A 113504-nucleotide genomic window follows, 5' to 3' on the forward strand; every position below is an offset into this window, starting at 1 on the left:
GGGCTGATGGCGCTTCTCCGCGCCGGGGAGCTGGCCTTCTTCGGCGGCCTGGAACCGCTGGCGCAGGCCGGTGCCTTCGCAGAGTGGCTGGCTCCTTTGCGCAAGTCCGAATGGGTGGTCTATGCCAAACCGCCCTTTGGAGGCCCGGAAGCCGTGCTCGCCTATCTGAGCCGGTACACCCGCAGGGTGGCCATCTCGAACCGCCGCCTCGTCAGCGCCGGCGCGGGCACCCTGCGTGAGCCATGCCCGTGCTGTGGCGGGACAATGCACATCATCGAGATCTTCCGGCGCGGGCAAAAACCCCGGTCCCGCGCGCCACCGCGGGACCAAGCCGCATGACGAAACACCCGTCCTTCCGGAATTGTGAACACCGGGCATCCCGACAAGCCCGGCGGGAACCCTGTTTGCCGGCTCTCTACCCGGAGCCGGGGACCACGCAGCAACGTCGCTGCCTATGCTCGATTTGGCCCACCGTCCGCAACGCAGGCATCCGCCCCGGCATCATTATTCAACCGGCATATTCGCTGGCACCAGCCGCGCATTGCACCGTCAGCGCTCTTTCCCCATAGACAGCCCCAAGAGCCCCGCGGCTTCCACCTTGGGAGGTTTTCCAACCCGGACCGATGCCGCGCCAAGCCGCACCCTCACACCGCGGCCCGCATCAGAAAACCTTCACCATTCCTACCCATGCTGCGCTCTGTTCGAATGACGGCTTCTGATCGCGGGGCAGCTTATGATTAGGTATTGTCATAAGTAAGGTATGTGCCTAAGTTAGGCTCGTGCCTTACAATGATTCTCTCATCGAAACGACTTTCAGTGCGCTCGCTGATCCAACGCGACGTGCTGTCGTGCAGGCCCTCTGCGGCGGCCCAGCAGCAGTCTCCCAGCTCGCACAACCCTTCGATATGGCCTTGCCATCTTTCACGCAGCACTTGGGTGTTCTGGAAGATGCCGGGCTTATCTCATCCGAACGGCAGGGACGGACGCGTATCTGTTCTCTGAACTTGGATGCACTACGCATGGCTGAGGGTTGGCTTGCTGCGTACCGCCACCAAGCTGAAGAGCGCCTTGACCGTCTTGAGGCACACCTGAAACAGCAACGGAAAGACAAGCCCAATGAATGAACAAATCAAAAGCACCGTCGCTGACTGGTCGGCATCGCCGCTGGACCGGGAAATCGTCGTGTCCCGTGTCGTCAACGCAGATCGCCGAACCGTCTTTCAGGCTTGGACGGATCATGACCAGATCGTGAAGTGGTTTGGGCCTGACGGCTTCGAGTGCAAGACCCACGAAATCGACATTCGGACAGGCGGCGTCTGGCGGTTCGACATGCACGCTCCCGATGGCGCATGCTTCTCGAATAGAATGGATTTTGTGCGGGTTGAAGCCCCCCGGGTGATCGAGGCAATCCACGGAAAGGATGCTGACGACCCAGATCGATTCCGCTTGCTCGTGATCTTCGATGTGCAGGACGATGGCAAAACTGTCGTCACGATCCGACAGATTCATCCGACACCGGAGCGTCGCAAGATCGTTGTCGGTTTTGGTGCAGTGGAGCTTGGCGGGCAGACACTCTCGAAGTTGGCTGCGCTGGTCGAAAGTTCCTGACCCCGACCAAACGCAGGTCCTCGCAAAAGCGGTCGTTGACTCATATGCGTTGCCCGACCCTTGACGTTCATCGTAGATTTCGGCGCTGTCGGTTTGGGAATGCTGGGCAGGATGAACAGGTTTTCCAGATCGCCCCTTAGATCTATTGGGTTGAACGTTAGCTTCAACCTGATTGCCGCATTAACCGAGAGGTGAATGGCCTAGCGTTCTATTGCGCCCTTACCAGCGAAGATCTTGTCCCGGAACTTTTCGATCCGGGCGATGCGGGTTGCAGGTTTCTTGGCCTGGCTGAGGTTGAACATGTAGCTTCTCTGCCGGCCGGGGGTCAGGGCGTAAAATGCCTCGGACAGATCCGGGTCCGCGTCCAATGCATCGCCCAGTTCGTCCGGCATAGGGATCTCGGCGTGGATTTTTGGCGGCTTGGTGCCGGCGTCGGCATGGCCCATCAATTGTTGCAGATAGGCCCGGATCACAGGCTTCATCCCGGCAACCTTTCCGGCGCTTGTGAAACGGATTACTCCCGGTGTCCGGCTGTTCGGCCCTTGCCGCTCAAGAACGCACTCGGTGTCCTCCAGCAGGCCCGTATTCATGAACGTCAGCCGGAAATCGTCCCGGAAGGCGGTGATAAGCGCGATATTGCGGCCTGCGAACATGTAGTTGGGATGGGCCCATTTCACTGTCTCCTGCAGCCCCATGCCGAGGCAGATACGGCGCAGCTGATCAAGGCCTTCGGTCCATTGCCTGGCTGAGCAATCAGGTGTGGCAAACCTGCCGCACCGGCCGCAACCCTTGGTGAAGAAATCATCGGGCTCAGTAATCATTGCCATTGCTTGCAGTCCCTCCTGTTTCTGTTCCTACCATTGCCTGCGTGGACGTATTGACGCCGCGGCATCACCGGGCGCGCAAAGCACTTTTGCGCCAGATAACCGCCAAATGCGTTAGAATACCACTTTTTGCTGCCCCATATCGTTTGCATTGCATTCCGGTCTGCCGGAAAACGCGGGTATGCTCTACCGTAAGGTTCACGTTTGGCGGCTGAGGCTGAATAGGGAGAGAAAATCTTCGGCTGCTTTGATGTCGCCTGTAGTGCGGACTGTACCCACGGACACAAGATCCGCCAAAGGGCTGTTGCTGTAGACCGCGGCTGCCAGCGTATTGCCGGTGCCTGACAGCACGAAGGGCGCCTCCGGGGAGGTGACTGCGGTGGTTTGCAGTTGGCCCCTGGACAGTCTCATCTCAAATGCCTCGGTGCCGAAATCGAACCCAGCCAGTGCCTCGCGGCCCCCGGCACTGTCCTGCATCAAGTTCACTCCCATTGAAATCATCAGCGCTGATGGGCTGATGAAGCGGGAGGGGTCATGGCCCGGCACTGTCAGGGCCCAGCGGCACAGCGCCTCCAGTACCGGCAGCAGGCCGCGGCCGGCATCTGTCAGCGCGTAGATGCCCAGCCGCTCCTCATGGTCCACCACACACGCCGCCGTCAGCTGTTCCAGCCGCCCGGTCAGCACACTGGCAGTGATGCCCGGCAGCCCTTTGCGGATCATCTGGAACCGCTTAGGGGTGAACATCAGCTCGCGCACGACAAGCAGCGCCCAGCGGTCGCCGACCAGGTTCAGTGCATGCGCTGCCAGGCAGCCTTCGTCATAGCGGATACGCGGGGATTTGCCAACTTTAGTCATTTTAAAGTACTAACAGTTGTTTTTTGCTACTTCAATTGGCACGATTGACGCAGGAGCAGGATTCGCTCCGCAGCACAAGGATATTTGAGATGACCTACTATACCGGCTCAGTCGCAGCGGTCCCGGCTGCGAACAAGACGAAATATGCGGAGCATGCGGAGGCTGCCTGGCCCCTGTTTGCATCCTATGGCGCAACCCGCATGGTCGAAACTTGGGGCGTTGATGTTCCAAGAGGAAAGGTCACCGACTTCTACGGCGCCGTGAACGCGCGGGAGGGCGAAGCCATCGTGTTTTCGTGGATCGCTTGGCCCGACAGGGCAACGGCGGATGAGGCGTGGCAAAAGATGGAAGGCGATCCCGCGATGAAGGAGCTGCCGGAAATGCCCTTCGACGGCAGCCGCATGATCTTTGGCGGTTTTTCACCGGTTTTTGAGCGGGGCGACCACACCGGCGCGAGGTACTATCAGGGCTTCCTGCTTGCGGTGCCGGAAAAGAACAAGGCGGCCTATGAGGAGATGGCGGAGGAGGGCTGGCAGATGTTCAGCAAGGGCGGCGCGCTCGGGCTGATCGAGAATTGGGGCGAGGACGTGCTGCACGGTAAAAAGACAGATTTCTACCGCGCCACCAAGGCCAAAGAGGATGAAGTGCCGGTGTTCAGCTGGTCCGCCTGGCCTGACCGCGCCACCTGCGATGCCGCCGCCAAGGCGATGGAGGCGGAAATGGGCAATATGGATATGTCCGCGATGCCCTTTGACGGCATGCGGATGATGTGGGCCGGTTTCGAGCCGCTCTTCGACTCCGGAGCGAAAGCATGACGCTCACGCTCATCACCTATGATTGGCTGCCCGAGTTCCCCCGCAGTTTCGTGCGCGACATGCGCGTGCGGTGGATGCTGGAGGAACTCGGCCGCCCCTATCAGGTTGAGACCGTCCCCGCTCACCCCAAGAGCGCGGCGCACCTGGAAATGCAGCCCTTTGCGCAGGTGCCTGTAATCCGCGACGGGAAGCTGACCCTATTCGAAAGCGGCGCAATCCTGATGTATCTGGGGGAAGGCACCCCGTTGCTGCCCGGTCCGCGGCGTGCGGAAGTGACGCAATGGCTCTTCGCCGCGCTGAACACCATCGAAGTTGCCGTCATCCGCTGGGTGACAATGGTGCTTGCGGAGCGGAGCCCGGAGTTTTTCGGACCGGCGCCGTCTGCGGAGATCACCGCCCATGCCAGGCGGGAGCTGGATACGAAGCTGGCGGCGCTGGAACAGGCGGTTGCAGGACGGGAGTGGCTAGCCGGTGCATTCAGTATTGCCGATATCGCGATGGTCGAAGTGCTGCGCGTGCCGGAGGCCGAAGGCGCCTTGGAAGGTTACCCGGCGCTCACGGCTTATGCGGAGCGGGCCACCGCCCGGCCCGCCTTCAGCAAGGCAATGGCAGACCATATGGCCCATTGGCAGGCGGCGGATGCCGCGCGCGCCGCCGCTGGCCTGGCTTGACGCCCAGCTGGACCGAACCGGGCGTTGCCAAGCTCTGCGGTCCAGCCGGATCCAGGAATTTCACCAATCCGAGCTGCAAAAGCCCGAAGACAGCCTTGAAGGAGAACAAGGAATGGCCATTGCAAAGAACACGGTTTGCCTCTGGTATGACAAAGAAGCGGAGGCTGCAGCCCGCTTCTATGCGGAAACTTTCCCCGACAGTTCAGTAACGGCCGTGCTATCTCGCGCCCAGCGACTATTCTTCCGGCAAGGCAGGCGAAATGCTTATCTACCGATGCCCGGCAGGTGAGACGCTGACATACTGCTGCACGACCGAAGAAGGCGGCCTGGTGGTACGGCGATACTGGACCAACGTCTGTCAGGCCTGCCCTGTCAAGGCGCGCTGCACGACCGGCAGGGAACGTCGTATCACCCGATGGGAACACGAGCATCTGGTCGACGGGATGCGTGGCCGTTTGAGCCGCGACCCGGCCTTGATGGGCCTCCGCCGCTCAACCGTCGAGCACCCGTTCGGCACAATCAAGAGCTGGATGGGAGCGACGCACTTCCAGATGCGAACGCTCAAGAACGTCCGCACCGAGATCGCCTTCCATGTCCTCGCCTACAACATCAAGCGGATGATAGCCCTGATCGGGGTACGTGGGCTTCTGACTGCCATTCCGGCGTGATGGGCGGCGCTCAGCTCAAATTGTACCGCAAAAAACGCCACAAGAGCGCGGATTCAGCCCTCTCCGGCGTATAAGGCGCTAAAGTGACCCAAAATTCGGCTGCCTCCACAAAATCGACTGAAACATCCTCATCGTCGAGAAACCAGGCGAGTTTCCACACACCCTCAGCCCATTGCGGACATTCACGTTCGGGGCTGCAGTTCATCCACTTCTCGCATAGTCTGGCCGAAAGAAGATGGAGAAACGCATGGCGCTGCCCCAGAATAGGGAACTTGATCGGTTGTCAAAGAACACGCCATTAAGTCTGAACCTGCTTGAGTTGACCCACGCAATCACCCAGCGTCAGTGGACCGCTCGCGAGATTGCGGAAGCATCGCTGTCTCGGATCGAGGAGCTTGACCACGGCCTGCATGCCTTTTGCACATTGGACGATACGGCCTTGGAGCAGGCCGATGAAACCGACCGTCGCCTTTCCGCCGGTTTGCCCGTGGGACCACTGGCGGGCGTTCCGGTTGCCGTGAAAGACCTGATTTGCACCCGAGGGATGCGAACAACTTTTGGATCACGCCTCTATGCGGATTTTGTGCCTGGGCAAGATGATATAGTTGTCGAACGCCTGAGAAAAGCTGGTGCGACAATCATCGGTAAGACAAACACGTCTGAATTCGGCTATGGCGGCGTTGGCCACAATCACGTTTTCCCCACAACCCGCAATCCCTGGAATGTGGCTCTGACGCCGGGTGGGTCGAGCGCCGGTTCGGCAGTAGCCGTTTCCACCGGCATGGTTCCATTGGCCCTGGGCAGCGATGGCGGCGGCTCGATACGCATTCCGGCATCACTTTGCGGCGTTTTCGGTATGAAGCCATCATGGGGACGGGTGCCTCTATATCCAAGCTGTCGCGATCCACACTACCCCGGACAGTCCGGTTGGGAGAGCCTTGAACACATCGGCCCCTTGACCCGAAATGCAACCGATGCAGCACTTGCGCTTTCCGTAATATCCGGCCCCTCAGCCTACGACCGTCATTCTGTTCCGTCTGAGAGCGGTGACTGGGTTCTGAGTAGTTTGGACGCAATGGCAAACATCCGCATCGCATTTACGGGCGACCTCGGGTTTGCGATCGTGGATCCGGAAGTTCGCTCTGTTTTTGAACAGGCTGTCGAGCGTCTGAGAACGGCAATCAGCCAGGTCGAGTGTGCTTACCCGGCGGTTGGCAACACCGAAGGATTACTCGACACGCTTGTTGCGCTTGAGACGGACCGAGTCGGCCTGAAAGCCATGACTGCGGAACAGGGTATCGAGTTGGATGGCTGGATCGGAAGCATCCTTGAACGAACCTGGACCGGCGACCAGTTCACAGCTGCCATCATGGAACGCAAGCGCATCGCAAATCTCACTGCGGACTTCATGCGTGATTTCGATTTTCTGCTGACCCCCGCAACCGCAAGCGCCGCCTTTCCGATTGATACCTACGGCCCTGACAAGATTGCAGGGCAGATGCTGCCACCGTCGTCATGGGTTCCGTTCTCCGCGCTCGCCAATTTCACCGGGTTGCCTGCCGCCTCGGTGCCCATTGGTTTTACCCAGGATGGCCGACCGATCGGACTGCAGATCATGGGACGCCACCTGGACGACAAAGGCGTCCTTAGCCTTTGCGCCATTGTGGAGAAGCTCTTTGCGCAAGATCTTAGGTCAACGCCATCTGTCTGACCCGAAATGGCTACCGCGATTGATCAGGGCACAAAACCGATATCTGTCGCGAAGTCTGTTAAATCTGAAAGGCAGCCTTGTTCCGCACTGCGTGAGTTCACCAGTTTTAAAGCTTCGCAGCCGCAGCGAACGGCTGAAACGGTGGGCTGCGCCGCAGCACAAAACTTCGGCTGGTTGCGTCAAACGGCCGAGGTTGCAAAGGGCGCTTCCTGCGCTTCGCTGCACCTGCTGCCGACCGCAGCATTCAAGGTTGTAAGCCAGGGTTGTTGAATGTTCGTTTTCACAGAGATGGGCAGAAGGCTTCGCACTTGCAGCATCCTTGGGGCTGCAACCTTCGGCTAGGGCCGCTTTGGGCTGTGATCGGCATGCTGCTCAGCACCTTGCGCAACACTGGAAAACACAACACGGCGGCCGACAAGCGGCCGCCGTATGTCCCGCTTAGTTCCTCGTCTTCGCCTCAGCCGGTCCAGTTCACTGCTTGCGCGTAAATAAGGAATACAGTTGCGATCCCGATCCAAAGACCGAACAGCGGCAGGAAAAACCGGACCCAGCGGTCCCAGGACACTCCGGCCAGCGCCAGCGTTGCCATGAAGTAGCCTGAAGTCGGGTAGAAGATGTTCGAGAGACCATCGCCGAGCTGATAGGCCAGTACCGCGTTCTGTCGGGTAACGCCGATCAGGTCCGAAACCGGCGCCATGATTGGCATGGTGACGAGTGCCTGGCCGCTGCCCGACGGCACCACGAAGTTGAAGCCGAGCTGCGAGACGAACATGCCGACCGCTGACACCGAGCCGGGCAAGTCGCCGACCAGGCTGCCCAGGCCATGCACCAGCGTGTCCATCACCTGACCCTGCTCCAGCATCACCGCGACCGCACGGGCCAGGCCGACGATGATCGCTCCCATCAGCACGTCGCGGAAGCCTTCGTTGAAGGCCTCGCAGATTTTGTCCGGGGTCAACCCGGCAATCAGCCCGACAGTTGCGCCCATCAGCACGAACAGCCCCGCCATTTCCATCATGAACCAGCCGCGTGTCAGCACGCCCCAGACCATCAGGCCAAAGAACATGAGCGCGGCAACTCCGGCCCAGCCCTGTCGGGTGGTAAAGCGCATTGCCGGCGCCTCCAGGTCATGCACATAGGCTTCGCGCTTGGCCGCTTCCTTGGGGTCGTCGGCCAGCAGGCTTGCCTCCGGGGATTTCTGCACCCGCAGGGCATAGCGCATCAGATAGGCAATCCCGGCCCCCAGAAGGCACATGAACAGCAGCGCCCGCAGGCCGGCGCCGGAGTAGAGCGGCAGCTCGGCGATGGTCTGGCCCAGTCCGGTGTTGATCGGGTTCAGCACCCCAGCGGTAAAGCCCGCGGTGGTCGCCAGCAGCGCGGTGGCAACCGCGGTGATCGAGTCGAACCGCAGCGCGATCATCAGCGGCAGGATCACCGGCACATAGACCAGTGCCAGTTCCTGAGTGCCGATCAGCGTCGCCACCACCGCAAAGATCACCATCAGCGCGGGAATCATCAGCACGCTGCGCGCCGCGAAGCGCCGGGTCAGCTTGTCCACTACCACGTCGATGACGCCGGTGCGGCGGATCACCATGAACATGCCGCCGATGATGAAGGTGAAGAACACCACCGTCGAGGCATTCACTAGGCCGTTCGGCACGGCCAGCATGAATTGTTCCCAGCCGATCGGGCTGGCCTCGACATAGCGGAAAGAGTCGGGATCGACGGCACTGCGTCCGTTGGGCAGTGTCACCCGGTCGTAGAGCCCGGCCGGCACAAAATGAGTCGCCAGCGCGGCCAGCGCCGTGAATACGAATAGGATCACATAGATATGCGGCATTCGGATTCCCTCCTCCTGAAGTTCCGCTTCCATTTCCTGATGCTGTGCTGACATGTATTCCTCCCTTGCCGCCACTCTCAAATGCCTGTTGACATCTTCTGTAAAATGTTAGGTGCTATATTATAGTTGTGACAATCAGGGATTCCGAAAAGCATCTATCCGGATTTCTTGAAGGACTTCCTGATTCATTTAATATTCAAAGGGTTGAGGATGAAAGACGCGACCGGATCAGGACAAGAGCTGCAGGCGGGCCAGGCTTTTGAGGCGCTGCTCGCGGCCTTGCGGCAAGGCACGCTTAGGGCCAATGAGTTCATTTCCATGCCTAAACTTGGCGAATTGATCGGCTTTCCGATTGCCGCCACCCGCGAGGCCGTCAAGCGGGCAGAGACACAATCCCTTGTCAGCATCCTGCCCAAGCGCGGCATCGTGGTGATGGACGCGAGCCCGGAACTGACGCGCGCCTGCCTGGACATGCGGGCCTTGCTGGACAAAGAGGGGGCCTGCCGTCTGATCCGGGCCGGTGTGCCGTTGCCGCTCAACAGTCTTCGGGGAGCGCATGAAGCGATGCTGCAGCTGGCACAATCCGGCAGCGGCGCAGATCTGCCTGCCCAGGCGCTCAAGACCGACCTCAGCTTGCATGACCTGCTGGCGAGCGGGCTGGACAATCCCTTCCTGCGCAGCGTCTATGACGCCAACCGGAACCGTCTTTCTGTAATTCAGACCGCCCGCGCCTTTCTGGTTGACCGCATTGTCAGCGCCATGGAGGAGCACCTCGCCATCATCGCGGCCCTGCGCGCGCACGACGCGGAACAAGTGGGGAAGGCAATTGACCACCATTGCCGTCAGACAATGCGCTGGTGGGGAGTAGATGCGCGTTGAGAGTTTCCTACGCCGCAAAGATGCGGGTTCGCGTGGAAAATGTGGCGTCCTTTCCCGAGAGGTCAGGAAACGAAAAGCCCAGATAAGCAGCCACCGGGTTCCCGGAGGATGCTTCAATAAAAGTAGCTGCTGCTCTGGCCCCTGAAATCTGGATCGTTTGAAGCTGGAGTTTTCGGCTAATCTCTCCTGGCTGGGAAGAGGAGCGAAAACGCATGAAGGCATCGAAGTTCACGGAGGCGCAGAAAGCGTTCATCCTGAAGCAGGGCGGGCAACGCACACCGGTGGCGGAGATCTGCCGGAAGGCCGGGATCATCCAGGCGACTTATTTCAACTGGAAGAAAAAGTATGGCGGTTTGCTACCGGACGAGATGCGCCGGTTGAAGGCACTCGAAGACGAGAACACGCGGCTGAAGAAGATCGTGGCCGACCTGACGCTGGACCGGGAGATGCTTCAGGACGTCATTCGGCGAAAGCTCTGAATCCTGGCCGTTTGCGCGAGATTGTCACCGGGATGTGCGTCGATTGGGGGGTGTCGATCCGGAAGGCTTGTGGGGCCATCTGCTTCGACACATCCACCTACCACTACAAGTCCCGGCGGACGGATCAGGCTGCCGTCGAACGGCGGATCAAGGAAATCGCAGAGACGCGTGTGCGCTATGGCTACAGGCGCGTCAACGTGCTTCTGAGACGGGAGGGCTGGGTGATCAACATGAAGAAGACACGCAGGATTTACAACGAGTTGGGCCTGCAGCTCAGGAACAAGCACCCCAAGCGCCGGGTGAAGGCCAAGCTGCGGGAAGACCGTCAGGAAGCCGCCGGGCCGAACGAAGTCTGGGCGATGCCTTGCCCGAAAGGCGATTGCGCAAGCGCAATCTGCCGGAAGGGACTTCGTCCACGACCAGCTCGCCCTGGGTAGGAGGTTGCATATCCTGACCGTTGTCGACACGCATTCCCGGCTCTGCCCTGCGGCCGATCCGCGCTTCACCTATCAGGGCGAAGATGTTGTGCAGACGCTCGAACGGGTCTGCGGGCAGATCGGCTACCCCAAGACGATCAGAGTCGATAACGGCCTATGTCGGGAAATTCCGGCTGCTTAGGTCAGCAGGTCATGGGGCATCCGGAGTCCCGGACGCCCTGACAGGTTTGCCCAGACGGGCTCTGCCGTCAAGAAATGATCTCTTCCATAGCAAACACAGGGTACGCGCTCTGGCGGCCCTCACCGTCCTTAATACGAGATCCCAAATCCCAAGCAGAAAGCCCGAACATTATCTACGAGGTCAGCGAACTGCCTCCACGGCCGTTACAGAGAGAGGTCCTTCCGCCTGGGCTCACCCCTCGAAGAAGGGGCGATAGGGTTCACCGTGTTTGACCACGGCGTGAACGGTGCGCGCCATCTTGGCAGCAATCGCGGTATAGGCCTTGCGGCGCAGGTGAGCATTGTGCCGCTCCTTTGAGATTTAACGCTCGAACTTGTCGCGGAAGCTGTTGGTCCGCTTCAGCGCGGCCGTCTGACCCGCCATCCAGAGCGTGCGCCGGAGCCGGGCATTGTCATACTTGGAGATCTTGCTTTGTCCGCGGAACATCCCGGATTGCACGGCGGCGAGATCCATGCCGCAGAACTTAAGGAACTGGCGGTGATGCCGGAAGCGGCGCAGATCACCCGCTTCAGCCAGGATGGTCATGGCATTGATCGGGCCGATGCCGGGAATGGTCGTCAGCAGCTGATAGTCAGGCAGACCGGACAGGAGCTCGACGGATCTGACCTCAATCTCATCGCGCTGCCGGATCAGGCTGCGGCCTTCGGCGAGAACGAGGCGGAACATACGCACGGCGTCGGAATCCGGGCCGACAGGAAGCCCGACTGAACCCGCAGCAGTCGTGTAAATGTCGGAAAGCAGGCGTTCTTTGGCTACCTTGCGGCCAACAACTTGCCAAGCATCGGCGATGAAAGCCTGCCGGCTCATGGCCGAGATCATGTGAGGGGACGGGTACTTCTCGAGAAACGCCAGGAACCAATCCGTCCGGGAGCTTCTGTGAAACCTCTCGGCTTCGGGAATGAACACAAGAAGAGTGCAGGGCGGCGCGCGATCCTCAAACCAACGGTGATCCGAGCCGTCGATCTGGATCAGCTCGCCAAAGCATTCCCGGCGCAGGCGCGGCTGGTGGAACTGGCGCCGCTGCTTGCGCGAAAGCCAAAGACCGTCCTCGGCCATCCATTTGCGCAACGTCTCGCGTGAGACTTTGAACCCGTGATGCGCGGCCAGCATCTCAGCGGCCAGTGTCGGCCCAAAATCCGGGTAGTTCTCTTTGATCAGGCTCAGTGCATACTCGCGCCTGGCCCTGTGAATCCGATTGTTCGGAGGCTTGCCGCGCGCCTTGTGCCGGATCGCAACGGCACCGTCCTGACGGTATCGCTTCAGCAGCCTGAATACCTGGCGCCGCGTCAGATCCAACAGGTTCGCCGCGTTGTCTACCGTCAGCCGACCATCATCGATCTGCGCCAAAACCTCCACGCGGTTCAGTTCGCGCTCGCTCATCGTTACCCATCCCATGTCTGCTCCCGCTGCCTGTTCTCATGGCAGGAAAGAGTGACATTCCTGAATTGCTAAAGGGTGACAGTTTAGCTTTGCGGCTACATATCAAGGTCTTATAAACTTGATTATGTAAAATCAGATGATTCTGAATCAATCTGGATCTGCAGAAAACTTCCATTTTTCAATTACTTACCGGGCGCAGCAAACCCTCTTGGGCAACGCTGGCAATCAGGTGACCGTCCTCTGTGTATATTGACCCGCGATTGAAACCACGGCCGTTGCCTGTGAACGGTGCGTCCATTGTGTAATGATGCCAGTTCTCAAAATGGACTGCTGCGTGGAACCACATTGCATGATCCAGGCTGGCGGTCATGGCGGCGGGTTTGTGAAACGTCAGCCCATGCGGCCGCATCGATGATCCGAGCAAGCCAAAGTCCGAGGCATAAGCCATCAGGATATGCTGCAGCTCAGGTCCGGCCCCTTTGGCCGCTTCCATTCTGATCCACATATGATTGATATCGGTGGTTTCTTCCGGCTCCAGCGGGTCGCGCGGCGCAACTTCGCGGATCTCGAAGGGCCGCGGTCTGGTGAATTCTCCGCGCTTGGCCGGGTCGACCCGGAACGCATTGCGCAAGAGAATTTTGTCACGCGGCTCCAGCGCCGCCGGCGCCGGAACATCTCGCAGCTGATTGTCGTGTCCGGCATTCATGAAAATTCGTCGCGCGTCCAGCGCCGATCGACGCCGGGTTGACAGTCGGAGATGCTCTCGCTTCCTGCGATCCAGGTCGGCCAGCTGTGTCAAACTTTAAAAATCGCTTTAAGTGTGATACGTTAAGTCCAGCTCAACTAAAGGATTACTGCTCATGTGGCGCGGATGGCTGTGTGCTTTGGTGGCAACCCTCGCATTTCCAGCGGCGGCTCAGGAGATTGCTGAGTTGCGTATTGCGATGCCTGTGAGCAGCGGGCAATTGCCGCGGGAAATGGCGGAACTGGTTATTGAAGCGGAAGCCTGGCAGCAACTTGACAGCAAGGTAGTATTGCTGCGCACGGACCGTCCCGTGAAAGAGCTGCTGCAGGAGGGAGAGGCCGACTTGGGATTTGTCCCATTGTGGCTGGCCTCGGATCCTGACGAACGCCAGTTGGGGGTGGCGAGTATCCTGCACCAGCCATTTGGCGGACTTGGTTCCGGCGGCACTGCAAGACTTCTGGAAACCGGGTTCAGGGATGCCGCACTCATGGATCTGGGGCAAATGGGCTTCTTTACCCTGTCCTTTGCCAGCCTCGGGGCCAGCAGTCTCATTTCGTCCTTGGATCTCAATACAGCCGCGGAGATTGAGGGCCTAAAGGCGACAGAGTTTGAGCCAGATGGCACCGGGCTCGACGCCCTTGGAGCAAGCCTGCAGCGCGGTCAAATTCAGGACATGGGAAAAGCTTTACAGGACAGAAGCATCGAAATCGCAGAAACTCTTTGGAGTGAAAACGTTACAAGTCTCGCGTCGGAACAGAAGCTGCAAAGTGTTCTCACCGGTTATTCTTCGCTGGTTCTGGCTGCTCAGGTGCGGCCAGAAACCTGGGGCGCATTTTCCGAGCGCCAACGGCGCCACATCCGCGCTGCGCTTTTGCAAATTGAAGAACAGAGTTTCGTGAACGCAGAGAGCGACATCGCGGCATTGCAGGCGCAGCTTTCCGAACTGGGAGTGAAGGCAATTCCTTTCGCCGAAGTAGCGGGCGAGGAGGGGCGGCAGCGGATGGCTTTAGCCTGGGCTGAGCGGGGAGAGAACCGTGTTTTTGCCCTTGAACTGTTTGAAACGGCCCTGGCGGAAGCCGCTGAACCGCAGCCGGCACCAAATCCCGAGGACGAGGGGGGGCTGGTGCCGGAGAGCAAGCCTTTGATTTACTTCGCGACCGACCGGGAACGCGACTACACAGGAGACCTCGCCACTGAATTCGGGGTCGAGCAAATCACGGAGGCGCGCTACCACTGCGGCAGGGTAGAGTGGCAGAAGAATAAGCGCCGCGACAGCGACAATCTTTATGCTGGCAGCATCTCCCTTGCCGGACGCCTCAGTGCAGACAACGGGTGTATCTCCGATCTGGCCGGGCCACTGAAGTCACAGCGGGTCCTGCTCTTCATTCACGGGTACAGCAACTCTTTTGAAACAGCCGTGAAGCGCGTCATTGCAGTGGCTGAAGATGTTGGTTGGCAGGGCCCGGTGCTTTTGTGGAGCTGGCCATCCTGGGGGGAGCGTTCTGCGTATCTGGCAGATGCCCAGCACATCAACGACAGCCGCCGCAGGCTGGAAGGGTTTCTGAGGGATCTGACGCAAGCCACTGACGGTATGACGATGGTTCTGGCGGCCCATAGCATGGGCGGGCGGCTGGGTGTTGAAATCGTGTACCAATTCGCGGGACCAACGGCCGACAGCCTTGAGCGTGCGGTCTTTGTGGCCCCTGACGTGTCCGGAAATGCATTCTCCGACATGATTGCGCATTCGGGACATAATCACCCGGTCACGCTTTACGCACACCGGAAGGATTGCCCGCTGAAAGCGTCAGCGCACAGGTTCAACAACGACCAGCCCCGTGCCGGTCAAGGCGGACCGGATCTGATCGTTCTCGGTGGGCTTGAGACCGTGGATGCATCTTATGTCCGGGACAGAAGAGTGTGCGGGAACCATACTTACACTTTTGACAGGCCCAAAGCGCAGATGGACTTGAAAATGCTGCTCACAGACGGCGCGCCGGCCTGCGTTCGCAAACTTGAAAGGGCCACCCGCAACGGAACCCCCTATTGGCTGATTTCAAGAGGCACGGTTCCGTGCCGCTGACCTGAAGGGATGCTCATCACGTCCGCCAGAGCGCATACCGGAGTCGGGTGAAGGCCTGCGGAAATCAGCGTTCAGGCATCTGCCAATCGAAGCCGGCAGCCGGCTTGACAGGATTCACAATCATTTCAGCGTCTTGTCCGGAAAATCGTGAGGAGGAATGATAGTTTTATGAATTTTATTGACCAGATGAAAGTTTTCTTGCATTCTGGCTCAACGATCCACCATCATCGCAAGGTCCACCAGATTGCCTTCTCCCGTCCGCTCCAAACTAGCCCATGCCCTTGAAACCGGTTCGAAAGCCGAGCGGACTATTGCCAATTACATGCTGAGCGCCTTGGAGCAGGTTCCGTTCGAAACAGCGGCCAGCCTCGCCGCAAAAGTCGGGGTGAGCGAGGCCACCGTCGGGCGCTTCTGCCGCAGCAACGGATACGCGAGTTTCAAGGATCTGAAAGAGCATTTGAAGGGCGACTTGGGCGACCATCCCTGGCTGGTCAGCGACCGGCTGAATGATTTGCGGAAAACCGCCCGCGATGATGAAAGCCACCTTTCCCAGGGCATGGAACTTGAAATCGCAGCAGTCGTGCGGATCTACGAACATGCCCGCACCCCCGAATGGCGGACTTCTGTCGCCAGACTGGCCCGGACGCAACATGTCTATGTGGCCGGTTTCCAGACCGAACGCGGGATCGCTCAGTATTTTGCCAACCAGATGCAATACCTGCGCGACCAGGTGACCCTGCTCGACCTGGCGGGCGGCAATTTCGCCGAAGTGCTGGCCGCAGACGGGGAGGCCTGCCTGGTGATCTTTGAGGCCCGCCGCTATTCCCGGTTGGCCAAGCTTCTGGCACGCGAGGCCAAGAAGGCCGGCATTCCAGTGACCCTGATCACGGACGTTTTCTGCGACTGGGGCCACGAATCCGCCGACGAGGTTTTTGCCGTGCCGACCCAATTCAATCAGTTCTGGGATTCCACGGCACAGATGGCAAGTCTGGCAAATCTCATGATCAATGGCGTGTTTATGGAACTGGGCCCGCAGGTCGAAAAACGCCTGAACCGGATAGCAGAACTTTACGGCCGCTTCACCGGCCACGTCGGCGACCCGGTCGCCGCCATAGAGAAATAACCAAATCTTGGGAACGACAGGAGGAAACCCCATGACATTGAAGACCACACTGGCCCTCGCTTTGGCCACCGGTTCGATTGCCGCCAGCGCAGCCTCGGCAGACGGGCTGCGGCTGGGCACTGAAGGCGCCTACCCTCCGTTCAACTACATCGAATCCGACGGCAAGATTGCAGGCTTCGACGTGGAGATCGGACTGGAATTGTGCAAGCGCATCGGTGAGGACTGCGAAGTGGTGGCGCAGGATTGGGACGGTATCATTCCGGGTCTCCTGGCCAACAAATACGATTTCATCATCGCCTCTATGTTCATCACCGAAGAGCGCAAGAAGCAGGTCGATTTCACCGATCCCTACTATTTGGCCGCCATGACCCATGTTGTTCCTAAAGGTTCGGACATCAGCGATTTCAACCCTGAGGCGCTGGCTGACAAGGTGATCGGGGCGCAGTCCGGCACCACCCAGGCCGATTACATCGAAGCGGCCTATCCGGATGCCGACATCCGCCTTTATCCGACCCAGGACGAAGTCAACCTCGACATGGCGTCGGGCCGGATCGATCTGCAGGTCGGGGACATGCTGCCGATGCTTGATTGGACCACCAAGTCCGATGACGGCAGCTGCTGCGAACTGGCAGGCGAACCGATCACCGATCCGGCCTTCGTCGGCGACGGTGTCGGCATTGCCGTGCGCCAGGAGGATGACGCGTTGCGCGAAAAGCTGAACGCTGCATTGGCGGAGATCCGCGCTGACGGTACTTACAAGGTGATCAACGACAAGTATTTCGACATCGATGTCTACACGATGAAGTGACCGGAATGTCCCTCCAGCCTGAAAAGATAATCCATGTTTGAACTGTTCTCATATGGCGATGCCGGCTGGGGGGACGAAATCTTGCGGGGGCTGGCGATCACAGTGCAACTGGCGATCGCCACTCTCCCTGTCGGGTTGTTCCTCGGCTTCCTGGCCGCCTTCGCTTCAATGTCCAGACTGTTGCCGCTGCGGTTTCTGGGGGTTGGCTACACCACTATCATGCGCGGCCTTCCCGAAATTCTGACCCTGTTTGTGGTCTATAACGGTGCTGGCCTTATGCTGAATGCGGCGGTGCAGTGGTGGGCGCCGGATGCCTCTCCCACTGACTTCAGTCCCTTCGCGGCTGGGGTGGTGGCTCTTGGAATGGTGTTCGGCGCATTTGCCGGCGAAGTGCTGCGCGGCGCGTTCCAGTCGCTCGACATGGGCCAGGCAGAGGCCGGGCGAGCGATCGGCATGACCGGCCGCCAGATCTTCCTGCGCATTCAGCTGCCGCAAGTCTGGCGCTTTGCGCTGCCCGGGCTGGGCAACCTTTGGATCAACATGCTGAAGGATACAGCGCTGGTTTCGGTCATTGCGCTGGATGACCTGATGCGCATGACCAAGGTTGCCGTCGGGGTGACCAAGCAACCCTTCACCTTCTATCTGCTGGCCTGCCTGATCTACTGGGCCATGTGCGTTCTGTCAGAACTGGTACTGGCGCAGATGGAACGCCGCGCCAATCGCGGCATTCGGAGGGCATGAGATGAACCCGCTCGAAGTACTCGCGCAATACTGGCCCCGGCTGCTTGACGGCACCCTGATGACCATCAAGCTGACGCTGCTGGGCGCGCTTATCGCCGCATTGGTGTCACCGGCCTTTGCGCTGATCCGCGTCCATGCGTCACCGAGGGCACAAGCACCGCTCCGCCTTTATGTCTCATTCATGCGCGGCACGCCGATCCTGGCGCAGCTCTTTCTGATCTTCTACGGTTCGGGCCAGTTCCGGCCCTTTCTTCAGGAATGGGGGCTGTGGGCCTTTTTCCGCGACCCGTTTAATTGTGCGCTTTTGGCCTTTGCCCTCAACTCCACCGCCTATCAGACCGAGATCCTGCGGGGCGGCATCCTGGGGGTTCCGCGCGGCGAAATCGAAGCCGCCAAGGCCATCGGAATGAGCCGGATCAGGACCCTGAGCCGGGTCGTGTTTCCGCATGCTTACCGTATCGCCTGGCCTGCACTCGGCAACGAGGTGATCCTGCTGATGAAGGCCAGTGCGCTGGCCAGCGTGGTCACCGTCTTTGATGTGATGGGCCGCACCCGGCAGATCTTCTCCAAGACCTTCGACTTCTCGGTCTATCTCTGGGCAGCATTGATCTATCTCTGCATCACGGCGGTTTTTGTCCTGCTCTGGCGGCAGGCTGAGCGCCGTCTCAGCCGCCATATTGACGCCCGGCACAAGACCCAAAGCACCGGCCAACATTTTAAGGAAACGCGGGCATGACCCAACCGGATATCATTCTGAAAGCCGAAGACATTCACAAATCCTTCGGCAATGTCGAGGTGCTCAAGGGCATCACGCTCGAGGCGCGGAACCATGACGTGATCTCAATCCTGGGCTCATCGGGCTCGGGCAAATCGACTTTCCTGCGCTGCCTCAACTTTCTTGAAACGCCGTCCTCGGGCAAAGTGACCGTGCACGGCGAAGAAATCCTGGTAAAGAACGGCAGGCCGCAGAATGCGCGCCACATCGAGGCCATCCGCGCGCGGCTGGGCATGGTATTCCAGCAGTTCAACCTCTGGACCCACCGCACTGTGTTGGAAAATGTGATGGAAGGCCCGATCCAGGTCAAACGCGAAGCTAGGGCCGAGGCCCGTGAGCGTGCGGAAACCCTTTTGAAGCGGGTCGGGCTGGAAGACCGGATGCAGATGTATCCCGCGCAGCTGTCCGGCGGCCAGCAGCAGCGCGTGGCGATTGCCCGCGCCCTGGCAATGGAGCCGGATGCGATCCTCTTTGACGAGCCCACTTCAGCCCTCGACCCCGAACTGGTCGGCGAGGTGCTGAAGGTGATGCAGGACCTTGCCGCCGAGGGGCGCACGATGATCGTCGTGACCCACGAGATGGGGTTTGCCCGCGAAGTGTCCTCGGAGGTGGTCTTCCTGCACGAAGGCCGCATCGCCGAACAGGGCCCCCCCGAAGAGATGTTCACCAACCCCAAAACAGAAGAATTCCGCCGTTTCATCGCCAAGGCGATGTGACCCCGGCCCCTACGCAGGTTTTAGAAATGTCCAGTAATGTCCCCATGACTCCCGTCCCCCCGCGCTCCGGCATCCGCATCGAAAGCGCCGAGCTGCGTATTGTGAGCCTGCCGCTGCTCACCCCCTTCGTGATTTCCTCCGGCACCATGACTGCCAAGACCTTTCCGCTGCTGGTGCTCAAGGGCGAAGGCATTGAGGGCGTGGCCGAAGCGGTAATGGACCCAGCTCCGGACTACCTGGAGGAAACCATTTCCGGTGCCATGGCCTTCCTGCGCGAAGTGCTGCTGCCGCAAATCGTCGGTAAGCGTTTTGCCTCGCCCTATGAGCTGCAGCCGATCCTGTCACCCTGGCGTGGCAACCGCATGGCCAAGGCGGTGGTGGAGATGGCATTCTGGGATCTGTGGTCCAGGAGTCTCGGCCTGCCGCTGCAAGCGGCCCTGGGCGGCACCGGCGATCATGTCGACGTGGGGGTGAGCCTTGGCATCGCGCCGGCCGACACCACGCTGGAGCGGGTCAGCGCCGCAGTCGAACAGGGCTACAAGCGCACCAAGTTGAAGATTGCGCAGGGCCATGATGTCCGCATCATCGAGGCAGTGCGGGCCGAATTTCCCGATATCAAGCTGACCGTCGACGCCAACACCGACTACGGGCTGGCGGATCTGCCGGTCCTGCAGGCGCTGGATTCCTTTGCGCTGGATTACATCGAGCAGCCGCTCGCCCATGACGACATCCACGATCACGCCAAGGTGCAGCGTGAGCTGAAGACCGCAGTCTGCCTCGACGAAAGCATCCGCAGCGCCAGCGACGCGCGCAAGGCGCTGGAAACCGGCGCCGCGCGGGTCATCAACATCAAGGTCGGCCGGGTCGGCGGCTTTGCCGAAGCGCGCGCCATCCACGACACCTGCGCCGCCTTTGGGGTGCCGGTCTGGTGCGGCGGCATGCTGGAAAGCGGCATCGGCCGGGCGCACAACATCCACCTCGCAACACTTGCCAATTTCACCAAGCCCGGTGACACCTCAAGCGCCAGCCGCTATTTCGCGCGAGACATCACCAACGAACCGCTCGAAGCCTCCAATGGTGAAATGCCGGTTCCCGCAAATGGGCCGGGCATCGGAGTGACCCTCGATCGGGACTACCTCGCTTCTGTTACCGATCACGCCGAGGAAATTTCCGCATGAACACGTTGAACACGGGACTGGTTTTGCGCGAACTGGACGGCGTGGCCGAACTCAAACACTCGGAGTCCTTCCAGAAAGAGGTCTGGGGCGAAAACGACCCGCCGGACAATTCCGATCTGATGCTGGCGATCCAGCATGAAGGCGGTCTTGTGGCGGGTGCCTTCAAGGACGGGCGGATGCTTGGCTTCCTGTTTGGATTTCCAACCAGCCAGCCGCATATCCAGCATTCTCACCGGCTGGCCGTGCACCCCGACAGCCGCGGCTTGGGGTTGGGATTGAAATTGAAATGGTTTCAGCGTGACTGGTGCCTGAAGCGCGGCATCACCCTGGTCCGCTGGACTTACGACCCGCTGCGCCGCATCAACGCAGGGCTGAATATCGCCCGCCTGGGCGGTACGGCCAAGACCTATTACGAAGATTATTACGGCAAAATGGCGGGCATCAATGCTGGTGTTCCCTCAGACCGCCTGCTGGTCGACTGGAACCTCACCTCTCCCCGTGTTGAGGCATTGGCGGAGGGGGGGAGAACCTTTGGTCCCGACGATGCGGAAGGCTCCATGTCTGTCGTTATCCCCGAAGATCTGGACAGGCTTCTGGCGTCGGATCTTGACACGGCAATCTCAGAGCGGATGCGAGTGCGGGAAGAAATGACCTCGGCCTTCGCAGAAGGATACAAGGTTGACGGATTTGACGCCGAGACCTGCCGTTATTATTTGACCAGATCCTGAAGCGCAGCATGGGCTCCATTGCACCAATCCGCTGACCGCCGAGGCCCCTATCCCTGGACCGGCTTACGTCTCCGCTTTTGGGATAGGGCTGCCGCGTGGCATCGAATGATCTGAAGGCCAGCAGCCGCTATGTCAGTCTCATAATAAAGCGGTGATATTACACCGCGGTATTGTTAAGGTATTGGACCTGCAGCATTTCGACCAGCCAGCACCAGTGCTTGAGTATCAGAAGGAAGTTCATCCGCGCCAGGCTGGCCAAGGTCGCGCGGCTCCTGCCGATCACCGCCCTGCCCGGCCAGCCGTTGCTCTGGATTTTGCGGGCAAAGAACGTGGCAGCCGCAGCCGCGTCGCGGTGTCCTGAGAGTTTTAAATCAACGACACCCCATCCTCTCTGACCGCTTGACAGAGGGAGACCCACTAACCTTTCACCTGGGCGCATGTTCATTTAGTGAGCAGCTGACGGTGTGCGGAATCCGGTGTCTACCACCTGCAAGCTTCTGTCTGAAATTACTCTGTTAGCATTTCAACTCATCGCTCACGGTATCATCCAGACCTATTGCCTGTTGTCAGGGCTTATGTTCCCGGGGTGGTCCAGGGCTTCGGCGGCGGAAACCTCGATAGTCCGGCCGCTATTGCAGCGGATGGGCCGTTATCCCTTGCGGAGTTTCCGGGCAATTTCTTCCATTTCGGAGTCAGGAAGTTGCGCTGGCATGGTGAATGCGTCATGGCCTGCCGAGAGGTAGGCCTGTGAGGTCACGTCATGCACATGGTGCATAGGCACCACATGAGCGTGCGCATGAGCCACATGAATGCCAGTATAAAACATCGCTACGCGCTCGACCTCATACAACCGCTTCATTCGCCGCGCCAGGCGTTGTGCGCAACCGGTGATCCGCGTTGCCAAATCCTCAGGCAGATCCTCGAACCAGACATGATGTGCTTTGGGGATGACAAGAACATGGCCCGCCCGGATCGGATGCAGGTCCAGAAAGGCCAGGATGTGATCGTCCTCATACACGCGATGAGCGGGCAAATCTCCGGACGCGATCCGGCAAAACAGGCAACTGTCATTCATCTATTTGTCTTTCATCCACCCCCATCGGGGCCTTGTGCGGCTTATCTAGTTTGCCGACGGGCACAATTGCAATTACTTGAGTGGCGGGCCGGACTGCAGCCCCCCTACCCGCATCATGCCCGGCAGGAAACCGCACGCGGCGGCGCATCCCAGACATGGGTTTTTTCCAGCGTTAAGGCGAGGGTCCGATCTCCCATCTAGCAATAAAACCCGCAAACCGTGAGTTCCGCTTTTGCCTGCCTCAGCGCAATGGCACCCTGGTCTTTGCTGCGTCGGATCCCAAGTATTGGCACACTCTCGTCCGTGCCGGAAATGTGCCAAGGTTCCGCACCTGTTTCTGACCGGCTTCTGGGCGCGAAAGCAAGCTTAGCACGGGGCTCGGTCCCGGAACCGGGTCAGGCAATGGGGGCAACGCCCCGCAGCGGAGCGCGGCACACTTGCGCCGCAGCTCGAACAGTTTTCCGGGAGTCTGACTTGAGACATATCGATACCCTATTTTCGCAAACATCAGAGTTCAGAGGATGGCTTGCCCCAGGGTTCGCACGGAGTGTGCGGCTCCCCGGGGCCGGGGCGGAATCAAAGCGTCTGGGTAGCGCCGTGCTCTGCAGGCTGTTCCCATCACGGCTTAAGGGGCGCTTCCCTGCTAAAGGGCGTTGCCATGCTGTGCTTCCGGCTCGACTTTTAGCACCGTCAAGGATCGCTCTTCGCCATCACGTGCCGTCCAGCGGAAAGACGCGCCTTCGGACAGGCCGATAAGCGCCACGCCGACCGGCGTCATCAGTGAAATCCGGCCTTCGGAAATATCGGCATCCTCGGGGAACGCCGGTGTCACCGTATTGGACTGGCCGGTAGTTTCGTCGCGATAGGTGACTGCGCGCCCTATCGCCACGACATCACCGCGCAGTTTGCTGGTGGACACGATTTTGGCACGTTCGATTTCCTCCAGCAGCCGGTCAGCCAATTCAGGAGTACGGGTCAGGGCACCCTCAGCCAGTGCTTCAAGTCTGTCCAGCGTCTCGCGGGCAAGTACGACTTTGGGTTGGCGCCGCGGTGCGCGGGTGGCGGTGTTCGGCGTGATCATGAGTTTATCCTTCTTTAAGCACCGGATAACCGGTGGTTCGCTTCCTTGGTTTTCACGGTGGCTGACCCGCTGAAACGGGTATCGTTCAGGACGGGCTGAAGACCTTTAGAACAACTAGCGTGGCAGGGTTGCCGTCGTCGCAAGGCAATGGCGCCTTTTGCAGGATCCGCATCCCCAAAAGCGTCGCGCCCAGGACCGAAGCAACCATGATCGGGCGCTGCGCTGGCACCGCGCCGATCGCAAGGGTGCCCCGCTGGGCGCCGCCCCCGCTGATCATGAATTCAATGCGGCGGCCGGACACTACCAAGTCATTGGGGACTGGTCCGGATATGCGTCTTGCGCCGTTGTATTTGGTATGCAGAATTGCTGCTGCCTCCGACGACAAGGCCTCCGAGGCCAATAGCTGCTCAAGCCTGTCTGCATCGCTGTCGGTCAGCGCATAGTCATGAGGTTCAATGTTCGGGAAGAATACCCGCGGTCCGGCCAGGCAGCCGGTTTTTTCACAAGTAAGCACGATCGCTCTCCACAAACGGGCGTTGCCCGTCGCAAGCGGGAAATGCCCGCTATCCAGGTTTTAGGGTGAAGAAACCTCGGGAGGCCGCGAAAACGCGCGTTTCAGGCCGCCCGAGGAAACGGGCGGTTCAGAAGAAGAAACCGTGCATATGACTCGCGGATAATCATGCGGGTAAAATGGTCACCAGTCATATGGAAGTCAAGCCTCCCCCCCAGGTCTACTTGCGAAAGGGCCATGCAGCGGCGCGGCCATGGCCATATGCGCTCGAGTTTCCCTGGGAATCTCGGATGTATCCGCCCGCCTGATTAAAAGGTTCGTTTTTTATTTAGCATCGCGCCGGACCCCACTGCAGGTTTCACATCGAGAAACAACCGCATTTTTTAACGCACTGAGGGGGTCATCCTTTTCTTTCTGATCGTGTCCGGCGGCGCCGCTCCGATTACAGGCTAACAGCAAGCGGTCTTGCCGCATGCAATCTGTGCGTCAAGTGTGGTCGCCGGTCGGGCGCGGGGCTGCCTGCGCTCAGCCCGCCCGGTTGAAGAAGGCCCTGGCAAAACCGGTAAACGCCTGGATGACAGGCCGTTTCAGCGCGGCGCCGCGGTGGGCGAGGGCGATCTGGTGCAGCGGAGGATGGCCGGAGAGCGGCACCCGGACAACCCGATTGCCGTCATAGCACATCCCGTCCGGCAGGTCGGTGGCCAGCAGGCCGGCGCCGAACCCGTTGGCCACCATCGACCGCAGCATCTCGATCGAGCCGGTCTCATGGGCCACCCGCACCGGGGTTCTGGCATTCTGCAGCAGCGACAGGAAATAGCCGCGGCTGTGCGGCAGGTTCATCAGGATGATCGGCTCCTGCGCCAGATCTTCGGCGCTGACGCGGGGCTGCCCTGCCAGCCGGTGCCCCTCAGGCAGCAGCGCATAGGGTTCTGCGGCCATCAGCGGGGTGATCGCAAAATCGGACGGGACCCCGAAAACATAGAGCAGCGCGAGGTCGATCCGGCCTTCGCTAAGCCAGTCGAACAGCGTTTGCAGGTCGCCTTCGAGGATGCGGATCTCGGCGTCGGGACGGGTCTCCATGAAGCGGCGCACCAGCTGCGGCGCATAGCGGGGGCCGAGGGTGGAGAACACCCCGAGGTTCAGGAACTCCGGCGTCCCTTCGCCGCCGCTCAGCACCCAGCGCGCCTGTTTCTCCAGTTCGTGCAGTTGCGCAATCTTGTGCTGCCCGAACGGTGTCAGCTCCATCCCGCGGCCGGGGATGCGGACAAAGAGCTTCTGGCCGAACACCTCCTCGCAGCGGGCGATGGCCAGCGACACCGAGGGCTGCGAGGTGTTCAGCGCGCGGCTTGCCCCCGCGGTGCTGCCGGTGTCGGCCACCGCCAGCAGGATTTCGACCTGGCGGAAGGTCAATGGTATATTCAAATTGGAATACCCTTTATATGAATCATCTATTTCCTGATATAACCTAGCGGACGCTATCCTGCAGCAAGCAATTGATGGGGGATGCATGTCCGACAATGACAAGACCGCAGGCCGCAGACCGCTGGAGGGGATCCGGGTGCTGGATTTTTCCCGCGTTCTGGCCGGTCCCTACTGCACCGCGCTGATGGCCGACCTGGGCGCGGAAGTGATCAAGGTGGAGCCGCCTTCGGGTGATGACTACCGCCACATCGGCCCGTTCAGGGCGGGCGAAAGCCTGCTGTTCCAGTCGGTGAACCGCGGCAAGAAATCCATCGTTCTGGACCTGAAATCGGCACAAGGCGCCGCGGCGGCCCGGGCGCTGGCAGCCGAAAGCGATGTATTGATTGAAAACTTCCGCCCCGGCGTGATGGACCGTTTCGGGCTGGGCGCGGAAGACCTGTGCGCAGCCTGTCCGGAACTGGTTTATGTCTCGGTGTCCGGGTTCGGCCAGACTGGTCCGAACCGCATGCTGCCGGCCTATGACATCATCATCCAGGCGATGAGCGGGCTGATGGATGTGACCGGCGCCGAGGACGGCCCGCCGATGATGGCCGGGGATGCCTTTGCCGATGTGGCGGGCGGCATGTTCGCGGCCTTCGGGGCGATGGTGGCGCTGTTCGACCGCGCCCGCAGCGGCAGGGGGCGGCATGTCGACCTGGCGCTTTACGACTCGCTGGTGTCGATGATGCCGGTACTGGCCTGCCGGGCGCTGATGGCCGGAGAGACACCGAAGCGGACGGGCAGCAAGCACGCGCTGTCGGCACCGTTTGGCACCTATCCCGCCAAGAACGGCAGTTTCACCGTCGCGGTGTTGAACGACCGGCTGTTTGCGAAATTCGCAGCGGCCATCGGGGCGCCGGAACTGGCGGCTGATCCGCGTTTCGCCAGCGACAGCTTGCGGCGGCAGAATGAACCGGCGCTGGCCCAGCCTATCGAAAACTGGGCCGCCGACCGTGAGGTGCAGAGCGTGGTTGCGGTACTGTCGGAAGAGGGCATACCGGCAGCGGCGCTGTGTTCGGTGCCCGAGGCCTGGACATCGCCGCAGGCCCAGGCGCGGGACCTGGCAACGCCGGTCACCCATCCCTCGCTCGGCGCTCTCAGCGTGCCGGAACAGCCAGTGCATTTCAGCGGCGCGCCGCGCGGCGGGCGGCAGGCAGCCCCGGAACTGGGGGCGCATACGGATGAAATTCTGCAACAGCTGCAGGAAGGAGAGACCAAATGAACAGTGATCTGAACAGTGATGAGCAGGCCGTCATCGGCCAGATCGAACGGTTTTCGAACGAGGTTCTGGCACCTGCCGCGGCCGCGATCGACGCAAAGGGGCAGTTTGCCACCCTGCACCGTCCGGCAATGGCGGCGATGGGCATCATGGGCATGAACCTGCCCGAAGCCTATGGCGGCATTGGCCTGTCCGGGCCTGCACTCTATTGCGCGGTGGAGGCCATCGCCGGGGCCTGCGGCTCGACCGCGTCGATGCTGACGGCGCATTTCCTGGCCACGGATTCGCTGCTGCTGGGCGCGGATGAGGCGCTGAAACAGCACCTGCTGCCGGCAGCGGCGGCAGGGGAGGCGCTTGGCGCCTTTGCGCTGACCGAGCCGCAGGCTGGTTCCAATCCGGCTGACATGCGCAGCACCGCCACCCGCGAGGGCGAAGGCTACCGGTTGAAAGGCTCAAAATGCTTCATCTCGAATGCGGGCGCGGCGGATTTCATCGTGGTCTATGCCAAGACCGACAGCGCCGCGGGCGCCCGCGGGGTCAGCGCCTTTGCGGTCGAACCGGGCAAAACGGATGGGGTGGAGATTGGCAGGCATGAGGAAACCATGGGGCTGCGCGGCGGCCATGTGTTCCCGGTCAGCTTTGACTGCCATGTCCCTGCCGAAAACCGGATAGGTGCGAAAGGCACCGGATTCCGCACCGCAATGAAAGTGCTGGACAATGGCCGCATCGAGGTGGCCGCGCAGGCAACCGGTATCGCCCGTGCGGCGCTGGATGCGGCGGTGTCCTATGCCAAGGAACGCGAGGTCGGCGGCCAGCCGATCGGCAACTTCCAGGGGCTGCAATGGATGCTGGCCGACAGCGCCACCGAACTGGCGGCAGCACGGGCACTGGGACTGCAAGCCGCCCGCAAGCGGGGCACCGGCGAGCGGTATTCCTCGGACTCGGCCTTTGCCAAGCTTTATGCAAGTGAAGCCGCCTGGCGTATTGCCGACCGGGCGCTGCAGATCCACGGCGGTTACGGCTACACCCGCGATTTCCCGCTGGAACGCTACCTGCGCGATTTGCGGATCTTCCGGATCTACGAAGGGTCCTCGGAAATCCAGCGCACAATCATTGCCCGCGGCATGCTGAAGTAGCCGTTCAAACTGCACAAACCATGCAGGCTGCGCCGTTGCAAAGCGCAGCTTGCCCTGCCTATTTCATCAGCGGGGCTGAAAGCGGCAAGCGGCCCGTGAACCCGCCTGTGGATGGCAAAGCGCAATAGGCAACCAGCCATGGTGAAGGTAAGCGAGCACAACGCCGGTGACCTTCGGTACTGATACGGCATGAACCTCATCTTCTGTGACCGCGGCCGAAAAGGGACTTCAGGCAATGCCGGTTTCGTCAACGGTCCGTGGCACAAGTCTTCGTCGTGGTGTCATTCTAGGACCGGAACAAAAAACTCACAGCCAGAAAGATTCCGCACGCGGCGATGATCCGCTTCAAAAGCTTTTGAGGCAAGTATGTGATTACTCTACCGCCAATCGCACCGCCAGCAAGGCCGCTGATCAGCACTGTAATCGCTGCATCCCAGGCAACTAGACCAGTCAGGGATAACGGAACGACCGCAGCTGTATTCGCTCCCAGCGATATGAAATTCTTGCGGGCTGTCGCGACGTGAATGGAACCCTCGCCCGTCAGGAACACTGCAGCCACGATCAGGAACCCATATCCCGCGCCGAAGTATCCGGCATAGACGCCTGTGCACAGAAACATCACGCGCGCCACGGTTCTGTTCCTGCCTGCCAAACGCAGCCCCAGCTTTGACAACTGGTCTCCTAAGAGGATCGCGACGGCAGCTAGAAGAAGGAACCCCGGAACAATTGACAGAAAAGCGGCCTCACCCAAGGCATAGAGCAGCACTGCACCGGTAACTGCGCCAGCGGCGGCAATGATGGTGTCCAGAACATGCCCGTTCCGGTCAGCGGCAAGAGATCTGCGGAACACCCAAACACCGGGAAATTGGGCAGGCCACAGCCCTACCGTCGCGGTCGCATTAGCGACAAGAGGCGGCAGACCGGCTGCCAACAGCATCGGGAATACAAACAGCTTGGATCCACCGGCCACGACATTGACAAGCCCGCCAATCAGCCCGGCAAAAACTAGAAATGAAAGGTCGCCGGGGACTGTCATCTCGCGTGGCCTCTGGGTATTGAGCTGCCCCGCATTTTCAATCCTTGTCCAGCATGGCGGCCTCGATGGTCTTCAAATGGTCTGTCATCGCAGTTGCCGCAGCGCTTGGGTCCGCTGCCGCGATTGCGTCGACAACCCGGTCATGCTGATCACTGTGGATCGTCTGAAACTCGTCAGGGGCGATGCTGCGGTAGGTGCGGTCCCATTCCCGTTGCCATGTAACACGGCGGCGCGCGCCTGACACGTAAATCAGAAACCCGGTCAGCACCGGATTGCGCGACGTCTCGGCGACGGCGCAGTGGAACGCATTATCAGCCTGTTCGCACGCTGCGCTGTCCCGCGCGCCGCGGCCATCACCAACCTTTGCACGCAAATGAGCAACATCTGATTCATCCGCGCGCAAAGCCGCCACAGCGGCCACTTGCGGCTCAAGCAACAAGCGCGCCTGCATGAGGTCCGGTGGCGTAGCCCCCTCGACTAGCAGCGTATCGCGCAGAGGCATATGGACCGGACGATGGCCTCGATATGTCCCCTGTCCGACGTGACGCCAGATTTCGCCCTCTTGTTCGAGGGTCGCATAACAAGCTCGAAGGGTTTCCCGGCTACACCCCAGAATGCCCCGCAATTCACGCTCTGGCGGCAATCGATCCCCGGTCACGGGTGCGAGCTTGTCGATGGCCTGACGAAGATCAACCAAGACGGTTTTGACACGTCTCCCCATACACGCCTCCATTTCAGACCAGTTTGCGGTCCAATCTATTCGCTGCCGGAAATGAAGTCACTTTAAAGGAGGGCAACGTAGTGAGCAGGAATTCAATCCCCTTCGGCACCTGCGCGCCTGACGGCACATGAGAAATCTACTGTCTGCCTCCAACACTTCGGAATACGAAACAGCTCCGGTGACCAAGCTTGATTGGCCCGGGCACCGGGCAACAACCAAATACGTCTGACCTCTTAGGATCAGGACCCTTTGATTTCCGTCGGTCTGCGTGATTCACGGTTCGAAAATCGAGCGCTGAACATGTCTGATCCTTTCTGGTTGAGCAACGCGCAGATGGCGCGTTTGGAACCTTTCTTTCCCAAGCCCCATGGCAAGCCTCGCGTCGATGATCGGCGTATGCTGAGCGGGATTATCTTCATCAACCGCAACGGCTTACCTTGGCGCGACGCACCCCTGCCTATGGCCCGCTGAATGCTTTGTAACCGTTGGAAACGGTGCAGCGTGCTGCCCGGCTTCTTGCCCTCCGCATTTGCCATTGTTCCCGGACCAAACGCGGACAGCGGCTTATTGCTTGGCCGAACTGAAGGCGGGGTGGAGCTGGCGCGACCCGCAGCAGTGCCGCTACTTCCTCGGCGCTGAACACCACGGGGAGCTTGCGTGGCCGGCTGCGGAACCGCATGCGCCGTTACATCACGCTCCGGCCGCCGCTGCCGATCCTATGCGTTTTCGCCTCCAAACTGTATGCATTTGCGGTCGCCTATAATCGCTGGCGGTTGGCATTGGGACTGTGCAAGGCCAACCCTCCTGTCAGATCTTGCGCAATGGCTCCCTGCTGCGCTGGCTCTGGCCTACACCTGGGGCAGAGCCAACCGCAGCATTCGATGGCGGCAGAAGCGGGCGCTGCCGCACCATGTCCGCCGCGCGTTCCGCCAGCATGATCGTCGGCGCGTTCAGGTTGGCGTTGGGCTCGCTTGGGAAAACCGAACTGTCGATCACGCGCAGCCCGTCTATTCCGTGTACCTTAAGCTCGCTGTCCACCACAGCCATTCCATCCTCACCCATGCGGCAGGTGCCGCAGGGATGATAGGTGCTTTCCATCGTTTCCCGCACCCAGGCATCGATCTCATCATCCGTCTGGACGTCCTTGCCCGGCGCCATCTCCTCGCCGCGGTATCTGTCAAAGGCCGGCTGGGCAATGATTTCCCGCGTCAGCCGCAGGCACCTGCGGAACCCTTCCCGGTCCTCCTCGCGGTCGAGGTAATTGAACAGGATATCGGGCTGCTCGTAGGGGTCGGTGGACCGCAGCCGCACATGGCCCCGGCTTTTGGGTTTATTGGGCCCGGTCAGCACCATGAAACCATGCTCTTTCAGCGGTTCTTTGCCATCATAGCGCATCGCCGCAGGCAGGAAATGGAACTGAATGTCGGGCCATTCCAGGGAGGCATCCGAACGGATGAAACCGCCGCTTTCGAAATGGTTGGTGGCCGACAGGCCGCGCTTGAACAATATCCATTCCGCGCCGATCAGGAACTTGCTCCAGAGCCCCATCTTGCCATTCAGCGTAATCGGTTCCCTGCAGGCGTATTGGATGTAGACTTCGGAGTGATCCTGCAGGTTTTCCCCGACGCCGGGCAGATCGTGCTGCACATCGACCCCGGCCTTGCGCAGCACCTCTGCCGGGCCGATTCCCGACCGCTGCAGCAGATGCGGCGTGCCAATCGGGCCGGAGGATATCAGCACCTCGCGCGAGGCGTATTCAACGTGGCGCTGACCGCCGCGTTCATATTCTACGCCTACCGCGCGCTTGCCCTCCAGGATCACCTGCCGCGTCATGGCATGAGTCACGACGGTCAGGTTCGGCCGGGGCATCGCCGGTTTCAGATAGGCATTGGCAGTGGACCAGCGGCGGCCGTTCTTCACGGTCATGTGCATCGGGCCGAACCCTTCCTGCAGGTGGCCGTTCGGATCCTCAGTTGTGACATAACCCGCGTCGCGCCCTGCCGCGACGAAAGCGCGGTACAGGGGGTTTTCCATTTCATTTCCCGCATTTGTGGCAAGCGGGCCGGTGTCCCCGCGCCATTCGTCGCCACCGCCTTTCCAGCTTTCGGCGCGCTGGAAATAGGGCAGGCAGTTGGCGTAACCCCAGCCCTTGGCGCCAAGTTCTTCCCATTCATCGAAGTCGCGCGCATGGCCGCGCATGTAAACCATACCGTTAATCGAAGATGACCCGCCCAGCACCTTGCCGCGCGGACAATGCACCTGGCGCCCGTCCAGACCCGGTTCGGGCAGTGTGTAATAGCGCCAGTTGTGCTTGGTGCCATTCATCGGGATGGACAGCGCGGTTGGCATCTGAATGAAGATGGACTTGTCCGATCCGCCGAATTCCAGCACCAGAACGCGCGTTTTGGGATCTTCGCTCAACCGGTTCGCCAGCACGCATCCAGCCGAGCCTGCGCCAATGATGATATAGTCGTAGGACTGAGCCATGGGACACCTTCCGTTCTTGTAAGTAGATTGCAGCCTTGCGGCGGCCGGCAGGCAAACGAAGCTTCACCTGCCGGATATTGGTCAGTTCTTGGGGTACTCTCCCCAGCCCGGCCGGTTGGCCAGCAAGCGGGTCAGCACGTAGTGGACCAGCCCGGCCATCGCGCAGGACGGCAGCGATGCCGTGAGGTAGCGGAAGGCCTCGACGTTATCGAGCGTTTGCGGGTTGAAGAGCCACACATAGGTGACAAAACCCACCAGCAGCGCAAAGAGCCCAATCGGGTTGAACCCGCCCAGGAACTGGTAGGCGCCATTTTTCTGTTTGCCATGCAGCGCCCGCAGGTCAAGCCGCTGGCGGCGCAGAAAGAAGTAGTCGGCGATGCCGATCCCTGCGAGCGCCGAATTGAGCGCCGACGTCCAGACCAGGAAAATGAAGAACCCGTCATAGATCTGCGGAAAGACCACGGCCAGCAGCAGCGGCACAATGCAGAATCCGAACAGCAGCGTGCCCCAACCGATCCGGCGCACGCCGGCAGTGCCGACCTGCCGCAGCCCGACATTTGCAGCATAGAGGATATTGGCCATTGAGGTGATGTTGGCAAAGGCGATGAAGCCGAGGGCCGCCACACCGACGCCAACGCCGGCAATCGTTGTCATCCAGATCGTCGGATCGCTGTCGCCCAGAGAAACCGCTGCCAGCAGGCCCACGATCTCGCCCAGAACGGCGGCGCCGAAAATGCCGACAAGGTTGGGCCAGAAGGCCGTCCGCTCATTGCGTGTCAGCCGCGCCAGGTTGCCGATGTAGGGCCACCAGGAGAAGCCGGCCGCCATATTGACCTCAATCGCAATGATGAAGTTCAGGTTGCTGTCTTCGAACGGCGGGTCGAGCGCCTCCATGGCCATCAGTTCGGCAAAGGAGTGCTGGCGGAAGATCAGCCACAGCATACCCACCATCAGGAGCACCAGCGCAGGCGAAACGATCATGTTGAAGACTTTGATCGAGGTCGGCCCGCGGGCGACGATGTACCAGGTCAGCAGGATCGCGCCGACTGCGGCGATGGCCGTCTTGATGCCGATAGGCGAAGCCGTGCCGCCGCTGGCCAGTGCGGTCAGCCCGTCAATCGAACGGCCGAACATCATTGCCAGCACCGCCAGCCAGCCCATGGTCAGCACGATGACGGCCAGCAGATAGACAAGGCGGCTGCCGTTGTAGCCGAACTGGCTGCGCAGGGCGGTGAACTGTTCGACACCGTAGCGACCGGTCATGACTGTGGTGGCCAGTGCCGTCAGAACCACACCGAATATATTGCCGATCACGATCGCCGCGATCCCTTCCTTGGGACCGACAAACAAACCAACCGCACCGCCGATCAGGAAGGCCCAGGTGGCAATTGCCAGCGCCGAATTGGCAAAGGTGAATTCCTTGAACCCCCACAGCCGTTCCGAAGGCAGCAGCGGCGCATCGCCCCGTTCGGCTGCCGCAGCATAGCCGTTGGATTCACCGGCAGCGGGATCCGCGCCAAAATTTTCTGATGTTGTTTCCATTGTCATCTCAGGTCCCCCACATCCAGAAAACGGCGGCCAGCGCCAATGTCAGTGCGGCTATCCCGAGATAGTCGATCGCGGTCATGCGGCCTTTGCCGCCTTCCCCGATTTGGTCATAGACTGCGGCGCGCCGGTCAATCTCGGCGAGCCATTCTTCAGTATGTTCGTTCATTTCTACCTCCCTTGGTGGCAGGCCAATTCGGCCTGCGGTTACGCTCCCTACGTATCCATTAGGTTTTCCGGGCCTGGACGGGTTCCGTGTAATGCGGCAGCCTGTCTATGCGCGGCCTCCAGGCTCCGCTTTGCACCACTTCCTGGACATGGGCCGCGATTTCCTCCATCGGTGCGAACCACACACCACCGCGGTCCAAAGCCTCTTCAATAAACCGGTGCATGATTTCCCACCGCGCCAGGCGTCCGGTGGCAAAGGGGTGCACAACGGGAACCCAAAGCCCGCCGTGGCGCCATGCCGCGTCATATTCCTGCGAGAAGATCTTGAAACCTTCTTGCGGCGCGCGGATCGGCATCATGTAGTCGAGATCCATCGACTGAACGTATTGCGGCCAGTCGTCCAATCCCCAATGCGAAGGCAGTTCCACCAGCTGCCCCGCCGCGGATTCAAGCATATAGGGCTGGTCGTCACCCATCAGCGAGGCGTCATAGACAAAGCCCCGCTCTGCCAGAAGATCCGCCGACCGGTGCGAGAAATTGTAAAGCGGCGCACGCCAGCCGCGCGGGCGTTTGCCGGTTGCCTTGACGATGACGTCGATGCCCCGGTCAAGCCAATGGGCCTCCTCCTCTGCGGACAGTTCACGCGGATGCTCGTGCAGGTAACCGTGATGGGCGATCTCATGCCCGCCCTCCAGGATCGCTTCGACCGCCCGGGGGTATTGTTCGATGCACCAGGCCGGGATGAAGAAGGTCTGGCGGATGCCGAGCTGCCGGTAGCTTTCAACAATGCGCGGAATGGCAATTTCCGGCCCGTAGCGGAGCATGGAAATCGCTGCAGTTCGGCTGTGGCCGTCGTTTGGGTGCGCCAGATGGATCAGGCTGTCAGCGTCCATGTCGAAAGTGATGCAGGCCGCGCATTTCGCACCGCCCGGCCAGGGGATAGGGTTGCTGATCATGGCATGATGCTCCCGCCGTTGGGGCCAATCCCTTGGCCGGTGAAATACTGGCCGCCGGGGCCGGCGAGGAAGGCCGCCACCGAGGCAATCTCCGCGGGGGTGCCAAAGCGGCCGAGCGGAATGGCAAGTTCCTTTGCCCGCCATTCAGCACTCATATGCGCTGCGCCCAGCATTTCGGTATCGATCGGCCCGGGGCAGATGGCGTTGACCAGAATGCCGGGGGCAAATTCCTTGGCCCAACTGCGCACGAGCCCCAGCACACCGTGTTTGGAGGCGACATAAGGTGAAAAAGTCTCGCGCCCGTAATAGGCCATGTCGGACGCGATCAGGATAACGCGGGGCGGATCGGCCGCATCGGGGGTCATCAGGCCGATTGCAGCCTGGCCAACCAAAAAGCTGCCGCGAAGATTTACGGCAATCACCCGGTCGAAGTCCGCCACGGGCGTGTCCAGAAGGGGAGCCTCGTGAATGATTCCGGCGCAGTGGACCAGCACATCAAGCCCGCCCCAAGCAAATTGAACGGTGTCAGCCAGCGCAGCCACCGCCGCGGCATCGGAGACATCGCAGGCATGCGCATGGACCTCGGCCGCGCCATGCGAACCGGCCGCTTCAGCAGTGGCGCCCGGGGCGCTGAGATCGGCAAGCGCCAAACGCGCGCCCTGCCCTGCAAAGGCCAGGGCCGCAGCCGCGCCGATACCGCGCTGAGCGCCGGTGATAAGGACACGCGCCGTCATGCCATCACCTCGCCGCGGTCAACCATGACCGCCTGACCGGTGATATCCCGCGCCCCATCAGAGGCGAGATACAGGTAGGCCGCAGAAATATTGTCAGGTTCCAGCAACCCCGGCAGGATCTGCGCGGCAGTGATCTCGGACAACAGATCCTCTTCGCTGCGGCCGGTGCGCTGCGACATCTCTGTCAGCGACAGCATCGCTGCCTCGGTCCGGACCCATCCCGGGCAAACCGCATTTACCCGGATCCCGCGCGGCCCGAGTTCCTTTGCCATCACACGGGTGAAACCCAAGTTGGCGTGCTTCGAGCCGACGTAGGCTGCAAATTCCGGCACCGCGGTGCGGCTCCAGATCGAAGCGGTGACGATAATACTGCCGCCATCGCGCATTTTCGGCACGGCGTGGCGGGTGACGTAAAAGGTGCCGTTCACGTTGATGTCTGTGATGCGGCGGAAAGTTTCCTCGACCGCGGCGTCGGGGTCGAGCAGAGGGGTGATGCGCTCCAGCCCGGCATTGTTGACCAGCACGTCAATCCGGTCGAGCGGCGCCAGGGCCGCTTTTACCGAGGCGCTGTCGGTGATGTCAGCTTCGAGCGCCCGGCAAGGCCGCCCGCTTTCTGTGGCAATGGCATCAGCGGCGGCATGGATGCCGGCGCCTGAAGACAAGATCGTCACCTCGGCACCGGCCATGGCAAAGGCTCTGGCGGCGGCAAAGCCGATACCGCGGCTTGCGCCAGTGACCAGAACCTGCTCGCCGGTGAAATCATAGCAGAGCTTGCCCATTTTCAGACCTCCCGCGCATGCATGATGCGGCCGATCAGGTTCATCAGCACTTGGGCCGCCAGGATTGCCGTGCCGCCGGTATGGTCGTAATCCGGCGCAACCTCGACAAGGTCGACCCCGGCAATCGTGCCGCGTTCGGCAAGGCCGGCGAGAATTTCCAGCACCTCGTAATAGATAAAGCCGCCATGCGAGGGCGTGCCCGTGCCTGGAGCGATCGACGGGTCGAACCCGTCGATGTCGATTGTCACGTAATAGCGTTCGCCCTTGGGGATCCGGGCCAGCACGGCCTCTGCACCCAGCGAACGGATCTGGCGGACCGAGAGAATATCCGAGCCCATGGCACGCGCGGCCTCATAACCATCGCGCGCCGTCGAGGAAACATTGCGGATACCAAGTTGCGACAGGCCGCTGACATAGTGCTTCTCGGCGGCGCGGCGCATCGGGTTGCCGTGGCCGCAGCGCACGCCGTGGCGTTCATCGACGAAGTCGAGATGCGCATCAATCTGAACGACGTGGATCGGGCCGTTCCGGGCACAGTCCTCCTCGAAGGCATTGATGCAGGGGATGTTGACGGAATGATCGCCGCCCAGGACCACTGGCAGCGCGCCTGCTTGGAGGATCTTGCGGACGCCAAATTCGATATTGGCGTGGCTTCTTTCAGTATCGGTATGGATAATATCAGCGTCGCCGATGTCGACTATCCGGACCTTATCCGCCGGCAGGTAAGTGACATCGTCCTCATGGTCATAGGCGCCGCCATGGCCGAACGAAAACAATGTCGAAGCTTCGCGGATTGACCGTGGCCCGAACCGCGCGCCGGCGCGCCACTGCGTACCAAAGTCGAACGGCGCACCGAGGATCGCGACATCGGCGTCAATGCGGTCCCAGTCTGCTGTGTACGGGTATTTTCCAAAGGTACTGATGCCAACGAATGGCAAGTTTAGGCGGCCCCGGTCATAGGCATTATCGGACATGCTATTCTCCCCTCCAAATTGGACGGGATCAGCAAAGCACCGATATATTCCCATTCAAATCCGTATGTTTCTAAGCTCAGTTATGGTAATCTCTATGTATGGAAAAAATTGCGCCTCAAACATCCCAGCCTCACAGCCTTGCCGATGTTGATTTGCGCCTGCTGAGGGTCTTTGCTGAGATTGTGAATGCCAACGGGTTTTCGGCCGCACAGGTAAACCTCGGCATGACGCAGGCAACGATATCAGCGCACATGCGGCATCTTGAGGAGCGGCTTGGCATGCGGCTGTGCGAACGCGGCCGCGGCGGGTTTTACCTGACCGAGGAAGGCCGCCAAATCTATTCGGCGATGCTTGACCTTTTCGGCTCCATCGACCGGTTTCAAAATGCAGTCAGCGAAGCGCAGGGGGAATTGTCCGGGGATCTGAGCTTCGGGACGGTTGATGCCATGCACACCAACCGAAGCCTGAGACTGGACCGAGCCATCGAGGAATTTGCAAAACTTGCTCCCCAGGTGCGGCTGTCGATCGACATTGCAGCGCCGCAAGTCCTGTCGCAAGGCATATTGAACGGCCGGTATCAGGCCGTTTTGATGCCGTCACAGCGTCAGTTGGGGCAGATGCAGGCTGTCGATGTCTTTGAAGAACGCCAAAACCTGTATTGCAGCTGCCGGCACCCCTTGTTTTCAGTGGAGGAAGATACTCTGACGGATGCGGTTCTCGCCCGGCAGGATTTCGCCGGACGCACGTATATGCCGCAAGGACCGATCTGCGGCATCGGCTTCAATTGGCACGCCGTAGCCGCGCATATGGAAAGCACGCTGCTTCTCATCCTGTCCGGGGCCTTTATCGGATTTCTGCCTGATCATTACGCGGGTCCGGAAGTGCAACGCGGCCGTTTGCGCACCCTTGCCAAGGACCGGGTCACGTTCAATGACACGTTTCAAATCGTATACCCGCGCAAACGCCCTTCACGCGCGGCAAGCCTGCTGGCGAAGGCAATTCTTTCCTGCCAGGCCGATTCATGAACAGCAATTCCGAACTGCACCTGAAGGGCCTCTTGCGGAGCTTCCAGACAACGTCGTCCGGCGCCGCACGGGGCGCCGGGAGGTTTGCTTCGGGGACGGCATTGGACCGCAAACTATTTCCGGCAGGGAGTTATCCGGAACGAGCGCCGCTGCGGGTGGCTGTAGGGTTACAGCAGGGCACGGGCGCAGGAACTCGTTGATCACCTGTCGGCGATAGGCCTGTTTGTGGCCGCCGTTGTCGCGCGGGATCCGGAACTGTCAATTTCATCAATGAACAGCACGCAGGGTTTGCGGGACTTCGGGATCACATAATAGCGATGGCGCCGGGGCTGATCCGGCAGGTCTCAAACAGGCAGCGCCAGCCGCTATTGTCAAAAAGGTTCTACTCCCGATGTGTAAACGGGGCTTGTTAGGCGCCCGGAAAACGGTTCCTTGTCACGCATTCATCCATTTCAGAATTTGGCCAATTCTCTGGCTGTTCAGGCGCACGGCAAAATTTGTGGCCAGATCGGCGTCGCCCGCAACGTGAACCCCCGACACCGTCAGCCCGACAGGCAAGTTGAAGTCGAACATCACGCCGGCGCCGCTTTCGCCCTTATAGGTATCGATCCGGTAAAAAATGAATTCTTCATCCGGCGCGGAAATCGGGCCGGCGGCGGTCCACATATAGTCGTTCGGCTTGTCGCCCGGATAGCCCGTAATCCGTGCCGCGGCTCCGGACAGCTCCGTATCGCTTGCCGCGTAGAGCCCCATAATCGGCAGATTGAGCCGCGCTTTCAGCCGCACGATGGCATAGTCCTCGGTGTATTGCGTGATATCATCGACCTGGCCGTCCGGTGTCTGGTTCGGATTTGCCGGAGAAAGCGTGTAGTATTCCTCGGTGATGAAGACCTTTTCGGCTTCGGCGATTCCGTAAGGCATGTCATCGTTGCTGCGCGCTGGTACAAACCAGACGTTCCGCGCGAATCCGCCGATGTCATTGCCGAACACATTGTGCGCAGCAGTCAGAACGTGTTTTCCGTCAACCAGGGTTGCCGTCCCGGTATAGAATTCCCCGTTCGGGAATTGCATGATGAGCTGGCCGATCGTGTTCCAGGGGTAGCTGGTGGTCACCTCCACCCGGGTCCGCTCATCGGGGGGAAATACGATCTCGACCCCCTGTCGGGGAAAGCCTGGTTTCTTCAGAACGCCGGAAGTTTTCCGGGTGTTGCCGGATTGGCCCAAGACGTGGCCGCCGGCCGGATAGTCAGGTTTGAATGGCTTGTTCATCTTCTTTCTCCTGTCGGGTTCAAATTGCAGGTGAGGGCGCGTCAGCCTGCGAGGCTGACCGGCTTGACATCCGTGGTGAGACGGCTGCCCAGCTTTTCGAGGATCTGCTGGCGCACCTTGCTGTAGACATCGAGGTTGAGCGAAAGCACCGCGAATTCCGAAACCAGTTCGGCATCCGGCACCCAATCGAGGATGCCCGGCGCACCTGCACTCAGCGTGAAAGAGGTCAGCAGCAGGCTCAACCGCGGATCGCCGCCGCCCTCCTGTTCCGCCAGGCCGGTCAGGTAAAGCCCCCGTCCGCCGCCGTAGGTGCCGGCATTCCACAGTTCCGCGGCGCTGCTTGTTCCAGGCAGCGCCGTGGCGGATTGGATCGTTCGCCGGACCAGCGGTGCCTGCATGCCATAAAGGCGCTCGAAGGAAACCAGTGTCGTTTCTGGCCAGTCCACCGGCATCGGCTGCCTGTCAGGCGGGCAGGTCTTGTCGCCCCGCACGGACCAGCCCACGACCGACAGAACCTCCAGCACCTTACCGGTCCAGCTGCGCGGCGCGGTGAATTTATCGCATGCCGCGGTGGCCGCGAGTTGCGCAAACAGCAAGCTGGCAGACACATCCGATTTGTGCTGCAGGCCAAGCGCGCTGTCGAGCGCCAGCAGGGTGCTGGCATTGACCTCGGCGCTGTCGCTGGCGCCATAGGCGGGTTTCAGCGGCATAGCGCTTGCCGAGGCAGCGACCGCCATGCCCGGCAGATCAATGCCATGAATTTCCATCTTCCGGTTCATATTGAACCTCCCATGTTTGACGGCTGGTGCTTCGGCCGGCAGGCAAATGCGGGTTGGTAAGCAAAAAGACTGCCCAGCCTTGGGAGCCGGGCAGCGGTTCTGCTTCAGCCGATCGGAATGTCGGCAACCAACTGGCTGGCGCGATCGCCCAGCTTGTCGATCACGGCCTGGCGCACCTGGGCGTATACATCCTCGTTCAACACGAACCGGTTTGCAGCGCGCTGGATCTTGATCGAGGTGCTGGACCAGGTCCACCACAGGAACCGGCCATGGCTGGTGGATGCGTTGAACTGCATGCCGGTCAGAACCATGACGACATCGTCATTCGGCAACTTGTCGACGGGCATGATCTGGAAGTTGCCGTTGTTGCCGTTGCTGCCGTTGGAATCCCAGATCGTCATCTGCTTGGATTCATCGCCAAGGTCATTCAGACCCTGCATCGTTGCCGCCACCATCGCAACTTCGGCACCCGTGGCGATGGCGGAAAGGATGCTCAGAACCGCCTCGTCCAGTTTCACGGTTGAACCGCCCGAGGTGTAGGTGTCAAAGGCGAATGCGGGCTGGTTCCAACCGATCTGACCCAGAACGTTTGCGTAGTTCTTGTACCAGTCCATCGGCTGGCTATAGCGGTCATAAGCGTAGTCCGACGCGAGCTGAGCGAACAGTGTGGAATTCTTGACGTCGCTCTTGCTCTGGCCCGACAGCCGTTCGGTGAAGGATGTCAGGCTCCCCGCATTGACCTGCGCGCTGGCAATGCCATCCGCCGCGGAGCTGCGGATCAGCGCCGGAGACGACCGGTCCTGTGCGGCCTGGATATTGAGCAGCACATTGGCAAGATCCTGGTCCGACGGCAACGGGGTGTTGAGGACGGTCTTTGTGAGATCATTGAGCATGGTTTCTCCTTTGCACGCCGCCAAGCGGCGCTGCTGTCGCATGCGCGTTCGCCGGTCCTGACGCGCATTGGGTTGAGCTTAGATCCGGAGGCGGATCCGGCGGAGTTGATCGTGGCGGCAGCGGCGGGAGAAGTCCTGAATTCGATCCGAAATAAATCTGAAATTTCCTGAACAAGCGGCCGCGAAAGGCCAAATCCGGCGCGCTGGCTGCCGCCTGAACAAGTTTCCTCCGTGTCCCCGCACGCACTGCAGCATGCCGGACGCTGCGCGGGGATTCGGAGGTTGGCCGGGTGTTTAGTCGCGGGGGGTGGTGGTCTGCCGGTTTGCGACCATCAGAAGGACGCTTTATGGGACAATTTCTTCACAGCAGCGCCGGGAACCCGGGATCAACGTCAAGACGGTGGCGAAGTGGCGGAAACGGGAGCTGAAGTTTAAGGTCTATCCCATTTGATATTTCCGTATCGGTATTGCGGAAGTTCGCTCTGGGGAAGGAAAGATCTACCTGTTCGTCGCCATCGACCGGACATCGAAATTTGCCTGCGTCGAGCTGTATAGGAAGGCCGGAAAAATGGCTGCGGCCCAGTTCTTATGCAATCTCATCGCGGCTCTGCCCTACCCGATCCACACCGTTCTCACGGATAGTGGCATCGGGCACCGGCGGACGAAGATCAATCATCCATGGACAAATGGTCAGGTCGAGCGGATGAACCGAACGATCAAGGAGGCGACAGTCAAGCGGTATCACTACAAGCCCCATGCCGAGTTGGGAAACAACATTGATGCGTTCATTGCGGCCTATAGCTACGCCTGCCGCCTGAAGACGCTGAAAGGCCTCAGGCCGTTCGAAAACAACTGCAAAAAAGGATGAAAGAGCCAGGCCGAGTCATCGTGGGTCTGATCGACCACAGCCTTGACTAAACATCAAAATTTAGATTTGCCGGCATTTTTTTAAGCGAAACAATCACAGGTTGTGTAAGCCGGAAGGTGTTTCCAATACACCGCAGGCAGGAGTCGCATGTCACCTGATCGCGCCCAAGAGCTGCCAGTCAAATTAGGCGAGTGCTGGTTTTTTCAGAAGATGGCCCGTCTGATTGGCAGGCACGGAGAGGAAATCTGTCTGCGCCCGCAATCCGCACAAGTGCTTGACCTGCTGGCCGCCAGCATCGGCCGGACCGTAAGCAAGACCGAGCTTTTTGCTGAGGTCTGGCCAGAGATCAGTGTCACAGAGGACAGCCTGTGCCAGTGCATTGCGGACATCCGCCGTGCGCTGGGTGACAAACAGCGGACCATTCTGCGCACTGTGCCGAAACGCGGCTATGTTCTCACGGCGTCCGGCGGTTTCGATTCGAAGCAGTTGAATGATCCGGCCCCGGCAGGCCAAAACACGGTACTTGCACTCGAGGCTGCAGGCGGCGTGCTGACACCGGATATTCTTGGCTCGCTGGGCCCCGGAATTGTCTGCGGGCTGGCGTTTCATCAGCGGGCCAGCCGGCGCCAGCTGCTGGTAGCTGAACTTTCCGGAACCGGGGCCGCTATCAGCTTGGCGCTGAAATTGTCGGAAAAAATGCGCCGCCAGGGCGGACATTCGGAGAGCCGCATCGCGCTCGACATCGCCAATGCGGCGCCCCCCGGCGGCCAGGAAGTGCCCAGTCTGCTGGCAGAGCCCCGGGCCAGTCGGCTCGTCAGCCTGGCGGCTCCCGGAGAGGTTCTGGCAACGGCTGGCATCAGGGAGGCCGCTCAGGACGGTACCAGCTGGAACTTCGAGGACTTGGGTAAGCGGTGCATTAGGGGGGAAATGGTGCATGTATTCCAGGTTACGCCGGTCACATCAGTAGCTGGGGGCCTCCGCAGCGCGGCGGAGGGCTGCCGGCCGTCGGTCGCGGTGATCCCGTTCCGGGTGCTGCCGACGGACCAAGAAGACATTCTGGGGGAGATGCTGGCTGACGATATCATCTCGACCCTGTCACAATCGCAGGAGCTCAACGTGGTTTCCCGACTGGCCGCCACCGCGCATCACAAGCGGGATCCGACCCCTGCGGACCTCCGGGATCGTCTTGCCGCCGATGCCGTCCTCTCCGGGCGCTACACGCAATCTGGCGGGCGGCTAGTGCTGAGGGTGGAGCTCGCGGACACGCGGTCGCAAATGGTGCTGTGGGCGGACCGGATCGAGGCCGAGTGCGGCGCAGTTCTTAAAGATATGACAATCGCTTGCCGAATTGCGTCGGGCCTGCGCACGGCGCTGGGTCTGATCGAGCCCCGGCAGGTGCAGATCTATCCGGCCGCCTCGCTTGGCAACTGCATGTAAGGGCATCTACGGTTGCCGCCCGCGATACCGGAGCAAGAATCGCTCAGGCTAGGGAGCGGGTTGCGTATTCCTGAGGAGCCGCCCGCCCAACCCCGTAGCATGCGCCCATCTGTTCCGGGTGAATTGCTCGGTCCTGACACGTTGCCATGCTGCCCGGCACCGGCAGCAATCCTGACGGCGCCTTGCGCCGGTTCTGCTGCATCCAACGGGGCAACGTCGGGAAGCTGCCCCCGCAATCAACGACCATCTGCTAGCGGGGCAGCCCTTTGCTCAGCAGCTGTACCCACTGCTTCGGCGTGGAATTTTCCGGCCGGCCGTGCTGCTATCTGTGTCCTCCTTTGCGGCACGGCACGCGGTCACAGAAGCGGCACCCCTCCGTGGCAAGTCCGCTCCGATCTAGTCCTGGCATCTGTTCGTTTGATGTTTCCACCTGCCATCCGGCCGGTAATCTGAACACGGGTTCTGATGCCGCTTTTTCCACTGCTCTCAATCAACTACACAACGATATGGCATTAGCATTTGTTCTGCCATTGTTCTGAAACACTCGGCTCAGAATGGTTAAGTGCTATGAGGCCAAGAGAATTTTATGAAGGTGCGGCTGTTGACGCGGTTCTGTGTCTTTTTTGGCGAAAAAGCAATGCTGCAACTTTCATGAATGATCGGATGGAAGCAACCGGCCTGTGTGGCAGTACCATATACAGCCCCTTTGGCGGCAAAAAGCTCTTTGCGCTGGCCCTTAAAGAGTACCGGCGAGTGACCACCGAAAATATTGCGATGATCTCCCGGCCCGGTGACGTGAGAACCAGCCTCCGGAGACTGCGTCTATCGATCGTTGCCGACGAATTGAGTCTCCGCGAGGGCTTTGGTTGTTTCGCTGCAAACAGCAGCTTGGAGGTTTCCGGCCGGGATCCGGAGCTCAGCGCGTTGGTGGCGCAACCTTTCGAGCGACTGGAGGCCGGGCTGCTGCGGCCTCTGAAGCGAGGGCAGAAAGCCGGAAAAATTCCGGCCGATCAGGACTGCCGAATGCTGGCACGGTATATTGTTGCTGTAATTCAAGGAATTAGGGTTGTCAGTAAAGGCCTCCTAGAGACCTCCTGCCAACCTTACTTGGAAAGCATCGTCGAAGCGGCAATCAAATCGCTGTAACGGCGGCATGAAGTTCTCCTTTTGGTTGTTGACGGTTGTGGAAGGATTATTCCGTAACGGCATCACACCCCGGCCACCAACGCGGTCTGTACGCTGCGACGGTCGGCTGGACCCGGCAAACGGCGGTTAAACATGCCAATTGAAGCAAAATCTGCAACGCACTGCCCGCCGCGCGTGGCGGTTCTGGGAGCCGGGCTGACGAGGGCGCCGATGAGCCGCAACATCGCGGCGGCTGGATGCCGTGTTACGGTCTGGAACCGCACGCCTGGCAAAGGCTCTGCCCTTGGCAATACATAATATTGCCCCTGCAGCGGATTCCGCCGAGGCGGTCCGTGGCGCCGATATCATTGTAACCATGCAGAAAGACGCCTGCGCCATTGCAGAGGTCCCGTCCACGCTGCCGGATGCGAAAAGCGTACCGGAGTCCCCTTATACTGGCTGCAGATGAGCACGGTCGGCCCTGCGGACCTGCCCGGGCTGCAGTCTTTGGCAGACCGCAAGGGGCTTACATTGATTGACAAGCCAGTGCTCGGCACTCGCTAGCCGACCGAAGCCGGGCAGTTGCTGGTATTGGCAACAGGGCCGGAAGAAACGCGGGACGCCGTGCGGGCCTGTTCGCGGAATCCTCGGCAGAGATGATGGCCGGGCTTTGGGGTATTCTGTTTTCGAGCGGTGTCTATTGGCCGCTTGGCTCAGATTACCCGGCGTACCGTCTGACATATATGATCCGCGACGCCGGTATTGGTGTGATTGTCACCCAGGAAAAACTACGCGGCCGCCTGGCGGAGATGATCCTGCCGGGGTGCCCGTGAGCGCCCTGGATGCGATACCCGGAGGGGAAGACAACTATTGCCTGCGCGATCCTGCTCTGCCGCAGGGCGTCCCCTCACTGCTGCAGGCGCTGGTGGATCTGCCGCAATTCGAAAGCTGAACCATACTCACCAACTTGTACAGCGGCGGTGAGGCCCTGACACGCAAGCTGGCCGCCTGGTGAATCTCTATGGTCCCTCCTAATGCACCATAAACGCCACCACTCCTACAGTTGACCCGGCGGCGTTGCCAACGGCCCAGAGATGATCCCGGCCGGCCTGCCCGTTGCCAAAACAAGCTGCAGGGTGCTGTATAAAACTGGCGACCTGATGCGGCGCAACCCGGACGGCACGCTGCAATTCCAGGGCCAGGCCGACAATCAGATCAAATTCCGCGGTTACCGGATTGAACTGGATGAAATCCTGCCAGCGATTGAAAACCACGACTGGGTCAAGGCCGCCGGGGTAACCGCTCTGGGCTTTGGCGTTCCGTACACCACGCCAGTTGACATGTCCTTCCTGGCAATCGCCCTGATGGGCGTTGGCATCGGCATCTGGTTCCCGCTTTCGATCATCGTGGCCATTGACCATGTTGGCGATCCCGCAACCGCGGGCAACTTTACCTCATTAGTGCAGGGCGGCGGTTATTTCCTGGCAAGCTTTGCACCATTGTTAGCCGGTGCGGTCCGCTACTCTACCGGCAACTGCAAACGCTTCTCCACCATGCTGCGCAGCGTTTCCCTGGACCGCAGTCTGCGTGTGGCCGGCTGACACCAGTTCCTCCCAAACAGGTTCTATCCTGCTGCGCTATCCCCGTTGCTAAACCGGGATAGTACATTTGTGGCAATGCTGGTTCAGCAAAATACAGCTAGAAAGCAGAACCGCTCTGGTGCCGGTTCAGGGTATTCTAGCACCTGTATTTGCCATGCGCGCTGAACGTTCCGCTTCTGCCGTGATTTGCACAGCGCATTTGCGATTGTCACGGGCTTTCTGGCAACGGCTGGGCGCACTGGGGGGCGGGCGAGACCAGTGTGTTGCACATCTGGAGTTCTGCTCTGCCCCCCCACATCCACATGATCGTGCCCGGTGGCGGCTTGCCGCCGGACGGCGGGAGATGGGTGGCCTGCAAGCCCGGGTTCTTTCTGCACGTGCGGGTGCTGTCGCGCCTGTTCCGGCGTCTGTTTCTCGACGGTCTCATGGATTTGCATCATGCTTGGCAGCTTGCCTTCTTCGCCGGCTTCGAACGGCCGGCGCAGGCGGATGCCTTCGCGGCCTGGCTAGCTCCGTTCTGCAAATCCGAATGGGTGGTCTATGTCAAACCGCTCTTCGGCGGCCCCGAGGCAGTCCTGGCCGACCTAAGCTGCTACACTCACTGGGTCGCCATCTAGAACCCACGCTTGGTCAGCGCCGATGCCGATAGCGTCGCCTTCCTCTGGAAGGATAACCGCATCACCCATGTTTTTGATCGTATTCATCTGACGCCGCCGACAAGGCGCCGATATCCTGGCTTGCGATGTGCTCTCTCAGAGCAGCAAATTTCGCTTCATCCCAATTGTACAGGTCCAGCTCCAGCAGCCTCGCAACAGTAGCCTCGGGAAAGCGCTGGCGAATTGGCTTGGCGGGGTTGCCTGCAACGATTGTGTAGGGCGCAACGTCCTTGGTGACGATCGCCCCTGAAGCGACCACGGCTCCCTCGCCTATCGTGATTCCCGGCATGATCATTGCCCGCATGCCGATCCAGACGCCATCGCCAATTCTGGTGTCCCCCTTGCCAATATAGGCATCCAGGATGACTTCGGGGAAAGGGTAAAGGCTGAACCAATCTGTCCGGTGGGTATGGTTTCCCCCCATCAGGATGACCGCCTCCGCGCCGATACATACATAGTCACCGATGTAGAGCTGGTCGATGGGCCACATCGGCTCCCATGTCTTGAGGCTATATTCGTCGCCGTAGTGGTAGCGCACGACGCTTTCCTCAAACGAGCCGGTCCATGCTGCGCTGTAATAGCTGTGCGTTCCGCGAAGGTGAATATTGGGGTTCTTGACAGTCTCGTGCAGCAGCTCAACCTTTGACCAATGCTTTGGGTGCGTATTTCCGGGTGACATTGTTGTTAAGCCTCCTTCTCTGATTGCGTAGTTGAAATGATGCCGGTCCGGAAATTAACAGCTTGGCCTGACCGCAATCTCTCGGTCAGCTCATATACTCAACCGCGCTATAAAAATCCATCGGACTGGCGCGGGGCAGATTACTACCGGTTTGGCCGGCAGGATCCACATCGCATTCGCCTATGACTGCTTTCTGATTTTCGCCCGGATGCACCTAGAGCGGACGCGGCTACACATAGAAGTTTGGACGAGGAGCTGAGCAGATTTCCTGCTCCCGGGAACCATTCCAACCGCGGGAGGCTGGCGGCAATGCAACGCTGCATAAAAGATTTCTCAGACACAAATGCAATGCCCTGGAGGGGTTAGAAATTCTAATGGAGCGAGCAACAATTTCTCGTTTGAGTGGTGCGATCTCTGTCTGTAGAGCCGCTCCTACCCATATGGGGGCTTAATCAAAGAGGCAGACATGAAATTTCCTACAGCCGCAGCGATCGCGCTGCTGTCATTTCCAGCTGCGCTTGCCGCCGCGCCCTGGACTGAAGCACAAATGCAAGAGCTGGCTGAAAACAGCTTTGCTTCCGTTATCGAGGAATACAACGTCCCGGGGCTCGTTGTCGGCGTATCGCATCGAGGGCAGTCCTACTATTATGCAACGGGCCTTGCCTCCCGCGCGGGCAATATCCCCGCGTCCGCAGATACGCTTTTTGAGCTAGGATCGGTGAGCAAACTATTCAACGTCAGCCTTGCCGCCCTGGCTGAAGCGCGCGGTGACATGGATCTGAACGAGCAGGTTTCCGAACGATTGCCGGATCTTGAAGGCACCGCTTTCGGACACCTGTCGCTGATGGATCTTGCAACGCACAACTCCGGCGGCCTGCCCCTGCAGGTGCCTGAAACTGTAGCAAGCACCGAAGGCCTCGTGGAATGGCTGGCCGATTGGAAGCCAAGCGAAGCAGGCACCCGAAGCTACTCGAATATCAGCATCGGCTTGCTGGGGCATATCACTTCCAATGTCTTGTGTATGGGCTATGCGGATACTGTCGAGCAGGATCTGTTTCATGAGATGGGCCTGCAAAGCACCTGGGTGAATGTCCCTGAAGAGGCCATGGCGCGCTACGCGTATGGCTACGACCGCAAGACGGATCTTCCGATCCGGGTCAATCCCGGGGTTCTGGACGACGAAGCCTATGGCGTAAAGTCCAGCGCGCGCGACATGGTTCGTTTCCTGGAGCTCCACCTGGGGCATGCCGATGCCCCGAAAGATCTCAGCATTGCTCTGGAAAGGACCCGGCAGGGGCTGGCCCGGACAGACGCCTACGTTCAGAACATGATCTGGGAGCAGTATTCTTGGCCCGCCAGCGTGGAGCAGATGATCAAAGGCAACAGCTACGCCTATATCCTGAAGCCGCAGCCGGTCGAGGAAATCGATCCGCCGTTGCCCCCGCAAGAGGATGTCATCCTCAATAAAACCGGATCGACCAATGGGTTTGGAACATATGTTGCCCTTCTTCCGGGCGAAGACTTGGGGGTGGCGGTTCTGGCAAACCGGAACATCCCGAACGAAGCCCGCATCCGGGCGACTCACGCCTTCATCCAGCGCGTGCTCGCAGATCGGCAGTAGTGTGAACTGCGCCGCCGTTCACTTGCAAAGCGGCGGCGGCGGCACTGAAAGTTTCCGTGAATGAAAAAAGTGATCTTCGGCTTCGCCCTGCAATTGGTTAGCGCGGTCCCGCTTGAAGCGCTCGATGCCTGGTCTCTCGAAAAATGCAGCATCTACAAAAGGGCATGGAGCAGCTACGATGCCGGGCTTCCAGAACTCAGCACGGGATTCCGGGCTTCGAACAAGGCGTTCATCTTAAGCGGCTGCCAGGCCCGGGTATCGGCCTGCCCCTTAAATGACGCCGACCTGGAGGTTGCGGATCAGCTCAGCTGGATCATGGTGATGCAGGGCGCACCGGGTTCATTCCTTCCGTTCTCCTGCAGCCAGCCTTCGCAAACAGCCAGTTGAGCCCGGCGGGTTCTCATCTTGCAGGAACAGATGGGAAAAGCGAAGCTGATGCGGCCAGCCCGATCAATCCGGAATGTAGGAAACCAGCGCATGGACCGTCCCAACCTGCCTTTGAACGCCCTGCGGGCTTTCGAGGTCGCCGCGCGGCAGGGGAGTTTCACCCAGGCGGCTGTTGAATTGCGGGTCAGCCAGGCAGCTGTGAGCCATCAGATCAAAGGGCTGGAAGACCTGCTTGGGGTGCAACTTTTCACCCGCACGCCGAAGGGCCTGCTCCTGACGGACGAAGCTATGGCCCTGTTCCCCGTGATCAACGACAGCCTCGACCGGGTTGGGCGGGTACTCGACGGCTTTCTTGACGGGAGGTATCAGGAGACGTTGCATGTGGGTGTTGTCACGACCTTTGCCGCCGGCTGGCTGATGCCGCAACTAGCCCGTTTCCGCAGCGCCCATCCGGGGGTCGACCTCCGTATCTGGACCAACAACAACCGGGTGGATATTTCCAAGGAAGGCTTGCATATGGCAATCCGTTTCGGCGCAGGGCGCTGGAGCGGGATGGAGGCCGTTCCGCTTATGGAAGCACCGTTGACGCCGCTTTGCTCCCCGCGGCTTGCAGAAAATCTGAAAAAGCCTGCTGATCTGCACGGCCAGGTTCTCTTGCGCTCTTACCGCGCAGATGAGTGGCCAGCCTGGTTTGATAAGGCCGGAGCAGCCTGCCCCAACCTGTGCGAGCCGATTTTTGACAGTTCCATCGCCATGGCGGATATTGCCGAAACGGGAGCTGGAGTTGCGCTGCTTTCCCCGGCAATGTTCGGCGAGCGATTGGAAGCCAGGCGCTTGGTCGCGCCATTTTCCGCTTACATAGAAACCGGGCGCTACTGGCTGACACACCCAGCTCATAAACCTCCCACACCGGCCATGATCAGCTTTCAGGAATGGCTTCTCGACCGTATTTCCAGGAGCCCTGGTCAGGCTGCACCGAAGGCGGGCTTGCTTGAAGAGTAATGCCGATCTTGTCTTTCGGGTTACTGGGACCAATCGTTGCGCCAACTTCGGATCTGCGGCGAATGTCATGGTGTGTTTGCGGCGGCCGCTCTCTCTGGGCGAACGCGGTCCGATAAGATCGGGCTCTGTAAAACCAGCCGTTAAAGAGAACGACCATGTTGCATTATGTTGGTCTGGACGTGTCCGTCAAATCCGTGTCGATCTGTGTTGTTGACAGGGAGCGTAAGGTGCTTGCGCGTGGTGGGACCAGTTCGGATCCGGACGTAATCGCATTATTCATTTCGGTGCATGCCGCTGGGCCGGAGCGGTTTGTGCATGAGAGCGGCATCCTGGCCATCTGGCTCACCCGCGAACTGGAGAAGCGCGACCTTCCGGTCATCTGCATTGATGCCCGGAAAGTGCACAAGGCGCTGTCGGGGCGGATCAACAAGTCCGATCCCGGTGATGCCGAAGGGCTGGCGCAGCTGGCCCGCACCGGCCGGTTCAGCCGGGTTCACATCAGAAGCGAGGCGTCGGAGCGGGTTCGCGTGCTCATCGGCGCTCGGGAGTGCCTGATCCGGATACGCAAGGACCTGGAAGCGCATGTTCGCGGTGTGATGAAGGTTTTTGGGATCTATATGGGTTCAGTTGGCCGTGCAAGCCTGCGGCAGGGCTTCCGCGATCAGTTCGCTGAGGCAGGCCAGACCAACCCGGCACTCGGCGTGATGGCCGGCATGTTCATCCCGATCCACAGGCCCTGTGCGCGGCTATGGAAGCGAGGGATGAAGATCTCAGGCTCATCGCGCGCGAAAGCGGCCTTGCCCGCCGTCTCATGACCGTCCCGGGCGTTGGGCCTGTCGCGGCGCTGTCCTTTATTGCAACCCTCGACAATGCAGACTGCTTCCGGAGATCGCGAGACGCCCGTGCCTTCCACGGCCTCACGCTGAGGCGGCACCAATCCGGCGACATGGACTGGCCCGGCCTGATATCAAAATGCGGCGACCGTGACCTGCGCAGACTGCTCTACTCCGCTGCCGCCAGCTTGATCACGCAGGTCAGAAAGCCGTCACAACTGCGCACTTGGGCCAAGAATTTGCAAGACCGGAAAAGCTTCAAGAAAGCTGCCGTGGCGGTGTCACGAAAACTCGCTGTCGTCATGATGTGCATCTGGCGTGACGGGACTGTCTTCGAACCAGAAAAGGAACTCATCGCCTGACACCAACTGAGACGCCGCCCGCCAGAGACAGGGCGGGTTCAGCGTCCTTCGGGACGGCGGCGGATCAAGCCCGTCCAGGATGAGGCGCCGGTAGAGGCGGGACAGAACCCGGACGGAGAGGAAGAAGTTCCTGCGGCAGGTGATTGCGCAGCAATCTGCCGGGAGGGGTTACGATCATGTGGACATGCGGATGATGGGTCACGCCGGAGGCGTGCTTTCAGCACGACGCCGAGCCCCAGATGTGCAGGACGGATGTGATGCCGATCCGGGCACCGAGGTGCTTGGGCCCGGCGGCGATCCGGATCACCGTGTCTGCGCTTGGCCGCATCAGCAGGTTGTCGATCTCCCGCGTTCGCCAATGTCTCTCCGACCATTGGCACTCCATGTGTACGAGACGTATTGCAATTGAAGTTTGCCCAGGGGCTGAGCGGGCCGCCGCCCAAGGGCCGGGGCGACGGCAGCCTTGAGCTTCTGCTTTTCCCGGCGTCCCCAACCGTGCCGGACCCGGACCGCCCCCCTTCCCGACTGGCCGCTGACCGGCAAGGAGCTACGCAGGCGCGGGGTCACCCGAATAAGGCACGGCCGGTGTCCTCCATCCGATCGATCCTGAAGACCTGCCCCTGAAGCCTCCCAATATCCGTCGCACCGAAGGTGCGCCAGTTCGTCAAAGATGCGCGTCTCCGGCGTGACCCCGGACTTACTATCACTGAGAGGGAGGTACAACTTGCTGGCACATCCCGCATCAGGCCGGCTGGAGGTTATCGGCGGCCCAACCTTCGCCGGCGCCATCCTCGGCCAGCCTGCCAATGGGCGTGAAGTGGCTGTCCGAGATGGCGTGAAATCACCGCCCAAATTCCGTGAAATACGCAAACAGACCTGCTCAGCCCAGCAAGAGTTCGGGCAGCCACAGGGCCACGGAGGGCACGAAAGTTGTCAGCATCAGCGTCGGCAGCCAGGCAAAGATGATAAACACCAGCGTCGGCCACAGCATCTTCGCAACTGGGGTTTCTGACACCTGCGCGCCGAGATAAAGCAGCGGCGCCGTCGGCGGCGTGATGTTCGCCATGCCGAGGTTGACACCAATCACGGCGGCGAAATGGATCGGATCCATCCCCACGCTCTGCGCAATCGGCAACAGGATCGGCGTCGACAACAGCAGACCTGAAATATCATCCATCAGCATCCCGATCAGGATCATCACGACATTGATCATCAGCAGGATCACGATCGGGTTGTCCGACACGGAATAAACCATCTGCTGTGCGATCTGCGGCGCGCCCTGGGCGATCAGATTGTCGGAAACGATCAGCACCATGAAGATCATGATCATCACCACCCCAATGGTGATACCAGATTTCTCGATAGTCCCCATCAGCCCCCGCCACGTCAGCCCGCGGTAGAAGTAGATCGCGATCGGGATCGCATAGACCACGGCAATGCCCGCCGCTTCGGTCGGGGTCATGATGCCGCCATAGATGCCGCCCAGGATGATGACAGGCATCATCAGCGCGGGGCCCGCAAAACGCCCCTGCGCTTTGAGCGCGGGTAAGAAGGGCGAAGGCCGCTCGGACAGTTTGATGTCGCCATGTTTGCGCAGCATGTAATGGTTGGTGATGATCAGCAGGGTGATCAGGATGAAGGCGGGGATCACCGTCGACAGAAAGCATTTGAGCACATGCTGCTGTGCCACCCAGCCATAGAGAATATGGTTGGAGCTTGGCGGGATCAAAAGCCCCAGCGGACTTGCCGCAACCAGCAGCGCCGCTGATTTTCCTTCAGGGTAGTTCGCTTTTTTCAGATGCGGCAGCATGATGCCGCCGATGCAGGTCAGCGTCGAATTGGCGCTGCCCGCAATGGAGCCGAACACCCCGCAGGCCAGCACGGCCGCCGCGCTCAAGCCGCCCTTGAGGTGGCCGACGAACATTTCCGCAATCGCCACCAGCGGCGCCGCGATGCGGCCGCGCTCCATGACGCCGCCCGCGATCATGAACAACGGAATGGCCAGCAGAACCAGCGACCGCAATCCGGTGGAGCCGGTCGGCAGATAGCCGGTGATCGACTGATCGCCCACCAAAGCGATGAACATCAGCACTGCCCCAAAGGCCACAAAAACGCTGACACCCAAAAGAAGCATGGCGCAGACAATGACAAGACTTCCGACGATAATCATGACTGCGCCTCCTTGTTCAGATCAGATTTCAGCGGCAGGCCGAGGCCTTTTCGAATGTGAACGTAAAGGTAGGCGGCCGAAAACATCGCCATGAAGCCAAAGGCAATCATGATCGCGATGCGCCAGGAGACGAAGGGAATGCGCAGCGCCGGCGTCGCCCGCAGCCGCGGAAAGGAGAAGTCATCGACCAGAGAGACGTAGCAGGCATACACGATGAAAACCGTGACAGCCATCTCAATCGCGAGAACCAAAAAGCCGCGCCACCAGATCCAACGCGGATTGGTGATCACCACATCAAGTATATCTGCATTGATGTGCAGCCGGCGCTCTGACGCCAGCACGGCGCCGGCAAAGAAACCGACGATGCTGATCGCAAGCAGCCACTCCTCATATGCGAAAAGATCACCGCTTAGCCCGTAGCGCACAATGACAACCAGACCAAAGGTCACAGCCATCAACGCACCGGCAATGATGACGATCGCTTTCATTAGATACAGAGCCCAGTTCATCGGCACCCCGATGACGCGCGGCAATTCGTCCGTTACTCGGGCCATCTCGCCCCCTTTTTGGCGGTTGAGCGCTCCGAAAATCGGCATTCCAGGATAGCTGTGCTGCATGGCGCAATCCCGATTGTGCCAGCGTACCCGGCGCTATGCTGTCCACCAGCGCGCTCACTTGTTGCAAATGCAAACAGTGGCAACACCATGTGCTGCCACTGCTGAAATTGATTACTGGACCGCTGCCAGTACCTGAGCAATCACGTCCTTGCCAACTGCACCTTCAATGGTCGGCCAAACGGTGGCACGAACATGGTCAGCCATGGCTTTGCGCTCCTCATCGCTGAGCCTGAGGATGGTATAGCCGCTGTCGATCAGTTTTTGGCCAAAGGCCGCGTCATTTTCGCGGTTATACTGGAAGAATTCAGCCGAGGCCTTATCCATCGCGGCTTGGACGACAGCGCGCTGCTCGTCGTTCAGCTTGGCCAGTGTGCGCTCGGAACCGTAGTAGAAAGTCTGCTCCAGCAAGGAGTTGTATTCGATGAAGTGCGTGCCAACGTCTGACTTGGCAAAAATCGAATAGGTCGCGGTCTTGGTGCAGCAGATCGCACCGTCCACGATGCCAGACTGAAGCGCGGGAAAAATATCGCCCCACGACATGGTGGTGGCGCGGTAGCCCAGTGTTTCCACGGTGGCTTTCACCGCGTTCGAGGACCAAACGCGGATGTTCATACCCTTGTCGTCGAAATTATTCCAGTTATCGGGTTCCTTGCTGGCAACGATCCCCACAAAGCCTTCCGGGTTGGCTGCCATGACTCGGACACCGTATTCGTCAGTAATGTCTTGAAGGATGCGATTATAGTCGGAATCCATATCAAGCAGCACACGTTCCATGTCGTCATAGTTGCTTACCAGGAACGGCATATTCAGGAACTCGAGCCGGGAATCCGTGTCGGAATAGATCAAGGCAGAGGCAAAATCGATGTTCCCGCGGGCGACATCCTCAAACAGGGCTTCGCCTGACCCCAGCTGGCTGGCCGGAAAGACGGTCATTTCCAGACCAACATCCGCCGCATTCACGTCAGCCGCGACCTGCTCCATCATCTTTGTGCCCTGGTGGTCGATCGGAAACACACCTGCAAAGCGCAGCTTGATATCCTCGGCAAAGGCGGGTGTTGCAAACTGCAATGCAATCGTGCCGGCGGCCACTGCTGTCAACAGCTTTTTCATTCCTTAGTTCTCCATGTTGTGAAGGCGATAATTATCAAACCGGCTGCCCGGCTTCATTTCCCGCGTTTTTTTTCCGGGCACACCAACTGCCATTTACGGCCCACTGTCGAAGCACCTTGAACGTGACAGGCGCTCTGCATTTCACCCGAAGCTCACAAAGTGTTCGCCAAATCCAGCCATGCTTCCTTCTCCCAAACGCAGCTGCAAGCTTTATAGTGATACAATATCCAAAATCCAATATTTCCATACATCTCAGGAAGGTTTTTCTCAACTAGTTGATATTAAATACCTTTCCAGAGCACACATCGCCTTCCGGCGTTTTTATTCCGCCATGGAAGAGTTCTGGTGTCTTGAAGGCCGATGGAAAGATTCGCACGGCGAACGGCTCGTTTGAGTGTGTTAAACTTGCGTATACTAAGACTGTTTAGAGAAGAATACGGCCTGCCTCTGGCGCAGCGTTTGGCCCACCAGTCGAGAAAGAAAGCATGAGCCCAAGGTACGTGTGAAGCAGAGTGCGGTAAGCTTTGTTAGCTGTCTCACAGAGCCAACACGGCACAAGGTGATGTTATCGGGGTGAAGCCGCTCACACCAGCAGATTATTGAGCTCCGGTCAGCCCTTGGACGATCCTTGATAATTAGTGACCTGCCACCTGCGGACTATGCGCGGACACTGACCGCCGCAATCACCCGGCCCGCTGCGCGAGAGGAAAGCTCCGCGCGTCGGGCGATTGCTCAAACTGCGTCGACCGGCGTAAACGCCAACCGGACTCAAATCTTGGTTGGATGAAAAATGAGTGGCAAGTCAGTACCGGTACAGAAATCCACCGGAGGCAAACAGGTTCTGGGTCGAAGATCAAAGATGGGCCAGCGCAATATCCGACGGTTGCTGATCATTGGCGCGATGACGCAGGTCCGATGGGCGGTCCGGAACGGCGCTCCGAGACGTTCCTGGCTGGAGCAGATGCTGGCGCGTAAACCCCGTATGCTGTCCGCCATTGCACTGGCGGACAAGACCGCTCGGGCAAGCGCACCAAACCGGTCATGGGCAAGTTCATGAAATCAATCAGCGACTTGCCTCTTGCTGCCCGAAAATCCATCACTTTCGACCGCGGCACCGAATTTGTCTCTTGGCCGCATCTGCAAGCACAGATCGGTACGCAGACATGGTTTTGCGACCCCTTTTCTGCTTGGCAAAAGGGCACGGTTGAGACCACAAACCGGCGGGCCCGGCGATGGCCCCCGCGGAAGGGCGATATCCGGCAGCTCTCAGATTACGACAAAAAAGTAATTTGCGACCGTCTAAACAACACGCCCCGCAAATGCCTTGGGTGGAAGACGCCCGCGGAGGTCTTCAGAGAGAAGAGGCGGGAAGAACTGGACCAGTCCCCCTACCCTCAAAGGCAATAGGAGTCGCGGTTCAGGCATCGTTCACACCCGTGCGGGGCGCGTGTCAGAGATTTTCCTCGACGATGCGCCAGGCGTTTTCGGCCCGGACCCGCGCCAGATGGCCAAGCTTGAGAGCTTTTTGCGACGAAGCATTGCCCTCGAGCCCGCGCTTGAAAACCCCCTGGATGATCGCGGCACTGCGAAAAAATGAAAATACCACAAAAAACAGGTGGTTGTCGATCTTCTCACGACCCGCATAGTGGCAGTAGAGGTCAATGAATTCTTGTTCGGTCGGGATACCCAAGCCTTGGAAATCCAGCCCCTTGAACTGTCCGGTAGGCAGGCTGTCGGCGTGGTAGTTGGCGCAGACATAGCCCAGATCGGCCAAAGGGTGGCCCAGGGTGCAAAGCTCCCAGTCAAGCAACGCGATCACCTCGGGGGTGCTGCTACCCACGATGGCATTACCAGGGCGGAAATCACCGTGCACGATGGCCGCCTCGTCGTCCTCTGGCAAGTTGGCGGGCAACCAATTCATCAGCTTGTCCATCGCGTCGATGGTTTCGGTTTCTGTCGCCTTATACTGCTTGCTCCAGCGCGCCACCTGACGGGACAAATAGCCCAACGGGCGGCCAAAATCGCCCAGACCGACGGCGTCAGGCTTCACCGCATGAAGCTCTGCCAGCGCCTTTATAAAGCTGTCGTAGAAGGCGCGTCGTTCCGGCGGGCTTAGTCCGGGCAGGCTGGGATCGTGGAACACCCGGCCTTCGACCATCTCCATGACGTAGAAATCGGTGCCGATCACCGAAGGATCCATACACAGGTGCAGCATTTCGGGCACCGGCACGGGCGTGCCGCGCAGCGCATGCATCACCCGATATTCCCGGTCCACTGCATGTGCTGACGGCAGCAGCGTTCCGGGCGGCTTCTTGCGCAGGACATATTTCCGGCCGCCCGCGACCAGCTGATAGGTCGGGTTGCTCTGACCGGCATTGAATTGCCGCACGCGCAAATCGCCGGAGAAGCCCGGCAACTGGTCAGATAGATAGGACTGCAGGGCGATCTCATCGAAACTGAGCGCCGCGCTGACATCGATGAGGGGCGGTCCGCCGTTCTCACTCATGGTTTTCTTCCTTTTGTGTTTCAGGTCCGGCTCATCCGTTCAAATCCGCAAAATTGCGGCCGTTGCACTGCATCTCGCGAAGTAACTCAGGGACCCGCCAGAAATGCGGGTCTTCGACTGCATAGAGTTCGATCCGCCGGATCAGTTCTGCCGGGCCGATCAGGTCGGCCTGGTGCATCGGCCCGCCGCGATGGCGGGGAAAGCCGTAGCCAAACAGCTCGACGGCATCGATATCCGCTGGGCGCAGGGCGATGCCCTCTTCCAGCACGCGCACCGCTTCGGCGATCATTGCCGTCAGGCAGCGGGCGACGATCTCTTCGCCGCTGAACGCGCGCGGCCTGAGGTTGAGCACCCGGCGCTCGGCCTCGACGATCTTCTCTGCGCCCTGATTGGCGACAGGCGCTTTGCCTGCCTCGTAGATATAATAGCCCTGCCCGGTTTTCCGCCCGAACCAGCCCTGATCGCAGATCTGATCGGCCACCCGTGAATAGCGCTCTTCCGGTGGGCGCGTGGCGGCCTTGCGGTCACGTGTGGCCTTGGCGATATCCAGCCCGGCAAGGTCGTTGACCGCGAAGGGGCCCATTGCGAACCCGAAGTCCTCCAACGCGGCATCGATCCCGGCGAAATCGGCCCCGTCGAGCAGCAGGTAGTCGGCGGCGCGGCGGTACTGTGTCAGGATGCGGTTGCCGATGAACCCGTCGCAGACCCCGGCGCGCACCGGCACTTTGCCGAGCTTGCGTGCCAGTGCAAAAGCAGTGGCCACGCATTCCGGTGCGGTCTCGTCGGCGACGACCACTTCGATCAGCCGCATGATGTGCGCGGGCGAGAAGAAGTGCAGACCGATCACGTCTCCGGGTCGGGCGGTGGCCGCGGCGATTTCGTTCACGTCGAGATAAGAAGTATTCGTCGCCAGGATCGTGCCAGGCTTGCAGGTCGCATCCAGCTTGGCGAAAAGCCCGCTCTTGGCCTCCATGTTTTCGAATATCGCCTCAATGACCAGATCGGCATCCTTCGCAGCATCCAAATTCTCGGTGCAACCAAACTTGCCGAGCGCGGCCTCGTGAGACTCTTCGGTCAGTTTGCCACGTTTCAATGCGCCTGCGAGGTTCTGCTCAATGCCGGAACGGGCGTCAGCAACACGCGCGCTTTGCGCTTCGATCAGGTCCACATCATATCCGCCGATCAGCAGGGATGTGGCAATGCCGACCCCCATTGTGCCGCCTCCGATAACGGCCACCCGGTTTACCTCACGCGGCTTGGCCGGTTTTTCCGGAATCCGACCTGTTGCCCGCTCGGCAAAGAAGGCATGGACCAGCCCGGCGCGTTCGTCGCCCGCCATCAGTTCCATGAAAAGCGCGCGTTCCTTCTCAAGTCCGTGATCAATTGGCAGCGTCGCGGCGCAGACCGCCTCCAAAGCCTTGAGCGGTGCCGTGAGCGTCGGTCGCTTCGATTGCAGTCGGTTCCGGGCGACTTCCACTGCCGCCGGATCTTCTGCAACCGTGCGTTCATCCGTCCGCCGAGAGACAAGACCACCCGCAAGTACATCGCGTGCCACAGCGATCCCGGCCTCTCGCGCCGGGCCGTCGGCCAACCGGTCGAGGATGCCGAGGGTTTGCGCTTCTTCCGCCGGCACGTCACGCCCTGAGCAAATAATGTCAATGGCGCTGGCCAGCCCGCAGAGCCGCGGCAGGCGCTGTGCCCCGCCAGCGCCCGGAAGCAAGCCAAGCTTCACTTCAGGCAAGCCGATCCGAAGGCCGGTCACGCCGACCCGCAGATGCGTGGCCAGTGCCAGTTCTAGCGCGCCGCCGAAGGCCACACCATGCAAAGCGGCAATTACCGGCTTCTCGCTGTCGTTCAACACCTTCAGTACCTGCGGTAGGGTCGGCTCTACGTCCGCCTTGCCGAAATCCTTGATATCCGCGCCGGCTGAAAAGAAGCGCCCCTCACCATAAAGCACGATGGCACGGATCGCAGGATCGCGCGTCAATGTCTGAAAGGCCTCGTAAACGGCGGTGCGCAGCGCCAGACCAAGCGCGTTGACGGGTGGTTTGGCAAGTCGGATCAATCCGATATCGCCCTCGATCTCGACCCCAGCGATTTCGTTGGTTTCGTCTTTCATAGCTACAGCCCCTTCGCCATTCATTCCAAACGCTCGATGATCACCGCAATGCCCTGTCCAAAACCGATGCACATCGACAGGCAACCGTAGCGCCCGCCGCTGGCCTCAAGTTGACGTAGCCCGGTCAGGATCAGCCGCGCGCCCGATGCACCAAGCGGATGGCCGACGGCAATCGCGCCGCCATTCGGATTGAGCCTTGCGTCATCGGGCGCGATGTCCAACGCGGCGCAGCAGGCCAGCACCTGAGACGCGAAGGCTTCGTTGATCTCGATAACGTCCATCTGCTCAAGGGTCAGACCCGCCCGGCCTAGCGCCTTCGGAATGGCATGGGCCGGGCCGATCCCCATCACCCGTGGCGCGACACCTGAAACCGCCCCGGCAAGTATGCGCCCGCGCGGCGCGGGGCCAAGCCCGTTGCGGCCGATCAGCAAGGCCGCCGCGCCGTCGTTAATGCCTGAGGCATTGGCGGCGGTGACGACGCCTTTGGGATCAAGCGGATGCAGCCCGGCCATCTTGCCCAATGTCGTATCCGGGCGAGGATGCTCGTCGTGCGCCACCGTCGTAACAGCGCCTTTGCGGCCCGCTATTTCGATCGAAGTGATCTCATCCGCAAAGTACCCGCCGATACGTGCGGTTTCAAAACGATGCTGACTCGTCGCGGCGAACAGATCGCAGGCGTCGCGGGACAGATCGAATTCAGCTGCCAGATTATCGGCGGTTTGCGGCATGGTTTCGCTGCCGAAGGCGTTTTGAAATTGCGGGTTGGGAAAGGGTTTGCCGGCAGTCGCGTCGTGGATTTCACCCTGCCGCGACCATGCGGTCGCGGATTTGCCCAATACAAACGGCGCGCGGGTCATGCTTTCCACGCCGCCCGCGACAAACAGATCGCCTTCGCCCACCGTTACCGCCCGTGCCACATCAAGCGCGGCCGACATGCTGGAGCCGCAAAGCCGGTTGACCGTCTGCGCACCCACCGCTTCCGGCAGACCGGCAAGCAGGGCAGAAAACCGCGCAAGGTTGCGACTGTCTTCGCCGGACTGGCAGACATTGCCCAGAACAACGTCCTCGATCTGGTCGGCTGGCAGATCACTGCGCGCCATCAGCGCTTCAATGACCTGCGCCATGAGGTCATCAGGACGTATCCCGGCAAGCGCTCCGCCATGCCGACCAAAGGGGCTGCGCAATCCATCGTAAATATAGGCGTCCAGCATTGTCTTCTCCTCGCTTCGGCTCAAGCGGCGGTAAATCGGCCGGCCTCGGCCATTGCGTCGATCGATGGCATCACCTTGACCTCAAGATATTCCTCAAGTCCAAAGGCCCCTCCTTCGCGCCCATTGCCGGACTGCTTGAAGCCGCCAAAGGGCGAGCCATAGGCGGCCCCCTGCCCGTTGATCGCCACGACCCCGGCGCGCAACTGCGCCGCGACCCGCCGCGCCCGTTCGGCGCTTCCGGTCTGGAGATAGGCGGCAAGACCGTAATCGCTGTCATTGGCGGTTCGGACCGCGTCTTCCTCGCTGTCAAAGGGGATGATCGACAGCACCGGGCCAAAGATCTCTTCGCGGGCGATGCGCATGTCGTTGTTCACGTCGGCAAAAATCGTCGGTTTGACGAACCAGCCTTTTTCAAGGCCTTCCGGTCGCCCCGGCCCACCGGCCAGCAGCCGCGCGCCTTCGTCTATGCCAAGCTGGATCATCGACTGAACCCGGTCGAATTGCATCTTGTCAAAAAGCGGCCCGATATGCCCGCCTTCCTTGGCCGGATCATCGACAACCTGTGTCTCAGCGGTCTTGCGCGCAAGGTCCAGCACCGCGTCGTAGCAGCTGCGCTCGACCAGCATTCGCGTCGGCGCATTGCAACCCTGACCGGTGTTGAGAAAGCAGCGCTGGACCGAAGCGGGCACACAGGTTTCCAGATCGGCGTCGGCAAAAACCAGATTGGCCGACTTGCCCCCCAGTTCCAGCGCAACGCGTTTGACGCTTTCGGCGCTATCGCGCGAGACCATGGCCCCGGCCCGGGTCGATCCGGTGAAGGACATCATCGCAACGTCCGGGTGCCGCGACATCGCGCTTCCCACGCCAGCACCGTCCCCGAAAACCAGGTTGAACACCCCGGCCGGCAAGCCGGCCTCGTGGACGCATTCGGCAAAGATCGCAGCCGAAAGCGGCGTGTGTTCGGATGGTTTAAGAACGCAGGTCGCCCCCGCCGCAAGCGCCGGCATCACCTTCTGAGCGATCTGGTTGATCGGCCAGTTCCACGGGGTAATCAGCCCGCAGACACCAATCGGCTCTTTGCGGATGATGTCGCCGTTCGGCAGCGTGTATTCTTCCTCATGCGCCTCAAGTGCGGCGATGAAGGCGTCGGCGTGACGCGGGCCGCATCCGGCCTGCGCGTTGCGGGCCAGGGTAATGGGCGCGCCCATCTCCTGACTGATCGCCTGCCCCATATCTGCTGTCCGGTCTTCCAGCGCTTGCTTGAGCGCGCGCAGATAGCCCAGCCGCTCGGACTTGGAGCTGCACGAATAGCTCTCGAAAGCACGCTTGGCGGCGGCGACGGCACGATCCACATCCGCAGCAGTACCCAGAGTGACTGTGCCGATTTGCGCTTCGGTGGCCGGGTTCATGATCGCAAAGACCTGTCCGCTTTGACCGGCCGTCCAAACGCCGTCGATGTAATGCCTGTCTAGTGTCGTCACTTCGCCGCCCTCCTGTTCTGTCTCTTGCTCACTTGTCGGCCGCATCCAGCAGTCCGCGCTCCTCGAGCACCTTGCGGGCATGGCGGAAACACTCCAGCGACTGCGGTACACCACAATAGATGCCGACGATGTGGATGATCGAACGGATCTCGTCCTTGCTGACGCCGTTGTTGATCGCGCCGTTACAATGGATTTCCCATTCGTGCATCTTGCCGAGTGCTGCCAGCATCACGAGATTCAACATTGAACGGGTCTTGAGGTCGATGGTCTCGTCGCCCCAGCCGAAACCCCAGCACCACGCGGTCATCGCCTCCTGAAAAGGCAGTGTGAAATCATCCGCGGCGGCGAGGTTTTTCTCGACATACTCCGCGCCGACAACCGCCTTGCGCTGTTTGAGGCCGAGTTCGAAAAGATCGTTGTTCATGTGTTTTGCTCCTTGGGACTGCGCCAGCGGGCCGGTCATGCGACCACACCTTCGGCGTATAGCGTGTCAATTTGGCCCTCGCTGTAGCCCAGCTCTCCGAGGATCTGGCGGGTGTGCTGGCCGACGGTTGGGGATTGTGCGAGATCATCGCCCGGGACAAAGGACGGCAGCCCGGGAATGTTGGGCACCGGCCAAGGGTCGTTGGCACCGGCCTGCGGCAGCCACGAAAAAACCCCGACTGCCTCGGCCTGCGGATGGTTCACGAATTCACGGTAGGTCTGCACAACCTCGTTCTGCAGCCCGGCCTCGCTAAGCAGGTCCGACAGGTCCTGGGCCTTCCAGCCTTCGGTGATCCGGCGCACGTAGTCGTAGAGAAAGTTGATATCCTCCAGGCGTCCGGCGATGGTGCGGTACTTCTCGTTGGCCCACAGGTCATCAAGCTTCAGCAGATTGCAGAAAGTCTCGAACTCGCGGTCGCGGACGATGTTGATTTGGATATGGCCATCGCTGGTCTTGAAGGTGCCCGATGGCGCGGTGGAGGCGCGTCGCGGCCCGGTGCGAAAACCGCTAAGCAGCCGCACCGCCTGAATGCTCGCCGCCGCTTCCAGCAGGCTGACCTCGATCTTGCGGCCTTCGGCTGCATCTCGCCGCGCATAGAGTGCCGCCGCGAGGGCCTGTTGGGCATAGAGCCCGGTCGACATGTCGAAATAGCTGACCGGGGTGTGATGAGGCGTGCCATCCATGCCGGTGTTCTCGGCGACAAAGCCGCTGAAAGCCTGCAGCATCGGGTCCATCGCGGGGCGGTCACGCATTGGTCCGCACTGGCCGAAGCCGGAAACCGAAACGTAGATCAACCCCGGATTAAATGCCCGCAGCCGCTCGTAGCCATAACCCAGCCGTTCTGCCACCCCGGGCCGGTAGCCCTCGATGAAGACATCGGCCTCGGCGATCAGCTTGTCGACGATCTCGCGGCTCGGCGCGCTCTTAAGGTTCATCGCCAGCGCCCGCTTGCCGCAGTTGGCGACGATGGAATAGGCAGTGTGATCGCCGTAGACGCCGCCGATCAGGCGCGCCCAGTCGCCGCCCTGCGGCTCGATCTTGATCACATCCGCGCCCTGCTGGGCCATCAGCATCCCGCAATAGGGACCGGCAAGCCCCTGCGAAAGATCGACGACCTTCAGCCCTTCATACGGCATTTCGAAACTCATGATCGTTTCCTCTTTTCAAGGACCTCGAAAACCCGGGTGAAGTCCGATTGCGGCGGCAGGCTGTCTTCGACAAGGTTCCAGACCTCCGCCACACGTTCGCCCAACAGGTTTGAGGTTCCGGCCTCTTGGACGAACTCGTTGTAAAGGCGAACGTCCTTGTTAAGCAGTTCCGCGAAGAAGCCTGCGTCATATGTGCCCGTCAGGATGCGATTGGGGAATTTATCCTCGATGGCCGTGTTGTTGCCGGTCGAGACCTTCACCACGTCAATGATGGTCTTCATCTCAACGCCATGCGCCAGACCGAAGAGCACCGCCTCGGAAGACGCCGCCATGGCGGTGGCGGACAAGAAGTTGTTGAGAAGTTTCACCGCCTGCCCCTGCCCCGGCGTTTCGCCAACATGGAAGGTGTTCTTGCTGAACAGATCAAGGATCGGCTGGTGCCGTTCCATCTGTGACTTGGGGCCGGACCAGATGATGGTGATCGCGGCCTTCAGCGCGCCCTGGCGTCCACCGCTGACCGGCGCATCGACAAAGGTCATTCCCGCGCCCTGGATGGTGGCGGCGGCCTCTTTCGCGGCGGCCGGGCCGATGGTGGACATGTCGATAACGACCTTGCCAGAGACATTGTCCATCGCGGCAATCTCGGCGGTGACCGCGTTGACGATCTTGCCGTCGGGCAGCGACAGGAAAATTGTGTCAGAGCGGTCGATGACCTCGGCCAGGTCGCCGGCCTCGGTGGCACCTTCGGGTGCGCGGCCCGGTACGCGGTCATAGCAGATCAGCGGCGTCTCGCCCTTGGCGATGAAGGCGGCCATGGGCTCACCCATCTGGCCCAAGCCGATGAATCCGATGGTTTCGGGTGCAGACATATCAGCGCTCCTCGGTCTGGTATTTGCGCAGTTCGAGCCGCGCGATCTGGTTCTGGTGCACTTCGTCCGGACCGTCAGCGAGCCGGATGGCACGCGCCCTTGCATAGGCGTAGGACAGGCCGAAATCGTTGGAGACGCCGGCGGCGCCGTGCGCCTGGATCGCCCAGTCGATGACCTGGGCGGCCATGTTCGGCGCCACCACCTTGATCATGCCGATCTCCTTGCGGGCTTCCTTGTTGCCGACTTTGTCCATTCGGTCGGCGGCCTTCAGCGTCAGCAGCCGCGCCTGATCGATCAGGATGCGCGACTGGGCAATCCGCTCGCGGGTGACGCCCTGGTCGGACAGGGGCTTTCCGAAGGGACTACGGGTCAGCGCGCGTTTGCACATCTTCTCCAGCGCCACCTCGGCCTGGCCGATCATGCGCATGCAGTGATGGATGCGCCCCGGTCCAAGCCGCCCCTGGGCGATCTCGAAGCCGCGGCCTTCGCCCAGAAGGATGCTGGAGACCGGAACCCGCACGTTGTCATAGATGATCTCGCCATGCCCATGCGGCGCGTCCGAGAAGCCGAAGACGGGGATCATGCGCTTGATCGTCAGCCCGGGCGTGTCGCGGGGGACAAGGATCATGCTCTGCTGACGGTAGGGGTCCTCGCCATCGGGGTCGGTCTTGCCCATGACGATGAACAGCTTGCAGCGGCTGTCGCCCGACCCGGAGGTCCACCACTTGCGGCCGTTGATGACATATTCGTCGCCGTCCCGGGTGATGGTCAGGCTGATGTTGCGCGCATCCGAGGAGGCGACGTCGGGCTCGGTCATGGAAAAGCACGAGCGGATTTCACCGGCCAGCAGCGGCTCCATCCATTGCTTCTTCTGCTCTTCGGTGCCGAAGCGCTCAAGCGTTTCCATGTTGCCGGTATCGGGAGCGGAACAGTTGAAGACCTCGGCCGACCAAGGCGCGCGGCCCATGATCTCGCACAGCGGCGCATATTCGAGGTTGGTCAGCCCGCCGCCCTTGCCGCTGTCGGGCAGGAACAGGTTCCAGAGCCCGGCCTCGCGCGCCTTGGGCTTGAGTTCTTCGATGATCGGCACCCCACCCCAGTTTTCCCAGTGCTCGACGCCATAGCCCATGTCCTGCAACTGCCGGGCGTAGAGGTCCTGGTTGGGATAGATGTGCTCGTCCATGAAGGCGTTCAGCCGGTCGCTGAGGTCCTGCACCTTGGGGCTCAGATCGAAATCCATTGATTTTACTCCACTTTTTTCCGGCTCTTGGCCTATGTCAGGCCGCAGGAGACCACCGGCCACACAAGGGCCGTTGCGCCACCTCCCGCGGCGAAGTTCTTCTTTTCAGGTCAGCGCGGGCCTTACGGGCCGACGATGGTGGTACCGCCGTCGACGACGATAACCTCCCCGGTGATGAATCTGGCCGACGGGCCGGCCAGGAAAGTAGCGACCCCGCCGATGTCCTCGGGCTCACCGAGCCTCCGGACAGGGGTGCGCGCGATGCGGTCGTCACGCAGGCTGTCGTTTTCCCACAGGGCGCGGGCGAAATCGGTCTTCACCAGTCCCGGCATGATGCAGTTGACGGTGATATTCTTAGGCCCCCATTCCACCGCCAGCGAGCGGGTCACACCCACATCGGCAGTCTTGGAGATGCCATAGGCCCCCAGCGTGGCCGAGCCGCGCAAGCCCCCGATCGAGGAGACGATGATAAAGGCGCCACCCCCGGCCTCGGCCATGTGCGGCATGGCCGCGTTGGCGAACCAAATCGCGCTGTGCACGTTCGAGGTCATCACCTTGTCGAAGGCCTCGTCGGTCAGATCAGCCAGCGGTCCGTAGACCGGGTTAACTGCCGCGTTGGCGACGAAGATATCGATCCGGCCCCATGTTTCATGGGTTTTCGCTACCAGTGCCTCGCATTCGTCTCGGCGCGAGATGTTGCAGGCGACAGCGATGGCCTCGCCTCCAGAGGCGCGGATTTCCTCGGCTGCTAATTCGCAGGCGTCCAGCTTGCGGCTGGCAATGGCGACCTTGGCGCCCATCGCGGCGAGATGATGGGCGATGGACAGGCCGATCCCCTTGCTGCCGCCGGTCACGATGGCGACTTTGCCATCTAGTGAAAATGGGTTCTTCATGGTCTTGTCTCCGTTGGTATGGGCCATGCGGGCGTGTCCTGCATCCGCAGTTGCAGTCGGTCGCCGGTATAGGGATTGGCCTCGGCCACTTCTTCGTCGAGTTCGACGCCGAGCCCTGGCGCGGTCGGCGGGATGATATAGCCCTCTTCCCAGCGGATCGGGGATTTGAGAATCTCGGCATGAAAGCCACCCCATTGCTCGATCCCCTCCATGATGAGGAAGTTCGGGCTACAGGCCGAAACCTGGATATTGGCTGCGCCGACAATCGGTCCGCAGAACAGGTGTGGTGCGATCTGCGCGTGAAAGGCCTCCCCCATCGACGCGATCTTCTTTGCCTCCAGTATCCCGCCAACACGACCAAGGTTCATCTGAAGGATTGAGGCGGCATCCTGACGTAAGAGGTCGGCAAATTCGTACTTGGTGGTCAGCCGTTCACCGGTCGCCACCGGAATCCGAGTGCCGGCTGCAACCCGCGCCATGCCCTCGATATTGTCGGGCGGCGTCGGCTCTTCGAACCAGAGCGGATCGTGCGGCTCGAGCCGCCGTGCAAGCCGCAGCGCCCCTGACGGAGACATCTCGCCATGCGTGCCGATCAGGATATCACAGGTCGTGCCCACCGCTTCGCGGACGCGCGCGGTATAGCGGTCAGCAAAGTCCAACGTTTCCATCGAAAGCTGCCGAGGATCGAACGCAGTGTATGGCCGCGCCGGGTCGAATTTCAGCGCGGTAAAGCCTTGCGCGACGTATTCCAGCGCCCGCTCTGCCGCTGCATCCGGATCGTCATAGACCTTCTTGTTCGAAACAGCATCTGGCGGGGCATTCAGATAAGTGTAGCTGCGCAGGCGTTCGTGCACCTTCCCACCGAGCAATTCGTAAACCGGTTTGTCGAGCGCCTTGCCGATAATGTCCCACAGCGCCATCTCGATGCCGCTGAAGATGCCCATCACGGTAGGATCGGGGCGCTGCGAGAAGCCGGCGGAATAGACAAGGCGGAAGTGCCGTTCGATCTTGAACGGATCCGATCCAACAAAATGACGCTCGAACATGTCGTCGATCATCGCGGTCAGCGCCCTAGGGTGGAAAACCACGCCGTAAATTTCGCCATAGCCGACGATGCCGCATTCGGTCGTCACCTTGACGAAGACCCAATAAGGCCCGCCCCGGTGGATCGATTTGTTTCCGACCACGAAGGTCTTGATATCCTTGATCTTCATCTGGTTGTTCGCTTCTTGATTGTGAACTGGGTCATGTCAGGTGATGTCTTCGAGGATCATGTCCGCTGCCTTTTCACCGATCATGATACAGGCCGCGTTTGTGTTGGCGGAAACCAGCGTCGGCATGATAGAGGCGTCGGCCACCCGCAGCCCGGTAAGGCCGCACAGCCTGAGCCGGGGATCAACCACAGCACCGTCATCCGTCCCCATGCGGCAGGTGGAGCTGGGGTGAAAAATCGACGAGCCATTGGCGCGCACATAGGCAAGCAGCGCCTCATCGTCGGCTACTTCGGCACCGGGCATCATTTCGTCGCTGATATAGTCGGACAGCGCGGGCTGGGCGGCCACCTTGCGCACCAGTTTCATGCCCGCAATCATCGTTTCGCGGTCGGTGGGCGTGTCGAGATAGTTCGGCTGGATCGATGGTTTCACCCGGTGATCGGATGAGGTGATCCGCACATAACCTCGGCTTTCGGGGCGCAGCTGGCACATGGTGACGGTAAAACCAGAAAACGGATCGAGCGTGCGACCCCGTTTCTGGGCAGTATACCGCAGAAAATGAAACTGTACGTCCGGCGTAGCGCATTCGGGCCGTGTCTTGGCGAAGACCCCGACCTGCCCCGCGCTCAACGACATTGGTCCGCTTCGATCCCTGAGCCATTGCAATGCAACACCCACTTTGCGCGGCCAACTGCGCACTTCGTCGTTAACAGTGACAGGCTGCGCGCACCGATAGGTGCTGCGGCAGGTGTAGTGATCCTGTAGGTTTTCGCCGACCTCCGGCAGATCGTGCACCACCTCGACACCGTGTGCGCGCAGCATGTTGGCATTGCCGATGCCCGAAATTTGGAGAATCTGCGGTGAATTGATCGCCCCGGCCGCCAGCAATACCTCGCGCCCGGCACGCAGGATCTCGACTGCGCCGCCCTTTTCGACTTCGACACCGATGACACGCGTGCCGTCGACCATGAGCCGCCGCACCATGGTGTCGGTCTGCACATGCAGGTTGGGCCGCTTGCGCGCGGGCTTCAGATAGGCCGTCGCCGCGCTGCTGCGCCAACCGTTGCGGGTGGTGACTTGAAAATACCCGGCGCCCTCCTGCTCGCGGCCGTTATAATCGGGGTTGGTCGGAATCCCGGCCTCCGCCGCTGCAGCGATATAGGCGTCACAAAGTGGATTTGGACTGGCACGGCTGACGCCAAGTGGCCCGTCGCGACCGTGGAATTCCTCGTCGATGTCGTTGATCGAAGCGCCCTCAGCACGGCGGAAATAGGGCAGTACATCGGCAAAGCTCCAGCCGGGATTGCCGAGCTGACCCCAGTGATCGAAATCCGCCGCCTGTCCACGTGCATAGACCAACCCGTTGATCGAACTGCACCCGCCCAGCACCTTGCCGCGCGGCCAGTCAAAGCGGCGACCGGCTGATTGTGGCACGTCTTCGGTTTGGTACTGCCAATTGATGCGCGTGTCGTCCATCGTGCGGTAATATCCGATGGGAATATGGATCCATGGGTTCAGATCTCGTGGCCCGGCTTCCAACAGAAGGACCCGCAAGCCCGGCTTTGCAGACAGGCGATTGGCCAGCACGCATCCGGTCGAGCCCGCGCCGACAATGATGAAATCGTAGGACGCGTCGGTCATAATTCAACCGCCTTTCGTCCGGCGGAAAAATCCTGCGGCGCGAATTCGACCATGTCCGGAATTTCCCATCCCTGGCCCGGCTGCGCGGCAATCAAGGCCTTGGTGTATTCGTGCTGCGGCGCGGTAAATATCCGTCCGACGCCGCCACGCTCGACCACTTCACCGTGTTTCATCACCAGGACCTCGTCGCAGATCTGCGCTGCAACCCGCAGGTCATGGGTGATGAAGATCACTGTCAGGCCAAGCCGGTCGCGGATGTCGTTGATCAGCTTGAGTACTTCGCGTTGAATCGACACGTCGAGCGCCGACACCGCCTCATCGGCGATCAGTACCTTGGGATTGACCACAAGCGCCCGGGCGATGCAAAGCCTCTGGCGCTGGCCACCAGAAAACTGGCTGGGATAGCGGTGTACGGAATACTTGGGCATCTGTACGATCTCAAGAAGTTCGTAGACCCTGCGCCATGCTTCGGCGCGCGGCACCCCGAAATTGATCGCGCCTTGGATCAGCTGGCTGCCAATGGTGCGGCGCGGATTGAGCGAGCCGTACGGATCCTGAAAGACAATCTGGATGTCCTTGCGGTGCTGACGCAGTTGGGCCGACGTCTGGCTGGCAAAATCTACACCAGAAATGTTGATCGCGCCGCTGTCGGGGTCAATCAGCCGCATCAGGCAGCGCACAAGCGTGGTCTTGCCAGACCCGGACTCGCCAACGATGCCAAGGGTTTCGCCGCGCCGGACCTGAAACGATATATCGCTTACGGCAGCCACCGTACGGCTTTTCTTGAACATGTTTCCAGCGGTATGGAAGGTCTTTTTGAGTCCCTGGACGTCGATGACGACCGGGTTTTCCGAAACCTTTTCTTCGCGCTCTTCGGCGCGACGCGGGACCGCATCTATCAACGCGCGGGTATAAGGATGTTGCGGGTGGTTCAGCACTTCTTCGGCTGAGCCCTGTTCCACGATCTGCCCCTGACGCATCACGACAACGCGGTCGGCAATTTCGGCGACCACTCCGAAATCATGAGTGATGAACATGATGCCAGCGTCGTGTTTGGCGTTGAGTTGCTTGAGCAGGTGCAGGATCTGCTTTTGGGTCGTGACATCCAGCGCGGTCGTCGGCTCGTCGGCGATTAGCAATTTGGGATCGAGGGCCAGGGCCATCGCGATCATGATCCGCTGCCGTTGACCGCCGGAAAGCTGGTGCGGATAGGAATTGAACAGCCGCTCTGGGTCAGGCAGCCGCACCTCTTCGAGCAACTTGAGCGTGCGCTTTCGCCGCTCGGCAGCGTCATAGGACCGGTGTACGCGGAAAACCTCTTCGATCTGGTTCCCGACGGTATAGGCCGGGTTGAGCGCCGTCATCGGTTCCTGAAAAATCATCGCCATGCGGTCGCCGCGCAGATCGTTATGTTCGTTTTCGCTCAGCTGCAGGACATCGCGGCCATCGAATTCGATTTGCCCGCCCGTAACCTTAAGGCTTGACGCGAGCAGACCCATCGTCGCCAGCGAGGTGATCGATTTACCGGAACCGGATTCGCCCACGACGCAAAGGATTTCCTTGGGACGGACATCGAAGGTAAGGTTCTCGACGGCGTTTTCACGTTCGACTCGGACAGGAAGGGCCACCGTGAGGTTGCGTATCGAAAGGATTGGCTTGTTCGTATTGGTCATGTACTTACCGATCTTGCCAGAGTGATTTGCCATTTCCGCATCAGTTGCGATCCTCCGGTGCAGTGACATCGCGCAGGCCGTCGCCGACGAGGTTGATTGCCAGGACCAGCAGGAACAGCGCGGTGCCAGGTACGGCAATCAGCCAGCCGTCAAAGAACATCAGCCCCTTTGCATCCGAGATCATCAGACCCCAGCTGGGCGTCGGCGGCTGAACTCCGAGTCCGAGAAACGAAAGTGCCGCTTCCAGCAGGATGGCATGAGCCATCTCGAGGGTGGCGATCACGATGATATGGTTGGCGATATTGGGCATCACTTCTTTGAAGAGAATGCTTGGTGTGGAACTGCCCAAGGCCCGAGCCGAAGCCACAAAATCCAACCCGCGGACTTGTTGTGTAGCGCTGCGTACGACAACTGCAAAGCGATCCCAGATCAGCAGGCCAATGACCCAGATCACAACGGTCAGAGACGAGCCGACAATGCTGATCACGGCCAGCGCCACCAGAACCACCGGCATCGACAGGCGCGTGGTGATGATGAAGTTGATCACCATATCAACCCGTCCACCGAAATAGCCCGCACAGATCCCCATTACGGTACCAATCACACCCGAAATCAGCATTGCAGAAAAGCCGATCAGCAGTGAAATCCGCGCCCCGTAGATCAAACGCGAGAGATAATCACGGCCTAAGTGATCAGTGCCCAAGATGTGAAGCCATGTCGATTTGGAGCTGTCGAACCAGACCGGAGGGATCAGACTGCGAGACAGGTCCTGAGCATAGGGATCATGTGGCGCAAGCAGCGGTGCAAACAGGGCCACAAGCACGATTACGAGAATGACAAGGCCGCCGAACATCAAGCCGCGATGTAATTTTGCGTTCTGAAGCATCATCTTTCCCGGGGAAAGAACTGGCGCTTCGGCAGTCGTTTTAGTTACGTCGTTTTCCAGCGTGCTCATATCATCCGATCCTAATCCGAGGGTCCAGCCAGGCATTCAACACGTCGGCAAGAAAAGTTAGTGCGATGTAGAAAAAGCTGAGTACCAGTACGATCGCCTGCATCATCGGCAGGTCCGCCCGCTGGATCGATTCCCAGGCCAGGAAGCCAAGTCCGTTGATGGCAAAGATCGTCTCGATTACGATGGAGCCACCCAGCATGAAGCCGAACTGAACCGCCGCCAGAGACACCACCGGAATGATCGCGTTGCGCAAGGCATGCTTGAACAGAAGTGCAAACTTGCTGACGCCCTTGGCACGTGCGGTGCGAATGTAGTCCGAGCGCAACACTTCAAGCATCCCGGCACGCGTCAGCCGCATGACACCGGGTGTGATGTAATACCCCAGAGCAATCGAAGGCATCACGAAATGCTGCCAGGTATCGCTGCCTGACACCGGAAGAATACGCCAATTGATTGCAAACCAGAGCATCATTGTCAGCGCGAACCAAAAACTCGGCATCGCCTGACCGACCACGGCAACAGTCAACGCAAATCGATCAAGCAGGCTGTTGGGGCGGATGGCCGCCAAGACGCCCAAGGGAATGGACAGGACCAGGGCAAAAATCAAAGCGCTCAAGCCAAGCGTCATCGTCGTTGGCAGACGCTGGAAAATTTCGTCCGCGACTGGCTGATTGAGATAGTGCGATTGGCCCAAATCTCCCTGCACTGCACTTGTCAGCCAGTTGAAATACTGAACGGGGATCGGTTTGTCGTAACCATAGGTCTCGCGAATAGTTTGCAGATCCGCTTCGGTGGCGCTTTCACCCGCAAGGGCAATGGCAGGATCGCCGGACAGGAAATTGAGCGAGAAGGTGAGTGACGATACCGTCAGCGCAACGAGCACGGCTGTCGATAGTCGCTTCAGTAAAAATGCAAGCACCGGTCAACCTCGATAGCTATTGGGAGTTCAAAGGACAGTGTTGTTACCCTAGGCGGATACCCGGAATTCGAGTAGCCGTGAAAGCCGGGGTCTTTCGCAGACACGGGATGACCGCGAAAGACTGCGTGCCGTTAGGCCGGCAACATTACTTCCAGCTTGCCTCGTAGAGGCGCGGGATTTCATCCGCGGTCGGCGTGAAGTTGAGATCATTCGAGAACACGTAGTACTTGGCGTAAGTGAACATCGGCAGCCAGTACACTTCTTCTGCAATGATATTGAGCGCTTCCGCATAAGCCTCTTTGCGAACTTTCGGATCAAGAGAGGTGTCGCCACGCTGCAAGGCCTTGGCAGTCCGCGGGTCCTTGGCTGGATCGTCGGCACTGCCAGAGAAGAAGTGGCTGGTGATTGCAGCGACATCCGCAATCGAGCTTGACCCCCATGTCATGTGATTGACCGGTGTTTCGCCTTTCTGGACCGCTTCGAGCAGCGAGCTGTATTGCAGCCAATTGAGTTTCGCCTGAATGCCGACAGCTGCCAGATCGCCGATAACTGCTTCGGTGAACTCACGTTCACGATAGCCATACAGGTCGAACTCGAAACCGTCCGGGTATCCGGCTTCAGCCAATAGCACCTTAGCCTTTTCAGGATCGTAGTCATAATGAGGCACGTCATCCGTGCAGCCGAATTGCGCCGGATGGCATGCCGAATTGATGGCGACGGACGCCGGTCCGACCAGTTCCTTCGCGATCGCTTCGCGGTTGATTGCATGAGCCACGGCTGCACGTACCTTCTGATCCGTGAAGAACTCTTGCCCGGAACTGCCATCGACGTCGAATGCGAGATAGGAAATCCGCAGCGTCTTTTCGTTAACGACCTGTACCCGGCCGCTCTCCTCAAGGCGCAGAGCCTGCTCTTTCGGAACGTCCCAGGCCCAATCCAGACCGCCAGTCATCAGTTCGGCCAACTGGGTATTGGACTCGCCGATCGTGCGGAAATTGATATTGCCGATTTGAGGCGTGCCTTTCGGCCCATCTGCGAAGTAGGTCTCGTTCTTTGCCCAGTTGACAAATTTGCCCGTTCGGACGTCGCTTACTTTGTAAGGGCCGGTTCCGATCGGCGAAACAGTCGAAAGGTCCCGCGTTCCGGCAGCACCGATGGAGGAACTTTCGTAATAGCCCTCGGGCATTATCATGATTTCATTTGCCAGATAGGCAAAGGCGTTCGGAAAAGGCTGAACCAGTTCCAGGCGCACTTTGTATTGGTCGAGCTTCGTGGCGCCTTTCATCCAGTTGACGACGGATTGGGCGGGCACGCCGTTGGCCTCGTCAGCAAGGAAATTGATGGTATAGACGACGTCATCCGCGTCAAAAGTGCTGCCGTCATGGAACACGACATCTTCACGCAGATCGAACTCGACCACTGTGTTGCTAATCCAATTCCAACTGGTGGCCAGAAGCGGGTCGAACTCGCCGGTCTCGTTGTTGAAAAGGACAAGACCATCCCATCCCATATGACCCATGATCACGAGTTCGCGGGTCACGCTGAAATAGGGATCGACAACGGCAACTTCCTTGGCCGTCGCCCAGTTCAGCGTATCGTCGGCCTTGCCGGCTGATACCGGCAACGCGGTCGTGGCCAAAAGACCGGCCGTTAAGGCGAGTTTAATCGATTTCATGAGTTGTCTCCTCCTTGACACGCATCAGCACGTTGTCTCATCGATAATCGCCTCCCTGCGACTTAATCGACTGTGCTGTCATGACCCCCAAGCGCTTGGCTGGCTGATCAGTGTTGATAGGATTTTCGCTTGGAGCTAGTCATAAAGCAAATTCCTATTTAGCATCAGATTATAATAAAACCTGATGGGGGGGTATCAGTTATGCTAAGGTTCAACCTACGCCAGATCGAAGCTTTTCGGACAGTGATCGAAACCGGAAACATGACTCAAGCCGGTGAGGTTCTTGGGGTCACGCAACCGGCCATCAGCCGCCTCATCCGCGATCTCGAAAATGAGTTCGGCTTGCAACTTTTCGTCCGTCATGCCGGACGTATCGAGCCCACCAAAGACGCCATCGCGTTGCATGTGGAAGTCGAGCGCTGCTATGGCGAACTTGAGCAGTTGGTCAAATTCGCGACAAACCTCGGAAAATACCGCAGAAAGCGGCTGCGGGTCGCTTCAACCGTGGGACACTCTTACTTCCTGCTGCCGAAAGTCATCAAGAGCTTTCACGCTCGCTGCCCGGATGTGACGATCAATCTGTTCAGCGGCACTTCTCCCGAGGTCGTGGAGAACATCGAAAAAGGCAGAAGCGATATCGGCCTGGCCCTTCTGCCGCTGGACGTGCACGGCGTGGTCATACAGGAAATGCCGGAAACGAACCTCGTTTGCGTCCTTCCCAGGAACCACCCTTTGAGGGCGCTTGAATCCGTCACTCCTAACGATCTCGTGGATGTTCCGTTGCTTCTGATCTCTGAGAGCAGCCTGATGCGCAAGCGTTTGCTGCAGGCGTTCAAAGACGCGGCCATCACGCCCAACGTCATCCTGGACTCCACCTATACCGGCCCGATCTGTAGCCTGGTCGCCAATGGCATGGGCGTCTCGATCATGGATATCCTGACCGCAGAAGCCTATTCGGACCTGGACATAGAAATTCGCCCCTTCAGCCCGAGCATTCCCTGTGAATTGAAACTGGTTCTGCCCGCGTCCCAGATTCTGTCTCAGCCTGCCAAGACCTTCCTTGATATTCTTCATGAACTTGCTCACTGAGCCATTGGCAACGTTCCAACACATCACGTCCGTTCAGAGCGGCTCCGGCCCACGGCTTAGGGAATGGGCCATGCAATCAACAGGATCGTGACGATGGCACGCGCGGCTGAGATCCGGCCATGCGCAAAACCTGGGCCGGCCTTGCTGTTCATGCGCCTTCGAGCTGGCGGAGTAGCGCTCCGCGTGGCGGCCTGGCCTGTTTTGCAACACTATCGATCCTCACGTTTGCGACTGAACGGCCGGAAATAGCCCGCGAGCCAGTGCCGTTTCGACGCTGCCGCGGTGACGGGTGTCGTCCTCTTCGGAGAGAAAGCGCAAGACAGGGCCATTCCTCAAGAGAAGCGCCATCCCAATGCTGCGGCGATTGCTGTCTTCGAGTACGAAAAGCCCGCGCGCCTGTCCGCGGAAACGGTGGTTTTCGATAAAAGCGGGCAGCGCCTCGGCGCCGGGCCATGGTCCGGTTTCGGCGCAGGGTAGCATCCGGGCAAGCGTTGCAGCGTCTCTCTGTACCGCCGGGCGCAAGGTGGAGCGCCCGAGCACGATCCGCGGCGGGTGGAGCAGGTGCCATTGCTCGGGTGCCATCAGGTAGTCCTGGCAGGGTTCTGCCCGCTGGGAACTTTGAAAGAACATGCGCCGGGGTGTGGGGCTGGGCGCGAAGCCGAGCCGTGCCAGCAGGGCGCGTGAGGTGGTGTTGTCCACGTGGCAGGTGGCCACGAGCGGGGGAGCAGGCCCGGAAAAACGGGCGGTGATGGTGGTTTTCAGGGCCCGGTGCATTAGTCCGCGGCCCCAATAGCTGGGCTCCAGCCAATACCATAGTGCGGCACCAAGGCAGAGACAGCCGGCCAATGAGCCCTCCCGCACCATCACCCGCAGATGCTCGCCCGGATGGCGGCTGTGGGCTAGGAGCGCCTCGGCCTCGGCACGACCGAAGGGTTGGGCCGCAGCGGCGAGCCAAGGGGCAATGCGGCAGTCCCCAAGCTGGCGAGTGATCTCGGGTAGATCACCTTCCTCTAGTGGCCGCAGCCGAAAGTCCTTGTGGTCCAGAATTTTGGGAAAGTGGTCCATCTGCCTGTTCGGTTTAATTGTGAATGATGGTTACCACAGCGCGAATCACAGGCGGGAATCAAGCCTAGTGATTCGAATGTTGAATACTTTTGGCACGAATTCTGCAGCGCAGCGAAAACACCGTTGGAACAGAGTGTTACGTCTGCCTATTTACGATCGTAAATCAACTTTACACAATTCCAGATCCGGCCGCTGTTTTGCCAAGAAACTCAATTTTTCCGGCGAATTTCATTGCACGACGGTGTGTCTTCAATAGCCTGAATGACACTCAAATGAACGGAGGCTCTTGGGGAGGTGAAGCCGTTGCTCGACACAGCACAGACATGCCTGCGCGCTGCTTGCCGTAGTCGGCTAGTTCGGTCTCTGCTGAGCGCGCGGGCCGCGCAACTCATCCCAGATTGCGGAAATATCCATAGCCATGCGCAAGTGGGCCTGCCGCATAATCTCTTCTTTTTGCGGATCATTCAGTTCGTCCAGAGCCCGCAGCGCCGCGTGCAGATCCAGTGGATCACCGGTCTCAAGAGCGCGTTCGATGGCCGCAAGACAGGCATTGTCGAAACCTTCTGTCCGGCTGCAAACCTCTTTGAGCGTTTCGAAAAATCGGATGTCGGCGGGATAATTCATCGCGGCAGCCCTTCGGTTCAGAAAACGGTATCCATTTACAGGGGGGCCCGATGACAGGTCAATCGCGCAACCTTCAAGACATTCTCATGGATCGTGTGAAAACCACCCAGGACCTCGCCGCAACAAATGTCGAGCAGCTGCGGCTGAACCAAAAGGCCAGCGGCATGGTGGTGCTCGGTATGAAGGACGAGCGCGATGGCGTGGTGGATGAGGAACTTGAAGCCGCGTGTGACGAAAACACCGAAGCGCTCGACCGCACTATGGAAAAGATCAACAGGCTGGAAAAACGGCTCTCAGACCTAGACGAAGAGCTTAGAGCCGCGATGGAAAAGGAACGTTAAATGACACAGCATATGCCGCCTCAGGCCATGTCGCTTTTCGATCTGATTGCCCGGACGTGGCATTTGGAAGGTCAAGTGCGACAGGTCTTGTTCAACGCGGGTGGAACGTCTCTGGCCGTGGCGCTGGCCGATGGCCGGCTGGCTTTTATTCGCACCGAAGATGCTGAGCATCCCGAAAAGCGGTTGCGGATGGAATTGGACACCGGCCGGACAAGCATTCGCCCCCGTGAAAAGCCGCTGCCCCTGCCGATGGTCAGCGACGTGCCAATTGCAAATGTGAACGTTGCCATAAGCCGTTTGGGTGACCAAGGCTTTGCATTTGCGCCAGATGAGGGCGGTGGGCTATGGCGCGCCACCGCGCGTGGCCAGACTCTCAAGGTGCCGGGCAAAGATGACCGAACCGTGACGGCGCTGGCCGCCCTTCCCAACGCAGACCGTATCTTGGTCGCCCGCGGTTCTGAATTGTCCGTGGTCGCCGAGGCGGGAGCGGAAGAGATCGCGCACACCGAAATGCCACACGAAGTGACACATATTGCCACGTCCCCTGATGGCAGCCTTCTGGGCTGCTGGGGCCCAGGGCATGTGAGCGTGTTGGCAACCGCCGGGTTGGACGCGATCGCACGGATTGCCTGCGGCGGCGAGGTCATCGCACTCTCATGGTCGCCCTGCAACCGCTGGCTGGTAGCCGGGTGCCGTGACAAATCTGTGCTACTGGTCGATGTGCCTGCCGGGTCGATAGACCGGATCGTCGATTTTCCCGAGGCCGTCCGTGCAGTCGATTTCAGCGGCCGGGCCAACGCGATGGTGACGTCCGGAGCGTTCCGTGTGGCCGGCTGGACGTTACCCGATCTGCCCTTCGGTGACCATCAAGGCGCGCCGATTGAGACCGGTAGAGCGGGGCTGACGATTGTTGATATCGTGGCGGTGCATCCGGTGCGAGACCTTTGCGCGGTAAGCTATGCCAACGGGCTGGTGACAATCTGCCGGATTGGCCACCCCGACGAGATGATGCTGCGCGAAGGCACAGGCGCGCCAGTCAGTTCTCTGGTCTGGTCCGATGGCGGGGAACATCTGGCAATGGGGACTGAGGACGGAAAAGTTTCAATCGCGACGTTCCCCAAAAACATGTTCAAGTAATCAACCCAAGGAGGAAAAACAATGACACAAGCTTTGTCTGCCGAAGAACAGAGCAAAGACCGTTACTTTCAGACGCTTGCGAAGGTGGCTGAAGAGATGGTGGAAGAACACGGCAAGGATTTTGCCTCTGGGGCACTTGTGCTGGCCGCGCGATGGGTGGCTGAAAGCCGTCTGGGCAAGGCTGAAGAAAAGACACACTAAGAGCGCTTGCCCGCTTGCCGCGGGGCAACGGGCGGCGCGGAGGTGGCCAGGCTCTGTATCTGGTTGACGAGTATGCTGTTTAAAGGTGCGGCCAGCGGGGCAAATTCGATGGCCGGAGGCTCTACCTTAGCAGCGGCCAGGCCTGCCACCTCCAGCGTTTCAGTAAGCTTCGGCTCGACAAGTTGCGCGAAGGCACAAAGTTCATGAATTCGGAAAGTTGCAAAATGCAGGCTGTCGTCATTCAGCAGCACATTGCCATGCTGCCTTGCGGGGACGCAGGTGTTGAGCGCATTGCTGTGGACGGCGGCGCCGAGCGTGGCCAGGACCGTTTTGCGCCATCTGGCATAATCGGTGTCGGCAGAATGGTCGATTCCAACCGCATAGAGCTTTTCGGATATCGTGCGGAAGGCCCGCCCGCCCGCGATGTATCGACGCCAGAACTCATTGGCCTCTTCAACTGTGCGGCAATCCGTGAAACGCTGCGCCAGCTTGCGGCGGATCAGCAGGACAAGCGCCATATCCACATCTTCGGATATCGAGCGGGCGATCTGCATCGCCGGCATCGGAAGGTCGGTCAAAGCCAGAAGGCGCAGGGCGGTCAATTGTTCAGTCAGCCGCGCAGAAAGAGCCGCCAGCCCGTGCCATTGCGCTGGGATGAGGCCTGCAACCTGATGCGTGAATCCGCAATTCGCGGCCTCGTGTATCGCCCGCACCCAGATGATGCATTGATCGAACAGAAAAACCAGATCGACCTCGGTGCTATTGGCCGAAGTCTCAACCCGGGGCACGGCACGAAAGCCTGGAAGGCTGCGTATTCCGGCACGCCAGTGTCGGTCAAAATCCAGTCCGCCGGCGGACCAGAGCTGCTTCACACGGGCAAGAAGCTGCGGAGAAATGCCAGGATAAGACAGCTCGGGCGGCGCGTAGTCCAATGGTACGATGCCACCGATCGGATCATCTTCTTTCATCGGGCTGCAACTCGAAGGTTTCTTTTGGTAATGATAGACCGGCTCTTGCCACAATGGCCAGAGGTTCGTCCGCTTTGGACCCCGAAGAGGGCGGCATGGGCTTAGGGTTTCATTTGCGTGCAAGCCAGGCTCAGGTGTTCAAGCTAGGGCAGGTTGTAGGTGTGTTGCAGATGTCGTCCGGCGATCTGGAGGAGCATCTGGCCGAAACCGCACAGGAAAACCCTATGCTGATCCTGCGGCCGCGGCTTGGCACCGGTTCAAGTGCAACAGATGTGCTGGAAATGACCTCCGTAGAGGAAGCCAGCAGCCTTTACGATCACGTCTTCCGCGAGTTGGCCGGGCTGATGGCCCAAGGCGGAATGTTGGAAAAATTGGTGACTCTGCTGATTGAGGAACTCGAACCCTCTGGCTGGCTCGGGCGCCCTTTGGATGAGATTGCCGGAGCGTTGGGGATTACTGGGGAGGTTGCCGAAAGGGCACTGCGGCTTATTCAGAAACGGATCGAACCCACCGGCCTCTTTGCCCGGAACCTGGAAGAATGCCTAAGATTGCAACTGGAAGATCAGGAGGCCATGACCGGGAGCATGTGCCTAGTGCTTGACCATCTAGGTGTGTTGGAAAGCGGCGGAACCGGCGAGCTTGTCAAGAAAACCGGGCTTGATGAGACCGAGGTGGCTCATTGCCTTGCGATGATCCGGGGGCTCAATCCCAAACCCGGCAGCGCCTTTGTCTTCGACCCAACACTGCTGCGTGAACCCGATGTGACTGTTACCTCTGCTGGCGACGGGTGGGAGATCGAATTTCGGTCTGCATTACAGCCGGATGTGACAATTTCACCGGTGCCGAGGGGCGCAAAGAACCCGGCAATGCAGGAAGCGCTGGCCAAGGCGCGGGCGCTTAAACAGGCGTTGGAATTGCGCCGCTCAGCGCTAAAGCAGGTGGTTGGAGTGTTGGTCCAGCGGCAGGACGCGTTTTTCCGGACCGGACCAGAGGCCTTGCATCCGATGACCATGTCGGAAATCTCACGAGAGACCGGCTTTCACCTCAGCACGGTCAGCCGGGTGCTGAACGGGCTCCTGATTGAAGGGCCGAATGGAATAATCGCCGCGCGTGCGCTTTGTGCCGGCGCGTGCTCGATCCAAAACGGGCATTCGAAGCCGAAGGTGCAGGCGCGCATCCGGTCCCTGCTCGCGGCAGAAGATCCTAGGAAGCCGTTTTCCGACCGGCAGCTGACGGTGATGCTGGAGGCCGAGGGCATCGGGGTATCGCGACGGGTAGTCGCGAAATACCGGCAGGAAAATGGCTTGGCTCCTGCGGCGAAACGGCGGCTTCGAAACTGAGCCTACGGACCTATTGACCCACCGTACGCGGCTTGGAATTCAATGGGGAAATGCCAACTGACCCCACTTTCGAAAATCCCTTGACCACGGGTTGGACACCGGGCTGGACGAGGACAGCCTATCGCCAGGCCGGAAGGTGGATGCGGCGGCCATTTCAATGCTTCGGAAGTTAGATTGTTGCCAGGTGCAACACCCGGATCATTCTCGGAAAGTGTAAAGTGTAACGCCGCGTAAAACGCCCCTCCGAAACGAGTGTAACGATATGAGACACTCGGCCTTGGCTAAGAAAAATCGACGGCAGTCTGGCTTAGCTTGCGCTGAAAAATTACCCGAAAAAAACATAGCAAAAACAGGTAATTGGTAAAAATTTCCTACTAAGACACACATTTTTCCAGCTTCTGGAACCAGCCTTGCAACAAGAATGGCACAAAGCACGAGCAGCTGCTCCGACAGGGCGCGCTCCAAAGAACGAAGGACAGAGACAAGGGGTGTCAGTCCACCGGACGACATGGGTGTAAAGACCCGGCCAGCCGTGGACATTGCCGAACTGCTCAACCTTTGCCGAGAACCTGCGCCGGAAGGTCATATGACCAACGGCGTTCAAATGAAACGGCAAAAGCCGCCAACAGGTGACCGGTCGACCGGTCGCAGAGCTTTAAGGAGGCTCATGGCATGACTTTGACGCTTAACAAGATCACGTCGCAGCGTGGTATTTCGGTCGGGGAAGCCACTAAGAAGATTTCCGACCTGGGTTGGAATCCTTCATATGTTCAGGAGGCCAGCACCTTCCCGACCGACTACAAGATCACGAAGGCCCCGCGCGACCCGATGAAGCAGGTCCTTCGCTCCTACTTCCCGATGGAAGAGGAGAAGGATAACCGCGTTTACGGTGCGCTTGACGCGGCGCTGCGCGGCGATATGTTCCGCAATGTGGAGCCCCGCTGGATTGAGTGGATGAAGCTCTTTCTCGCGATCATTCCCTTCCCCGAAATTTCTGCCGCACGTGCCATGGCAATGGTGGCTCGGATCTCGCCTGGCGAGGATCTCCGAACGGGTTTCACCATGCAGATGGTTGACGAGTTCCGCCATTCCACAATTCAGATGAACCTGAAGAAGTGGTACATGGAAAACTACATTGACCCTGCCGGCTTCGATATCACAGAAGAGGCCTTCGGAAAGTGCTACGCCACCACCATCGGACGCCAGTTTGGCGAAGGTTTCATCACTGGTGATGTGATGACCTCGGCCTGCATGTATCTGACCGTGGTTGCGGAAACCGCCTTCACCAATACGCTCTTCGTGGCCATGCCCTCGGAAGCAGCTCGGAACGGCGACTATGCCCTGCCGACCGTGTTCCTGTCGGTGCAATCGGACGAAAGCCGCCACATCGGTAACGGCCACTCCCTGCTGATGGCGGCGCTGAAGGAGCCCGAGAACCACCTGCTGCTGGAGCGCGACTTGCGTTACGCCTTCTGGCAGAACCACGCCATCGTCGATGCCGCGATCGGCACCTTTATCGAATACGGCACCACCAACCGCGACAAGGACAAGGAATCCTATGCGGAGATGTGGCACCGCTGGATTTTCGAGGATTATTACCGGACCTACATGCTGCCGCTCGAGAAGTATGGCGTGAAAGTCCATCACGATGACGTCCAAGAAGCCTGGAAGCGGATCACTGAGAAGAACTACGTCCACAAGGTCGCCCAATTCTTCGCCGTTGGCTGGCCTGTCAACTTTTGGCGGATTGAAGCCCAGACCGAGAAGGATTTCGAGTGGTTCGAGCACAAGTATCCGGGCTGGTACGCCGAATTTGGCGAGTTCTGGAAATGGTACGCAAAACTGTCGAAGCCGGGTGAAAAAGTCGTCACCTTCAACGAGGAAACTGGTTACGTCTATCCGCACCGCTGCTGGTCGTGCCTGGTTCCCTGCCTGATCCGTGAGGACATGGTGGTCGACGAGATCGATGGCGAATTGCACACATTCGCGCACGAACTGGATCGCTGGACTGCAGTTGAAGCCTTTGCCGGCGAATACCAAGGGCGTCCGACACCGGCGATGGGCAAGTTCTCCGGCAAGCGGGAATGGGAGAGTGTCTACGACGGCTGGGACCTGGCGGATGCCATCAAGGATCTCAACTTCGTCCGCGAAGACGGCGAGACCCTTACCGCCCAGCCGCACCTGCGCTTTGACAACAAGGATATGTGGAAGCTCGAGCACGTGCGCGGCCATACTCTGCGCTCGCCGCTCAACATGCTGCGTGCGATGGCTCCGGCGGAACGCGAGGCGCATATCGCCGAGTACCAGGCCGGCTTCACCATCAATCCCTGCAACTGATCACCAATGGCGGGGGCCGCGTCAGGCCCCCGCCCGCCATCGCACACGCCCGAGCCGCGTGGCGAGGAAAGGGAGGATAAAACGATGGACACCTACAATGTCCGATTGGAACCGGTCGGTGTGGAATTCGAGGTCGAGGATGGCGAATATATCCTTGACGCGGCATTCCGCCAGGGCATCGCCCTGCCTCACGGTTGCAAGGAAGGCCAGTGCTCTGCCTGCAAATGCGTCCAGCTCGACGGCGAGACCGAGATGGAGAATTACTCAACTTTCGCGCTGAACGACATGGAAAAGGACGGCGGCCATATCCTGATGTGCCGGTCTCTGGCGCTCAGCGATCTTGAAATCGAGCTTCTGAACTACGACGAGGAAGTCCTGTCGAAATCGATCCCGGTCAAGGCGTTCACCGGCCGGATCACCGATTTCCAGAAACTCACCCATGACATTCGCGGGGTCCAGATCGAACTGGATGCGCCTTTGAAATTCTGGGCGGGCCAATATGTCGACATCACGGTCAAAACCGAAGAAGGGGAGGAGATTACACGCTCGTTCTCCATGGCAAATCCGCCGAGCGAAACCCAGAAACTCGGGTTCATCATCAAAAAATACCCCGACGGGCGGTTCTCCAACGAGCTCGACGACGGCGGCATCAAGGCAGGTGCGGAAGTGCGGGTCGAAGGCCCCTACGGGATGTGCTTCCGACGGGAAGACCGGCAAGGACCGGTGATCCTTGTCGGCGCGGGCTCTGGCATGTCGCCGGTCTGGTCGATCCTTAATGACCATGTGGAAAGCGGCGAGGACCGGCCGGTATATTTCTACTACGGTGCCCGCACCCAAGACGACCTGTTCAAGCTCGAGGAAATCGGCGCCCTGACCGAGGCCTATCCCAACGTCCGGTTCATCCCGGTGCTGAGCCACGAGGACGAAGGCAACGGCTGGGCCGGCGCACGCGGCTTTGTGCATGAATACGTCGACAGCCACCTGCGCGAGCTGGGGATCAATGGTGAAGGCGATGTCTATGCTTGCGGCCCGCCGCCGATGATCGACGCGCTGACCCCAGTGCTCTTCATGCACGACTTCGAAACCGATCGCATTTTCTACGACAAGTTCACCCCCACTTCCGGTTCTTCGGCCCACTGAGACGGGCCGAACGCTAGTGACGTGAACCAAACCAAAGGGAGGCTACCATGGTAGCAACATCAAGCTCTGTCGGATCTGGCGCTGCCGGCGCGGCGCAATTTGTCGGCTCGAAAAGCCGCAAATATAACTACTTCGAGCCGCGCGGCAAACGCGCGACCCATTACGAGGACGTCACCGTCGACGTGCAACCCGATCCCGAACGCTACCTGATCCAGAACTGGATCATCGAGTTCGAGGGCGGCAAGGGCGGCGGCGCCTACCAGAAGGGCAGTACCGCGGCGCTGTCGTCGAACTGGCACGCCTTCCGGGCGCCGGACCAGGAATGGGAACGCACCCACTACCAGCGCCAGTCCAAGATCGAGACCATGGTGCAGGCGGTGATAGCCAATGCCCGCAAGGCCGGCGCGCACAAGGTCTTCGACAAGGCGTGGCAGACAATCCTGCAAAAGCATCTGGGGGCGTGGAAGCACGCCGAATTCGGCCTAGGCACCTCACTCATGCAGGCGCAGCGCTATGGCTACACCCAGATGATCAACAACGCGACGTTGACCAACTCATCCTACAAGATGCGGCTGACGCAGGACATCACGCTCTATCTGGCCGAGATCGGCATGGATATCGACGGTTGGGATGACGAGCTTGGCAAGAAAGCCTGGCTGGAAGATCCGATCTGGCAGCCCTGCCGCGAAGCGATCGAGACGATCATGGGCTCCGAGGATTACCTCGAGCAGTATTTCGCCATCAACATCATCTTCGAACCGATGGTGGGCGAGCTGATCCGCTCGGGCTTCTTCATGCAGGCAGCCGCGGCCAACAACGACTTCATCACCCCGCCGGTGATTTCCGCTGCCGAGGCCGACTACGAGCGCAACCTCGCGAACACTGTCGACCTGGTCTACCTGCTGGCTCATGACCAAGAGCACGGCGCGCACAACCGCAAGCTCTTCAAGTCCTGGCTCGCCAAGCATGGCGACCTGGCTGAAAAAGCCGCCGCCGCATTGCAGCCGATCTGGTCGCAGCCGCACTCCAAACCGGTCTCCTTCGAAGACGTCAAGGCCGTTTCGAAAGAACGTCTCGACCGGATCGTCAGCGAGCTGGGTCTCGAATAACCTTCTGAAAGGACAAGACACATGTCTATCACAGCGCGCAATGCGACCAAGCAAAACATTTTCAAGTCAATGAAGGACATCGACCTGACCTCGCGCGAGGTTTCGCACCAGTGCGGCGTCACTATGAACGACAGCGTCGAGGCCCGCGCCATCGCCGAATTCATGGAGGAAAACGATCCCAATGTCACGGTCACCTACAACCCGGCGACCATCCGCATCGACGGCGAAGGCAAGCTGATCTTCAAGATGGACGAGATCACCGAATTTCTCGGCCGCGAGATGACCGCCGAGACCTTCGAGGTCAATACCTCCACCCACTACGGGCGGATGGTGCGGATCGACGACGATACCGTGATCCTGTTCGGCGATATGAACGAGGTGATGGAGTACATCTGATCGGTTCTCTGCGCCGCAGATGACAGGCTCCGGGGCCCCGTACCCCACGCGCCCCGGAGCCAATGACAAACCTAAGCCACGCAAGGGAGGACGACATGTACACCACCAAGGACGGAAAAGAGATCTTCATTCTCGACGGCCACACCCATTTCTGGGACGGCAGCCCCGAGAACCAGGCCAATGTGCATGGCAAGCAGTTCATTGATTGCTTCTACGCCTATCATACCAACCTCAGCCCGCCCGAAGAGCTGTGGGAGAAGGCGCGTTTCGAGAAATACTCCGAGGACGACATCTACCGCGACCTCTTCGTCGACGGCCCCAACGACATGGCGATCATCCAGACCACGGTACTGAGTGACTTCTACAAAAAAGGCTTCGGCTGCCTGGAACGCTCGAACGAGATGGCCAAGCGCCACCCCGAGCGCTTTATCGTCAACGGCAGCTTCGATCCGCGCGATGGTGAGAAGGCGCTGGAATACATCCACTACATGAAGGAGACCTACGACATCTCCGGCGTGAAGATGTACACCGCCGAATGGAATGGCGACAGCAAGGGCTGGGCGCTTAACGATCCCGCGGCCTACAAGTGCTTCGAGCTCTGCGACAAGCTGGGCATCAAGAACATCCATGTCCACAAGGGTCCGACGATTATTCCGCTGTCGAAGGATGCCTTCAGCGTAGACGACGTCGATTACGCTGCCACCGATTTCCAGAACCTCAACTGGATCGTCGAACATTGCGGCCTGCCGCGGCTCGATGATTTCTGCTGGATCGCGACGCAGGAAACCAACGTCTATGCCGGGTTGGCCGTGGCGATGCCCTTCATTTACTCGCGCCCGCGCTACTTTGGCGAGGTCATGGCCGAACTGCTCTGGTGGGTGGGCGAGGACAAGCTCCTCTTTGGCTCCGACTATGCGATCTGGACGCCGAAATGGCTGGTCGAGAAGTTTTGGGATTATCAAATCCCCGAAGACATTTCGGCCGAGCGCGGCGGTGTTCAGCTTACCGACGAGATTAAGGAGAAGATCCTCGGCCTGAACGCGGCGAAGCTCTATGATATTGACGTTTCGCAGAAGCAGGCCGAACTGGCCGGCGCTCCTGTCCAAATCGCGGCGGAGTGATCTGATGCTGGTCGCCAATCTCAAGGCGGAGCTGGAACTCGAAGTCTGGGAATGTCTCGCTGCCGTGACAGACCCAGAGCTTGACGAACCCATCACCGATATGGGTTTCGTCGAGACGATCGAGGTGACGGATGCGAAAAATGTGAGAGTCGAATTTCGGCTCCCTACTTATTGGTGCTCGCCGAATTTCGCATTTCTCATGGCCTTTGGAATCCGCAAAGAAGTGTTGTCGCTGCCCTGGGTGGTGGAGGCATCTGTTCAACTCAATGACCATTGCTTCGGTGAAAAAGTCAATGAAGGGGTCAACAGCGGGCGGAACTACCACGATGTCTTTGCCGAGTATTGTGACGGCGCCAGTTTAACTGAGGTGGTAGAAAAGTTCCTTGCCAAGGCTTTCGACCGGCGTCAGGAAACCGTGCTTTTGGGGCTTCAGGAAAAGGGCTATAGCGCAGCAGCGATCGTGTCCATGACCCTCGGTCAGCTTCAAAAGGTCGATTTCGCCGGCGAAGAAGAGCTGCGGCAGAAACCGCGCTATCTGGAGCTGCTCCTGGCGCAAGGTCTGGCGGAAAATCCAGGGGACCTGAGCTTTCCGACTTGGGACGGACAGAAGATCAAAGCCGAAACTTTGGCCGAGCATCTTAATCGCCTGCGCAGCACACGGATCAACATGGAGTTCAACGGCGCCCTATGCCGGGGACTCGCGAAAACTCGCTACAAAGAGGTTGAGATCGGACCCGACGGACCGGCACTGATCGACTTTATTGCCGGCCGCGTGCCGCCTCGGGAAAATGCCACCGTACGTGGTTAAGTAGCTGGAAAATTTACGAACTTTAGGGAGGACGCCTGGGAATATCCCCAGGCCGAAGGAGGAAGATATGGCTAAACTCATGGTACATGGCAAGGTCGCCCGCAACTGTCTGGCCCGGGGTGTCGCGCGGCTTGCCGCGGCAGTGGAACCCACCCTCGGGCCGAAGGGGCTGAATGCGATGGTTGACCGTCCGGTGGGCACCCCGCTGGTCACCCGGGACGGGGTCAGCATCGCATCCGAGATCGAGCTGAATGACCGCTTCGAGAACATGGGCGCACAGGTGGTGCGCGAGGTCTCGATGCAGACCAATGATGTGGCCGGAGACGGCACCACCACAGCTATCGTGCTCGCCAATGCGCTGATCCAGCGTGGCGTGGACCTGACCGACAATGGCGTGAAACCAGTCGATCTTTGCAAGGGCATCGACCTGGCGGTGGCGCGGGTGATCAGCGCCATCGACGCCTCCTCGGTGAATTGCGACGACCATCCCGAATATCTAGAAGCCGTCGCCTGCGTGTCTTCGACGGATCCAAAACTTGGCGAACTGGTCGCCGAGGCCTTTCGGCGCGTCGGCCGCGACGGCGTGATTTCCGCCGATTTCGGGGTGACCATCGAAACCACGATGGAAGTGGTCGAGGGGATGTCCATCGAGCGAGGCTATATCTCGCACCACATGGTCACCGACCGGGAGAACATGGAAGCTGTTCTGCGCAACCCGCTGATCCTGCTGACCGATCAGAAGATCCTCAAGCCCGAACTGCTTGATAATGCAATTTCGATTGCCGATGGCGAGAACCGCCCCTTGCTGATTGTGGCAGAAGAGATCGCCCCCGAGGTGGTTGTAAAGCTTCTGGAAAACGGCGGCGCCGGGAAATATCTGATCGTCCATCCGCCGGAATACGGCCACTGGCGCGCAGCGCTGATGGACGACCTGGCGATCCTGACAGGCGGCGAGGTGCTGGCCCGCGACCTCGGCAAGAAGATCGAAAGCGTCACCCGCGAACAGTTGGGCGGGGCCGAGATGGTGCGGTCACATGCATCCGGCACTTCGATCCTGCGCGGTGAAGGCGACCCTGGCGCGATTACCGCCCGCCGCAACCAGGTGCAGCGCCAGCATGACGTTGCGCCTCCGAATATCGAAAAGGACAAACTGCGTGAACGGCTGTCCAAGCTGACCGGCGGCAGCGCCATTATTTACGCTGGCGGTTTCACCCCAGTCGAGCAAAAACGAACGATCCAGCTGATCGAGGACGCGCTATGCGCGGTCCAGGCGGCGGCCGAGGACGGCGTGGTTGCCGGTGGCGGCACGGCGCTGGCCCAGATCTCCGACTGTCTCGACACGCTCGACGCGCTGGGAGACGTGGCCAAGGGCATCCAACTGGTCCGCTCGATCCTGACCGAGCCGCTGCGCCGTATCGCCCGCAATGCAGGTGCCGATATCGCCAGCGTGGCCCAAGCGGTCACCGAAGGCCCGGCTGGCCATGGCTACAACGCCGCGACCGGCGCCTTCGGCAACATGTTCGAGGCCGGCATCGTCGATCCCGCCCGGGTGCCTGCCAGCGCGCTGGTCAACGCAGCCTCGGTGGCGACGCTGATCCTAACCACCGAAACCTTGGTGGGCGATCTGGAGGAAGGCGAAGCAGATCCGACAGAAGGCCCCGCCCGTGGCGGCGGTGCTGAGCTGCTGGGACGGGCCTGAGCGCACTGTTGCAAACCAGGGAACCGGCCGGGCCGGTCCGATCAGACTGAAGGAACGAGACCATGAAAGCAGCGAGACTCTACGAATACGATCCGGAGATGAACGTGGAGCTGAAGATCGAAGAGGTTCGTCCTCCTACGATCACGGCCCCGGACGAAGTGATCGTCAAGGTCGGTGCGGCTGGCCTGTGCCGCACTGACCTGCATATTATTGAAGGTGTCTGGAAGGACATCATGGATACCCACGGGAACCTTCTGCCCTATGTTTTGGGCCATGAGAATGCTGGCTGGGTTGAGGATGTCGGCAGTTCAGTGACCTCTGTGAAACCGGGTGATGCGGTGATCTGCCACCCGCATCGCAGCTGCGGCATATGCCTGAATTGCCGGTATGGTCACGACATGTATTGCGACCACGGGCTGTTTCCGGGCCTTGGATTGGACGGTGGTTTTGCCGAATATTTCAAGACCAGCGAAAGCTCGGTCATAAAGCTCAACACCGGCATCACGCCGCTCGAGGTCGCGCCAATGGCCGATGCGGGCATCACAGCTTATCGCGCCGCCAAGAAGGCTGCGAAACTTCTCAACCCGGGCGGTTACGTTCTGCTTCTGGGAATAGGCGGGCTCGGCCATATCGCGCTCCAGGTGCTCAAGCATTCCTGCGGCGCGCGGGTGATCGCGGTGGACCGTGAACCCGCAGCACAGGTGCTCGCTAAAGAGTTGGGGGCGGACTTCGTTCTAGACGGCGGGCCGAACCTTGTCGACGAGGTGAAGGATCTGACTGGTGGCGGCGCGCATGTGGCGATTGATTTCGTCGGCGAGCACGGCACCGAAAATGTCTGCTGGAAGCTGCTCCGCCAGGGAGGTGAACTGATCATGGTAGGCTATGGCGGCACCGTCGAGGTTCCGACACTGGAGCTGGTGGCCAACGAAATCAAGATCGGCGGCAGCCTCGTGGGCGACTACACCGAGCTTGTCGAGCTGATGGAAATGAATGCTGACGGTCTCGTGACGATGCATCAGACCGAATACAGCCTCGCCAACATCAACCAGGCGATATCCGATTTTAAGGATCGAAAGTTTACCGGACGCGGCGTGATCGTTCCCTGACACTCCGCCCGGCTCTCCGGTGTGTCGGTGGCCACAAAACCGCCCCGGAGCCTCCCCCTGCGGCCGATGCCCTCCCCCATCCGGCCGCAGGGCCTCCTCTTTCTTACAAATGCCGAGGACGACATGGCAAAAGCAATCCATTCCATGATCCGCGTGCTCGACGAGGATCGCTCAATCGCCTTTTACCGCCAGGCCTTCGGCCTGGATGTGGCGGAACGGATCGACTTCGACGGTTTCACGCTGGTTTACCTATCCAATGACGAGGCTTCCTTCGAGTTGGAACTGACCATCAACAAGGACACAACCGAACCCTACGATCAAGGCAATGGGTATGGCCATCTGGCCTTCAGTGTTGAGGACCTCGATGCCGAGCACGCCCGCTTTGAAGCAGCGGGGTTCGCTCCCCGCAAGCGCGTCGATTTTAAACGCAACGGCCAGACACTGGCCCGTTTTTTCTTCGTTCAGGACCCCGACGGATATGAAATCGAGGTTCTGCAACGGGCCGGGCGATACCAGTAAACCTAACTCTGACAGGGAGGAAACCATGTCAATTCGCAAGCAAACAATGACTCGCCGCCAGCTGCTCTCTCAAAGTGCGCTTTTTGGGGCCAGCTTCGTTGTCGGCACCAGCTTCGTTGCAGCCCAGGCCAAAGCTGCCAACTGGGCGCTGGCGGTCGATCATCTGAAGCCTGAGACCATGGCAACGCTGATCCAGATGGCGCGGGATATCTATCCGCATGACCAGGTGCCGGACAAGTTCTATGCCATTGCGGTCAAAGGCTATGATGTGGCCGAAGCTTCCGAAGGCATCGAGGCCGGAGTGGCCGCGCTGAACGAAGCGGCGCACGGCATTGGCTATGCAAATTACATCGATATCGGCTGGGAACGCGACCGGGTGAACCTTCTGCGTGGGATGGAGAGCAGCCCATTCTTCCAGCAGATCCGCGGCGGTCTGGTGACTGGCCTTTACAACCAGAAAGCAGTTTGGCCGATCTTCGGATACGAGGGCGAGAGCTTTTCCGAAGGCGGCTACATCGACCGTGGTTTTGACGACATCAATTGGCTTTAAGGGGGGGTGAGCAATGACTGCACCATTTAATTTAAATGACGACAGCGTCGTCGTCGTCATAGGCACCGGTGCTGGCGGCGGCGTACTAGCCAACGAACTAGCTCAGAAAGGCGTGTCCGTGGTCGCCCTCGAAGCGGGCGGGCGCTATCTGCCGGAAGACTATATCAATGACGAATGGGAAAGCTTCGGCCAGCTCGCCTGGACCGATCCGCGCACGACCTCAGGCGACTGGCGCGTTGCCAAGGATTTTTCGGGACTTCCTGCCTGGATAGTGAAGGCTGTGGGCGGCACCACCACCCACTGGGCCGGCGCTGCGCTGCGGTTTCAGGACCATGAATGGAAGGCCAAGACCACCTATGGCGCGGTGCAGGGCGCAAACCTGCTCGACTGGCCGATCGATCCGCGCGAGATGGACGACTATTACACCAAGGCCGAGACCAAGCTGGGCGTGACCCGCACCGGCGGCCGCGCCGGTCTGCCCGGCAACAACAACTTCCAGGTCTTCGAGAAGGGCGCCAAGGCGCTTGGCTATGAGCAGGTGCACACCGGGCGCATGGCGATCAACTCGGCGGATTATGACGGGCGTCCGGCCTGCCAGCAGACCGGCTTCTGCTTCCAGGGCTGCAAATGGGGGGCCAAGTGGTCGTCGGCCTATACCGACATCCCGAAGGGCGAGGCAACCGGCAATCTCGAGGTGCGCGAGCGGGCACATGTCCTACGGATCGAGCACAACCAGCAGGGTAAGGTCACGGGCGTCGTCTATGTCGATGCCGATGGCAACCAGCAGGAACAGAAGGCCCGCGTGGTCTGCGTCGCCGGCAATTCGATCGAGAGCCCGCGCCTGCTGCTCAACTCGGCCTCCGCGATGTTCCCGGACGGACTGGCCAATAGCTCTGGGCAGGTGGGGCGCAACTACATGCGGCACGTCACCGGCTCGGTCTATGCGACCTTCGACAAGCCGGTCAGGATGTGGCGCGGCACCACCATGGCGGGGATCATCCAAGACGAGGCCAAGCACGATCCCGAACGCGGCTTTGTCGGCGGCTATGAGCTGGAGACCCTGGCGCTGGGGCTTCCCTTCATGGCGGCCTTCCTCGATCCCGGCGGCTGGGGGCGCGAGTTCACCACCGCGCTCGATCACTACGAGAACATGGCCGGCATGTGGATCGTCGGCGAAGACATGCCGCAGGAGACCAACCGCATCACACTCAACCATGCGGTGACCGACCAGCATGGCCTGCCAGTGGCCGATGTGCATTTCGACGATCACCCCAATGATGTCGCCATGCGCAAACATGCCTACAAACAGGGCTTAGGGGTCTATGAGGCAGTGGGCGCGACCCGCGTTTTCCCGACCCCGCCTTATCCTTCGACCCACAACCTTGGCACCAACCGGATGTCTGAGAACCCGCGGGATGGGGTGGTGAATGCACATGGCCAGACCCACGACGTTCCCAACCTCTTTGTTTCAGACGGCAGTCAGTTCACCACCGGTGCTGCGGAAAATCCGACGCTCACCATCGTGGCGCTGGCGATCCGCCAGGCCGACTACATCGCCGCAGGGCTGAGCAAACAGAACCTCTGAACGGCCTTTCTTAAGAAATCGGGTGATCCCGCCGGACGGGACGCCCAGCCCTAAGCCTCATTTGGCTGAAGGATAGATTGCTAATTTTCGAATGTGGGAGAGATACGATGGACGGAAATGACATGCGCCAAAGGGGCAAATGCCCGGTAATGCACGGCGCGGCCGCAGCGACGGCCAAGAGCGGCCACGAATGGTGGCCCAACCAGCTTAATTTGCGGATTTTGCACCAGCATCAGCCGGCTTCGGAACCGCTGCCGGAGACATTTGATTATGCCCAGGCATTCAAGGCTCTTGATCTGGACGCAGTGAAGGCAGATTTAGCAGCGCTGATGACGGACACCAAAGACTGGTGGCCGGCGGACTACGGCCACTATGGTCCGCTGTTCATCCGCATGGCATGGCACAGTGCCGGGACGTACCGCACCGCCGACGGGCGTGGCGGGGCTGCTACTGGCAACCAGCGTTTCGCGCCAGTGAACAGCTGGCCGGACAACGGCAATCTCGACAAGGCCCGCCGACTTCTCTGGCCAGTCAAGGAGAAATACGGCAACGCAATTTCCTGGGCGGACCTGATTGTTCTCGCAGGTAACGTCGCCATCGAAACCATGGGCGGCAAGACCTTCGGTTTTGGTGGCGGGCGCGAGGACATTTGGGCACCGGAAGAAGATATCTACTGGGGGTCCGAAACTGAATGGCTGGGTGAGACCCGCTATTCCGGTGACCGTGAACTGGAGAACCCGCTCGCCGCCGTGCAGATGGGTCTAATCTATGTCAATCCTGAAGGCCCCAACGGCAACCCCGATCCCATCGCCTCTGGCCGGGATATTCGCGAGACCTTCGCCCGGATGGGAATGAATGATGAAGAAACCGTGGCGCTTGTTGCCGGGGGGCACACATTTGGAAAGGGGCATGGTGCAGGCGATCCGGCCCTGGTCGGCGCAGAGCCTGAAGCGGCCCCGTTACAGGAGATGGGCTTGGGGTGGAAAAATACCCATCGCTCGGGCAAGGGAGCCGACACCACCACCTCAGGTATCGAAGGGCCTTGGACCTCAAATCCGATAAAGTGGGATAACGGCTTTTTCGATGTTCTCTTCGGCTACGATTGGGAGCTGACCAAAAGCCCGGCGGGCGCGCAGATCTGGCACGCCAAAGGCCTGTCGGATGATGATCACGCACCGCAAGTGGACGGCTCGTCAGAAAAAGTGCCGCTGATGATGACCACTGCCGATATGGCAATGCGCATGGACCCGGTCTACGGCCCGATCTCCAGGCGGTTCCATGAAAACCCCGATGAATTCGCCGAGGCCTTTGCCCGCGCCTGGTTCAAGCTGACCCACCGCGACATGGGGCCGAAAGCCCGCTACCTGGGCAATGAGGTTCCGGCGGAGGACCTTATCTGGCAAGATCCTCTCCCGGCGGCTGAGCACCCTCTAATCGACGAGTCCGATCTTCTCGGACTCAAGGCGGAGATCCTGGCCAGCAACCTGTCAGTGGCCGATCTTGTCTGGGCAGCGTGGTCTTCTGCCTCCACATTCCGTGGCTCCGACAAGCGGGGCGGTGCCAATGGCGCGCGCATCCGGCTTGCGCCGCAGAAAGACTGGGAGGCCAACGACCCAGCTCGCCTGTCCCGCGTTTTGGACACCCTCCAAGGTATCCAAGCAGCCTTCAATGGCGGGGCGTCGGGCGGCAAAGAGGTTTCTTTGGCCGATTTGATCGTTCTTGGCGGCAATGCGGCGATTGAGCAGGCGGCCCGCGCTGGCGGCCACGATATAAAGGTTCCCTTCAACCCGGGGCGTACTGACGCCAATGCCGATCAAACCGATGTTGAGTCCTTCGAACCCTTGGAGCCGATCGCAGATGGTTTCCGCAACTTCGAGAAAGCCGCCTATACCTATCCTGCCGAGGCGCTCCTGATTGACAAAGCACAGCTTCTTGGGCTCAGCGCGCCGGAAATGACGGTTCTTGTCGGAGGCCTGCGTTCCATCGGTGCGACCCATGGCCCGTCCAATGCGGGCGTTCTAACCAACCGCCCGGGCACTCTCAGCAACGATTATTTTACCAATATCCTGGACATGGATATCGAGTGGGTGCCCACCAATCCGGACGAACGCGTTTTTGAAGGCCGTCACAGGTCGAGCGGGGAAAAGAAATGGACCGGCACGCGTGTAGATCTGGTGTTCGGCTCTAATTCGCAGCTTCGCGCGTTGTCCGAAGTGTATGCCAGCCGGGCCAACGAGAAGCATTTTGTAGACGAGTTCGTCGCGGCCTGGACCAAAGTTATGAACGCCGATCGCTTGGACCTGACCTGAAGCCGGACCGGAAAAATGCTTTAACTTTTACCATTCTCGGGGGCCGGACTGCCGGCCTCCGGTCTCAGGGAAAACCGAAGCGGGCTGACCGCCTTTGAAAAATCGCCATCACGCCATCACCCGGACGGTCGTCCCGGTTTTCGCCTCATCTTGTCCGCGTGGGCCAGCAGGTCCCGCGTCATTATAAATAGGAATCAGTGCTTATAGCTGGTACTTTCCGAAACTGGGAGGAACGTATTGTGGATATCTTTTCGAAGCGCGATGGACCGCGTCTTGAAGACGTTAAAGCTAGGCGGGTTTTATCCGAAAACGCAGGAACGATCCGTAAGCTGGCAGACCAGATCAGCAACGGCGGTTTCACCCGGATGCGTCAGGAGCAGGCGCGTGCCCGCGAAGAACCCAAGCCCGACGGGCTGATCATCCATGATCTCAAAGCATCTGCCGCTGCGAGAACGCCCGAGCCCTACGTCAAAGTAAGCATAAACAATCGCGTGTTGATTGCAGACTTGTCCAATGGGCGCCAAATTCAAATGCTTGGTGAAATCCGCGGGAATTTCATGTCGCGCAAATTGGTGCTGGCGACCAAGGAAAACGGTTTCTTTTCCCCTGTAGATGACGAAACACGCGAAGCAATCGGCCATCTGGAAAATGTGGAAATCAATTCAGAGTTTACCGAGACCGACCTTGCGAATACGCTTGAGACGCTACTGGGGCTGAAGCGCGAATAGACGGCGAGGGTACTTTTCTTTCATGGCCAACGACTTAGAAGTGCCAGCTGCAAGCACTGTGTGAACTGTACCCGAGCGAACAACTGAGAAGGCCAAAGATTTGACGGGCAATGACAATAGTAAGGAACATCACGCTCGCGAGGCGTGGGAACGTTTTGTATCGTCCGGACACCACTCCGACTCCCAGCCTCAGGACGTTCGTGGGGAAATACTTGATTCATGGCTTCGCAGCAGGGATCTTGGCGTCGATGTGAGCAGTCAAGGCTCACGCAAGATTGCCGACGCAAGTCAGTTATATCTTCGCCGCGAGCATAACAGGGCACTGCGCAAAGCTGCTTCAGCGGCTTTCAAACGGCTTGAACCCCATCTGAAAGAAGCCAAAACGATCCTAATCCTGGCAGACGATCAGGGCGTGATCATTGACGCAATCGGCGACGAGCTGGTGCTGGATGAGGGGCAAGAGATCCACCTTGAAATCGGCGGCGACTGGAGCGAACAGGCAATCGGAACCAATGGCATCGGAACCGCTTTGAAAACCGGGAAGCCAGCCTATGTCCACGCTGCAGAACACTTTGTTGAAGGTGTGCAGTCCTGGACTTGTGCCGGTGCTCCGATCCGGGATCCTTTCACGCAAACAATCATTGGTGTCGTGGATCTGTCCGGCCCGCCGCAGATCTTCCGGCAGCACAATATCGCACTAGTATTGGCGGCAGCGCGCGAGATCGAAATCGCTTTAGCTGAGCAACAGCAGGAAGAACGAACACGATTGCTGGAAGCTTTCCTGGTGTCGGATTACAGCCGGGTGAACGACAGCGTCATCCTTTTGGACAAGGATGGGCGGATCCTGTTTCGTCGTGGTCTGGATGAAGAAGTTCTTTCCAGTGTTAAGGAGCTGGCGGTCGGCCACAAGCTGTTGCCTAAGCTGGAAGAGCTAGCGGACAAGGATATTCCCACATTGCTGCCTCTCTCCGTCGAGGCTAGTGGAATCGGGCGGCTGAAGCTTGAAGGCGTTGATCGCGGGGCTGCGTTGTTTTTGAAAAGCGAACGCAAATTGAGCAGCCAGACGGGTGAGGTCCGCTGGATCAAGCCGCGCGCCAATGTTGACGAAGACGGCATCCAGATCGTTGGCTCCTCACCCAAGATGGTTGATGCAATCGAACTGGCCGAAAGAGCTGCGCTTGCGAATATCTCGGTTTTGATCCACGGTGAAACCGGAGTTGGGAAAGAGCTTTTTGCTCGACTGATCCACAGCCGCCTGTCGGGAGCGAACGCGCCTTACGTGCCTGTCAATTGTGCCGCAATCTCCAGCGAATTGATAGGAGCGGAGCTGTTTGGCTACGCCGAAGGTGCTTTTACCGGGGCCGTGCAGGGCGGCCGCTCAGGCAAGTTCGAACTGGCTGATGGCGGTGTACTTTGTCTTGACGAGATCGGTGATATGCCGATCGAGTTGCAGCCCTATCTTCTAAGGGCGCTTGAACAGCGGGCGATCTACCGCATCGGCGACAGCCAAAGACGACCCGTTGATGTGCGGCTGGTCGCTATGACGAACCGTGACCTGCGGCAAGAGATCGAGAAGGGCAATTTTCGGCGTGATCTTTTTTATCGCTTAAGTGTGGTGACCATCGAAGTTCCGCCCCTGCGCGATCGCGGTGACGACCTTATTACACTGGTCGACCATTTTTCTCAGATGTATGCCCGTGAAACCGGCCGCCCGGTCATGAATTTCACTGAAGAGGCGATCAGATTGCTGTCCAACTATCAATGGCCCGGCAACGTCCGTGAGCTCCGCAACGTGATCCAGCGGGTTTATTTGATTAAAACTGGCAGCCTGGTGACGGAGAGAGACCTGCCGCCGGAAATAGGCGAAGATTTCGAAAACACCGAGGGGGATCCACTGAGAAGCATTCTCAAGGGGCATTCAGGAAATTTGGAAAGTATTGAGGCCAGTGCTATTAAAAGGACAATGATTTCGGAAAATGGCAACTTGACAAAGGTGGCGGCAGTTTTGGGAATCTCGCGGCCTACACTTTATAGGAAGATGAAGCAGTATCGTATTCATAGATGAAGCCGCCACCCTACATAACCTGTCGTCATTCCTGGGGAAACCCAAACTGCGCTCTGTCCTGTCAAGGTCGATGAACCGGCCGCCGCAGAGCCGGAAGCCAGCTTCGGCCTGGGTTCTTGTTCGCCTGCCACAGCTTGTGAACCGGCCCTTCAATTGCCGTGCGTAGCCAAGCCAGTGTTCTGTCCGTTACGGGGTCATGGTCTTTTCCAGGTCATTGAGCTAACCCCTGTAATTCGGACAGTGGCATAAGCTACGATCTGCTGATCGTCGACGAGTAAAAGATCAGAGATGTCGAAACGGAAGCAGCACGCGCCTGAGTTCAAGGCGAAGGTCGCGCTGGAAGCCCTGAAAAGTAAGGGTCCATGGGACCAGAGGTAGTCCTGGATATTCGACCGGTATGCCGCCGGGCTAAGCTATAGCACTGGTTTCATTTCAGGCGGCGACCTTCAAGGTCGGGGGCCGGTTATCATAGGCCTCGTCCGGCGTCAGCAGCCCGTGCGATGAGTGCGGACGTTTTTCATTGTAATAGGCCATCCAGCGACCGATCCCGTCGCGGGCCTCGGACCCGGTCTCGAAGGCGTTCAGGTTGACGCATTCGTACTTCAGCGACCTCCAGAGACGCTCGATCATTCGGTTATCGGTCCAGCGCCCACGGCCATCCATCGATTTTTTCATCGGCGCGTCGTTCAGAACGTCGGTGACATCGGCGCTTGTGAACTGCGACCCCTGATCGGTCGCCAGATCAGCTTGCCTCCAGTGCTGAGGACGAGACTGGAGGTTTCGGACATCGAAGCAGCGACCGTGGCCCCAGTGGAGCCTCGAAGGCGCGGCGGAGCATCCCGTTCCACGACCAACTGACTGTTCCTTACATGCAGCTTCTCGACATCTCTCTCCGAAATCTGCAGCACGCCCGGCGAAGTCCCGCCAAAGGCCTGTGCCATGTTCTCGATCGCCGTTCGCTTCCAGCCACCGATCAACGTCGGGTGAATGTTGTACTTCTTGGCCAGTTCGGCCGTCGTCAGTTCCTCGCCGATGGCTTCCAACGCCAGCCGATGAGCTGCATGAGCTCGTCGAGCGGGTGGTGGTGCACTGGGATGCCGAGGCGCAGGGCCACTGGCTTACGATTGAGGGCAATCTGCTGGAGATGCTACGCAAAACGGCGCCGAGTGAGTTCGCCGCCGTTCGTGATGATGCGATTTTCGCGGAAGCTGGGTACGGGAGCAGAATTTGGACACTAATTCATCCATAACGGGTCTCACACGCAGCACCGTATGCTCCAAGATCATTTGACACGCATAGCCAAGCAAGACGTCCAAACGCCTGCTCGCTGGAAATGCAACCTTGCCCGGCAAAATAAAGTGACATCACCGTTCATGGTCGCCCTTAACCAGACCAACCTGCTCTTTCGCCTCCATCTCTGCTAACTCTCTGCCGCTTAACTGCCAAACCCGCTTCCTTGCTTTCAATCCGCGAGCGGACGGCGTCGGCAGGCTGGGCCTTGGAGAAGGCCGAGTGATCCAGTGGTAAACAGGCTTACACGGCCGTCAAACACCAATTTGGCGAAACCCTCTGCTCGATTAACCTGACAATGCCGCGGACTTGCCTGCTAGATCCCGCTTGACTAGACGCTGGACGATCTGTGCGTCCGTATGTCGACCCAACCAAATTGATCTGGTCGAACAGGCCTTTCACCCGCCCCGGCACCTAGTCCGAGGCAGGCGGTTTTGCTATCAGTCGTTCAGGACCGCCATGTTGTCCGCCTCCCAGCCGATCCAAACCGGATCGCAGCCGACGGACTGGCCGGTTTCGGCATCCACATAAGCCTTGATCAGGGCATTGCCCTCACCCACTGCAACTTCTATCGCCATACGCGAGCCGAGGAAGGTTTTGCCGACCACACGTCCCTGAACCGCGTTGGCGGTTTGCGGACGTTCTGCGCTGATGCCCAGCCTCTCGAGACGAACCGAAGCGGTGATCGGCTGACCGTCTTCATGCCTCCCTGCGGGCGCCTTGCCCATAAGGGTTGTGCCCTCCCAGTCCATGACGACCTTGTCGCCCTCTGTGCCGCGCATCCAGCCAGACAGCAGATTGGTTTCGCCGATAAACTCGGCCACAAAGCGGCTGGCGGGCCGGAAGTACAACTCTTCCGGGGTTCCGTCCTGCTCCACCTTACCCTTGTTCATCACCACAATCCGGTCGGACATGGTCAGCGCCTCTTCCTGGTCGTGTGTCACGAAGAAGAAGGTCTTGTTGGTGCGGCGCTGGATCGACTTCAACTCCTGCTGGACTTGACCGCGCAGCTTGGCATCCAGCGCCCCCAACGGTTCGTCAAGCAGCAGCAGCGCCGGGTCCGGCGCCAGCGCGCGAGCCAGCGCCACGCGCTGCCGCTGGCCACCCGACAGCTGAACCGGGTAGCGCGACGCATAGGAGTCGAGTTCAAGGAAAGACATGATTTCTTTTGAGCGGCGTTTGATTTCCGCCTTGCCCATGCCCTTTAGTTCCAGCCCGAATGCCACATTCTGCGCCACGGTCATATGCGGGAACAGCGCGTAGTCCTGGAACACCATGTTCACATGGCGTTTCTCGGGGGGCTGGTTGGTGACGTCGACGCCGTCGAGGATAACCCGTCCCGTGGTCGGGCGCTCGAACCCGCCGAGAATGCGCAGGGTGGTGGACTTGCCGCAGCCCGACGGGCCAAGGAAGGTCACAAATTCACCCCGCGCGATGTCCAGCGACAAGTTGTCCAGCGCAACGGCGCTTCCGAAGTGCTTCGACAGCCCTTCGATACGAACAAGCGGTGTCTGGTCGGTCATAGTTTAGGTTTCCTTGTTCATGCGGCGGGTGAAACGCTCGGCCCAGATGCCGATGGCGGCAGTCAAGATCAGCGCAACGGTCGCGATGGCGTTGATTTCGGGACTCATCCCGGAACGAAGCTTGGCAAAGATCAGCACCGGCAGCGTCGGTTCATAGCCGCCGAGGAAGAACGAACGGACGAAATCGTCGAACGACAGCAGCAGGCAGAAGATCGAGGCACCGAGAATGGCAGGCACCAGATAGGGCAGAGTAATGCGGACGAAGGAAATCAGCGGATCAGCGCCCAGATCACGCGCGGCTTCGGTCTGGCTCTTCGGCAGCGTCGATAGACGCGCCATGACCACCAGCACAACGAAGGGCACGTTATGCACTGCGTGCGCCCAGATGATGGCGCCCATGCCCGGCTCGATCCCCAGCCAACGGGCGTAGATGCGGAAGGCGATGGCCGAGATGATCCCTGGCACCAGCGCAGGCAGCACAGTCATACCGAAGACCAGCGTGCGGCCCCAGAATTTGCGTCCTTCGAGCAGCACCGCGATCCAGGTTCCGACGAAAATTGAAATCAGCGTCGACAGGACCGCAATGGCCAACGAATATCCAAAGGTCGAGAGAACTTCGGCATCAGCAAAGACGCCGGTATACCAGTCCAGGGTCCAGGAGCGGATCGGGAAGCCGATGAACTTACTGTCCTTGAACCCCATCACAATCATCAGGATCAGCGGCACAAACACATAGAGGACAAAGGACCAGTAGATGCAGGCAAGAAACACGCGATTGCCGCGGAACAATTCGGGCCGGTTGTTCATTTCTTCTCTCCCTTGCGCAGCGTGCTCATCAGCTTCTGGAACGTGGCCGTGATGACAAGCGCCGCCGCAAACATGATCGTGGCAAAGGCCGCGCCGGTTGGCCATTCATCGCCCGCCACGTGGAAGAAGCCCGCGATTGTTTCGGCAAAGACCGTGGTTGAGGGGCCACCCAGCAAAACGGGCGTCGCGTAAAAGCCGGTGGAAATCAGGAACACCAGCGTACAGCCCGAAGAGATCCCTTCGAGGGTAAGCGGCAGCGACACGCGACGGAACCGGGTCCAGGCGCCCGCGCCCAGGTCGGCGGCGGCTTCGTTCATGCTCTTAGGAAGCTTTTCGAGCGAGGAATAGAGCGGCAGCAGCATGTAGAGCGCGGTCAGATAGACGATGCCGACGCCCATGGAAAAGCTGGTGTACATAAAGGGTATCGGCCGGTCGATCAGCCCCAGCGTCATCAGCGCCAGGTTCACCGCACCGGTATTGCCCAGCAGGATCATGATCGCATAAGTCCGCACGATCTCGCCAACCCAGAACGGGATCAGCAGCAGCAACAGAAACAGCATCTGGTTCTTGCGGCTGACATGGCGGGCCAGGAAATAGGCAACCGGATAGGTGATGATCAGCGTGCAGAAGGTAAAGACCCCAGCAAAGATCAGAGTCCGGAAAAACGGCATCCAGAAGATGCTGTCTCCGAAGAAGCGGACATAATTGTCCAGCGTGAAGTGCTGCTCCACACCGGGTGCGACCGGATAGGCGTCCGTCAGCGACACCCGCAGCATCTGCAACATCGGGCCAAGATGCTGGGACAGAACCCAAAGCAGTGGAAAAATGGCAAGGATAAGGAACTGGCGCCGGGGCGAGGCCGTAACCAGCCGCATCAGAGTGTGGTACGGTCCCCACATGGCCAAACGGCCCCAGAATGTTCGGTCCGCGCTGTTTGTCGACATGGATCGTCCGTCCTCGTCTGCGGATGCATCATACGTCATACGGTCGTCTTTCGAATATCTTCGCATCTCTGTCCCGCACGAGGCGAGACAGAGAGCGGCTGTGTCGATGAAAGGGGGTCAGGCAGCTTTGATTGCTTCGACCGCGGGATCGACAAGGCTGTACTTCAGGTCATTCGCTTCCGCGCGGAAGAACTGCAGATTCGCCAGTTGCTCTTCGGGGAAGGAGGTGGATTTGCGCTCCAGATCGCTGAGATACTGGCTCGCGTCCTTGTAGGTCGAGATGAAGCCCGACGCCTTGCTCATCACCGCACCGATTTCCGGCGAGGCCAGCAGCGCATCAAGGAAGGTATAGGCGTTGTCGGCGTTCGGCGCGTTATTGGCAATATTGAACGTGTAGACAAAGCCGTAGGAGCCTTCGCGCGGGATTGTCATGCCGAGCGGGAATCCATCGTTAATCAGCGCCGCCGCCGGACCGTTCCACGAGTGGCCAAGTACGATGTCCTGGTTGACCATCATCTGCTGGAACTCCGCGCCGCCGTCATAGTACTTGCGCACCAGCGGCTTCTTCTCGATGAGGAAGTTTTTGGCTTCTTCGACGACCTGCGCGGCTTTCTCCGGGTCGTTAAGATATTCGACCATGTTGCCGTCATAGCCCAACTTCAGCATGATGATCGACATCATGTCCTGAATAATATAGGCATTTTGACCACTGTATTTCTCACTGAACAGCGTATCCCAGGTCAGCGCCTCTTCCTCGCTCACGATTTCGGAGTTGTAGGACAGCACTTCCATCCCGGACAGGATCGGCGCACCCCACCTATTGCCGTTGATCGTCGACCAGTCAGATTCCGAGAAGGTCGGGTCGAGATTGCCCCAATTTGTCAGACGACCTGTGTCGAGCGGCGCGAGCAGGTCGCTTTCGATGAACTGCAGGAAGCGGTGGCCTGCAACGGTCATGATGTCGACGGTCGGATTCGGCTGCTCGGCGGCCAGCAAATTGAACTGTTTTCCTTGGTCGTCAACGAGGCGGACGTTGACCTTGATTCCAGTGTCGGCTTCGAACTGCTTGCGGAAATCTTCCGGCACGAAATTGTTGTAGGTCCAGATATTGACCACACCGCCGGATTGCGCCGAGGCGCCGCGCAAATAGACTGGCGACGCCAGAGCCGCGCCGGTGGCAGCAGCGGAGCCGAGGAAACGGCGGCGGTCAAGGATCAGTTTAGACATGGTGTTGGCTCTCTGTTGGTTTGTTTGCTGGCTCTTCTTGGCTATTTATTTTTGCGCTTCAAGCGCTGGCAGGCTGGCGCAAGAGCCCCGTATTCGCCGCCTCCTTCAGTTCGTCCAGACTGTACCGGTCCAGGTCCAGCGCTGTCAGGATATCGTTTTCCGCCTCGAAGTCCCGGCCATACATGGCAGAGAGAATGCGGATACCGGCCTCGTGCAGTGGCGCAGGATGGCCGGTCAGGCGGCCAAGGGCGGCGGTCAGCACTAGCCCGTAAGGCACGTCCTCGGTGACATAGCGGCTGTCGGCGGTCGCTGGCCCGGTGCCACCATTGCCTTGTTCATGCATCTGCTGGTTCATTTCGGAAATCGAGGCGACCGGCACGTGGAAAGACAAGTGGAAATGTTCGAAGATCGTCTTGACCTCCAGCCCAAGCGCCTTGGCGATCTCCAGACGCTCGAGATCCAGCCTTTCTAACAGCCGCCCCACTGTCGGCGTGACGTTCTGGCCTTGGCTCCAGGTCTCGCCGCGCTCCATCCGCGTGATGTTGCCGAGGGCAATGCCCATGTGGTTCTGCGGGTTGAGGTTGGAGAGCGAAATCGCCAGCAGCCCGTCGCGCGGCTGAAAGCGGTCGCCGAACAGGTCCTGGCACAGGCTGAGCGCCCCGGCGGACCGATGTTCGGGCACGGTGCAGAGGTCGACGCGGCTGCGCACGGTGTTCACCTTGACCTCGGTCCCAGATTGCCGCCGCCCGGTGCAGATCGTCGTGCCCCATGCGGTGATCGGCACGGTGACGCCCCGCTCTGCCAAAAGTTGCATCAGGTAGACCGCCCCCAGCGACGAGTGCGAGGAGATAATCACGTGATGCCGTTCCTCAATATGTGGCGCCAGTGCATCCAGAACAACCTTGTGCCCGTAACCCGGCAGGGCGACGATCAGAACGTCGTTTTGCTGCGCCAGAGTGACCGCGCTGTCGGCAATCCGCGGGGTCAGCGTGGTGTCCAATGCGCCGACAGCGGTCAGCGTCCGCCCCACTGCAAGCTCTGCCGTGCCCTCGCCCGATGGCGACCAAAGCATTGGATCATGGCCCGCATCATGCAGCAAAGCCGCCGTTCCGAATGCGATCGAGCCCGCGCCCGCCAATCCTACCGTTTTGCCCACAGTTTCCCCCTGATTCTCTATGTCACAGTCCTCTTACAGTACACCATCATAATGGAAAGTCATCCGTTATAATGGAAATTCGTCAACTGACAGTCTCCGGCAGCCGCACCGGATCGCCCAGGACATGCATCAGCCGGTTGGCCCAGCCAAACAACGCTGCCGACAGGATCAGGTCCAGAACTTCGGCCTCGTCCAGACCAGCGGCCTTCAGGGCTTCCATATGTTCCGGCCCGGCCTGCGACGGCGTCTCCGACAGCGCCACGGCAAAGTCAAAGATCGCCCGGTCCCGCGGGCCAAGGTCCGCCCGCACACCGTCACGGAAAAGCCTGTCGGTCACATCCGTGGATTTCTCAAGCTGCGCGTGACGCGCGGCATGCACGGCGGCGCAATAGATGCAGTGGTTGACCATGGAGGCCCCCAACGCACCCAGCTCCCGCTCGGCACGGCTCATGCCGCCCCGGTCATACATGATGCCGTTGAACAGCGGCGAGCGCACCTTCAGGCTCTCGACGTCATGCGCCAGCGTCAGCACGTATTCAGACACTTTGGTGTTCGAAGGCGTGACCTTCAGCGCTTCCAGCTGCTCCGCGCTCGCCTCTCTCAGGTCGACGGGTTTCACGCGCGGCTGCCAATGCGGCACGTTGCGGGTGAACTTCGTGATCACCTTGGTCATGCGTAAGCCTCCTTCATCAGGCGAAGCCCGGAAATCACCCGAAGCTGATAGGCAAGAAATGCATTCAGCTCGCAAAGCCGCACGATATCGGCATCCGCGATCCCCGCGGCCTGCAACGCCGAAACATCCGCCGCCGCGACATTCCGGGTATCCGCGGCGACCTTGTCCATGAAGCTTACCACGGTCTCAAGCCCTTGTGCCATGCCGTCCTGCGACGGGTCGGCCAACGCCGCGAAGGCGCCGGCGTCTGCGCCATATTGGGCAGCCAGCTTGTGCTCGTTATTCTGCGTCGCGATCCGCGCCGCCAGGGCGGCGCGAAGTTCATGCGACCAGGGCCCGCAATCCTGCGGTCTCAGTACCGCCTCTTCGGCCGCCTGGGTCATTTCGAAGATCTTGGCGCGTCCCTCGACGGCTGCGCCGGGGGCGCTGTCCAGTCCGGCGCTGGTCAATGCGGTTGTTTCGATTGCCATCAGGCCACTTTCCCTTTCTTTTCAGCACAGGCCAATTCCGAAGGCGCCCATTCGTCGCCAATCAGTTCCGGCTTGTCGTAGTCCAGCATCGCCTGCCAATGCTCTGCCACGTCTTCGGCATAAAGCTTCGCCGCGACCGCGCGCGCCATCCAGCCCGCACCCTCCGAGATTCCCGGAATATCGCCGCTGACCTTGCCAAGGCTGGCCGATGAGCCATAGTTGAAGCAGTAGACATTTGACAGCCAGGGCGCCTGCCCCGGCACTTTTTCACGGAAAGTGAAATCGTCATTCAGATAGGGGAACCGGCCCAGATCGCGGGAGGGCTCATCCGCGGGCGGCGAGTAGACGTCCTGCCACAGCAGGATATCGCCCGCGGCCTCGCCAAACTCGGTGCGCGACAGCGGGTCGATGGTGAAACCGGTGCCGAGGATCACGAAATCCGCTTCGTAAGACGTCCCATCGGCAAAACCCACCGTGACCGCGCCGTCGTGCTCAGCCGTCGTTTCCACCGCCTTGCCAAAATGGAAATAGGCGTTGGGATGTCGGCTGACCCGCTTCGTCGAGCCATGCGGCGGCGGCGTTTGCGTGGCAAAGGAATACTGCATGAAGCGCCAGCGCCATTCATCCGGCAGGCTAGCATAGCCGGCAGTAAAGCCGAAAGAGCCGATGCCCATCATCTTGTTGACCGTCGGCATCTCCTTGCGGCGGATCAGGTGACGCACTTCGGCGGCTCCGTGTTCCAGCGCTTCTGCGGCATTGTCCACGGCAGAGGCCCCTACGCCGACCACCGCAACGCGCTTGCCCTTAAGTGCGTCGAAATCTATGTCATCGGCGCTATGCGCCCAGAATTTGCGGTCCAACTGCTGAACAAAGCCGGGGATATTCGGCTTGCCGGTGCCATCGCGACCGGTGGCAAAGACCACCTTGCGGGTCAGGATCGACTGCTCCGCCGCGCCCGACAGATGCAGTCGCAGCAGTTCGCCCTCGGGTTCGACACGGTCGACGGACACGCCGTTCTCGGTCGGAATTTCCAGAACCTTGCGATACCATTGCAGATATTCCATCCACATCGGGCGCGGGATCTTGTTGAGTGCCTGCCATTTTTCGGTGCCGAACTGCGCCCGGTACCAGGCCTGAAAGCTCAGCGCGCCATGGCCATAGGCCGGGCCGGTCAGCTCCTTCGGCGACCGCAGCGTCTCCATCCGCGCATAGGTCAGCCAAGGGCCTTCCAGCCCCTCGGGGCTGCGGTCCAGAACCCGCATGTTGTGAATGCCGCCGGACTTCAGCGCCATCCAGGCCACCATGCCGCACATGCCGCCGCCGATGATCACCACATCGCTGACGCCCTCACGGGCCGGCACCCAATCCGTGCCCGGCCAGCAGAGGAATTTCAGATTTTCCCGCAGCCGCGCCTCCAGCGCGGGCAGGCCCAAACCGTCGATCGGGGAAGCGGTATCCTGTGTCATGTTATCTTTCCTGTAAGTCATCTGGTCGGTCTCCGCAGGCTCAGGCAGGCTGGCTGACGGACCAGTCCTGGTGGAGATCGTCAATATGAAAGGCATGCGCATGCCGCTGCCGCGGCCCATGCGCCGGGGTATCGCGCAGATGCGGATGGTCCTCCGGCAGATCGGGATGCTCGTGTTCGCGGGTCAGCGGATCGGTTGCGGGCCAGACCCGCAGCGCCAGCGCGACCACGCCAATGGTCAGTCCCGACAGGATCATCAGCGCCGGCTCCAGACCGGCCCGCGCGCCCAGCTCGCCAGCCAGCGGATAGGCCACCAGCCATCCCGCGTGGGACAGCGAGAATTGCGCCGCAAAGACCGACGCGCGGTCCCCTGCCCCGGCGGAGCGCGCAATCACCAGGCCGCCCGGCGTCAGCACCAGCGACGCCGCCAGCCCAAACCCGACCCAAAGCGCCATGTACCCGGCGTAGCCCAGCGGCAGTGCGATGGCAAAGCCGAGCGCCGCATGCAGCATCGCACCCGCCGCCATCGTCCGGCGCTCTTCCAGCGCCTCGATCAGACGCGGAACAAGAACCGCGCCAATCGCCGCGCCAAGCCCGTAAAAGGCCATCAGCATCGGGAAATGTGCTTCTGCATCCCCCAGACGCGCCCCCGCCAGTACCACGGAATTGACCAGCACCCACGCCATGCTCAGCGACAGCGCGAAATTCAGCAGGAACAGCCCGCGCAGGCGCGGTGTCTTGCGGTAGATCGCCACTCCCCGGAGCGCCCGTGTCAGGAACGGGCCCTTGCGCCGGTCCCCGGTGTCCGCCGGAAAATGCGTGATCAGCAGCATCGCGATGGAGCCGGCAAAGGCCGCCGCCGCCACCCAGAACAGGAACGCGCCAGCCACCACCTGCAACACCATAGCCGCGATCACCGGCGACAGCACCGATTCCAGCGTGTAGGCGATCCGCGACCAGACCAGCGCCCGGCTATAGCTGCGCTTGTCCGGCAGCACATCCGGGATCACCGACTGGAACAGCGGTGTGAACCCCGACGAGACCGCAAAAAAGACCAGCGCCAGCGCGGCGATCTGCCAGGTCTGCGTGGCAAAGGCCATCGGCAGCAGCAGAAACATGCGGGCCACATCCAGCCCCACCATCACACGTTTGCGCCGGCGTCCGGCAAACAAAGCTTCGGCCAGCGGCGAGACGCAGACATAGGCCACCATCTTCACCGCAAGAAGAAACCCGAGGATCTGCCCCGCTGCCGCCGTCCCGCCGATCCGGTATGCCGCCAGCGACATTGCCACGGTCATCAGGCCGATCGCGAGCAGTGAAAAGACCTGCGCCGCGAAAAGCGTCCGAAACGCGGGATTGGCAATGGGACTGATCCGGACTGCGGTCATGAAACGAGCGTTTCCTTCTGGGTGCTTTTGGCATTGAACCGGGCGGTACTTGTATCGACACGGTACTGATCGGCATACTCTGTGGCGATCCGTGCCAGATCATCCACCGCCGCAATAATCGTATCCGCCTTCTCATCGGTTATCAGAGCCGAAAGATTAAGCCGGACCCAACCGGGTTTAGCCGTTTCCTCGCCCTTGTCCAGCGCCGCAATTGTAGCATCGGAATCGAGCTTACCCAGCCCAAGCAACCGGTGGCCGTAAGGGCCTGCGCAGGCGCAACCCCCGCGAGCTTGAACCCCGGTCAGATCACTGAGCAGGCGCGTAAAGAACTGGTGATGCAACAGCCCCCCCTGCCCGTCCCGGACGCGAAACGAAAAGATCGGCAGCGCCTCAGCGCCGGGAATGCCCAGCAGCTCGATCCTGTCATTTTGGTGCCAGACTGCCTGCGCCCGCGCCCGCAGCGCCGCCTGCCGCGCATCAAGCCAGTCCTGACCCAGCGCTTCCTTGACCAGCATCGCAAGCGCGACGCGGATGTCGCCGGTCACGTTCGGCGTGCCACCCTCCTCCCGCGCCGACAGGCTGTCGGAATAGACGTGGCCCCAGGGCGACACGAAACTGACCGTGCCGCCGCCAGGGAGCGTCGGCGTGGCCCGGCGGGCGATCCCGTCGCGGATCACCGCGACACCACTGGCTCCGGGACCGCCGGGAAACTTGTGAACCGAAAACACGATGGCATCCTTGCAGGCATCGGTTCCGGCCTTCATATCCATTTCGCAATAGGGACCGGCACAGCCGTAATCCCAGATCGCCAGCGCGCCATGGGCACGCAGCGTCCGCGTCACCGCATCCACATCGGTCAGGATGCCGGTCACGTTCGATGCCGCCGAAAACGTGCCGACAATCCGCGCCGCGCCCTGCGCCGCCGCCAGCGTGCGTTCCAGATCATCCATGTCGACGCCGCCGCCGGGTGCCTCCGCGATCTCGATCACCTCTGCGCCGGTCTCGCGCCACGGCAGGATGTTGGAGTGATGTTCATAAGGCCCGGTCAGCACCAGAACCCGCTCCCCCGCGCGGACCATCCCGGCAAGGTCGAGCAGCCCGACTATGCGGTTGATCCCGGCGGTGGAGCCCGCCCCGGTGAACACAACGCTCATGCCCGCGCCCGCCCCGGTCAGCCGGGCCACCTCGGCCCGCGCCGCCTCGCGCAGCTTGGTCATGTATTCACCGCAGAACGAAGCCTGCGTATGGGTGTTGGCGTAATAGGGCAGCACGTGGTCGCGGATGAAGTCTTCGACCTGCGCCAGAGCGCGGCCCGAGGCCACGTAATCGGCGTAGATCAGCGGACGCGACCCGAACGGGCCATTGATCTGTACATCCTCGCCAATCAGCCCCTCACGGACCCGATCATGAACGTCGGCGCCTTGCAGCGCGGCCTTGAAAGTATCGAGCGCAGTCATGTCATCCTCTGGTTTGACCAGGGTGATTGTGACGCAAGTTCCGCAAGAATCTTCACATAAATTTGTCATCACTTACTATGAAACGGGTCATATGATCGAAGCTTGGCACCCAAACTGGATCATATTCCACCACCGCACCCCTGAGGAATTGCAATGGGATTCAGTACAACCTCAACGCGGACTCGCCGACAAAGTCGGGCAGTTGCAAACGCTAGTTAGCGCAGTCTCAAAACGTTTGTGGCCTCCGGCGTGATCCGCAACCGCACAGTTGTCAGCGATCCACGATGTGGCAAAAAGCATTTGTTGGGGTAAGTATACCCTCTCCCGCTTGAGTTCAGGCGACGACTTTGGCCGCGGCCCTGCTGAAGGCCGTGCTTCCCCGTTCCCCGGACAGCCCCATCCTGCGGCCACGGTATCAGTTAAGCCGAGAACCGTGTATCAGTTGAGCACGGCGATGCTGACCTGAAGCTCCACGACCTGCCGGCCGAAGTCCCGCGCCATGAGGCTTTGGCCGATCAGTGTGATACAGTGCATCCTTTCGTCGGGAAGATAATCGCCCGGATCATTTTCTGCCCCTCCTCACTCCACGCGCCTTTGACAGCCAGAGCAGTCGATCAAGAGATTGAGCGGGCCGAGCATGCATCTCCAGAGGCAGCGGACGTTCCGGAGCATCGTACGGGTCATACACCAGCCTGCCCCCTGCGCGCAGCGTATTGCTTTGTCGTCAGGCGCTCGTGGCCCGGCTCTTAACAGAGAAGCCCGCAGGGCCTGTTGACCGCTTCTAAGTAGCTATCTTGAAAGGCTTTCATCGCTGTGACCTGCCCCCCGCTGGTCCCTCATTCATAACGAGAGTCTGCTGGTTTGATTTTGGTAGTCGCCGGTTCCGGGCTTGGCAAGCGCGGCGGGCGCGGAGCCCTCAAATTGCTCAAGCGTCCGGCGCGCTTCGGCCGGTGTTTTGTTCCCGAGCGATGAGTGCGGCCTGACGGTGCTGTAATCGTAACGCCAGAGCGCCAGCTTCCGGCGGGCGTCGTCCAAGGTGTCAAATATCTCCTCGTTCAGCAGTTCGTCGCGCAGGCTGCCGTTGAATGGCTCGATAAAGGCGTTCTGCTGCGGCTTCCCTGGGTCGATATAGTGCCACGGAATTGCGCTCTGATCGGCCCACCTCAGAATGGCCCGGCTCGAGAACTCTGTCCCCCTCGCCATTGGGCTCGGACCAATGG

Annotated in this window: 103 protein-coding genes and 15 pseudogenes (1 of these 118 running past the window's edge); 59 read left to right on the top strand and 59 right to left on the bottom strand. The window is 59.9% G+C overall.

The features are described 5' to 3' along the window. The 3 genes from AC0KW6_RS08225 to AC0KW6_RS08235 all read left to right on the top strand — a co-directional run. Nucleotides 1-339 (top strand): transposase (locus AC0KW6_RS08225; protein ID WP_474034657.1); only part of this gene is annotated, 339 nt, incomplete at its 5' end. A gap of 440 nt (nt 340-779) precedes the next feature. Then, complete coding sequence (locus AC0KW6_RS08230) at nt 780-1124, top strand: ArsR/SmtB family transcription factor (RefSeq protein WP_474034658.1); 345 nt, start codon at nt 780-782, stop codon at nt 1122-1124. Then, nucleotides 1117-1608, top strand: coding sequence for an SRPBCC family protein (locus AC0KW6_RS08235; RefSeq protein WP_474034659.1), 492 nt, complete (start codon nt 1117-1119; stop codon nt 1606-1608). The genes AC0KW6_RS08230 and AC0KW6_RS08235 overlap by 8 nt, the downstream gene beginning before the upstream one ends. Before the next feature lie 200 nt (nt 1609-1808). Here the strand turns inward: AC0KW6_RS08235 and AC0KW6_RS08240 are convergent, their stop codons facing one another. Further along, complete coding sequence (locus AC0KW6_RS08240; protein WP_474034660.1) at nt 1809-2435, bottom strand: YdeI/OmpD-associated family protein; 627 nt, start codon at nt 2433-2435, stop codon at nt 1809-1811. 195 nt (nt 2436-2630) lie between these two features. Next, nucleotides 2631-3287, bottom strand: a complete 657-nt coding sequence (locus tag AC0KW6_RS08245; RefSeq protein ID WP_474034661.1) for a winged helix-turn-helix transcriptional regulator — start codon at nt 3285-3287, stop codon at nt 2631-2633. 89 nt (nt 3288-3376) lie between these two features. Between AC0KW6_RS08245 and AC0KW6_RS08250 the strand changes: the two genes are divergently transcribed. The 6 genes and pseudogenes from AC0KW6_RS08250 to AC0KW6_RS08275 all read left to right on the top strand — a co-directional run bounded on the left by AC0KW6_RS08250 (nt 3377) and on the right by AC0KW6_RS08275 (nt 7422). Continuing rightward, nucleotides 3377-4102, top strand: coding sequence for a DUF1428 domain-containing protein (locus tag AC0KW6_RS08250; RefSeq protein WP_474034662.1), 726 nt, complete (start codon nt 3377-3379; stop codon nt 4100-4102). Continuing rightward, entirely contained in the window at nt 4099-4773 is a 675-nt protein-coding gene (locus AC0KW6_RS08255) for a glutathione S-transferase family protein (RefSeq protein WP_474034663.1), read from the top strand. The genes AC0KW6_RS08250 and AC0KW6_RS08255 overlap by 4 nt, the downstream gene beginning before the upstream one ends. A gap of 112 nt (nt 4774-4885) precedes the next feature. Continuing rightward, nucleotides 4886-5062 (top strand): VOC family protein, encoded by a 177-nt coding sequence (locus tag AC0KW6_RS08260; RefSeq protein ID WP_323781009.1) that lies wholly within the window; start codon nt 4886-4888, stop codon nt 5060-5062. Then, a pseudogene (locus AC0KW6_RS08265) lies at nt 5040-5441 on the top strand (transposase); the annotation flags it as partial. The gene AC0KW6_RS08260 and the pseudogene AC0KW6_RS08265, both read left to right, overlap by 23 nt. Before the next feature lie 247 nt (nt 5442-5688). Beyond that, nucleotides 5689-7152: an amidase gene (locus tag AC0KW6_RS08270; RefSeq protein ID WP_323781006.1), complete on the top strand. Its 1464-nt coding sequence runs from the start codon at nt 5689-5691 to the stop codon at nt 7150-7152. Nucleotides 7153-7158: 6 nt separating this feature from the next. Next, entirely contained in the window at nt 7159-7422 is a 264-nt protein-coding gene (locus AC0KW6_RS08275; RefSeq protein ID WP_323781004.1) for a hypothetical protein, read from the top strand. Nucleotides 7423-7609: 187 nt separating this feature from the next. Here the strand turns inward: AC0KW6_RS08275 and AC0KW6_RS08280 are convergent, their stop codons facing one another. Beyond that, entirely contained in the window at nt 7610-9046 is a 1437-nt protein-coding gene (locus AC0KW6_RS08280) for a YfcC family protein (RefSeq protein ID WP_323781001.1), read from the bottom strand. A gap of 156 nt (nt 9047-9202) precedes the next feature. On the opposite strand from AC0KW6_RS08280, the gene AC0KW6_RS08285 reads away from it, so the two are divergent. Beyond that, nucleotides 9203-9871 (top strand): GntR family transcriptional regulator, encoded by a 669-nt coding sequence (locus AC0KW6_RS08285; protein WP_323780998.1) that lies wholly within the window; start codon nt 9203-9205, stop codon nt 9869-9871. A 212-nt stretch (nt 9872-10083) separates the two neighbouring features. Then, nucleotides 10084-10941, top strand: a pseudogene (locus tag AC0KW6_RS08290) (transposase); the annotation flags it as partial. 199 nt (nt 10942-11140) lie between these two features. Here AC0KW6_RS08290 and AC0KW6_RS08295 read toward each other — a convergent pair. Both AC0KW6_RS08295 and AC0KW6_RS08300 read right to left on the bottom strand, forming a co-directional pair. Next, nucleotides 11141-12423: pseudogene (locus AC0KW6_RS08295) on the bottom strand (transposase). Nucleotides 12424-12586: 163 nt separating this feature from the next. Beyond that, nucleotides 12587-13114 (bottom strand): acyl-CoA thioesterase, encoded by a 528-nt coding sequence (locus AC0KW6_RS08300; protein WP_474034664.1) that lies wholly within the window; start codon nt 13112-13114, stop codon nt 12587-12589. A 154-nt stretch (nt 13115-13268) separates the two neighbouring features. On the opposite strand from AC0KW6_RS08300, the gene AC0KW6_RS08305 reads away from it, so the two are divergent. The 8 genes from AC0KW6_RS08305 (at nt 13269) to AC0KW6_RS08340 (ending at nt 21302) form a co-directional block, all read left to right on the top strand. After that, nucleotides 13269-15233, top strand: coding sequence for an alpha/beta hydrolase (locus AC0KW6_RS08305; protein WP_474034665.1), 1965 nt, complete (start codon nt 13269-13271; stop codon nt 15231-15233). Nucleotides 15234-15477: 244 nt separating this feature from the next. Next, nucleotides 15478-16356 (top strand): MurR/RpiR family transcriptional regulator, encoded by an 879-nt coding sequence (locus tag AC0KW6_RS08310; protein ID WP_323781431.1) that lies wholly within the window; start codon nt 15478-15480, stop codon nt 16354-16356. 31 nt (nt 16357-16387) lie between these two features. Then, complete coding sequence (locus AC0KW6_RS08315) at nt 16388-17164, top strand: ABC transporter substrate-binding protein (protein ID WP_323781435.1); 777 nt, start codon at nt 16388-16390, stop codon at nt 17162-17164. A 33-nt stretch (nt 17165-17197) separates the two neighbouring features. After that, on the top strand, nt 17198-17905 hold the full coding sequence (locus AC0KW6_RS08320; protein WP_474034666.1) for an ABC transporter permease: 708 nt from the start codon (nt 17198-17200) through the stop codon (nt 17903-17905). 1 nt (nt 17906) lies between these two features. Continuing rightward, entirely contained in the window at nt 17907-18641 is a 735-nt protein-coding gene (locus AC0KW6_RS08325) for an ABC transporter permease (protein ID WP_474034667.1), read from the top strand. Continuing rightward, complete coding sequence (locus AC0KW6_RS08330; protein ID WP_323781443.1) at nt 18638-19396, top strand: ABC transporter ATP-binding protein; 759 nt, start codon at nt 18638-18640, stop codon at nt 19394-19396. Before AC0KW6_RS08325 ends, AC0KW6_RS08330 begins: the two co-directional genes overlap by 4 nt. Before the next feature lie 44 nt (nt 19397-19440). Further along, the gene (gene menC, locus AC0KW6_RS08335) at nt 19441-20574 is read left to right on the top strand and encodes an o-succinylbenzoate synthase (protein ID WP_474034668.1); all 1134 of its coding nucleotides are present in this window, start codon (nt 19441-19443) and stop codon (nt 20572-20574) included. Further along, complete coding sequence (locus AC0KW6_RS08340) at nt 20571-21302, top strand: GNAT family N-acetyltransferase (protein ID WP_323781449.1); 732 nt, start codon at nt 20571-20573, stop codon at nt 21300-21302. The genes menC and AC0KW6_RS08340 overlap by 4 nt, the downstream gene beginning before the upstream one ends. Nucleotides 21303-21459: 157 nt before the next feature. Here the strand turns inward: AC0KW6_RS08340 and AC0KW6_RS08345 are convergent, their stop codons facing one another. The 5 genes from AC0KW6_RS08345 to AC0KW6_RS08365 form a co-directional block, all read right to left on the bottom strand. After that, entirely contained in the window at nt 21460-21720 is a 261-nt protein-coding gene (locus AC0KW6_RS08345; RefSeq protein WP_474034669.1) for a hypothetical protein, read from the bottom strand. Between the two features lie 231 nt (nt 21721-21951). Continuing rightward, nucleotides 21952-22320, bottom strand: a complete 369-nt coding sequence (locus AC0KW6_RS08350) for an HIT family protein (protein WP_416361558.1) — start codon at nt 22318-22320, stop codon at nt 21952-21954. 700 nt (nt 22321-23020) lie between these two features. Beyond that, nucleotides 23021-23458 carry a nucleoside diphosphate kinase regulator gene (rnk, locus tag AC0KW6_RS08355; protein WP_323781458.1) on the bottom strand — a complete coding sequence of 146 codons (438 nt, stop codon included), beginning with the start codon at nt 23456-23458 and terminating at the stop codon, nt 23021-23023. 85 nt (nt 23459-23543) lie between these two features. Then, nucleotides 23544-23972, bottom strand: coding sequence for a GreA/GreB family elongation factor (locus tag AC0KW6_RS08360; protein ID WP_474034670.1), 429 nt, complete (start codon nt 23970-23972; stop codon nt 23544-23546). A gap of 522 nt (nt 23973-24494) precedes the next feature. Further along, a complete protein-coding gene (locus AC0KW6_RS08365; RefSeq protein ID WP_474034671.1) occupies nt 24495-25391 on the bottom strand; it encodes a LysR family transcriptional regulator in 897 nt (298 codons plus the stop codon). Between the two features lie 85 nt (nt 25392-25476). On the opposite strand from AC0KW6_RS08365, the gene AC0KW6_RS08370 reads away from it, so the two are divergent. Both AC0KW6_RS08370 and AC0KW6_RS08375 read left to right on the top strand, forming a co-directional pair. After that, nucleotides 25477-26652: a CaiB/BaiF CoA transferase family protein gene (locus AC0KW6_RS08370; RefSeq protein WP_474034672.1), complete on the top strand. Its 1176-nt coding sequence runs from the start codon at nt 25477-25479 to the stop codon at nt 26650-26652. Further along, a complete protein-coding gene (locus tag AC0KW6_RS08375; RefSeq protein WP_323779101.1) occupies nt 26649-27785 on the top strand; it encodes an acyl-CoA dehydrogenase family protein in 1137 nt (378 codons plus the stop codon). The genes AC0KW6_RS08370 and AC0KW6_RS08375 overlap by 4 nt, the downstream gene beginning before the upstream one ends. 286 nt (nt 27786-28071) lie before the next feature. Here the strand turns inward: AC0KW6_RS08375 and AC0KW6_RS08380 are convergent, their stop codons facing one another. Together AC0KW6_RS08380 and AC0KW6_RS08385 are read right to left on the bottom strand one after the other, a co-directional pair. After that, nucleotides 28072-28821: a sulfite exporter TauE/SafE family protein gene (locus AC0KW6_RS08380; RefSeq protein ID WP_323779103.1), complete on the bottom strand. Its 750-nt coding sequence runs from the start codon at nt 28819-28821 to the stop codon at nt 28072-28074. A gap of 37 nt (nt 28822-28858) precedes the next feature. Next, the gene (locus tag AC0KW6_RS08385) at nt 28859-29542 is read right to left on the bottom strand and encodes a FadR/GntR family transcriptional regulator (protein WP_323779105.1); all 684 of its coding nucleotides are present in this window, start codon (nt 29540-29542) and stop codon (nt 28859-28861) included. 300 nt (nt 29543-29842) lie between these two features. Here AC0KW6_RS08385 and AC0KW6_RS08390 point away from each other — a divergent pair. Beyond that, nucleotides 29843-30043, top strand: a pseudogene (locus AC0KW6_RS08390) (transposase); the annotation flags it as partial. 306 nt (nt 30044-30349) lie between these two features. Here the strand turns inward: AC0KW6_RS08390 and betA are convergent. The 7 genes from betA to speB all read right to left on the bottom strand — a co-directional run bounded on the left by betA (nt 30350) and on the right by speB (nt 37185). Continuing rightward, nucleotides 30350-32029 (bottom strand): choline dehydrogenase, encoded by a 1680-nt coding sequence (gene betA / locus AC0KW6_RS08395; protein ID WP_474034673.1) that lies wholly within the window; start codon nt 32027-32029, stop codon nt 30350-30352. A gap of 81 nt (nt 32030-32110) precedes the next feature. Next, nucleotides 32111-33571, bottom strand: a complete 1461-nt coding sequence (locus AC0KW6_RS08400; protein WP_323779109.1) for a purine-cytosine permease family protein — start codon at nt 33569-33571, stop codon at nt 32111-32113. 7 nt (nt 33572-33578) lie between these two features. Further along, nucleotides 33579-33743, bottom strand: coding sequence for a hypothetical protein (locus tag AC0KW6_RS08405; RefSeq protein WP_323779110.1), 165 nt, complete (start codon nt 33741-33743; stop codon nt 33579-33581). 58 nt (nt 33744-33801) lie between these two features. Continuing rightward, nucleotides 33802-34698: a polysaccharide deacetylase family protein gene (locus AC0KW6_RS08410; RefSeq protein WP_474034674.1), complete on the bottom strand. Its 897-nt coding sequence runs from the start codon at nt 34696-34698 to the stop codon at nt 33802-33804. Beyond that, entirely contained in the window at nt 34695-35432 is a 738-nt protein-coding gene (locus tag AC0KW6_RS08415; protein ID WP_474034675.1) for an SDR family NAD(P)-dependent oxidoreductase, read from the bottom strand. The genes AC0KW6_RS08410 and AC0KW6_RS08415 overlap by 4 nt, the downstream gene beginning before the upstream one ends. Continuing rightward, complete coding sequence (locus AC0KW6_RS08420) at nt 35429-36211, bottom strand: SDR family NAD(P)-dependent oxidoreductase (RefSeq protein ID WP_323779116.1); 783 nt, start codon at nt 36209-36211, stop codon at nt 35429-35431. The genes AC0KW6_RS08415 and AC0KW6_RS08420 overlap by 4 nt, the downstream gene beginning before the upstream one ends. A 2-nt stretch (nt 36212-36213) precedes the next feature. Next, nucleotides 36214-37185 carry an agmatinase gene (gene speB, locus AC0KW6_RS08425; protein WP_474034676.1) on the bottom strand — a complete coding sequence of 324 codons (972 nt, stop codon included), beginning with the start codon at nt 37183-37185 and terminating at the stop codon, nt 36214-36216. 98 nt (nt 37186-37283) lie between these two features. Here speB and AC0KW6_RS08430 point away from each other — a divergent pair. Together AC0KW6_RS08430 and AC0KW6_RS08435 are read left to right on the top strand one after the other, a co-directional pair. Then, nucleotides 37284-37505 (top strand): annotated as a pseudogene (locus AC0KW6_RS08430) (helix-turn-helix domain-containing protein); the annotation flags it as partial. A gap of 90 nt (nt 37506-37595) precedes the next feature. Further along, nucleotides 37596-38210 carry a substrate-binding domain-containing protein gene (locus AC0KW6_RS08435; protein ID WP_474034752.1) on the top strand — a complete coding sequence of 205 codons (615 nt, stop codon included), beginning with the start codon at nt 37596-37598 and terminating at the stop codon, nt 38208-38210. Between the two features lie 435 nt (nt 38211-38645). Here AC0KW6_RS08435 and AC0KW6_RS08440 read toward each other — a convergent pair whose 3' ends face one another. From AC0KW6_RS08440 to AC0KW6_RS08450, 3 genes are all read right to left on the bottom strand, one after another. Next, the gene (locus AC0KW6_RS08440) at nt 38646-39479 is read right to left on the bottom strand and encodes a trypsin-like serine peptidase (RefSeq protein ID WP_474034677.1); all 834 of its coding nucleotides are present in this window, start codon (nt 39477-39479) and stop codon (nt 38646-38648) included. A gap of 41 nt (nt 39480-39520) precedes the next feature. Next, nucleotides 39521-40258, bottom strand: coding sequence for a hypothetical protein (locus AC0KW6_RS08445; RefSeq protein ID WP_474034678.1), 738 nt, complete (start codon nt 40256-40258; stop codon nt 39521-39523). 104 nt (nt 40259-40362) lie between these two features. Continuing rightward, a complete protein-coding gene (locus AC0KW6_RS08450; protein WP_323779124.1) occupies nt 40363-41151 on the bottom strand; it encodes a hypothetical protein in 789 nt (262 codons plus the stop codon). A 427-nt stretch (nt 41152-41578) separates the two neighbouring features. Here AC0KW6_RS08450 and AC0KW6_RS08455 point away from each other — a divergent pair. From AC0KW6_RS08455 to AC0KW6_RS08490, 8 genes and pseudogenes are all read left to right on the top strand, one after another. Further along, nucleotides 41579-42019, top strand: a pseudogene (locus AC0KW6_RS08455) (integrase core domain-containing protein); the annotation flags it as partial. 210 nt (nt 42020-42229) lie between these two features. Then, the gene (locus AC0KW6_RS08460) at nt 42230-43456 is read left to right on the top strand and encodes a winged helix-turn-helix domain-containing protein (protein WP_474034679.1); all 1227 of its coding nucleotides are present in this window, start codon (nt 42230-42232) and stop codon (nt 43454-43456) included. Nucleotides 43457-44107: 651 nt separating this feature from the next. Next, nucleotides 44108-44602 (top strand): TetR family transcriptional regulator C-terminal domain-containing protein, encoded by a 495-nt coding sequence (locus AC0KW6_RS08465; protein ID WP_474034680.1) that lies wholly within the window; start codon nt 44108-44110, stop codon nt 44600-44602. 174 nt (nt 44603-44776) lie between these two features. Beyond that, complete coding sequence (locus tag AC0KW6_RS08470; RefSeq protein WP_323777010.1) at nt 44777-44899, top strand: NAD(P)-binding domain-containing protein; 123 nt, start codon at nt 44777-44779, stop codon at nt 44897-44899. Nucleotides 44900-45171: 272 nt separating this feature from the next. After that, nucleotides 45172-45309 (top strand): annotated as a pseudogene (locus AC0KW6_RS08475) (hypothetical protein); the annotation flags it as partial. Nucleotides 45310-45410: 101 nt separating this feature from the next. Further along, nucleotides 45411-45533: a hypothetical protein gene (locus tag AC0KW6_RS08480; protein ID WP_323777012.1), complete on the top strand. Its 123-nt coding sequence runs from the start codon at nt 45411-45413 to the stop codon at nt 45531-45533. A 184-nt stretch (nt 45534-45717) separates the two neighbouring features. Further along, nucleotides 45718-46182: a hypothetical protein gene (locus AC0KW6_RS08485; RefSeq protein WP_323777013.1), complete on the top strand. Its 465-nt coding sequence runs from the start codon at nt 45718-45720 to the stop codon at nt 46180-46182. Between the two features lie 248 nt (nt 46183-46430). Beyond that, nucleotides 46431-46862, top strand: a pseudogene (locus AC0KW6_RS08490) (transposase); the annotation flags it as partial. On the opposite strand, the gene AC0KW6_RS08495 reads toward AC0KW6_RS08490, so the two are convergent. Further along, complete coding sequence (locus AC0KW6_RS08495) at nt 46861-47517, bottom strand: CatB-related O-acetyltransferase (RefSeq protein WP_323777017.1); 657 nt, start codon at nt 47515-47517, stop codon at nt 46861-46863. The pseudogene AC0KW6_RS08490 and the gene AC0KW6_RS08495 sit on opposite strands and share 2 nt — an antisense overlap. Before the next feature lie 466 nt (nt 47518-47983). Here AC0KW6_RS08495 and ampC point away from each other — a divergent pair, with 466 nt between their 5' ends. From ampC to AC0KW6_RS08520, 5 genes are all read left to right on the top strand, one after another. Beyond that, nucleotides 47984-49138 carry a class C beta-lactamase gene (ampC, locus tag AC0KW6_RS08500; protein WP_474034681.1) on the top strand — a complete coding sequence of 385 codons (1155 nt, stop codon included), beginning with the start codon at nt 47984-47986 and terminating at the stop codon, nt 49136-49138. A 60-nt stretch (nt 49139-49198) separates the two neighbouring features. Next, complete coding sequence (locus AC0KW6_RS08505; protein WP_323777021.1) at nt 49199-49525, top strand: hypothetical protein; 327 nt, start codon at nt 49199-49201, stop codon at nt 49523-49525. Between the two features lie 18 nt (nt 49526-49543). Continuing rightward, nucleotides 49544-50527 (top strand): LysR substrate-binding domain-containing protein, encoded by a 984-nt coding sequence (locus tag AC0KW6_RS08510; protein WP_474034682.1) that lies wholly within the window; start codon nt 49544-49546, stop codon nt 50525-50527. 155 nt (nt 50528-50682) lie between these two features. Next, nucleotides 50683-51342 carry an IS110 family transposase gene (locus tag AC0KW6_RS08515; RefSeq protein WP_323777026.1) on the top strand — a complete coding sequence of 220 codons (660 nt, stop codon included), beginning with the start codon at nt 50683-50685 and terminating at the stop codon, nt 51340-51342. Continuing rightward, a complete protein-coding gene (locus AC0KW6_RS08520; protein WP_323777028.1) occupies nt 51339-51722 on the top strand; it encodes a transposase in 384 nt (127 codons plus the stop codon). The genes AC0KW6_RS08515 and AC0KW6_RS08520 overlap by 4 nt, the downstream gene beginning before the upstream one ends. Nucleotides 51723-51788: 66 nt before the next feature. Here AC0KW6_RS08520 and AC0KW6_RS08525 read toward each other — a convergent pair. The 4 genes and pseudogenes from AC0KW6_RS08525 to dctP form a co-directional block, all read right to left on the bottom strand. Then, nucleotides 51789-52059 (bottom strand): annotated as a pseudogene (locus AC0KW6_RS08525) (transposase); the annotation flags it as partial. Nucleotides 52060-52602: 543 nt separating this feature from the next. Further along, nucleotides 52603-53892, bottom strand: coding sequence for a TRAP transporter large permease (locus AC0KW6_RS08530; protein ID WP_323777031.1), 1290 nt, complete (start codon nt 53890-53892; stop codon nt 52603-52605). Continuing rightward, nucleotides 53889-54509, bottom strand: coding sequence for a TRAP transporter small permease (locus AC0KW6_RS08535; RefSeq protein ID WP_323777032.1), 621 nt, complete (start codon nt 54507-54509; stop codon nt 53889-53891). Before AC0KW6_RS08535 ends, AC0KW6_RS08530 begins: the two co-directional genes overlap by 4 nt. Nucleotides 54510-54620: 111 nt before the next feature. Next, nucleotides 54621-55619 (bottom strand): TRAP transporter substrate-binding protein DctP, encoded by a 999-nt coding sequence (gene dctP / locus AC0KW6_RS08540; RefSeq protein ID WP_474034683.1) that lies wholly within the window; start codon nt 55617-55619, stop codon nt 54621-54623. Between the two features lie 649 nt (nt 55620-56268). Here dctP and AC0KW6_RS08545 point away from each other — a divergent pair. The 3 pseudogenes from AC0KW6_RS08545 to AC0KW6_RS08555 form a co-directional block, all read left to right on the top strand. Next, a pseudogene (locus AC0KW6_RS08545) lies at nt 56269-56406 on the top strand (IS3 family transposase); the annotation flags it as partial. An 18-nt stretch (nt 56407-56424) separates the two neighbouring features. Next, nucleotides 56425-56676 (top strand): annotated as a pseudogene (locus AC0KW6_RS08550) (transposase); the annotation flags it as partial. Continuing rightward, nucleotides 56643-57026: pseudogene (locus tag AC0KW6_RS08555) on the top strand (IS30 family transposase); the annotation flags it as partial. The pseudogenes AC0KW6_RS08550 and AC0KW6_RS08555, both read left to right, overlap by 34 nt. Before the next feature lie 43 nt (nt 57027-57069). On the opposite strand, the gene AC0KW6_RS08560 reads toward AC0KW6_RS08555, so the two are convergent. The 15 genes from AC0KW6_RS08560 to AC0KW6_RS08630 all read right to left on the bottom strand — a co-directional run bounded on the left by AC0KW6_RS08560 (nt 57070) and on the right by AC0KW6_RS08630 (nt 75647). Next, a complete protein-coding gene (locus tag AC0KW6_RS08560; protein ID WP_474034684.1) occupies nt 57070-58125 on the bottom strand; it encodes a phosphotransferase family protein in 1056 nt (351 codons plus the stop codon). A 31-nt stretch (nt 58126-58156) separates the two neighbouring features. After that, entirely contained in the window at nt 58157-60244 is a 2088-nt protein-coding gene (locus tag AC0KW6_RS08565; protein WP_474034685.1) for a 3-hydroxyacyl-CoA dehydrogenase NAD-binding domain-containing protein, read from the bottom strand. A gap of 20 nt (nt 60245-60264) precedes the next feature. Beyond that, nucleotides 60265-61455, bottom strand: a complete 1191-nt coding sequence (locus AC0KW6_RS08570) for an acetyl-CoA C-acyltransferase (RefSeq protein WP_323777041.1) — start codon at nt 61453-61455, stop codon at nt 60265-60267. A gap of 20 nt (nt 61456-61475) precedes the next feature. Next, complete coding sequence (locus AC0KW6_RS08575; protein ID WP_474034686.1) at nt 61476-62981, bottom strand: aldehyde dehydrogenase family protein; 1506 nt, start codon at nt 62979-62981, stop codon at nt 61476-61478. Then, nucleotides 62965-63360, bottom strand: coding sequence for a carboxymuconolactone decarboxylase family protein (locus AC0KW6_RS08580; protein WP_323777045.1), 396 nt, complete (start codon nt 63358-63360; stop codon nt 62965-62967). The genes AC0KW6_RS08575 and AC0KW6_RS08580 overlap by 17 nt, the downstream gene beginning before the upstream one ends. A gap of 35 nt (nt 63361-63395) precedes the next feature. Beyond that, entirely contained in the window at nt 63396-64568 is a 1173-nt protein-coding gene (locus AC0KW6_RS08585) for a CaiB/BaiF CoA transferase family protein (protein WP_323777047.1), read from the bottom strand. Beyond that, nucleotides 64565-65437 (bottom strand): NAD(P)-dependent oxidoreductase, encoded by an 873-nt coding sequence (locus AC0KW6_RS08590; RefSeq protein ID WP_474034687.1) that lies wholly within the window; start codon nt 65435-65437, stop codon nt 64565-64567. Before AC0KW6_RS08590 ends, AC0KW6_RS08585 begins: the two co-directional genes overlap by 4 nt. Nucleotide 65438: 1 nt before the next feature. Continuing rightward, entirely contained in the window at nt 65439-66677 is a 1239-nt protein-coding gene (locus tag AC0KW6_RS08595) for an acyl-CoA dehydrogenase family protein (protein ID WP_474034688.1), read from the bottom strand. Between the two features lie 122 nt (nt 66678-66799). Then, entirely contained in the window at nt 66800-67597 is a 798-nt protein-coding gene (locus AC0KW6_RS08600) for an SDR family NAD(P)-dependent oxidoreductase (protein WP_323777052.1), read from the bottom strand. Continuing rightward, nucleotides 67567-68784, bottom strand: a complete 1218-nt coding sequence (locus tag AC0KW6_RS08605; protein ID WP_474034689.1) for a mandelate racemase/muconate lactonizing enzyme family protein — start codon at nt 68782-68784, stop codon at nt 67567-67569. Before AC0KW6_RS08605 ends, AC0KW6_RS08600 begins: the two co-directional genes overlap by 31 nt. A gap of 36 nt (nt 68785-68820) precedes the next feature. Next, a complete protein-coding gene (locus tag AC0KW6_RS08610; protein ID WP_474034690.1) occupies nt 68821-70425 on the bottom strand; it encodes a GMC family oxidoreductase in 1605 nt (534 codons plus the stop codon). Continuing rightward, complete coding sequence (locus tag AC0KW6_RS08615) at nt 70422-72098, bottom strand: ABC transporter ATP-binding protein (protein ID WP_474034691.1); 1677 nt, start codon at nt 72096-72098, stop codon at nt 70422-70424. Before AC0KW6_RS08615 ends, AC0KW6_RS08610 begins: the two co-directional genes overlap by 4 nt. A 40-nt stretch (nt 72099-72138) precedes the next feature. Beyond that, nucleotides 72139-73053 carry an ABC transporter permease gene (locus AC0KW6_RS08620; RefSeq protein ID WP_323781173.1) on the bottom strand — a complete coding sequence of 305 codons (915 nt, stop codon included), beginning with the start codon at nt 73051-73053 and terminating at the stop codon, nt 72139-72141. A 1-nt stretch (nt 73054) separates the two neighbouring features. Beyond that, a complete protein-coding gene (locus AC0KW6_RS08625; RefSeq protein WP_323781170.1) occupies nt 73055-73972 on the bottom strand; it encodes an ABC transporter permease in 918 nt (305 codons plus the stop codon). Between the two features lie 145 nt (nt 73973-74117). Next, nucleotides 74118-75647, bottom strand: coding sequence for an ABC transporter substrate-binding protein (locus tag AC0KW6_RS08630; protein ID WP_474034692.1), 1530 nt, complete (start codon nt 75645-75647; stop codon nt 74118-74120). Nucleotides 75648-75848: 201 nt separating this feature from the next. On the opposite strand from AC0KW6_RS08630, the gene AC0KW6_RS08635 reads away from it, so the two are divergent. Continuing rightward, on the top strand, nt 75849-76736 hold the full coding sequence (locus tag AC0KW6_RS08635; protein WP_323781168.1) for a LysR substrate-binding domain-containing protein: 888 nt from the start codon (nt 75849-75851) through the stop codon (nt 76734-76736). A 219-nt stretch (nt 76737-76955) separates the two neighbouring features. On the opposite strand, the gene AC0KW6_RS08640 is transcribed toward AC0KW6_RS08635, so the two are convergent. Beyond that, nucleotides 76956-77801 (bottom strand): GNAT family N-acetyltransferase, encoded by an 846-nt coding sequence (locus AC0KW6_RS08640; protein ID WP_323781165.1) that lies wholly within the window; start codon nt 77799-77801, stop codon nt 76956-76958. Nucleotides 77802-78152: 351 nt separating this feature from the next. Then, nucleotides 78153-78425, bottom strand: a complete 273-nt coding sequence (locus AC0KW6_RS08645; protein ID WP_474034693.1) for a hypothetical protein — start codon at nt 78423-78425, stop codon at nt 78153-78155. A gap of 86 nt (nt 78426-78511) precedes the next feature. Here AC0KW6_RS08645 and AC0KW6_RS08650 point away from each other — a divergent pair, with 86 nt between their 5' ends. Genes AC0KW6_RS08650 through AC0KW6_RS08660 form a run of 3 tightly spaced genes read left to right on the top strand, consistent with a single transcriptional unit; the run spans nt 78512 to nt 80104 of the window. Beyond that, nucleotides 78512-78766, top strand: coding sequence for a hypothetical protein (locus AC0KW6_RS08650; protein WP_474034694.1), 255 nt, complete (start codon nt 78512-78514; stop codon nt 78764-78766). After that, the gene (locus AC0KW6_RS08655) at nt 78767-79903 is read left to right on the top strand and encodes a WD40 repeat domain-containing protein (RefSeq protein ID WP_474034695.1); all 1137 of its coding nucleotides are present in this window, start codon (nt 78767-78769) and stop codon (nt 79901-79903) included. A 21-nt stretch (nt 79904-79924) separates the two neighbouring features. Continuing rightward, nucleotides 79925-80104: a hypothetical protein gene (locus tag AC0KW6_RS08660; protein ID WP_323781154.1), complete on the top strand. Its 180-nt coding sequence runs from the start codon at nt 79925-79927 to the stop codon at nt 80102-80104. On the opposite strand, the gene AC0KW6_RS08665 is transcribed toward AC0KW6_RS08660, so the two are convergent. Beyond that, a complete protein-coding gene (locus tag AC0KW6_RS08665; RefSeq protein WP_474034696.1) occupies nt 80101-81072 on the bottom strand; it encodes a hypothetical protein in 972 nt (323 codons plus the stop codon). The two genes, AC0KW6_RS08660 and AC0KW6_RS08665, sit on opposite strands and share 4 nt — an antisense overlap. Between AC0KW6_RS08665 and AC0KW6_RS08670 the strand changes: the two genes are divergently transcribed. The 15 genes from AC0KW6_RS08670 to AC0KW6_RS08740 all read left to right on the top strand — a co-directional run bounded on the left by AC0KW6_RS08670 (nt 81036) and on the right by AC0KW6_RS08740 (nt 99884). Next, nucleotides 81036-82412, top strand: a complete 1377-nt coding sequence (locus tag AC0KW6_RS08670) for an RNA polymerase factor sigma-54 (RefSeq protein WP_474034697.1) — start codon at nt 81036-81038, stop codon at nt 82410-82412. The two genes, AC0KW6_RS08665 and AC0KW6_RS08670, sit on opposite strands and share 37 nt — an antisense overlap. Nucleotides 82413-83084: 672 nt before the next feature. After that, complete coding sequence (locus tag AC0KW6_RS08675; protein WP_323783875.1) at nt 83085-84749, top strand: ferritin family protein; 1665 nt, start codon at nt 83085-83087, stop codon at nt 84747-84749. Nucleotides 84750-84833: 84 nt separating this feature from the next. Continuing rightward, entirely contained in the window at nt 84834-85889 is a 1056-nt protein-coding gene (locus AC0KW6_RS08680) for a 2Fe-2S iron-sulfur cluster binding domain-containing protein (protein ID WP_323783877.1), read from the top strand. A gap of 47 nt (nt 85890-85936) precedes the next feature. Then, nucleotides 85937-86998, top strand: a complete 1062-nt coding sequence (locus AC0KW6_RS08685) for an aromatic/alkene monooxygenase hydroxylase subunit beta (RefSeq protein WP_474034698.1) — start codon at nt 85937-85939, stop codon at nt 86996-86998. A gap of 21 nt (nt 86999-87019) precedes the next feature. After that, the gene (locus AC0KW6_RS08690) at nt 87020-87394 is read left to right on the top strand and encodes an MmoB/DmpM family protein (protein ID WP_323776069.1); all 375 of its coding nucleotides are present in this window, start codon (nt 87020-87022) and stop codon (nt 87392-87394) included. A gap of 95 nt (nt 87395-87489) precedes the next feature. Next, nucleotides 87490-88515, top strand: coding sequence for an amidohydrolase family protein (locus tag AC0KW6_RS08695; protein ID WP_474034699.1), 1026 nt, complete (start codon nt 87490-87492; stop codon nt 88513-88515). 4 nt (nt 88516-88519) lie between these two features. Continuing rightward, nucleotides 88520-89323, top strand: coding sequence for an iron-sulfur cluster assembly protein (locus AC0KW6_RS08700; RefSeq protein WP_474034700.1), 804 nt, complete (start codon nt 88520-88522; stop codon nt 89321-89323). 67 nt (nt 89324-89390) lie between these two features. Beyond that, nucleotides 89391-91022, top strand: coding sequence for a chaperonin GroEL (gene groEL, locus AC0KW6_RS08705; RefSeq protein WP_474034701.1), 1632 nt, complete (start codon nt 89391-89393; stop codon nt 91020-91022). Nucleotides 91023-91084: 62 nt separating this feature from the next. Beyond that, nucleotides 91085-92128 (top strand): NAD(P)-dependent alcohol dehydrogenase, encoded by a 1044-nt coding sequence (locus AC0KW6_RS08710; protein WP_474034702.1) that lies wholly within the window; start codon nt 91085-91087, stop codon nt 92126-92128. 123 nt (nt 92129-92251) lie between these two features. Continuing rightward, the gene (locus AC0KW6_RS08715) at nt 92252-92647 is read left to right on the top strand and encodes a VOC family protein (RefSeq protein WP_323776074.1); all 396 of its coding nucleotides are present in this window, start codon (nt 92252-92254) and stop codon (nt 92645-92647) included. A 46-nt stretch (nt 92648-92693) separates the two neighbouring features. Continuing rightward, on the top strand, nt 92694-93197 hold the full coding sequence (locus AC0KW6_RS08720; RefSeq protein ID WP_323776075.1) for a Twin-arginine translocation pathway signal: 504 nt from the start codon (nt 92694-92696) through the stop codon (nt 93195-93197). A gap of 13 nt (nt 93198-93210) precedes the next feature. Further along, nucleotides 93211-94782: a GMC family oxidoreductase gene (locus AC0KW6_RS08725; RefSeq protein ID WP_474034703.1), complete on the top strand. Its 1572-nt coding sequence runs from the start codon at nt 93211-93213 to the stop codon at nt 94780-94782. Nucleotides 94783-94889: 107 nt separating this feature from the next. After that, a complete protein-coding gene (gene katG / locus AC0KW6_RS08730; RefSeq protein ID WP_474034704.1) occupies nt 94890-97091 on the top strand; it encodes a catalase/peroxidase HPI in 2202 nt (733 codons plus the stop codon). Nucleotides 97092-97330: 239 nt separating this feature from the next. Continuing rightward, on the top strand, nt 97331-97819 hold the full coding sequence (locus AC0KW6_RS08735) for a hypothetical protein (RefSeq protein WP_323776078.1): 489 nt from the start codon (nt 97331-97333) through the stop codon (nt 97817-97819). Nucleotides 97820-97919: 100 nt separating this feature from the next. Next, nucleotides 97920-99884: a sigma-54-dependent Fis family transcriptional regulator gene (locus tag AC0KW6_RS08740; protein ID WP_323776079.1), complete on the top strand. Its 1965-nt coding sequence runs from the start codon at nt 97920-97922 to the stop codon at nt 99882-99884. Between the two features lie 432 nt (nt 99885-100316). On the opposite strand, the pseudogene AC0KW6_RS08745 reads toward AC0KW6_RS08740, so the two are convergent. The 14 genes and pseudogenes from AC0KW6_RS08745 to AC0KW6_RS08810 form a co-directional block, all read right to left on the bottom strand. Next, nucleotides 100317-100619: pseudogene (locus tag AC0KW6_RS08745) on the bottom strand (integrase core domain-containing protein); the annotation flags it as partial. Then, the gene (locus tag AC0KW6_RS08750; protein WP_323776095.1) at nt 100571-100927 is read right to left on the bottom strand and encodes a hypothetical protein; all 357 of its coding nucleotides are present in this window, start codon (nt 100925-100927) and stop codon (nt 100571-100573) included. The gene AC0KW6_RS08750 and the pseudogene AC0KW6_RS08745, both read right to left, overlap by 49 nt. Before the next feature lie 687 nt (nt 100928-101614). Then, a complete protein-coding gene (locus AC0KW6_RS08755; protein WP_323776080.1) occupies nt 101615-102697 on the bottom strand; it encodes an ABC transporter ATP-binding protein in 1083 nt (360 codons plus the stop codon). A 3-nt stretch (nt 102698-102700) separates the two neighbouring features. After that, complete coding sequence (locus tag AC0KW6_RS08760) at nt 102701-103486, bottom strand: ABC transporter permease (protein ID WP_323776094.1); 786 nt, start codon at nt 103484-103486, stop codon at nt 102701-102703. Nucleotides 103487-103500: 14 nt separating this feature from the next. Then, nucleotides 103501-104487, bottom strand: a complete 987-nt coding sequence (locus AC0KW6_RS08765) for an ABC transporter permease (protein WP_323776081.1) — start codon at nt 104485-104487, stop codon at nt 103501-103503. Nucleotides 104488-104565: 78 nt separating this feature from the next. After that, the gene (locus AC0KW6_RS08770) at nt 104566-105675 is read right to left on the bottom strand and encodes an ABC transporter substrate-binding protein (protein ID WP_323776082.1); all 1110 of its coding nucleotides are present in this window, start codon (nt 105673-105675) and stop codon (nt 104566-104568) included. A 58-nt stretch (nt 105676-105733) separates the two neighbouring features. Beyond that, on the bottom strand, nt 105734-106831 hold the full coding sequence (locus AC0KW6_RS08775) for an NAD/NADP octopine/nopaline dehydrogenase family protein (protein ID WP_323776083.1): 1098 nt from the start codon (nt 106829-106831) through the stop codon (nt 105734-105736). A gap of 82 nt (nt 106832-106913) precedes the next feature. Continuing rightward, on the bottom strand, nt 106914-107504 hold the full coding sequence (locus AC0KW6_RS08780; RefSeq protein WP_323776084.1) for a peroxidase-related enzyme: 591 nt from the start codon (nt 107502-107504) through the stop codon (nt 106914-106916). Continuing rightward, entirely contained in the window at nt 107501-107974 is a 474-nt protein-coding gene (locus AC0KW6_RS08785) for a hypothetical protein (protein ID WP_323776085.1), read from the bottom strand. Before AC0KW6_RS08785 ends, AC0KW6_RS08780 begins: the two co-directional genes overlap by 4 nt. Next, a complete protein-coding gene (locus AC0KW6_RS08790) occupies nt 107974-109440 on the bottom strand; it encodes an NAD(P)/FAD-dependent oxidoreductase (RefSeq protein ID WP_323776086.1) in 1467 nt (488 codons plus the stop codon). Before AC0KW6_RS08790 ends, AC0KW6_RS08785 begins: the two co-directional genes overlap by 1 nt. Nucleotides 109441-109480: 40 nt before the next feature. After that, on the bottom strand, nt 109481-110827 hold the full coding sequence (locus tag AC0KW6_RS08795) for an MFS transporter (RefSeq protein ID WP_323776087.1): 1347 nt from the start codon (nt 110825-110827) through the stop codon (nt 109481-109483). Continuing rightward, nucleotides 110824-112284, bottom strand: a complete 1461-nt coding sequence (locus AC0KW6_RS08800) for an aminotransferase class V-fold PLP-dependent enzyme (RefSeq protein WP_323776088.1) — start codon at nt 112282-112284, stop codon at nt 110824-110826. Before AC0KW6_RS08800 ends, AC0KW6_RS08795 begins: the two co-directional genes overlap by 4 nt. Nucleotides 112285-112722: 438 nt before the next feature. Continuing rightward, nucleotides 112723-112827, bottom strand: a pseudogene (locus tag AC0KW6_RS08805) (IS5/IS1182 family transposase); the annotation flags it as partial. A 297-nt stretch (nt 112828-113124) separates the two neighbouring features. Continuing rightward, nucleotides 113125-113504: pseudogene (locus tag AC0KW6_RS08810) on the bottom strand (integrase core domain-containing protein) (its annotated part continues 303 nt past the right edge of the window); the annotation flags it as partial.

This window comes from Leisingera sp. SA215, from assembly GCF_055902035.1.

What these genes read in the sequence shown, in the direction of transcription:
- AC0KW6_RS08235 (WP_474034659.1), top strand. Translation starts at nt 1,117, where the DNA reads ATGAATGAACAAATCAAAAGCACCGTCGCTGACTGGTCGGCATCGCCG.
- AC0KW6_RS08240 (WP_474034660.1), bottom strand. Translation starts at nt 2,435, where the DNA reads ATGGCAATGATTACTGAGCCCGATGATTTCTTCACCAAGGGTTGCGGC.
- AC0KW6_RS08245 (WP_474034661.1), bottom strand. Translation starts at nt 3,287, where the DNA reads ATGACTAAAGTTGGCAAATCCCCGCGTATCCGCTATGACGAAGGCTGC.
- AC0KW6_RS08250 (WP_474034662.1), top strand. Translation starts at nt 3,377, where the DNA reads ATGACCTACTATACCGGCTCAGTCGCAGCGGTCCCGGCTGCGAACAAG.
- AC0KW6_RS08255 (WP_474034663.1), top strand. Translation starts at nt 4,099, where the DNA reads ATGACGCTCACGCTCATCACCTATGATTGGCTGCCCGAGTTCCCCCGC.
- AC0KW6_RS08260 (WP_323781009.1), top strand. Translation starts at nt 4,886, where the DNA reads ATGGCCATTGCAAAGAACACGGTTTGCCTCTGGTATGACAAAGAAGCG.
- AC0KW6_RS08270 (WP_323781006.1), top strand. Translation starts at nt 5,689, where the DNA reads ATGGCGCTGCCCCAGAATAGGGAACTTGATCGGTTGTCAAAGAACACG.
- AC0KW6_RS08275 (WP_323781004.1), top strand. Translation starts at nt 7,159, where the DNA reads ATGGCTACCGCGATTGATCAGGGCACAAAACCGATATCTGTCGCGAAG.
- AC0KW6_RS08280 (WP_323781001.1), bottom strand. Translation starts at nt 9,046, where the DNA reads ATGTCAGCACAGCATCAGGAAATGGAAGCGGAACTTCAGGAGGAGGGA.
- AC0KW6_RS08285 (WP_323780998.1), top strand. Translation starts at nt 9,203, where the DNA reads ATGAAAGACGCGACCGGATCAGGACAAGAGCTGCAGGCGGGCCAGGCT.
- AC0KW6_RS08300 (WP_474034664.1), bottom strand. Translation starts at nt 13,114, where the DNA reads ATGAATGCCGGACACGACAATCAGCTGCGAGATGTTCCGGCGCCGGCG.
- AC0KW6_RS08305 (WP_474034665.1), top strand. Translation starts at nt 13,269, where the DNA reads ATGTGGCGCGGATGGCTGTGTGCTTTGGTGGCAACCCTCGCATTTCCA.
- AC0KW6_RS08315 (WP_323781435.1), top strand. Translation starts at nt 16,388, where the DNA reads ATGACATTGAAGACCACACTGGCCCTCGCTTTGGCCACCGGTTCGATT.
- AC0KW6_RS08320 (WP_474034666.1), top strand. Translation starts at nt 17,198, where the DNA reads ATGTTTGAACTGTTCTCATATGGCGATGCCGGCTGGGGGGACGAAATC.
- AC0KW6_RS08325 (WP_474034667.1), top strand. Translation starts at nt 17,907, where the DNA reads ATGAACCCGCTCGAAGTACTCGCGCAATACTGGCCCCGGCTGCTTGAC.
- AC0KW6_RS08330 (WP_323781443.1), top strand. Translation starts at nt 18,638, where the DNA reads ATGACCCAACCGGATATCATTCTGAAAGCCGAAGACATTCACAAATCC.
- menC (WP_474034668.1), top strand. Translation starts at nt 19,441, where the DNA reads ATGACTCCCGTCCCCCCGCGCTCCGGCATCCGCATCGAAAGCGCCGAG.
- AC0KW6_RS08340 (WP_323781449.1), top strand. Translation starts at nt 20,571, where the DNA reads ATGAACACGTTGAACACGGGACTGGTTTTGCGCGAACTGGACGGCGTG.
- rnk (WP_323781458.1), bottom strand. Translation starts at nt 23,458, where the DNA reads ATGATCACGCCGAACACCGCCACCCGCGCACCGCGGCGCCAACCCAAA.
- AC0KW6_RS08370 (WP_474034672.1), top strand. Translation starts at nt 25,477, where the DNA reads ATGTCCGACAATGACAAGACCGCAGGCCGCAGACCGCTGGAGGGGATC.
- AC0KW6_RS08375 (WP_323779101.1), top strand. Translation starts at nt 26,649, where the DNA reads ATGAACAGTGATCTGAACAGTGATGAGCAGGCCGTCATCGGCCAGATC.
- AC0KW6_RS08380 (WP_323779103.1), bottom strand. Translation starts at nt 28,821, where the DNA reads ATGACAGTCCCCGGCGACCTTTCATTTCTAGTTTTTGCCGGGCTGATT.
- AC0KW6_RS08385 (WP_323779105.1), bottom strand. Translation starts at nt 29,542, where the DNA reads ATGGGGAGACGTGTCAAAACCGTCTTGGTTGATCTTCGTCAGGCCATC.
- betA (WP_474034673.1), bottom strand. Translation starts at nt 32,029, where the DNA reads ATGGCTCAGTCCTACGACTATATCATCATTGGCGCAGGCTCGGCTGGA.
- AC0KW6_RS08400 (WP_323779109.1), bottom strand. Translation starts at nt 33,571, where the DNA reads ATGGAAACAACATCAGAAAATTTTGGCGCGGATCCCGCTGCCGGTGAA.
- AC0KW6_RS08405 (WP_323779110.1), bottom strand. Translation starts at nt 33,743, where the DNA reads ATGAACGAACATACTGAAGAATGGCTCGCCGAGATTGACCGGCGCGCC.
- AC0KW6_RS08410 (WP_474034674.1), bottom strand. Translation starts at nt 34,698, where the DNA reads ATGATCAGCAACCCTATCCCCTGGCCGGGCGGTGCGAAATGCGCGGCC.
- AC0KW6_RS08415 (WP_474034675.1), bottom strand. Translation starts at nt 35,432, where the DNA reads ATGACGGCGCGTGTCCTTATCACCGGCGCTCAGCGCGGTATCGGCGCG.
- AC0KW6_RS08420 (WP_323779116.1), bottom strand. Translation starts at nt 36,211, where the DNA reads ATGGGCAAGCTCTGCTATGATTTCACCGGCGAGCAGGTTCTGGTCACT.
- speB (WP_474034676.1), bottom strand. Translation starts at nt 37,185, where the DNA reads ATGTCCGATAATGCCTATGACCGGGGCCGCCTAAACTTGCCATTCGTT.
- AC0KW6_RS08440 (WP_474034677.1), bottom strand. Translation starts at nt 39,479, where the DNA reads ATGAACAAGCCATTCAAACCTGACTATCCGGCCGGCGGCCACGTCTTG.
- AC0KW6_RS08445 (WP_474034678.1), bottom strand. Translation starts at nt 40,258, where the DNA reads ATGAACCGGAAGATGGAAATTCATGGCATTGATCTGCCGGGCATGGCG.
- AC0KW6_RS08450 (WP_323779124.1), bottom strand. Translation starts at nt 41,151, where the DNA reads ATGCTCAATGATCTCACAAAGACCGTCCTCAACACCCCGTTGCCGTCG.
- AC0KW6_RS08460 (WP_474034679.1), top strand. Translation starts at nt 42,230, where the DNA reads ATGGCCCGTCTGATTGGCAGGCACGGAGAGGAAATCTGTCTGCGCCCG.
- AC0KW6_RS08465 (WP_474034680.1), top strand. Translation starts at nt 44,108, where the DNA reads ATGAATGATCGGATGGAAGCAACCGGCCTGTGTGGCAGTACCATATAC.
- AC0KW6_RS08495 (WP_323777017.1), bottom strand. Translation starts at nt 47,517, where the DNA reads ATGTCACCCGGAAATACGCACCCAAAGCATTGGTCAAAGGTTGAGCTG.
- ampC (WP_474034681.1), top strand. Translation starts at nt 47,984, where the DNA reads ATGAAATTTCCTACAGCCGCAGCGATCGCGCTGCTGTCATTTCCAGCT.
- AC0KW6_RS08505 (WP_323777021.1), top strand. Translation starts at nt 49,199, where the DNA reads ATGAAAAAAGTGATCTTCGGCTTCGCCCTGCAATTGGTTAGCGCGGTC.
- AC0KW6_RS08515 (WP_323777026.1), top strand. Translation starts at nt 50,683, where the DNA reads ATGTTGCATTATGTTGGTCTGGACGTGTCCGTCAAATCCGTGTCGATC.
- AC0KW6_RS08520 (WP_323777028.1), top strand. Translation starts at nt 51,339, where the DNA reads ATGACCGTCCCGGGCGTTGGGCCTGTCGCGGCGCTGTCCTTTATTGCA.
- AC0KW6_RS08530 (WP_323777031.1), bottom strand. Translation starts at nt 53,892, where the DNA reads ATGATTATCGTCGGAAGTCTTGTCATTGTCTGCGCCATGCTTCTTTTG.
- AC0KW6_RS08535 (WP_323777032.1), bottom strand. Translation starts at nt 54,509, where the DNA reads ATGCAGCACAGCTATCCTGGAATGCCGATTTTCGGAGCGCTCAACCGC.
- dctP (WP_474034683.1), bottom strand. Translation starts at nt 55,619, where the DNA reads ATGAAAAAGCTGTTGACAGCAGTGGCCGCCGGCACGATTGCATTGCAG.
- AC0KW6_RS08560 (WP_474034684.1), bottom strand. Translation starts at nt 58,125, where the DNA reads ATGAGTGAGAACGGCGGACCGCCCCTCATCGATGTCAGCGCGGCGCTC.
- AC0KW6_RS08565 (WP_474034685.1), bottom strand. Translation starts at nt 60,244, where the DNA reads ATGAAAGACGAAACCAACGAAATCGCTGGGGTCGAGATCGAGGGCGAT.
- AC0KW6_RS08570 (WP_323777041.1), bottom strand. Translation starts at nt 61,455, where the DNA reads ATGCTGGACGCCTATATTTACGATGGATTGCGCAGCCCCTTTGGTCGG.
- AC0KW6_RS08575 (WP_474034686.1), bottom strand. Translation starts at nt 62,981, where the DNA reads ATGCGGCCGACAAGTGAGCAAGAGACAGAACAGGAGGGCGGCGAAGTG.
- AC0KW6_RS08580 (WP_323777045.1), bottom strand. Translation starts at nt 63,360, where the DNA reads ATGAACAACGATCTTTTCGAACTCGGCCTCAAACAGCGCAAGGCGGTT.
- AC0KW6_RS08585 (WP_323777047.1), bottom strand. Translation starts at nt 64,568, where the DNA reads ATGAGTTTCGAAATGCCGTATGAAGGGCTGAAGGTCGTCGATCTTTCG.
- AC0KW6_RS08590 (WP_474034687.1), bottom strand. Translation starts at nt 65,437, where the DNA reads ATGTCTGCACCCGAAACCATCGGATTCATCGGCTTGGGCCAGATGGGT.
- AC0KW6_RS08595 (WP_474034688.1), bottom strand. Translation starts at nt 66,677, where the DNA reads ATGGATTTCGATCTGAGCCCCAAGGTGCAGGACCTCAGCGACCGGCTG.
- AC0KW6_RS08600 (WP_323777052.1), bottom strand. Translation starts at nt 67,597, where the DNA reads ATGGCCCATACCAACGGAGACAAGACCATGAAGAACCCATTTTCACTA.
- AC0KW6_RS08605 (WP_474034689.1), bottom strand. Translation starts at nt 68,784, where the DNA reads ATGAAGATCAAGGATATCAAGACCTTCGTGGTCGGAAACAAATCGATC.
- AC0KW6_RS08610 (WP_474034690.1), bottom strand. Translation starts at nt 70,425, where the DNA reads ATGACCGACGCGTCCTACGATTTCATCATTGTCGGCGCGGGCTCGACC.
- AC0KW6_RS08615 (WP_474034691.1), bottom strand. Translation starts at nt 72,098, where the DNA reads ATGACCAATACGAACAAGCCAATCCTTTCGATACGCAACCTCACGGTG.
- AC0KW6_RS08620 (WP_323781173.1), bottom strand. Translation starts at nt 73,053, where the DNA reads ATGAGCACGCTGGAAAACGACGTAACTAAAACGACTGCCGAAGCGCCA.
- AC0KW6_RS08630 (WP_474034692.1), bottom strand. Translation starts at nt 75,647, where the DNA reads ATGAAATCGATTAAACTCGCCTTAACGGCCGGTCTTTTGGCCACGACC.
- AC0KW6_RS08635 (WP_323781168.1), top strand. Translation starts at nt 75,849, where the DNA reads ATGCTAAGGTTCAACCTACGCCAGATCGAAGCTTTTCGGACAGTGATC.
- AC0KW6_RS08640 (WP_323781165.1), bottom strand. Translation starts at nt 77,801, where the DNA reads ATGGACCACTTTCCCAAAATTCTGGACCACAAGGACTTTCGGCTGCGG.
- AC0KW6_RS08645 (WP_474034693.1), bottom strand. Translation starts at nt 78,425, where the DNA reads ATGAATTATCCCGCCGACATCCGATTTTTCGAAACGCTCAAAGAGGTT.
- AC0KW6_RS08650 (WP_474034694.1), top strand. Translation starts at nt 78,512, where the DNA reads ATGGATCGTGTGAAAACCACCCAGGACCTCGCCGCAACAAATGTCGAG.
- AC0KW6_RS08655 (WP_474034695.1), top strand. Translation starts at nt 78,767, where the DNA reads ATGACACAGCATATGCCGCCTCAGGCCATGTCGCTTTTCGATCTGATT.
- AC0KW6_RS08660 (WP_323781154.1), top strand. Translation starts at nt 79,925, where the DNA reads ATGACACAAGCTTTGTCTGCCGAAGAACAGAGCAAAGACCGTTACTTT.
- AC0KW6_RS08670 (WP_474034697.1), top strand. Translation starts at nt 81,036, where the DNA reads ATGGTACGATGCCACCGATCGGATCATCTTCTTTCATCGGGCTGCAAC.
- AC0KW6_RS08665 (WP_474034696.1), bottom strand. Translation starts at nt 81,072, where the DNA reads ATGAAAGAAGATGATCCGATCGGTGGCATCGTACCATTGGACTACGCG.
- AC0KW6_RS08675 (WP_323783875.1), top strand. Translation starts at nt 83,085, where the DNA reads ATGACTTTGACGCTTAACAAGATCACGTCGCAGCGTGGTATTTCGGTC.
- AC0KW6_RS08680 (WP_323783877.1), top strand. Translation starts at nt 84,834, where the DNA reads ATGGACACCTACAATGTCCGATTGGAACCGGTCGGTGTGGAATTCGAG.
- AC0KW6_RS08685 (WP_474034698.1), top strand. Translation starts at nt 85,937, where the DNA reads ATGGTAGCAACATCAAGCTCTGTCGGATCTGGCGCTGCCGGCGCGGCG.
- AC0KW6_RS08690 (WP_323776069.1), top strand. Translation starts at nt 87,020, where the DNA reads ATGTCTATCACAGCGCGCAATGCGACCAAGCAAAACATTTTCAAGTCA.
- AC0KW6_RS08695 (WP_474034699.1), top strand. Translation starts at nt 87,490, where the DNA reads ATGTACACCACCAAGGACGGAAAAGAGATCTTCATTCTCGACGGCCAC.
- AC0KW6_RS08700 (WP_474034700.1), top strand. Translation starts at nt 88,520, where the DNA reads ATGCTGGTCGCCAATCTCAAGGCGGAGCTGGAACTCGAAGTCTGGGAA.
- groEL (WP_474034701.1), top strand. Translation starts at nt 89,391, where the DNA reads ATGGCTAAACTCATGGTACATGGCAAGGTCGCCCGCAACTGTCTGGCC.
- AC0KW6_RS08710 (WP_474034702.1), top strand. Translation starts at nt 91,085, where the DNA reads ATGAAAGCAGCGAGACTCTACGAATACGATCCGGAGATGAACGTGGAG.
- AC0KW6_RS08715 (WP_323776074.1), top strand. Translation starts at nt 92,252, where the DNA reads ATGGCAAAAGCAATCCATTCCATGATCCGCGTGCTCGACGAGGATCGC.
- AC0KW6_RS08720 (WP_323776075.1), top strand. Translation starts at nt 92,694, where the DNA reads ATGACTCGCCGCCAGCTGCTCTCTCAAAGTGCGCTTTTTGGGGCCAGC.
- AC0KW6_RS08725 (WP_474034703.1), top strand. Translation starts at nt 93,211, where the DNA reads ATGACTGCACCATTTAATTTAAATGACGACAGCGTCGTCGTCGTCATA.
- katG (WP_474034704.1), top strand. Translation starts at nt 94,890, where the DNA reads ATGGACGGAAATGACATGCGCCAAAGGGGCAAATGCCCGGTAATGCAC.
- AC0KW6_RS08755 (WP_323776080.1), bottom strand. Translation starts at nt 102,697, where the DNA reads ATGACCGACCAGACACCGCTTGTTCGTATCGAAGGGCTGTCGAAGCAC.
- AC0KW6_RS08765 (WP_323776081.1), bottom strand. Translation starts at nt 104,487, where the DNA reads ATGACGTATGATGCATCCGCAGACGAGGACGGACGATCCATGTCGACA.
- AC0KW6_RS08770 (WP_323776082.1), bottom strand. Translation starts at nt 105,675, where the DNA reads ATGTCTAAACTGATCCTTGACCGCCGCCGTTTCCTCGGCTCCGCTGCT.
- AC0KW6_RS08780 (WP_323776084.1), bottom strand. Translation starts at nt 107,504, where the DNA reads ATGACCAAGGTGATCACGAAGTTCACCCGCAACGTGCCGCATTGGCAG.
- AC0KW6_RS08785 (WP_323776085.1), bottom strand. Translation starts at nt 107,974, where the DNA reads ATGGCAATCGAAACAACCGCATTGACCAGCGCCGGACTGGACAGCGCC.
- AC0KW6_RS08790 (WP_323776086.1), bottom strand. Translation starts at nt 109,440, where the DNA reads ATGACACAGGATACCGCTTCCCCGATCGACGGTTTGGGCCTGCCCGCG.
- AC0KW6_RS08795 (WP_323776087.1), bottom strand. Translation starts at nt 110,827, where the DNA reads ATGACCGCAGTCCGGATCAGTCCCATTGCCAATCCCGCGTTTCGGACG.
- AC0KW6_RS08800 (WP_323776088.1), bottom strand. Translation starts at nt 112,284, where the DNA reads ATGACTGCGCTCGATACTTTCAAGGCCGCGCTGCAAGGCGCCGACGTT.